Here is a 98,385-nt window from a genome sequence, read left to right on the forward strand (position 1 = left end):
AATATAAGGATATCGCTAGAAAAAACAAACTAACAGTTACAGGGAAAAAGTTGTACAAAGTACGCTGTTCAACTATAGAGCGAAGCTTTGCAGACGCCAAAGAACTACATGGCTATCGATATGCTCGATTTCGAGGGCTGAAGTCTGTCCAAATGCAGGCTTATCTCACCGCAGCTTGTCAAAACATGAAAAAAATAGCCCTCCATCTGACCAAAAAAGGTCTGGTGGAGGGCTATTTTTTTGAAACTCTATTATTTTATGTTGTTTTTATTCGCTAAAATCAAAATGATTACAGAGTGTTGGGAACCCCTAAAGGGTTTCCCAACACTCTGAAAAAAAGAGCTGCTTAATTGCAGCTCTTTTTATTAAAGGGGATGATAGAATGGGTCATACATATACAGTAATGAAGCAAGAAGAAGCGGAGGAAATTGCGTATAACTGGCATTATGAAGGGAAATATTCTTTTTATGATATAGAGGCAGATGAAGAAGATTTAGCTGAATTTTTACATGGTGAGAGTAGAGGAGATCATACATTTTCTGTGAAGCAAAATGGCATTCTCATTGGTTTTTTTACTGTTTGTAAAATGAATGATGGAACGGTTGATATAGGACTTGGAATGAGACCTGATATAACTGGCAATGGATTTGGTTTACAGTTCGTGAATGCTGGACTAGCTTTTAGCAAAGAAAAATACGGATGCAAATATATAACACTATCAGTAGCGACATTTAATGAGAGAGCGATAAAAGTGTATAAAAGGGCGGGATTTGAAGTGGTTGGAACGTTTATACAGAAAACAAATGGTAGTTGTTTTGAGTTTTTGAAAATGAACTACATATGTAAACGTGATTAAAAAACAGAGGGATCTTCTGTTTTTTTATTTTGATTTAGAAATATATGATACATATTTTTTTACTTGTTGTAATTGAGGGTTTTGAAATTTTGGTAAAGGATGTGTATGATAGAAGTTTAGTAGCGAATAGTAGGTTTAGCAAGGAAAGGTAGAGGTAGTATGATTACAATTAAAACGAAAAATGAAATAGATTTGATGCATGAATCTGGAAAATTACTTGCTTCATGTCATAAAGAAATTGCGAAAATGATAAAGCCAGGTATAACGACGCAAGAGATTAATACGTTTGTTGAAATGTATTTAAAAAAGCATGGTGCCACATCTGAACAGAAAGATTACAATGGTTATCCATATGCGATATGTGCATCTGTAAACGATGAAATGTGTCATGCGTTTCCGGCCGATGTTCCTTTAACTGAGGGTGATATTGTAACAATTGACACGGTAGTAAACTTAAATGGGGGTCTTTCAGATTCTGCTTGGACGTATAGAGTTGGAAAAGTTTCTGATGAAGCAGAAAAGTTGTTGCTAGTAGCTGAGAATGCTTTGTATAAAGGAATTGATCAGGCGGTAATTGGTAATCATGTAGGAGACATTGGCTATGCAATTGAAAGTTATGTAACAAATGAAGGTTTTTCTGTCGCAAGAGACTTTACGGGACATGGAATCGGTAAAGAGATTCATGAAGAACCAGCAATTTTTCATTTTGGGAAACAAGGACAAGGACCTCAGTTACAAGAAGGAATGGTAATTACAATTGAACCGATTGTAAATATAGGTATGCGATATTCTAAAGTAGATTTAAATGGGTGGACTGCACGAACGATGGACGGGAAATTATCAGCTCAATATGAGCATACAATTGCGATTACAAAAGATGGGCCAATCATTTTAACTAAATTGTAATTGGGAATGAAAGAGTTTGCAAAACTCGAACGAAAATAGTGGTTTTTAAAAATTTGTACGTGTTTTTTTGATAAATGCTTTTCAAAGTATAAAAAGTACGTTATAATCCTTCTATAAAATAAATAGTTAGCTACACTCATATAATCGCGGGGATATGGCCTGCAAGTTTCTACCGAAGTACCGTAAATACTTTGACTATGAGTGAGGACGAATATAATTGCTTGTTTAGCATTCTTTTTTTGCGAAACTCCAAAAGCGCGTCTCTCACTTGTAACGAGTGGTGGCGGCTTTTGGAGTTTTTTTATTGCATAAGAGGGGGAACAAACATGAAAGTATTACAAGAAAAGATTTTGAACGAAGGAAAGGTTTTATCTGGTGATGTATTAAAGGTGGATGCATTTTTAAATCACCAAATTGATCCAGTACTTATGCAAGAAATCGGAAAAGAATTTGCCAAACGTTTTAAAGAAGAGAACATTACAAAAATCGTGACGATTGAATCTTCAGGCATTGCACCAGCGGTTATGGCTGCATTAGAGCTTGGTGTAAAAGTAATTTTTGCACGAAAACGTAAATCGTTAACGTTACAAGATAATATGTACGTTGCAAACGTATATTCATTTACAAAACAAGAAACAAATGAAATTTCATTATCTCGAAATCATATTGATGAAAATGATCGCGTGCTAATCATCGATGACTTTTTAGCAAACGGTCAGGCTGCTTTAGGTTTAATGAGTTTGGTAGAGCAAGCAGGAGCAAGTATTGCAGGAATTGGAATTGTTATTGAAAAAGCATTTCAAGATGGAGGAAAGAAGCTTCGTGAACAAGGCGTTCGTGTTGAATCACTAGCAGAAATTGCATCACTTGATAACGGCACAGTTACATTTGTACAGCAAGAAACTGCGGAGGTGAAATAAACGATGAAGCAGCATCCATTTAAAATTGCATCGCTTGGTATGCAGCATATGCTTGCAATGTATGCTGGAGCAATTATCGTTCCGCTTATTGTGGGCGGTGGACTTGGTTTAAATCAAAAAGAATTAACATATTTAGTCTCAATTGATTTATTAATGTGCGGCGTTGCAACAATTTTACAAGCATTATCAAATCGCTTTTTCGGTATTGGACTTCCCGTTGTACTCGGTTGTACATTTACAGCCGTTGGACCGATGATTGCGATTGGAAAACAATACGGTGTGTCTTCTATTTATGGAGCAATTATTGCTGCTGGGTTATTCGTTGTTATTTTTGCGAAATTATTTGGAAAGCTTGTAAAACTATTTCCACCTGTTGTAACAGGATCTGTTGTTACTGTAATTGGAGTTACACTTGTTCCAGCAGCAATTAATGATATGGCTGGAGGAGTAGGAAGTAAGGATTTCGGTAGTCTTGAAAATTTAGCATTAGCATTTGGTGTGTTACTATTTATCATCATTATGTATCGTTTCTTTGATGGATTTATTCGTTCAATCTCTATTTTACTAGGTCTATTATTCGGTACAATCGTTGCAGCGTTTATGGGGAAAGTGAGCTTGCAAGCGGTTGGAGAGGCTGATTGGTTCCATGGTATTCAACCATTTTACTTTGGTACACCAACATTTGAATTAACACCAGTTATTACGATGATTCTCGTTGCTTGTGTAGGGATTGTAGAAGCAACGGGTGTATACTTTGCATTATCTGATATTTGCAATAAAAAAATCGGTGAAAAAGAATTAACAAAGGGCTATCGAGCAGAAGGATTAGCGATGGTGTTAGGTGGTATTTTCAACGCGTTCCCATATACAACTTACTCTCAAAACGTAGGACTTGTTCAATTAACTGGAGTAAGAAATCGCGTTATTATTTATACTTGCGGTGGTATGTTAATCGTTCTTGGATTCATTCCTAAAATCGCAGCTATTACAACAATCATTCCGAAATCAGTACTTGGCGGTGCTATGCTCGCAATGTTCGGTATGGTTATGGCATATGGTATTAAAATGTTAAGTAGCGTTGATTTTGGCAAACAAGAAAACTTATTAATTGTTGCATGTTCTGTTGGAATTGGGCTTGGCGTAACAGTCGTTCCTACATTATTCTCACAACTTCCAGAAAGTATTCGTATTTTAACAGATAACGGAATTGTACTTGGAAGTGCATCAGCAGTATTGTTAAATATCGTATTTAATATGGTGCCGCAGCGCAAAGTGAAAGTAAAAGAAGAGCCGGTGTCTATGCAAAGTGCAGTAAGAGAAGCGTAAAAAAGCAAGGTCTCGTTATGAGACCTTGCTTTTCTTTTTAAGTGGCATCATTTTCCCATAAGTACCAAGACGCCAAATGTACTCAAGTGGCCCGTATTGGTAATGTGAAAGCCACCAGCGGCTAATAAAGATTTGTAACGTGTAGAAACCGACGCAGAATAGTGGTCCAACCCATAATGGAGCAAGATAATCATTTTTGAATAGTAGCCCGAATACAAGTAATGTAACAATTGTATGTGAGATGTAATTCGTTAACGCCATTCGTCCAACGTATTGGAATGGACGTAATACTGTTTGCCATTTTTCTTTTTGTAATAAACGCATTAACGTGACAATGTAGAAGATGAACAATGTCTTTCCGCTTATCATCGTAATGCCCATAAGTGAAAATGGTGTGTATGGTTGATTGTTCATAAAGAAGTAAACCATAATAAACCACATCGGTAATGTTAAAATGAACATAATGATTTGCCATTTTTTAAGTTTTGGATCTAATTCCTTAGCACGGCGGAAAATGTCTTTTTTACCGGCATATAATCCGAGTAAAAACAATCCTAGTGTTTCAGGAAGCATAATAAGACTGTTACTTATTGCTTCAGAATAGAAAGAATAGAATCTGTCTGTAATTTGTAAGCCCCAGTTTTCTAACGGCATAATGGCTATGGAAAGGCCTAGTTCATCTACCGGCACTAATAACATGACAAGAGAACCTAATAATGTGAACAATTGCATGAAACTTAATAGTACAATTGACCATATTAAAATAGTACGTGTCTTTCTTTTGTAAAATAAAAATAAGAAAAACCCGGTAATTGCATAAGTATGTAAAATGTCACCGTCCCATAAAAGAACGTAATGTAAGAACCCGAATAATAATAAGATAAGTAAGCGGCGAACAAACAAAGTTTTTGGACGATCGGTCTTCGCCTCAGCACGATTCATAAAAATATAAAAACCTAATCCGAATAAAAACGAAAAAATTGTATAAAATTTCGTTTGAATAAACATATCGTAAAATAGGCGAATATAGCTGTCTATCCCTTCGTAAATTCCTGTAATATCACGTGAGTCAACCCCGGCAATAATTGGCCAGTTAACAAGAAAAATACCTAATACAGCTATTCCTCTAATAATATCAATGGAGTGTATCCTCTCGCCTTGTGTGAGATTTTGTGTCATTTTTTTCCTCCTTGTTAAGTAATTCCCTTTTATTATACAAAATGTAAGATGGAGGGGATAGGGGATATTTCCATTTTTTTAAACTGTTAAGTTATGTAGGATGAGATATAATAAGAGTGCACAACAAGTTTTAACCTTTTTCAAAACAGGCAGTAAAGCTCCTTCTTATAAGGAGCTTTCTTTATGGAAAGTGTTGATAATGATTCTCTTTAATGATAAAATGTATTCAAAAGTGATAATCATTATCAAAAAAGGTTGGTGCATGAGTATGGTATATGCATTAGTAGCAGGTACAGTTGCTGTATATGCAGTTATTGCAAAGTATGTTTTAAATGGAGTAGGAACAGCAAAATGAGTGATATGACATAAAATCCCTTTCATTTGTAAAAAGAATGAAAGGGATTTTTTATTTTTAATGAGAATATGCTGAAAATTTAGTATGATAGTAAAGTGAAACTGTAATCAATGGGTATGTGTAACTCTCACTGGTTATGAGCTCGCAATTAGCGGGGAAAAGTATATACATCTTGGATAAAGGGGAACAAGGGGATGACAAACATAGTACAGACAAACGGTATGAAAAAACTTGTTTGTTTTTATGAAGAGTGGCAAAAACACGGCGATGCAGAGAATAGCTTAAAGTTGTTTGAAGTAATTCAAAAATATAAACGAGAGCAGCTTATGATAGCGTTCTGCGGTCACTTCTCAGCAGGGAAATCAACGATGATGAATCATCTATATAAAGCGCAGTTGTTACCAACAAGTCCAATTCCGACAAGCGCTAACGTCGTTAAAATTGAAAAGGGATTTGATCGTGTTGTTGTTACGATTAAATCTGGAGAACAGTACGAATATGACGGTGCATATTCAGCAGAAGAATTAAAGCAAATTTGTAAAGATGGCGATGAGGTAATTGGTGTTCATATTTATCGGAATGATGCACCAATTCCTGAGGGTGTTATGTTAGTTGATACACCAGGGATTGACTCAACAGATGATGCCCATCAACTGGCGACAGAATCAACGCTACATCTAGCAGACGTAATTTTTTATATGATGGATTATAATCACGTCCAATCGGAAGTGAATTTGCAATTTGTTAAAAAATTGAAACAACGTAATAAAACGGTTTATCTCGTTGTAAATCAAATAGATAAACATAAAGAAAATGAATTATCATTTGAGGATTATAAAGATAGTGTGAAACAATCGTTCTCTAACTGGGATATTGAAGTAGATGGAGTTTATTATACGTCATTACGAATGATGAACCATCCACATAATGAAATTGGAAGCTTAGAAACATTAATTACTTCTATTATGAAAGAAAAAGAGCAGTATGTAAGAGAGGGAATGGAGCGAGAAACAGAACATTTAATGGGAGAACATTTCTCGTTTATTGTTTCTGAAAATGAAAAAGCTCTTTTGACATATGAGGAAGAGTTAGCATCACCGCTTTTGATTTCAGAAATAGTTGAAAAGAAAGAAGAGCTAACGGAAACTAAACATCGCGAGGCTAGTAAAGAATCTCATGTGAGAAACGAATTTATAAAAGGTTTACAAGCTATATTAGATAACGCGTATTTAATGCCATTTGAAATGAGAGAATTGGCAAATGCATATTTAGAAACGAAATTAACAAAGTTTAAAGTTGGTTTGCTATTTGCGAAAGGAAAGACGGAGCAAGAAAAACAAAGACGTGTAGAGGCGTTTTGTTCTGCCCTTCAAAAGACTGTTGAAACGCAACTTGATTTTCATGTGAAAGAATTTATTGTAGCCTTCTTAAAAGAAGAAGGATTGTTCACGGAGGAAATTGGGAAAGACATATATGCTTTAGAAATTGCTTTTGGACCAGAAATGTTAGCTGAAGTCATTAAACAAGGTGCAGGTTTCACAGGTGATTACTTACTTCTTTATACAGCGGATGTAGCGAATGAACTGAAGAAACGTTATTTTACAAAAGCACAGCAAATTTTTGATAAAAGTGCAGTTGTTTTAAAGCAAAAAGTGAAGGAAGCAGTTGCTCGTATGGAAGAAGAGATTGAAAAATATACGATGTTGCAAACGGCAAAAGAGACGGAATTACAATACAGTAACAATTTAGAGACATATGAAAGTTATTTACAAAATGTTTGGCACGAGCGTGTTGCTACACCAGAAGGATTGCAAATAGAGGAGATATTGCAACGTGAAAAACAAATTGTTAGTGAGAAATTCACACTACAAGAGCAGGAAATGGTAAATGATAACGTAGCGGCTCATGAAGAAGAGATAAAAGGAACGGCAGCTTTAAATATTCAGCGTATATTAGAGAAAGTGAAGAAAGCTGAAATGATATTAGAGCCATTGCCAGCGCTGAAACATGTACAGCAAGAGGTGATAGAAAAAAGGCGTCGTGTGGAAACGAAACAATTTACAGTAGCGTTATTCGGAGCTTTTAGTGCTGGGAAATCATCATTTGCCAATGCCTTACTTGGTGAGAAGGTACTTCCTGTATCACCAAATCCGACGACGGCAACGATTAATCAAATTTTGCCGGTTACAGAGGAAAAACCACACGGAACAGTAATGGTTCAATTCAAATCAAAGCAAGCTCTATTAGAAGATATGAAAGCTGTTTATAAGCTGTTTCATTATGAGATTACTACGTTAGATGAGGCGTTAGCACAAATTGATAAAGTTATGAAATATCCTTCACCGACTGGGAAGCAAAAAACAACATTTAGCTTTTTACGAGCGGTACAAAAAGGGTATGATGCAGTTTCTACTTATTTAGGAGAACAAGTACAAGTCACATTAGAAGAGTTCTCTGATTATGTAGCGAATGAAGAAAAATCATGCTTCGTTGAGTATATGGAGCTTTATTATGATTGTGCTTTAACAAGGCAGGGAGTAGCGCTTGTAGACACACCTGGAGCGGATTCTATTAATGCTCGCCATACGGATGTTGCATTCCAGTATATTAAAAATGCAGATGCTATTTTATTTGTAACATATTATAACCATGTATTCTCTCGTGCTGATCGTGAATTTTTAATTCAGCTTGGGCGTGTAAAGGATACTTTTGCCCTTGATAAAATGTTCTTCTTAATTAATGCGGCGGATTTAGCAGAGTCTGAAGAAGAACTTGAAATGGTAAAAGGTTATATCGCAGATCAGCTACTGCAATACGGTATTAGAAATCCGCGTTTATTTGCAATTTCAAGTTTATGTGCGCTTGAAGAGAAACAAGGAAAGAATGTTGAAAAAGAGAAGTATGGTATTTTACAAAACTCTGGAATTACTAAGTTTGAGGAATCATTTACGTCCTTTATGATGAGAGATTTAATGCTTGTTTCTGTGCATGCTCTATATGGTGCGTTGCAAGGGGCAGATCAGCTTTTAGTAAACATGATAAATGGTGCAAAGCAGGGGAATGAAGAGAAAGAGAAGCAAACGAAAAAATATGAAGCAGAGCGTGATCAACTACTTCATATTATTTCATCATATAGTGTACTTGCTGAAGAACAGGCGATGCAAAATGAAGTGAAAGAGTTGCTTTATTACGTGCAACAGCGTCTATTCCTACGTTATAACGATGTGTTTACTGAATTTATTAATCCGGCGTCACTTCGAACGGATGGAAATGTGAAAACACAATTGCAACAGTGTGTTATGGAATTAGTAGCATTTATTCAGCATGATTTATTACAAGAAATGCGTGCGACATCATTACGTCTTGAAAAATGGATAGACGAAGCGATGAAGCGTGCAAAGGACGAAATTGTAGTGAACTGTAAAGTAGAAAATCAATCAATTTCTATGAATGGAACAGTTGAGTATGAATATAAAGATATTACACATAAAGAACCGTTCCCTTCAGTTGAAATAAAAGATTTCAAAAAAGCACTGGCACATTTTAAAAATGAGAAAAGCTTTTTTGAAAAGAATGACAAAGCTTTTATGCAAGAAGACGCTAAATCTGTATTAGAACCGCTTGTATCAAACTATGTAGCCGATGAAAAAGATTTATTTGTCCATCATTATAAGCAAGAATGGGATATGAAGTGGAACTTATTCCAAAAAGTGATGCAACAAGATGTAATGAACTATTATGAAAGTATATTGTTTGCATTGGCTGAAACGATCGATGTATCTCTATATGAACAAAGTAAAGAACAATTGCACAATCAGTTAGTAGAGATTGAAAAAGAAATTTATGTTATATAGTCGTTATGAGAAAAAGATTCGTTCAATTTTCTTTTGCAGTACAGTATCTAAAGATTTGACAAATCCAGCAAATTCATCGGTAGAAATCATATGAGTAAGAACGAGTCGTCTGCCATCTGGTGTTTCACCGCATAAGACGAATGAAGAAAATTCGTATGTTTTATTTTCAACTACTAATTTTGGATAGGAATACGTGTCGCTTTTCTTCTTCTTTCCATCAATAGAGATGACGTTGCATTTTTTCTCATTGTTGTCCATGGTGAATCCCTCCTTTCTATTATTTATGGTAGACAAGGAGGGTTTAGAACAATAGAGATGGGGGGATTTTTTATGTCTTTTGTAATAGAACGTATTTTAAAAGAGGCTATACCGAAGTCTTTATTGCTACTTGCTGATCCAAGTGAACGGCAAATAGCTATATATGTACAAAGAGGGTTAACATACGTAGCAAAGCAAGGGGGCAGCATCATCGGTGTGTATGTTCTTTTGGAAACAAGGCCGAAGACGATGGAAATCATGAATATTGCGGTTGCAGAGCATTTGCAAGGAAAAGGGATTGGGAAGAAGCTATTAAGGCATGCCGTAGAAACTGCTAAAGGATATGGTATGTCAAAACTTGAAATTGGTACAGGCAATTCTAGTGTTTCACAACTTGCTTTATATCAAAAATGTGGATTTCGTATTTTTTCTATTGATTTTGATTACTTTTCGAAGCATTATGAAGAAGAGATTATTGAAAATGGTATTGTATGCCGTGATATGATTCGGCTTGCAATGGAATTGAATTAGAACGTATAACTTATTTAGGGGGAAGAGAAGATGGAAGTACATAAAGCAATTACAGCACATTCTCGTAAACAAAATGAAAGTGTAAAAGCATGTTTACAATTAGATGCGCAGCGTGAAGCAGCTATTGAAGCAGCCGTATCTCTTGCGTCAAATGGGAAAGAATTTTCGGTTGATGTCATTAATGTTGTAACAAAGCAAATTAATGATCTTGCAAAAAATGGTGTTACCTTGCAGCGTAAATATGTTACAGAAGAAATGGTTATGGAGTATGTAAGTCGTTTACAAGAGAAAGAAGGTCGTTAAAGATGATAGTTACAGTCGAATGGTTACGTGAGCATATAGAAGATGAGAACGTCCGTGTAATCGATTGTCGTTTTGATTTAGCGAATCCTAATTGGGGTAGAGAAAAGTATGAAGAAGAACATATTCCTCATGCGTTATATTTTGATTTGAATTTAGATTTATCAAGTCCTATAGCAGAACATGGTGGCCGCCATCCGTTGCCAAGCATTGAAGAGTTTGCGGACAAGCTTTCGGAGGTTGGTATTGATGAACATATGACAGTAATTGCGTATGACAGTCAAGCTGGTGCAAATGCTGCTCGTTTATGGTGGTTATGTAACTATGTAGGACATGAGAAAGTATATATATTAGATGGTGGTTTCCCGGTTTGGAAAGAGAATGGACTACCGACAACAACGGAAATTCCTGTTGTTATACGAAAAACATTTAAAACAAACATACAAGATCATATGCTTGTATCGATGGAAACAGTAAGAGAGAATATCCAGGCAGGTGCAGATGTTACGTTAATTGATTCAAGAGAGCCAAAACGTTATGCTGGTGTAGAGGAACTTGTCGATCATAAAGCAGGACATATTCCGACAGCAACAAACTATTTTTGGAAGGATGGAATGTTGCAATCAGGACAATTTAAGAATGAAGCTGAGCAACAAGAACGATTTCAAAATCTGTCGAAAGATAAGGAAACCATTGTATATTGTGGTTCTGGTGTTACGGCATGTCCAAATATCATTGCGTTAAAATTGGCTGGATTCCAAAATGTTAAATTGTATGCAGGTAGCTGGAGTGATTGGATTTCTTATCCAGAAAATCAAATTGCAAAAGAAGAAGATTAATCACTTGCATGCAAAAATAATTTGTATTAAAATAAGGTCACAAGCAAGAGATTGCTCGAAAAACTTTGTATTTTACACATTGGAAACAATGTGATAATATAACGACAAGTAAATAATACATCCTGCGGTGTACGTAACTTATTTATGTCTAAAACCGATGTTAGTTATACGGAAGCTCAATATTTAGCGACCATCATCAAGCCTTCCTTGTGGAGGAAGATGTACGGTAACTGTGAGGGCATCCACCTGCGAGTAGCGGGTTTTTGGACATTTACGAGGAGCGGCACGTGCGGGGGTCTTATTTCAACTAACCTTATATAAAATTCCTACGGTGTACGTAGCTTATGCATGTCTTAAACCAATAAGTTTAATATGGAAGTTCAATATTTAAATGTAGCTAACATGCCATCTTTTTAAGAAGGAAGTTACAAACATTTGTGAGAGCATCCACCTGTGAGAGCAGGTTTATGGACATCTAGAGAGAACGGCATATGTGGGGCTATATAAAAACCTTACGTTTTATACGTAAGGTTTTTTTGTTGCATAGATATATCAATATTATCTTGATTCACCTGTGAAGTTTCCGTAATAAATGTAGCACTTTCTGTCTTCATCAATCTCTCTTGAATCCAAGGAGAATTCCATAGACATGCCGTCTCGCTGAATATATATAATATCTGAATGAAGAGATGGTAAAATTTCTTCGTAGTTCCATACATCTTGACTATCTACTAAGCTTGAACTCGTTTCACTTAGTTCTCTAATTTCAAAACCGATGTGGGAGTATGTAGGGTCTGAAGGGTCATTGGCGAAAACTTCTTTTTGAATATAAATAACTGCTGTTCCGTCTGGATCAACCGAAGTTGCAGTAACAACATAAGTATTTTTCTCTTTAATAAAATATTCACAAGTCATGCGTGCGATAATTTCAGAATTAGAAATATTGGCGTAGTTCCATAAAGCAGGATACCCTTTCGTTTCATCATTAAGTCGATATTCTAAGCGCATTTAATCCCTCTTCTTCCTTTTTCTTCTACTTTATCATGCCATCCTATATAATAGGAATAGAATTTAAAAAGGGGAGTGCGAAGGTGACAAAAACGAAATGGCTAGTAGGTGGTGTCGTAACGTCTTTAATGACTGGCACTTTATTTGGTTGCGCACAAGATCTTCCCCCAAAACCGAATGATAATAGTTGTTCTGATTGGGATTGGGATGATGAACTTGGGGTATGGCAGTGTGATGATAGTAGTTCAGGTTATCGTGGGCATTATTTCTATGGTGGGCGATACTATCAAAATAAATCTACTTTTAAAAATTCATCGGCGTTTAAATCGTATCAATCGTCTGCTGAATTTAAAGGTGGAATTGGAAGCGGTTCAAAGGGAGGATTTGGGGGCTAAAATATGTCGCAATACATAAGGGATCGAAAAGAATTTTATTTAAAATATCCGAATTTTTGGTCGGATTTATATGAATGTGAGTATAGTTTGTTTCATGTTTTTTCTATAACAAATCAGACTTTGGACCAATTACACTTAGCGACTGAACGAATGGGGAAAATATTTTTTAAGACTGCTAGACTGCTGCGTAATTTAAGTGACGAACAGCTTCTAGATCTTGGCTTTCCATCCGCGAGTTTATCATTCATTAGAATGAAAGGGCTTTATCCTGAATCTGTAATTTCGCGATTTGATTTTGCTGTAACAGAGGATAATAAAATCAAAATGCTTGAGTTTAATAGTGATACACCAACTTTTATTGTGGAATGTTTTCGAATGAATAGGAAAGTATGTGAAAATCTAGGCTATGATGATCCAAACTCGGATCAAGAACGATTGCTATCTTCTGGTGTAACGAAAGCAGTAATGGAAGCGACAAAGGGATTAGATAATCCAAATGTTGTTTTTACAGCACATCATGAACATATCGAGGATTGGAATACCACTATGTATTTAAGTCAGCTATGCCATGTTGAAAATAAAGTAGTGCCAATGTCAGAACTTAGAATTACAAAGGGTGCTCTAGTCGATAAAGATGGGGCGAAGATTGATGTTTTATATCGCCAAACATATCCGATAGAAGATTTAATTGAGGATCAAGATCCTGAAACAGGAGATTTGGTAGGTGTGGAACTGTTACAACTTGTAAAAGCCGGAAAGCTTTTTATAATAAATCCTTTGTCAGCATTTTTACTTCAGCCAAAATCAATTCAGTGTCTTATTTGGGGGTTAGCAGAAGAAGAGGTCTTTTATACAAATGAGGAACAACAGTGGATTAAAGAATATATGTTACCTACATATTTAGAACCAGATTTATTTTTAGGAAAAGGTTCTTTCGTTCAAAAACCTTCATTTGGGAGAGAAGGAGATACAATTACGATTCGCGATAAAGACGAAAATATTATGCTTCAAAATGCACACGAAACGTATAAAGCGTCACTGCCGATATTTCAAAAGTATACCGAACTGCCAGTCGTATCCTTGGAAACAGAAAAAGGGATCGAGAAACTGTCATATGTGTTTGGTTCGTTTTTAATTGCTGGAAAAGCGAGTAGTATCGGTATTCGTGCGGGAGAAAAGATTACAGGAAATGAATCGTACTATTTACCGGTAGGTATAAAAAGGAGGGGGAAAAATGATTAATTTTTTATTATATTTAGCAGTAACACTCGGCCTTTTATGTATAGGTCTGTTCTTGATGGAAGTGACAACGAGAGTAAAGGAATTTAAGTTAATGGCTCAAGGAAATAAGGCGGTAAGCTATGTGCTTGGAGGACGATTACTTGGGTTAGCTGTTGTTTTATATTCGACAGCAGCTAATTCAATTTCACTTCTTGATATGATTTCGTGGGGAGCAGTTGGGATTTTGGCTCAAATTATCGTCTTTTATTTAGCTGAGTGGCTTACACCACGCTTTAATATAAACAAAAGTCTCGAAGAAGATAATCAAGCAGTCGGTCTTTTTCTTATGTTTTTATCGCTTTCGATTGGGATTGTAATCGCTGGTTGTATAACTTATTAAAAACTTTACGTTTAAACGTAAAGTTTTTTATTTTATCCCGCTATTTGCCGGGCAGCCCGATTGGTGAGGGCTAATAATCAGTGGGGGATGAACAAAACCCCCACTGATTAAAGTTTCACTTTATATACGTTAGTTTGCCATACCTTTTGAAAAAATTGTAGGCTACTGTTGACATCTATTTTAAATAAGAGTAACATTTTCAATGTAATGAAAATAAGTCTCTGTTAGGTGAGGCTCCTGTATAGAGAAATGCTACTGCCCAAAAATGTCGAGAGACGCCAATGGGTCAACAGGAATGATCGAATTAAGGTTTTTCTTAACGTAGCTGGTAATGTACCTATGCTATACAGTGCTAAAACTCGGCGAGGGAGAGGTCCGTAGATTTCTAATTATATTAGAAATCGTTTATTTGTGTATGTAATGGCCACTACTCTCTTAAGGGTAGGGGTCTTTTTTGTTACCAAGCTATGAGTAATTTCATAGTATAAACTATAAAATTAAACGAGGAGGTGAGGAGCATGTCAAATTCTGACTCGGTTCCGTTACCCATATACTTCAAATCAAAAATATATGATGTAGGCAGGAAACGATTTGTTCCTCCCTCTATATTTATCACAATGTAGCGTTTATAAAGCGCTAGACACTTTCACAGTAAAGTGGATAAATTGAGAAACAAAGCGTTTCTTCCTATGTTGTAAAGGAGGAGACGATAATATGTTATATGCAAACAAAACTGTGGGTAACACGTCATATAAACTAAATAAAAAATCAATAAAAGAACAAACAATGCTCCAAAAAAATAAAGATTTATTAATTGAAATTGCAACAAGAGATGTAAAATCTGTATTTGCATATTTTAAAACAACAAGAGACGGACTATCAATGAAAGAGGCGCAAAAACGTATTCAAGTATATGGCCGAAATGAACTAACTTCAAAAAGAGCAATTCTTGCAGAAGTAATGATGAAGCTTGGTGGCATGATTCCAGGTTTTTCAAAACAACGTGTGTGTGATGAATTACAACGTGAAACGATTACTGTATCTAGAGTAGAATGTTCTAGTAGTACAGGGCTAAATAGTGAACTGAAAATGATGGAGATACCAGTGCAAGAACTTGTACCTGGAGATATGATTTTTCTTTCGGCTGGAGATGCTGTGCCAGCTGATGTACGTATTATTTATGCAGATGATTTATTAGTGAATGAGTCTGTGTTAACGGGAAACGAAGCGAGTATAGAGAAGTTTGAAAGCTGCTATCACCTTGAACGTAAACGATTTATTCCATTAAAACGGATGAAAGATTATAATCCACTTGAGCTTGAAAATGTATGTTTTAAAGGTTCACATATCGTTAGTGGAAGTGCAAAGGCTGTCGTTGTTTCTACTGGAAAAAATACGTATTCAGGCATATTGCATACTTGTTGTAGTAGAACGTCTTAATGTGTTAATGGTGCTAAATATACAAAAACAATGTATAATAGACAAAGTTGAGCAAAAACGTAGAATGGTAATCTATTTATATAACCTTACGTGATAACGTGAGGTTATTATTTTTTTAATAGGAGAGGAATTATGAAAAAAGTATTATTAGTTGATGGTATGGCACTATTATTTCGTGCTTTTTACGCAACAAGTGTCTACGGACAATTTATGAAACGACAAGATGGAACCCCTACGAATGGGATTCATGGTTATATGAAACACTTGTTAACAGCTACGCAAGCGATTGAACCAACACATATCGTTACATGCTGGGATATGGGAAGTACGACATTTAGAACAGAATCGTTCTCGAATTATAAAGCAAATCGTGCAGCGCCACCAGAAGAATTAATTCCTCAATTTGATTTAGTGCAAGAAATGACTGCGAAATTATCCATTCCAGTTATCGGTATGAAAGGCTACGAAGCGGACGATTGTATCGGTACGCTTGCAAAACAATACTGCAATGAAGCTGAAGTTTATATTTTAACTGGTGATACAGATTTACTTCAACTTGTTGATAAGAACGTTACGGTTATGCTTCTGCGTAAAGGAATTGGAAATTACGAATATTACACACCGGAGAAAATCATGGAAGAAAAAGGTGTAGAGCCGTGGCAAATCGTCCATGCAAAAGCTTTCATGGGAGATACAAGTGATAATTATCCAGGTGTAAAAGGTATCGGTGAAAAAACAGCGTATAAGCTTATTCAAGAGCACGGAACAGTATCCGCTGTACTAGAAAATGTAGAATCATTAACAAAAGCGCAGCGTACGAAGATTGAAAGTGATTTAGAGAACTTAAATATTTCGTTGCAATTAGCACAAATTCACTGTGAAGTTCCAATTTCATGTTTACTAGAAGAGGGATTACACACAATGGATGAAGAAAAACTTAGATTTGTTTGTGAAGAAATGAATTGGGGAAGACCTGAAATATTAATAAATATGCTATAAATAGTTTGGAAAGAGGGATGTTGCATAAGTCGAAATTTGACTTGGTGACACCTTCTTTTTGTTTTTGTAAACAGTATTATAGTAAATAAAATTATGTCGAACTCAATTTTAAATATATAAATGTTTCGACAAGATATAATGATAAAAGTTGATGGGAATAGTAATTTTTATAATGAAGTGAATTAATTTCAACATAGTTTTAGAGAGTCTTTTTTTCGTGTTCACAAAGTTGTCAGAAAATAAACGGAATTTTCATATGAAGTTCAAATAGAATTCACAACAATCAATTATTATAAGGACACACAGATAATTCTTTATCTTTTATATAAACCATCCCCCAAGGAGGACAATGAAAATGAGAAAAAAAGTGAGGAAATCTTTTAAACAATTATTAATTGAAAATAAACAATCACTATTAAATAATAAAGAAAATATGAAAGAAATTGAAGAGAGAATTGAGAAACGACATGTAGCATATAGTGGTGCGAGTAATTAAATAAAATAAAAAAGATAGCCTATATAGGCTATCTTTTTTATTTTATATTGAAAAAACGCTATTCATCTCTTTAATTTTGTAAATATGCAAGATATTTTTATAGTGTTTTTCTATCAATATTACTCATTTTTCGAGGTTGAAATTGGTATATACCAATTTTTGAGATTCGCTATTCATAATATTACAAAAAATGTTACAATACACTCAAATTTATACTATAAAATCATTTTAATATGAAAAATTGGAATGAAAAGAAAGGAGAGGAATATGAATAAAGATGTCGCTTTGAAATGATTAGTATCATTTCATTAGGAGTTGATGTAAAAAGATGAAGAGATACGAAGAATTGGACTCTATAAGAGGGATTTCTTCATTAGTAGTAATGATCGGTCATCATTTAATGATTTTTTCAGCATTTCAAAATTACAGTTATGAAGATAATAAACCATTTGTTGTGTACCTATTAAAAGAAACACCTGCTCGTCTAATTTTTAGTAGTGGTAACGAATCTGTTATTATCTTTTTTGTTTTGAGCGGATTTGTTTTGTATGAATCTATTCAAAAAAACTATAGTAGCTATGGATCATACCTTTTAAAACGTATATGCAGAATATATATTCCTTATATTGTGGCAATAATAATAGCTATTATATGCCAGGCTACAATTAGTGAATATGGTATTTCTTATTTAAGTGAATGGTTTAATCGCTCATGGACGATTGAAAGTTCTTCAAGCTTAATCGCACAACATATTTTATTGGTGGGGAAATATAATACAGATGCATATAACGGTGTCATTTGGTCACTTGTCCATGAAATGCGAATATCAATAATTTTTCCGTTAATTTTGATGATTTGTTTACGAAAAACGTTAAGGTGTTCATTACTATTATTGTTTAGTTTTAGTATATGTTCTGTCGTAATATTATTTTTGTTTCGCTCGGGCTTAACATTAACAAGCTATGCATTAACATTGCATTACACGGTGCTGTTTTTACTAGGAGCACTAGTTGCGAAGTATAAAAATAATTTAATAGTTTTTTATAGTAATTGTACTAAAAATACGAAAATTGCATGGTTTTTATTTGCGATTTTACTTTTTATGTATGAAGGGCTTATTGGAGAAATGAAAGTACTCAATAATTTTATATTTCGAGACTACGTAGTGGCGATAAGTGCATGTCTATTTGTCATATTAAGCTTGTCAATATCAACTTTGTCGTCCTTACTACGTAATAAATACTTGTTATATTTGGGGAAGATTTCTTACAGTCTTTATTTATATCATATTATATCGTTATTTTCCCTTATATACATGCTCCATGAAATATTACCGTTGCCAATTATTTTAATTTTTTCACTTGTTTTTTCGTTTATACTTGCAATACTTTCGTATATATATATAGAAAAATTTGCATTCAGAGTCGGAAAGTATGTAACAAAACAAGTGGATAGAAAGAAGAGAGGGGTATCTGTAAAGAGTGACTTGCAGGATGTTATTCAGAAAAGGGCGGTGAAATAATTGAAGCAAGAAATGAGTATAAAAGATTTTCAACAATTATTGAAAAGAAGATTCGTAACGATTATTTTAACGATGTGTTGTTTAACCGCTTCTTTAGTTCTTATCTCTATGTATGTTTTAAAGCCGTCATATCAATATTCAACGCAAATTCTTGTTGGGAATTTAGATGAGTTTAATAAGGAAAATTCAACAAATAAAACACAAGAAAATAAGCAACTAGTAACATCGTATGTTGATATTTTAAAAAGCCCATTAATTATTTCAACAGTCAAAAAAACTTTGAAATTAGAGCAATCAAGTTATGAATTAGCACAAAAAATCTCGGTATTGAATACGGACAACTCACAAATTGTAACTGTTACAGTAAAAGATTCCAATCCGAAAGTCGTGAAAGATATTGTAAAGACATTGGCAGAGCAATCACAAAAAAGCTTTCAACAGTACACAAATGTACAAGGAGTGAAAGTATTGACTGATCCTGAGTTACAGGAACAGGCTGAAAAATTGTTTCCGAAATTTCAACTAATCATTCCTATTTCTTTAATTGTTAGTTTTTTTGTTGGGATAGGTTTAGCTGTATTTCGAGATTATTTTGATGAACGTATATACATGGAACAGGATTTAGAGAAAATAACAACAGTCTCTGTTATTGGTCACATAAATATGAAACCGAATAGAAAAAAGAAACTTACAGAGGTTGATAAACAATCATCTATATATCGAGGTGAACATGTCGATGTTTAGGACAAAGAAACAGCTGCCATTCGATCTGCATGATGATCTGATGAAAGAGCAGTTTTATACGGTGTATCACGAGTTGAAAAAATCTGGAAAACAACTGTTCACAGTTAGTTCAACGAAGGACAGAGGTGTTGTTGCCTCGCTTATAGTAAATATGGGTCTAGTGTTTGCTGAAATGAAGAAAAAGGTGTTACTTATTGATGTGAATTTTTCTGACCCCAAATTACATGTATTATTACAAAGTGATCACATGATAACAGTAAACGATATAATAAGCTCTTCCCCCTGTAATTATGAATCTTTTTCTAGTAATTTGTCTAAATACTTATATTGTATTCCTGCAAAAAAAACAGTACACACAGGGACGCCCTTAGTTGCTATGGATGAATTTGATAATGCAATTGCTAAGTGGAAAGAAGATTTTGATTACATTTTCTTTTATTCTTCTGAAGTATTTGATCTTCCTGCTACGCACATTATTGCAGGGAAATGCGATGGAGTAGTCTTAGCAGTTAAAAAGCGAAAAGATTCACTACGTACAGTGCAAAAAGTAATAGCGAATATAAATAGAAAAGAATGTGAATTAATAGGGATAATTTTATATTCTTGAATGTGGGGGTAACGATCCATGATTCGTGAAACAAATCAAGCCAAGTTGTATACGATTCCAGCTCAAGAAAAGCCTAGCATATTGAATCGAAGTGTAAAACGCTTGTTTGATATTATATTTTCAATCATATTGTTACTATTAACGATACCAATTATGTTGTTCTTTTGTATTATGATTACTTTAGAAACATCAGGGGCTCCAATTTACTTTCAAGAACGTTTAGGTATAAACGGGAAGAAGTTTAATGTATTTAAATTAAGATCGATGGTAAAGGATGCTGAAATAAATGGCCCACAATGGGCAAAAGAACATGATTCAAGAATTACAAAAGTTGGATTGTTTATAAGAAAAACGAGAATTGATGAATTACCGCAACTTTTAAATATTTTAAGAGGGGATATGTCTTTTGTAGGCCCTAGACCAGAGAGAGAGTTTTTTTATAATGAATTTGATGCGTATATTCCAGAATTTAAGGAACGTTTAATGGTAAAACCAGGATTAACAGGATGGGCGCAAATAAATGGAGGGTATAATCTTGATCCAAAGGAAAAGTTGAGGTTGGATATGGAATATATTGAAATGAAAACGATTCGAATGGACATCCGTATTTTATGTAAAACCGTTTTAATTGTATTGAACGGTAATGGTGCAAGATAAATATATATGTAAACAAACAACATATGCAAGTAGGTTACTTGCAAAGGAGAACTGGTATGGGTAGATCTATTCTAAACAATATTATCCATCTATTTTATAGTACGATTTTAGCTAACCTTCTTCAGGCCGTCAGTTTAATTGTTTTAGCAAACTTTTTTAACGCACAACATTATGGGATGTTTAGTGTTGCCATAGCAGTGACGTTTGTTATGTTATTTTTTACAGACTTAGGACTTAGTAATACGTTTCTTCGAGAAGGGGCAAAGGATGGGGCAGATTTAGAGAAGATTTTATCATCGTATATAAAAATAAGGATGATCCTACTTATTTTTATTTCTATAATCGGTTATATTGTTATTCATTATATTTATGCGGACAAAAATTTAATTTATATGATGATAAACGTAATGTTTTTCATGTTAATAGGATTAACTTGGCAAAATATAGGAATTGCCTATTTTCAACTGACGGAACGTATGAAGTATATAGCGCTCATTAAAGTTGTATCAGCATCGGTTGTCATTATAATTACATGTTTTTGTATTTTCGGAGAGTTACCGGTGTATGTAACGGCTCGCTTATATGCTTTTGGGTATATGATCGGTGGTTTATTCAGTATATATATCATGAGAAGAAAGACGAAAATGAATATGAAAGTCGTAATTCATAAAGCGTTATTTTGGCAATTAACTCCCTTTATTATTAGCGGTTTTTTAATAATGAGTACGCCACAATTAGCACCTATCTTGCTTAACTATACATTGCCATTAAGTATGGTAGGTGTTTTTGCAGTGGCGTACCGGATGCCGGCAGCTTTATATCAAGTACCAGGGGTAATTGCAGGTGCATTTTTTCCAGTGCTCTTTAAGCATTATAACCAGAATAATATAGAAGAGCATACGAAATTAAATTTGCTTCAAATTAAATCAATGGCGATTGTAGGGATATGTATGACGATCGGTTTATATCATTTAGCACCATACTTTATTTCTATATTTTTTCATGAAGAATGGAGCAATGCAGTAGAACCACTCCAAATATTATCATTTCTTATTGTGCTACAGAGTTTAAATATTGCCATTGCTGATGGTTTAACGACGAGTGGATGTCAAAATAAGAGAACTGTTGTGCAGTGTGTAGCATTGGTGATAGGTGGGGTTATGCTTTATAGCTTTAGTAGTATTGGTGGAGTGATAGGAGCGGCATACGCTATGGTTTTATTTGAAATCGTCGCTTTAGTGGGATACATAGCGGTAAGTGTAGTGAAGAAAAAAATTGTATTCCAAATTGTAATACCGTATACAATTTATTTTGGTGTAACCTTTATTGGAGTGCAATATATATTGCATACATATCATTTAATTGCGCTTGTTCTTAATATACTAATCGTAGTAGCTGCCATATTCCTATATGATTATGAGCTGAAAAAACTTCTTCTTTCTTTTATAAGAAAAATACGCAAAAAGGATTATATTACGAAACAGGGGATATAGCCTATGGAAAATAATATGAAAGTATCGATGGGATGGATTATTCTTCTAATATTATTTGTTATGTTAAGTAAATACAATTTATATATTGGATTTTCATTGAAGATATATATGATTTTTTTAGTCATATATTTTTGTTTAACAATTAAAAACTTTCATATTCAAAAGTTATATTTTCATGAAGTTGTATTTTTACTGTTTTATTTCATTTATTGTTTAAGTGGAATTCTTTCTATGTATTTAAATGCTAGTATTCGTATGATTTTTGGCGTGCTACTCGTTTTAGGATGCTATTTTATAATGAGGAATTTATTGGGGAATACTGAAATAGTGGTACTTGAATCATCTATTGCTTATGTAGGAGTAGTATTTAATGTTGTAAGTCTAATACTATATATAATTGGTTTACAATACTTTAGTTTATACGGTGGAGAAGAGAGAGAAATTTTTGCTGGGTTATTAGTGGATAGAGGATATCCACGATTAATTGGATTGCTAGATGATCCTAACATTTTTATTTTTTATAATACAATATTTTTTATGTACTATATGACGAATTTACAAAATATTACTAACATCTTAGGATTGATTTTATGTGTTACGACAAGTCTATTAACCTTTTCAAGGGGCGGTATATTAGCGCTTGTACTTGTCGTTTTTGTATATATATGTATGTCTAGTTTCGCCAAAAAAATAAAAATAATTATGAGTTTAGTATTGTTTAGTGTAGTTATTTTTAGTTTATCGAATAGTGTAATGGGGGGCCAATTAGATGATATATTAAATAAACGAATTTCTGATTTTTCCCATGATAATGGAAGTGGTAGATTTACATTATGGGAAGCTGCTTTTAAATATTATTTATCCAATCCATATATTGGAATCGGCGCTTTTAACTTTTCGAATTATTATGAGTATCAATTTAATGAAAAATTATATGTACACAATACATTTTTAGAAATTTTGTCTGAATCGGGTACAATTGGTTTTCTTCTATATAGCGCGTTTTTATTCATATTAATGTTCAAGCTAGCGCAGCATACTTTGTTTCGTGAAAAACCATATCTTCTATTGACTATGATTGCATTTTTATTTCAGATGATGTCATTGTCACTCATTATTAACGAAGCGTTCTTTTTATTTTTAGCAGTTGTTGTGAAGTATATTTCAATATATGAAGGAAGGGGAAAGATAGATGGTAAAATGTCTATCAGTACATAACGAGCCTAACGAGCCGCCTTATGTTTCTGTAATAACACCTTCTTATAATAGTATACGATTTATAGGTGAGACAATTTCATCTGTACAGAATCAATCGTATAAAAACTGGGAAATGATTATCGTTGATGACGGTTCAACCGACCAATCTGCCGCAAAAATTAAAGAGATAATAGAAGGAGACTCACGAATTAGGTTATTATCATTAAAAGAAAATGTTGGTGCTGCTAAAGCTCGGAATTTAGCGATCCAAGAGGCAAGAGGAAGGTACATTGCCTTTTTAGATAGTGATGATATATGGTTGCCACATAAATTGAAGACACAATTGTTATTTATGGAAGAAATGAATATAGCTTTTTCATATGCGTCGTATAGTTTAATTGATGAAAATGGTAATGAATTAAATCGTGAAGTGAGTGTACCAAAATCTGTTGACTATCATTATTTAGTAGGAAATACAATTATCGGGTGTTTAACAGTGATGATTGATCGTGAAAAAATTCCGTATGTCGAAATGCCTAGTATACAGCCGGAGGATACAGCGTTATGGCTGAACTTATTACATGAAGGGTATGAAGCAAAAGGGATACAGCAAGTGTTAGCAAAATATAGAATTGTTACAAATTCTGTTTCTAGAAATAAAATTAGAGCAGCTTTTCGGTATTGGAAATTGTTAAGGGAACAAGAACGACTGAATTCGGTGCAAATTTTTTACTATTTTAGTAAGTATGCTTATCATGCTTATAAAAAAAATAAAATCAATGTAGTTGGGAAGACGCAATTATGAATATACTGTTGATGACAGATAAATTGATAACTGGCGGAGCCGAAAGCTATTTCTGTAAATTGGAAAGTAATTTGCGTTATGATGATTTTAAGATTTATACAGCTGCAGGTGATGGAGAACTATATGAATCTCTTACTAGAAAAGAAAATTTTATATCACTTAGTCGATGGAATCATTTGAGAAATATTTATTATTTACGAAACGAAATTTGTAAACGAAAGATAGAACTTATTCATGCAAATAGTTTGCGAATGGTATTATATGCTTTTCTAATTCAAAAGTTTATTAAAAAAAAGATGAAAATTGTTTATACGAAACATAATGTAACGATATTAGAAAAGAAAATGCCAACGCTTTTTCGTTATTTCATGAATAAATATGTAAACAATATTATTACAGTAAGTGAGTTTGAAAAGAATAATTTAATTTCAATGCATGTAGCAGAAGAAAAAATAAATACAATTTATAACGGTGTCGATATTGAAAAGTTTTTATTCCAGCAGAAGAAGAAAGAACCTACATATAAAATAGGGATATTAGCTAGATTATCCAAAGAGAAAAACCATCAACTATTTGTCAAAATTGCAAATGTGTTGAAAAAGAGAAATGATTTTATGTTTTATATTGCTGGTGATGGACCAGAGAAAGAATCGATTATGAAAGAAATAGAAAAATATGGATTGCAGCAAAGGGTGAAGATGCTAGGGAATATTTCAGAGCCGCATGAGTTTATAGGGAATATGGATGCCTTACTTTTATTATCTTTTCGTGAAGTGTTTCCAATGGTAGTAATTGAAGCGATGGCTACAGGGACACCAATTGTTTCAATAGATGTTGGCGGAATACATGAAGCGGTAATAGATGGAGAATCAGGCGTTTTGATATCTGAATATTGCGAATCTGAATTCGCAAGTGCACTTGAAGAACTACAAGGGAATGAAGAAAGGGTAAATGATATTAGATTGAAAGCACGAGAGAAAGCAGTGAGGTATTTCTCGTTAACTAAAATGATAGAAGAAACGAAAAATATATATGAGTTAAACAAATGACCGGGTAGGTCGTTTGTTTTTTTTATTATAGAAACTTTTAAGAGAGAACTCACATATTATATGAAAAAAGGTAATATGAGGAGTGAATTTATTTTGTCAGAATATATTTCTTCCCAAGAAGATTGTGCGCCAGAAAGTAGCGTTCACATTGATTGTTTTGGCGCAGTTCCAAACTCGGTAAATGATAGCTCATTAGCAATTCAACAAGCTATTGATTATTGTGTAGCTAACCGAATTTCGACAGTAAAAATTACAGGAGTAAATACGTACAAAATTGTAAAGCCGATTGTTATTAAATCAAACGTAAGATTAGAGTTAGATCCTACCGTAACGCTGCAAATTGATGGAGATTTTAATGCATTTGAGCTACAAAGTAACGCTTCGATAGTTGGTGGTACTATTCAAGTTATAAATCCATTGTTTCAATCTGCTGTTATTTATGTTTCTGGTTCACAACAAATCGAAGTACCTAATCAATCTGTTATATCAAATATAAATATAATAAATACAACTCCATCGTATAAAGGAAAAGCTATACATTTTTATTGTCAAAAGGCATGGGATTATATTAGTTTCTTTCAAGTTAAATTTATTCAAATTAAAAACTTTCAAACTGCAATATATTTGAAAACAGAGTATATAGATGATATTAATACACCTTGCTGGATTAACGCCAATGTATTTCAATCAATATTTATTGATGGATGTGTGTATGGGATTGAAGTCGATGGAAATAGTGATTTGCCAAATGAAAGTTCAGGAAATACGTTTCATGATATTCAAGTGCAATGTAGACAACAAACGAAAAAAGCAATTCGTTGCTCAGGTGCGTATAATACATTTGATTGTATGATTTGGGATACGTACCGGATGAGTAGTGAACAGATTGTCATTGAATTTTCTTCTAATTCGCATCGTAACTACCTTTTTTCAAATTTACTTTCTACAACTATTGTAGATAAAGGACAATACAATGTTTGTAAGTCTACCTATGAAGAATCTCTTCGAATTCAGTTACCGATTACGTTAAATAAACCACATTTAATAGGGAATCAAGATGATATTTTAGTAAATGCTCAGCAGAAGTATACGATTAAGCAAGTAAGTGGGAAAGTGCCTTACGGGGGGAATCTCGCAAATTGCTTTAATTTAATAGATGAACAAAGTGTAAACTATATTGACGTTCCAGATAGTAATCCAGTTGTAATTGAACTGGATTTTACGAAAAAACCAATACAAATGTTAAATTGTTTTGGAATGTATTTTGGGTGGGGAGAGAGCCCAAAGAAAATTAAAATTGAATATGCATTAAGCGCAACTGGAAGCTGGGTTATCGCGTTGGATGTTCCATTAAATGTTGGCGATACAATTATATCGAATATGAAGGCGAGTCAGTTATATAAAGTTAGAATTACATTAAGTGGTTATTCTCAAGACCATAAGCGTTTTCGAATTAATCGTATCTTTGCAAGATCTTCTATGGAAAATGGGAGTGCTTGGTTAGCGACAACTGGAGGAAGAATGTTTGGAGATATTGAAATAGAGGCAAGTAAAGGTATAATCATGAAGACTGCTAGTGGAGTGAAATGGAAAGTTACTATTAATGAAGCTGGCCAACTTATTACGACTAAAATAACTTGAGATGGTGTTTAATCGTATATCATTGGACGAGTTACAACGTAGTGGAATATAGGTAATGAAAAAGAGATTGTAATTTGGTTTCAACCAAACTACAATCTCTTTTTTGTTTCAATTACTTCCACCAAATCCAAGTCCAAAGGTAATTTCGTACATTTCGAGGAGTAATACGAATGAAGCGCTCACCGTCAAAGAAGCAATTTAAATTTGGAAGTGTTTCATCTGGATTTTCTGGAACAAAGGTGACGATGTTTTCGTTACTTGTAACGGTTACTGTAATTGGTGGGTCGGTAGGTGAGACTTGAAGTTGTAACGAAATATTGGCCGTATTTTTAAATTCATTATTAACAGGTGGACTTATTACTTGTACTGTGAATAACACGATAATTGTTTCGTTTGGTTCCAAATTAGTAGCGACTAGGAAACCGATATTCGGATTCGCTAGTGGAGAGCGTTCACCGTTAATAAAGACAGTGCCGTTTATAAATTGTAAACCTGCTGGAATAGTATCTTGTAATGAAATATTTGAGAGTGAAATTTTGGAAGTATTCGTAATGCGCACCGTATAATCAAAATATTGATTTAAATAAGCAGAGCTGACGGAAGCATTTTTCGTGACTGTTGTAGTTATAAATTGAACTGGTATACGAACGATATTTGAATTAACAATGAAAGTAATAATTGGATCCTGTGGTGTCAATTGAAAGGCAGCGGTAACTGTTGCAGAATTTATAATTGTACTGTTTGAAGGAATAGAAGTTACGAGGACTTGAAATGTTATAGTTGCTACTGAATCTGCAGGTAAAGAGCCGATATTAATACCAGTGTCTGGACGAACATTTGGAACGGGAGTACCGTTAATTGTTACGCTGTTTTCTATAAATGTTGTACCAGCTGGAATTGTGTCTATAACAGAAGTGCTGATTGTCGGAATTGGGGAGTGATTAAATACCGCTAATGTGAATGTAATGATATCTCCTATAACGACAATAGATTTGTCAGTTGTTTTTTCAATACGAACCATCGGATCAATGACTGTCGTTGTAACGGTATTTGTTTGCTTTGTAATTGTAATAGGTGGTTTTGTTGGATCAATGATAACGGTATAGGAAACAGAAGTATCGTTATTAATTGTAGGTTGAAGAGTAGAAGAAGATATTGTCACTTGGAACGTAATAAAGACAGAGTCATTAGGAGCAAGATTTCCTAACGTAATACCATTTTCAGGATTCTCATTAGGCTGATTGATTCCGTTAATCGTAACACTACCAGCAACAAAAGTCGTATCTATTGGTACGGTGTCTATGGCAAGAAGGTTTTCAATCGTTACATTACCGCTATTCGTAATCGTAATTGTATACGTCAAAGTTTGAGCAGGTAAGGCATTCGTTACATCAACAGATTTTATGGCAATGACATTATCATTTTGGACAGTAGTTGTGACGGTATTTGTTGTAGTCGTATTTGTAACAGGTACGTTATTTGGGTTGACTATATAGTTAAAAGTAGTAATTGCGTTGTTGTTTAGTTCATTTGGTGTTGGAATAGAAGTCACAGTTACTTGGAATGAAACGATAGCATTTCCGTCAATAGTTATAGTACCAAGTGGTATGCCGCTTACTGGATTCGCTCCTGGAAGAGTTTCTCCGTTTACAATGACGCTATTTTCTATAAACGTAGTACCTTGAGGAATAATATCTTGAATGATCACATCATTTGTTGCAACATTACCGGTTTGATTTAGTGTAATCGTATATGTTAACGTATCACCAACCGTTGCAAATGCAAGGTCAACAGCTTTATTACTATTCAAATTTGCGTGATTAATTTCTGTTGCGGCAGCTGATGAAATAATAGTTTCGGTAATAGGTGGTCGATCTGGTACCGTGTATTCATATTTAATTGTACTCGTGTTAGAGATTGGATTTGTTTGTGGAATCGAAGTAACCCGTACTTGGAATAGAATAGTTGCTGTCGTATTAGGTGGAATGGTATCAATTTGTATACCGTTAAGAGGGTTGTCATTTGGCCGAGCGTTGCCGTTCACGATAACACTATTCTCTATAAAGCTCGTATTTACTGGGATGATATCTGTAGCAATAATGTTTTCTACTTGTATATTCCCATTGTTTGTAATGGAAATGGTATAAGGGATAATAGTTTGTAGGTCAGCATATTGGATAGGCGTTGTTTTTGTCGCAATTACATTAGCAGAAATAACTTCAGTGGAGGTAATATTGCTAGTCGATATTTGTTCTTCCACGTTTATTGTATAACGAGAAGTTGATTGATTTTGAACATGGCCGCTAGCAGGAAGAGTTACGACAGTAACAGAAAATGTGACTGGGATAGAAATATTAGGAGCAATCGTTCCTACAAGTATACCTGCACCTGGATTGGCGTTAAGCTGAGGAATGTTATTTACTAAAACGCTACCGTCAATAAAGGTTGTTCCATCGGGTATATTGTCTGTAAATACAACAGCAGTGGCATCCGTATTCCCTGTATTCGTTAAAGTTGTTGTATAAGTTAAAATGTCACCAATTGTTACAGAGGTCAAATCAACAGTTTTAAGTGAAACGATATCAGCATCATTAATTTGAACGAAAGTAGTATTGGAAGTAGTAGATTTTTGAATTGGTGCAAAGTCAGGATTGAAAATAAAGTCGTAGACGATGTTTGCAGTATTAGGTGTTGGATTTACAGCAGGTAAATTCGTAACGGAAACTTGGAATGTTATTGTAGCCATTTGACCTGCTGCGACATTAGGAATGGAAAAGCCGATATTCGGATCTGCTGCAGGAAGTACAGTATTGTTAACTATTACACTTCCTGGAATAAATACTGTTCCATCCGCTATAGTATCTGTAAAAAAGATGGAGTTAGTTGTAGTCGATCCATTATTTTGAATGAATACTGTATATTCAATGGTTTCATCAATGTTAGCTAATACAGTATTAGCGGATTTTGTAGCAATAAGAATAGCATCAATAAATTGTATATTTGTACTATTGGAAGAGGTTGTTTCTGAAATTGGTGGTCCGCTTGGGTCTGGTCGATACTCATAGTGAATGACGGCGATATTATTAATGTTATTTTGTGGCGGTATAGAGACTACACTTACTTGGAACGTAACAATAATCGTATTATTTGGAAGAATTATATCAAGATTGATACCGGTAATTGGATTTTCGTTAGGTCTTGGTACGCCATCTACAAGAATGCTATTTGGAACGAATGTGGTGCCAGCAGCAATTGCGTCAAGTAGGAGAGTATTTGTAATAGGTATTGTACCGGCGTTTGTAACTGCGACTGTATATGTGATGATTTGACCGATACGTGTAATGGATCTGTTAGCGGATTTAATTGCACTAACATTTGCCGTTCGCACTTCAGTATTTACTGCATTTGATAACGATCTACGCTGAATAATTGGAGAACTAGGGTCAATTTGGTATTCGTACGAAGTGTCTGAAATATTAATGACTGTATTGCCCTCTGGTATATTTGTAAGTTGTACTTGGAATGAAATAGTGACTGTTTCATTTGGTTGTATCGTGCCGAGAGTTACTCCGTTTTCAGGATTAGCGCCAGGCTGAGTTACATTATTTATTGCTAAGCTATCCTCAATGAATATAGTACCCTCTGGAATGTTATCAATGAACACGGTATTGTTAGCCGGAACGGTTCCTATATTTTGTAGTGTATTTGTGTAGGTAATAATTTGCCCGATTGATATGAAATTTACATCCGCGCTTTTAACAGAAATAATATTTGCATTTTGAAGTGATGTTGTAACAATGTTAGAATTTGCAGAGCGATTTACTGGTGGGGCTGTAGGAATACTTACATATTGGTAAGTTGCTGAAGATTGATTTGCAATTTCGGTTTCAGTAGGTGGATTATTTGTTTGCACTTGAAATAGTATCGTTTTGGAACTGTTTGCTGGAATTGTTCCAATCGGTATTCCGTTTTCAGGATTTACACCTGGCTGAAGGACACCATTAATTGTGACACTATCGGGAACGAATGTAGTCCCAGCTGGAATGAAATCTGTGAAATTAATATTTATTGCGTCAACATTACCGATATTTTTCACTTCAGAAATATAAAGTATAGTTCCACCGATATCTACAGTTGTTGGATTGGATGTTTTAGTAATTGTCAATTGTGCTTGCACGAAATTTGTAATGACGATATTACTAGTAGATGTTTCAGTAATAGGCGGTTGCCCTGGGTCTGGTTGGATTGTATATGTTGTATTGGATTGATTTGTAATCGATTCTTGCGAGAATGAATCGTTAATAAGAATTTGGAACGAAATAAGATGAGTAGCGTTTGCTGCTAGGGTAGGTAAAGTAACACCTACATTTGGATTAGCACCAAGTATAGTTGTTCCGTTAAGTGTAAAACTATTTTCTACGAATGTAGTATTTTGGGAGAGAGTATCTGAAAATATGAGATTAGTAGCTGGAATATTTCCGGTATTTTCTAGTGTTATTGTGTAAGTCAAAATATCACCTGTTGTTGCTTGTTGTGAATTGACTCCTTTTAAAGAAAGGATAGTCGCATCCGAAATTTGTGTGAAAGCAGGATTAGACGTAATTGTTCGAGAGATGATAGGGGCAGTTGGATCGGCGATAAAAGTATAGTCAATACGGGCTGTATTAGAAATTGGGTTCACGCTTGGAATAGATTGAACGATAACTTGGAATGTTACAGTGACGTTTTCTGACGGTGCGATGGAGTTTAATGGTATTCCTACGTTAGGATTGGCACCTGGAACGGAAATACTATTAATAGTTACGCTATTCGGAATAAATGCAGTTCCTTCTGGGACCAAATCTGTTAAAGTAACTGTATTTGCAGTAGTATTTCCGTTGTGTTGAACGACTACTGTGTAAGTGATTGTACCGTCAGTAGATTGTACGAGAGAATCTGTACTTTTAATTACGGATAACGATGCATCAACAACAGCTGTATTAACCGTATTAGACGAGGATGTTGCTGTAACAGGAGGTTGATTTGGATCGACAATATAGGTGTAACTTGTAAGTGCTTGATTTATAATCGCTCCTTGCGGTGGAATAGAACTTGCAAGAAATTGGAACGTAATAGTAGCGGAATCACCTGGTGCGATAATACCAACTGGAATACCGAGAGTTGGACTTGCATCTGGAAGTGAAATCCCGTTGAGCGTAACACTATTTGGAACAAATAATGCTCCTTCAGGAACTCCGTTAATGAGTAATACAGAGTTTGCAGGGAAGTTTCCAGTATTCGTTAATGTTGCTGTATACGTAATTATATCCCCGATAGATACAATTGAACGATTTGCTTGTAAAACAGTTGTAACAGTCGCGTTATTAATTTGTGTTGAAGCGCTATTAGAATTTATTGTGCCTGTAACAGGAGGAGAGGTCGGATCAACGATGAATGCGTATTGAATAGATGCTACGTTTGTAATCGGATTTGAAGGTGGAGTTGATGTAACTATGACTTGGAAAGTAACGGTTAAGGAACTACCTGCGCTAACTGTTCCGACATTAACTCCATTATTTGGATTTGCGCCTGGAATGGTACTTCCATTTACAGCAAAACTATTTTCAACAAAGGTCGTACCTGCTGGAACCATGTCTGAGAAATTTACATTCGTTGCATTTGTATTGCCGCTATTTTGAATCAAAACTGTATAAGTGATCGTATCTCCAATATTTGCAAAGGCTGTATTAGCAGTTTTTACAGCTGAAAGTATTGCTGAATTAATAGAGGTAACGAAGACGTTCGTTTCCACATTGCCAGGTTGAGCCTGTAATGCATTGCCTACGTTATATTGGAAGTTAACAAATCCTAAGTTTTGGAGTTCAGGTGTGAACGTTGTTGGATTACTTACGATTTGTACTTGGAATATGATTGTAACAGTTTGATTTGGATTGATTGTATTTATCCCAACACCGTCAATGATAGAAGCCGATGGTAATGGAGTGCCATCAACAATAACTGATCCTGCAACAAATTGTGTCCACGATGGTAAAGGGTCTGAGAATATAGCGTTGTTAGCAGGAATATTGCCTGTGTTCGTAATAGTCGTTGTATACGTAATTGTATCACCAATCGTTGCAAAAGTTTTATCTCCTATTTTAATAGTATTTAAAATAGCACTTTCAATTTTTGTTGTAACGTTGTTAGAAATAATATTTTTTGAAACTGGAGGATTAGCTGGATTAACGATATGTTGAAAGCTAACGCTAGCTTGATTAGTAATTGGATTTATAGGCGGAATTCCATTGGCGATAATGTGAAATGCTACGATGACAGATTCGTTTGGCGCGATATCACCGATTGGAACGCCTGTAATGATATCTGCATTTGGGATGCTAGTTCCGTTGAGTGTAAAGCTATTCGGTTCAAAGGAAGTTCCGTCTGGAATAAGGTCGGTAAAAATAACATTCGTTGCACTCACATTTCCGCTATTTGTAATTGTAACGGTGTAGGTAATATCCTGCCCGATATCTACCGTAGATACATTTGAATTTTTTTGTGCAGTAAGGATAGCGCTATTAATTTGTGTTGTCGTTGTATTAGATTGATTGGAAATTGTAATAGGTGGTTGGCTAGGATCAACGACATAATGATATGCGGTAGAAGCAGAGTTAGAAATGGGATTAAGTGTTGGAAGCGTAATAACAGTTGCTTGGAATGTAACGATTGCCGTATTACCACCATTAATGGAACCAATATTTACACCAGTTGATAAATCGGCGTTTGGAATGGTTTGCCCATTAACTGTGAAACTATTTGGAACGAAACTTAAATTGCTATCAAGAATATCGATAATAGTTACATCAGTTGCGGTCACATTCCCGGTATTAGGAAGGTTAAGTGTAAATGTTATTGTATTACCAACATCCGCAAAAGTAAGATTTGCTGTTTTGGTGCTAATAATAGTTGCGTTATTTATTTGAAGAAGTGTAGTGTTGGAAGTAGCTGCACTTGAAATGGGAGGGTTAACAGGATCAACAGTAAACTCATACGTCGTTGCTGCTGTATTTGGTGCAGGATTAATAGGTGGGATGCTGTTCACTGTAACTTGAAAGACGATACTATATATTTCATTTGGTGGAAGTGTTGCAAGTAATATGCCTGTATTTGGATTCGCATTCGGTTGTAAAACGCCATCGACCGTTAATGTGTTAGGAACAAATGTGAGTCCACTTGGTAATGCATCTGTGAATACTATATTAGTTGCATCGGTATTGCCTATATTGGTAATAGAAGTAGTATAAAAAGCAGTTTGCCCGATATCAGCAAAGGATACACTTTCATTTTTCGTCATAGATAATATTGCTTCTTTAATTTGTGTTGAAACAGGATTACTAATTGAAGTTTCTGCATCAGGTGGTGAGACTAATTGGTACGATGTTGATGAGAAATTTACAATTGGGTTTTGGGTTGGTAATGACGTCACATTTACTTGGAATGAAACAGTTACTGTAGCCCCAGCTGTTATCGGCCCAATATTTACACCGTTTGTTGGATCTGCACCACTTTGAGGAATTCCATTAATAGAAAATGAATTTGTAATAAATGTCGTTCCGCTCGACATAGCATCTGTGAAAATAACATTTTGTGCGGAGGAATTTCCATTGTTTGTTAAAGTGACAGTATAAGTGAGTGTATCTCCGATGTGGCTAAAAGCTTTATCAACTTGTTTCGATGAAAGAATGGTAGCAGTATTAATTGTAGTAAACGTTGTGTTTGAAGTAACATTTCTTGAAACAATCGGTGCATTTGGATCAGCGATAAATGTGTAAGAAGCAGTAGCGGAATTGGCAATAGGATTTTGAACAGGGGTAGAAGTAGCGGTCACTTGAAATGCTATAGATATTGAGCTGTTAGGGGCAATTGATCCAATCGTTATGCCTGTATTAGGATTCAATCCAATTTGTGTGATTCCATTTATTGTAACGCTGTCAGTAATAAATGTTGTACCATCTGGTATAAGATCAGTGAAAGTAATATTCGTTGCATTTGTATTGCCGTTATTCGTTAAAATTGTCGTATAGGTAATGGTATCGCCTAGTGTTACAAGCGTTTGATCGACCGATTTTATCATCGTTATCATAGCATCTAATACTGGGTTTGTGACAATATTCGTTGAAGTAGAAGTAGTAGCAGGAGTTCCGTTTGGATCAACAGTATAAGAATATAAAATTGTATCGTTACCCATAATTGAACTTGAAGGAGGAACAGAAATAACATTTACTTGGAAGGTAACAGTTACTGTTTCACCAGGCGCGATATTTGGTATATTTACTCCGAGTGCTGGCTGTGCACCAAGCTGTTGGATGCCATTTATTGTGACGGAATCTGGTATAAAAGTAGTACTAGCTGGAATTGCACTTGTAAAAGTTATATTTGTAGCTGGTGTATTTCCTGTATTTGTAATAGTTGTTGTATACGTAAGTGTATCCCCGACGGAAATAATAGATTTATCCACACTTTTTTGGGTTGTTAATATCGCACTGTTAATAGTTGTCGAAACCGTATTAGATACATTCGTTTGTGATACGGCAGGTTGGCTAGGGTCGACCACATGTGAAAATTGTACAGAACTAGAATTAGAAATTGGATTTATACTTGGAATGTTTGTAACAAGTACGTTGAGGGTAATAACGGCCGTTCCATTTGGGTTTATATTTCCAATCTGAATCCCGTTAGCTGGATTTCCGATTTGCTGTGTACCAGAATCGTTTGTAAGAGTGCCAGATATGAATGTCGTTCCGTCAGGTAAAATATCTGTGAAAATTATATTTTGTGAAGTGACATTTCCAGGGTTATTTAATGTAATCGTATAAGAAATTGTATCGCCAATTGTCGCGAAAGTTTTATCTACAGATTTGATTGCCACAATTTCCCCAGAATTTATTTGTGTCGAAACGGGATTAGATGTCGTATTTCTTGAAACGAGTGGTAAATTAGGTCCTGTCATAAATTGATAATCAATGGAAGCTCCGTTTACAACTGGTGAGTTTGGCCCCCCAGGTCCAATTGTGAAAATTGGATTTGGAATGCTAACTACTTGCACACGGAAGGTAACGTTTGTAAAATCTCCTGCAATAATATCCCCAATTGGTATCCCATTCGCGGGATTTACCCCAGGTAATAAAACCCCGCCTACTCGAACGCTATCCTCTATAAACACTGTATTATTTGGAATTGGATCTGTAAAAATGATATTCGTAGCAGTAGTGTTTCCTATATTATCCAATAAAACAGTGTACGTTAAAAATGAATTTCCAGGTGCTACGTCAGAAAATAGTCGATCTACACTTTTCGTTGCTTGAATAATTGCTTCATTTATTTGAACTAACACTGGATTACTAGTAGCGGTTTCTGTCACAGGCGGCTGGGTAGGATCAACAATGATCGAGTATGTCGTGCTAGATTGGTTCAACGTTGGGTTTGTAGCTGGTATTGAGCCAACGATTGCTTGAAAGCTAATTGTTGTCGTTTTTCCAACTGGAATTGAGTCTAAAGAGATCCCGCTATCTGGTCTAAATCCAAGTTGTGGGATGGTATTAATTTGTACGCTATCAGGAACGAATGAAAGTTCAGGTGGTAATATATCGATAAAAACAGGTGTGTTTGCGGTAGTATTTCCGCTATTGGTGAGGGTAGTTGTATACGTAATTGTATCTCCAACAGCAGCAAAAGCACTGCTTGCAGTTTTTGTTGCGATAACAGAAGCAGTATTTACTTGTGTAAAAGTTTTATTAGATTTAACTGTTCGTGAAACTGGCGGTTCATTTATATCTACAATAAAGCTATATTGAAGCGATGATTTGTTCGGGATGGGATTCGGGTTTGGAAGTGTTGTAATGTTTACTTGAAAACTGAGTGTAGCAGATGCATTTGAATTCAAGTTACCAATATTGATACCGTTTTGTGGATTTGCATTAGGAATAGTTGTTCCATTTACCGTAAAACTATTTGGAATAAACGTTGTACCATTTGGAATTACATCTGTAAAAATGACATTGTTTGCGGTAGTATTACCGGAATTAGTAATGGTAGAAGTGAAAGTAAGTGTATCTCCAATAGTAGCGAATGTTGAATTGACAGTTTTATTTATAGAAAGAGTAGCATCAATAATTGGAGTAACCGTCGTATTCGTAATTGTACTACCAACAGCAGGAGATTGGTTTGGATTCACGGTATATTCATAATTTACAAGAGCATTATTTGTTAATGTGCCACTAGGTGGTATCGCTAAAATTTGTGCTTGAAAAGTAATGAATACAGTATCTCCTGGCGAAATATCTGCCAAGTGAACACCAAGTGATGGATCTAATCCTGGTTGTGGAACATTATTGATAGTTACGGAGTTTTGGATAAATGAAGCTCCTGCGCCAAGCCCATCTGTTAAAACAGTTGCACTAGCAGGGATATTACCTGTATTTGTTACTGCAATCGTATAGGTAACAATATCACCAATTGCAGCTGTCGGTGTATTCACAGACTTCGTAGCGACAATAGTAGCGTTATTAATTTGAGTTGTTATTACGTTACTTAACGTATTGGCGGATGTTGGAGGTAAGTTAGGATCTACGACATACTGGTACGTTGTATTGCTTTGGTTCGGGATTGGATTTGGATTCGGGATAGAATTTACTTGTACTTGGAATGAGATGATTGTATTTGCATTCGGATTTATTGGGTCGATTGCAATTCCGCTTGCTGGATTGACATTAGGCAGTGTATTCCCGTTTACAGTAACACTATTAGGAATGAACGATGTCCCGTTTGGAATTACATCTGTAAATATTACATTTGATGCAAGTGTGTTCCCGTTATTCGTTAAAGTAGTCGTGTACGTAATAATATCATTTACGTTAGCAAACTGTTTATCTGCCGATTTAGTAGCAGCAATTGAGGCGTTATTAATAGTTGTCTGTACAGTGTTAGAAGCAACCATCTGCATTACAGCTGGTTTGGATGGATCATACGTATATTGGAATGTTGTGCCTGATTGATTTGTAATTGGGTTTACAGCAGGGATAGTTGGTACAAAAACTTGGAATGCAACGGTGCGTGATGAATTCGCTCCTATCGTACCAATTGAAATGCCGTTAGCAGGATTTGCATTAGCTATAGGGACATTATTAATCGTTACAGTATTAGGAATGAAGAGGGTACCCGTTGGAATAATATCTGTAAATGTTACATTAGCAGCAGGGATATTCCCGTTATTCGTTAAAATAGTCGCATATAGTATGACATCACCAATATCAGCGAAGTTTGTACTCGTTAGTTTTGTAGCAACAATATTAGCAGTATTAATTTGTGTAGTTACTATATTGCTAGCAGTGTTTCTAACAAGAGCAGGTAAGTTTGGATTAGCGATAAAGCTATATTGAAGTGAAGCGCTGTTTTGAATTGGGTTTGGTGAAGGTAGCCCATTTGCACTTATTTGAAACACAATCGTTGTAAAACCACCCGAAGGAATGGAGCCCACTTGAAGACCGGCACTAGGGTCTGCACCTAGTTGTAAAGCACCACCTATAAAAATACTATTTGGAACGATAGTGGTGCCATTAGGGATTATATCGGTAACAATAACATTATTTGCTGTAGTATTGCCAAGATTAGCTAAAGAAATTGTATATGTGATTGGTTGCCCGACGTCGGCGATAGTTAAATCTACTTCTTTGACAATAACGACATTTGCTAAATTAATTTGTGTACTTACAGTGTTACTTACAGATGTTTCTATAGTTGGTGGATCGCCCGGATTTAAAATAAAGCTATACTGTGTACTAGATGAATTTAATGTTGGATTTTGTGTTGGTAAAGAGGTGACGGTTACTTGATAAGAGACGGTAAGTGAACCGTTAGCAGCAATGGAAGGTAGCGGAACACCTATATTTGGATCTGCGTTATTTTGAAGTACACCATTAATAAGAAAAGTGTTTGGAATAAAGGTAGTACCGTCTGGATTCGTATCTACGAAAGTAGGGCTATCAGCAGAAACACTTCCTGCATTCGTCAAAGTAACAGTATAAGTTAATATATCCCCTACGGTAGCGAACTCTCGATCCACTGTTTTGGCTGAAATGACATTTGCATCGTTTACTTGAGTAAATGTAGTGGTTGAAGTAGTGTTCTTACTTACAGGTGAAGTGTTTGGATCAACGATAAAGTTATAGGAGATGGAAGCGCTATTTGAAATAGGGTTTGGATTTGGAATGCTAGTTATTACTACTTGGAATGAAGCTGTAATTGTAGTATTAGCATTGATGCTACCAATATTGATGCTAGCTGGTGTAACGCCTGGCTGAGTAACACTGTTAACTATAACGCTGTTTGGGACAAAGGCGGTTCCATTCGCAATTGAATCAGATAGTAATACATTGTTCGCTGCAACATTTCCATCGTTAGTAAGAGCAAAGGTGTAAGTTAATACATCGCCAACTTCCGCAAACGTTTTATCTACAGATTTATTAACGTGGAGATTTGCTAGTCTAATTGTTGATGTAACAGAATTAGAATTTGCTGTTTTTGAAGTCGGTGGCAAACTTGGATTTACAGTGTAAATATAAGAGGCGAAAGCATTATTAATAATAGGGTTTTGGGCAGTAATGTTAATGACTGTTACTTGAAAGGATAAGGTAAAAGTAGCTCCACCAGGAATTGTGCCGATAGGTAAAGCAACGAGAGAATCTACATTCTGCAAAACTCCGTTTAGTGTTACAGTACCAAGAGTCAATATCGTTCCGTTTGGAAGTGGATCTGTTAGTTGAACGTTATTAGCGGTTGCATTTCCACTGTTTGTAATAAGGATTGTATAACTTATCGTTTCGCCAATTGTGGCAAATTGTTTGTTAGTTGATTTTGTTAATGTTAAATTCGCATTGTTAATTTGAGTGGAAACGAGATTAGAAGAAATGTTTTTTGTAACGGGAGATTGGCTAGGGTTGACGGTATATTGATAAGAAGCGCTTGATCCGTTAGATACGACATTTGACGCGGGTATTGTGTTTACTACTACTTGAAATGCAACAGTTTTTATTGTGCCGCTTGGGATGGATCCAATGTTCACACCGCTAGCGGGATTTGCGCCCACTTGTGTCGTGCCATCTATTGTTAAACTGTTTAGAACGAAAGTTGTTCCAGTAGGAATGACATCCGTAAAAATAACATTGTTCGCATTTGTATTACCTGTACCTGTAAAGGAAACGGTGTACGTTAGTGTATCACCAATATCTGCAAAATTTTTATCTACTGCTTTTGCCATTGTTACAGTAGCGTTATTCACTTGAGTAGATACGATATTGGTCGTATCAGTCCCACTTACTGCAGGTTGATTTGGTACAGGAATGTATTGATATGTTGTTGTACCACTATTTAATATTGGATTTGTTTGGGGGATAGAAGGAACAAATACTTGAAATGAAATAGTAGTAGTAGTAGAATTTGCAGCAATTGATCCAATTGATATACCATTAGCGGGATTTGCGCCAGCTTGAGTAACTCCGTTCACAGTTACACTTCCTGGAATGAAAGTAGTCCCGCTAGGAATCGGATCCGTATATATAACATTTGTTGCAGCAATATTTCCTATATTAGCTAGGGCAATACTGTAAGTTAATGTTTCACCAATATCTGTGAAAAGTTTGTTAACTGATTTTGTTCCATTAATATCTGCCAGGTTAATTTGTGTTCCAGCAGAGTTGCTTGTTGCAAGACCGTTAAAGGTTGTTCCTCCAGCGATAGGTGTATATTGAAATGTAATATTAGCAGTGTTAGAGATAGGATTTTGACTTGGAAGAGAAACGACAGTAGCTTGGAAAGTTACTGTGCGAGAAGTACCATTATTAATTGTTCCAAGAGATATACCAGCTGCAGGATTTGCATTTGTTTGTGGTACGTTATCTACTGTTACAGTGCCGGGTATAAAAGAAGTACCGTTAGGGAGGCTATCTATAAAAATAGCGTTATTGGCAGGAAGAAGCCCGGTGTTAGGGATAGTAACTGTATAAGTGAGAATATCTCCAATTGCAGCAACACTTTTATTTACGCTTTTCGTTGCTTGTATATTTGGGGAGTTTATATTAATTTGTAAGCCGACTGTATTTAACATATATGCATCTCCGTTAGTAGTTAAACGGATTGCGGCGGATACTTGTGAGTTTGTTAAATAAGGAGAAATATCAATAGAAGTAATATCCCAGCCCTGTCTTCCAGCGGAGATGTTTGTACCTGTAGAAGCACTTTGATTTCGCGTTCCAAATGTCCCAGTTGTATCTAAGTTTCCTGCAGCATTATTAACTTGAGAACCGAAGAAATTATTTACAGCATTATTTGGCCCAGATAAAGCATTTAATGAACTGAAATTTGGTCCAAATAATGCTTGATCCCCTATTAAATCTGCATCTCCTTCAATAGAACTTAAAAATAACCTCCCGCTTACAGGTCCTCCTGAAGGTGTTAAAAATCCAGAAACAGCTACATCTGCACTACCGGTATCAGCAGAAACACGGTTACCCGCTACATAAATGGTTAAGTTTCTTGCTGGCAATGTCCCGTTTTGATAAGCGACGATAAGCGTCCATCCAGCCGAATTAATTGTTCCATTAGAAGCATCTATAGGATCTACAAGTCCAGGAACCGCGCCTGTAGTATAGGAACCAGAACCTCCCGCTTGAATAAGGGTTGTTACGTCTGCTGAACGAGTGTAAAAGCCAAATGTAATAGAGTTTGAAACAAATGTTTGATTTGAAGCCGTAACAGCTGAAGGGGTAATCGAGTATGTTGAAATAGGTGTTGTAAAAGAAACTGGATTTCCTAATACACTCGTAATGTTTTGATCACGAGATAAATAGTTGCCACCCCAAACGAGTTCTGCGTAAAGAATAGTACTACCAGCAGGGATATTTAAAATAGCGGTAGAACTATTTTGTGTATAGTTTAACGTTGTACCAGCAGGAAAAGTAGGTACTTGTAAAGCAGTATTCGTAGTTGCGAATGCACCAATTGCCCCGATTGTACCAGCACGGTTTTGATTACTAATTTTGCTTAAGCCTAAAGTATTTCCAGTAATAGCGAGTGCGCCGTTAGTGGTGGTAGAAAATCGATTCGTAATGGGCATGTTGTCACCTCATTTACAATATAGTCTTGGTCAAAATAACATATGTATGTGACAAATGAATGGAAACATGTACAAGTTGATTTAGTAATAATGATTTAAATGTCTAGATAAGGGGATGGAGTATGATTGAATTGGAAATTAGGGTGGAGCGTCTTAGGAAAGAACAAATAGGCGATATTGTAGCATTATCTTCTTATATTGGCAGGGATTATAACAGAGAAGAAATTGATACAGTTTTTAACTCAGGTATTGTATACGGCGTATGGAATGAGCGAAAGGAACTTATTGCTAGCGCAGCAATAATATTATACGGGGAGGCGTTGGCATCTATCGGAATGGTAATTGTACATCCAAATTATAAGGGAAGAGGAATTGGAAAGGTGATAACGAATTCATGCATGAGTAGCGTATCAGCTCAAACTCCAATTATGCTTATTGCTACGGATGAGGGAAAGCCTCTATATGAAAAATTAGGATTTAGAGTAGTAAGCTATGTTTCTAAATACATATGTAACTCGTACAATGTGAATGATTATTGTGTAGGAAATGAAGATTATATGGTGAAGTATGAAGAGTGTGATTTAGAAAAAATAATAAAAATAGATGAAAATGCGTTTGGAACAAATCGAAAGGTGTTTTTAAAGAAAAGGATTATGCAAAGTGAACAATGCAATGTTGTGAAAGATAAGGAGCAAAATGTACTAGGATATGGTTTGAGTATACAAACGCCAGAAAATAAAATAATAGGACCAGTCGTTGCTAAAAATAATGCGATGGCAATGAGAATAGTACATGATTTAGCAAGAGGGCATAATGGAAAATTAAGAATGGATGTACCAGAAGGAAAGAACGATTTTATGAAAGAATTAGAGATTGCTGGTTTTAAAAAGGTGAATACACCACCAATTATGATGAAAAATAGTAATCGGTTATTAAAAAGAAATGGTGAACTATATAGTATTGCAGCACAAATTTTTGGATAAAAAAGAATCCTTTTAAATGAAGGATTCTTTTTTTATCCAAAAATTTGCCGGGCAGTAAGACTCCCACCCAAAAAATTCAGCGGAAGCAAAGAAGTTAGGTGGGGGATCAACAAACCACCACTGATTAAAGTTTCACTTTATCCAATTTAATCACGATATTGGTCATGAGTTGGCTGAAAGAGGTCTTCCTCGATATCTCTCACCATAGAAAAATTATCAACGTTATAATGACCGTGTAAAGTTTTATTGTGATGACCAATAATTTGTTCTGCAGACAATACGTTAGAATCAGTTGTTGAATGCCCGTTTTTAATTAATGTAACGTCAAATCCTTGTACAGTTGCTGTTCTAACGGCAGTGTCGATACAATGTTCTGTTTTACATCCGCCTATAACAATATGATTAATGTTTTCTTCTTTTAAAAGTTCAAGTAAAGAAGTGCCGTAGAATGAATTGGTTGCTGCTTTATTAATAAGGATTGCAGACTGGGGTACTTGAATTTGATTATGTACTTCAAATCCTTCGCCACTACCAGAAGCAACATCGATATCTCTTACGAAAACAATAAGAGCATTTGAATCTATTGCTTTCTGCAGTGCTATATTTAGTGTAGATAATAGCTCGGTTTTACGAAAAACTTCATTTTCTTGCTCATTTCCATCAATTAATTCTTGTTGAGCGTCGATAATTAATAGTGCTTGTTTCATCGTGTCTCCCCTTTAATATGAAATAAGTTCCACTTTACATATTCCTTCAGATTGTTAGAAAATCCTCCATTGTAAGCGAAGTAGAAGATTGATTTACAAAGTTGTCAAAGAAATTTCATTCTCATAGCGTGTAAAAACATGTATCATAGGAGATGGAGAATTTTTGAGTAGGTGGGAATAACATGCAAACAGTAGAAGATTATCTTTCATTCTTACATACGAAAGGATTTAAATTATCAGAGGAAGCGCAAGGGTTTATTATGTTCGGACAAGGATATACTGGTGCGTCTGATGGGATTGTGAACGCAGCAATAGAAGCGACAATTAAACATCAATTACAGTTTGATGGTAGTTATTTCGTTGCGTTATTAGAACGATTGAAAGAGGAAGAAATTACAGATAAAAAAAGCGCTAAGGCTTTTATGCGGAAGTTACAAGCGTAACTTCACGCAGCCTGCGCTTCTTTTTTTGTTTTGGAAGGTAATTCAACAAAAATCATGCCTAGGAATATACAGAGGCATCCGATAATAGCAGAAATAGAAAGTTGTTCGTTTGCAACGAGAACGCCTGTTAAGGCAGCAAAAACGGGTTCCATGGCGAAAATGATTGCTACTCTCGTTGGAGACGTATGTTTTTGTGCTGATGTTTGAATGAAAAAAGCAATGGATGTCGCAAATAGGGAAGTTAAAAATAGAGCGAATAAAAAGGAAGAATTCGTCCATAGTACTACTGAAAATATTTTTTCCCAATCTTCAAACAAAAAGGCGCAAATAGAAGAAAATATACCGACAGCTAATACTTGCGACGTGCTTAACAATAAAGGTGATATTTTCTTAGAGAAGAAGCCGTTAACAAGAATATGGGCAGCGAAAGCGACTGCACAACCGAGAACGAGTATGTCTCCAATGTTTAATTGAAAAGAATCAGCAGCTGTTAATAAGTATAAACCCGTTGTAGCTACAGCAATACCAAGTACGATGAAAATGGTAGCTTTTTGTTTTAAAAAGATAAATGATAAGATTGGGACCATAACAATGCTTAGCCCAGTTAAGAAACCTGCTTTTGAAGATGTTGTATAGAGTAAGCCAAATGTTTGCAATAAATAACCGACAAATAAGAAAAAACCAACGATTATCCCTGCCGTGCTACTATGTTTTATATCTTGTTTTGAAGTTTTTTGTGAGAAAATAATTTGAACGAATAATAAAATAATTCCAGCGAATAAAAAGCGAATACCATTAAACGTAAATGGACCAACGAAAGACATAGCGTTTTGAACGACAACAAACGTAGCTCCCCAAATAAAAGAGACAAATAATAAAGCAAGAGGAGCAATCCACTCTTTTTTCACACTCATACCCCCGTTAATTTTGTAATATAGCTTTTCTAGCTAATTCATCAGCTACTTTATTTTGACTACTTGGAATCCACTTAATAAAAAAGAGATCGAAGTTTTTTATGTACTGCAGTGCTTCATCTAAAAGAGGTGCAAATATTTTATTTTTTGCGTATTCCTTTTCAACAGCCCGTTCGACAAGCTGGGAATCTGTACGAAAAGAGACAGTGCTATAATTATGCTCGATGCAATATTTTAATGCTAGAAGTAAAGCGCGGTATTCTGCTTCATGATTGGACATTGTTCCAAGTGGTAATGATAATTGTACAGGTGGCTGAACGCCTTTAATAAACACTCCTGCACCAGAAGGACCAGGATTTCCTTTTGATGCACCATCAATATATACTTCAATCAAAATGAGAAACCTCCAAATTATAAGATTATCCCCTACTTAAATGCTTTTTGAAGTAGGGGATAGAGTAGTTATCCGATTGTGATGCTATAACGACATGTAAATGTTTCATTCGCTTGTAAAGATTGAATTCCCTTTTTGTCCTTGAAATCTTTTGCTGGATTTATTTCATCAGCGATTCCATACCAAGGTTCAATACATAAGAAAGGTGCGTTATTCCCTGGTGTCCATACGCCGACAAATGGGAAGCCATCAAATTCTACTTTTACAAATTTATTATGTTTATGAGAACGAATCGAAATTTCATTCGTATTCATATTTTCAAAAATAAGCGCATCATTTTTAAATAAATCATATGTAAGTGGCAATTCAGTTGTATTTTCAGCGATTAATTGCTTTTTGTTTGAAAGATAAGGTCCTTCTAATACGCTTGTTTCTAAGCGTTCCGAACCATTAAACGATAAATGATAATCTGTAAATGATTCACCGTCCAATAAAGGGAAGTTGAAGCCAGGATGTGCTCCGATTGAGAAGAACATCTCTTTTGAAGTAGGATTGTTTACTTCATATGTTACATGAACGATTTGTCCATCTAGCTCATAAGAAACGAGTAGTTCGAATTCGTATGGGTATTTTTTTAATGTTTCTTCATTACTAGTAACGATATAAGTGATTTTTGTTTCGCTTTGTTCTTTCACAGAGAAAGTAAGATCACGAGCGAAACCGTGTTGTGTTAATGAATATGGTTTACCGTCTACGTAGTATGTATTATCTACTAATCGGCCGACAATTGGGAACAAAATTGGTGCACGGCGTCCCCAATAAGTAGAATCACCTTGCCATAAATATTCTGTGTTGTCTTCTTTTAAGCGAACGCTCTGTAATTCTGCACCTTTGTCAGAAATGGAAACGATCACTTTTTCATTTTGAATTGTTGCTGTCATGAAGTGAAACCTCCTAAATCTTTCATATGTTTCATTATACGTTGTCTAAAAGGAAAAAGGTAGTTTATGATAGGAATCTATTGACGAAAGAGGGGCTACCACGTAAAATATAATCTTGTTGCTTAAAAAACGAATAACGTGGTTCGAAACCATCCCACGTAAAAAAACTAAGGAGATTTTGTCATGAATATTAGAACTTTAGTCGGTAATGGTATTTTAGCGGCATTATATATTGCTGTTTCTATGCTTATTCAGCCATTTGGCTTTACGAATGTACAATTTCGTATTTCAGAGATGTTTAATCATCTCGTTGTATTTAACAAGAAAGCAATTTACGGAATTGTATTAGGTGTATTTTTAACGAATCTCTTTTTCTCACCTATGATCGCTTACGATTTAGTATTTGGAGTAGGGCAATCTATTCTTGCGCTAGTTGCAACGATTATTTCTATGCGATTTATTAAAGGTGTTTGGGCTCGTATGATTTTTAATACAGTTATCTTTACAATTACAATGTTTATGATTGCAATTGAACTTCATCTTGCATTGGGTTTACCATTTATGTTGTCTTGGTTAACTTGTGCAATTGGTGAATTTGTTGTCATGGCGATCGGTATGCCTGTAATGTACTGGATTAATAAGCGAGTACAATTTGAAAGATTTATGTAATAGATGAAAGAGCTATTCCTATAGGGATAGCTCTTTTTGTATGTAATCATATTGAATATAATGCTGTGACTCTAGATAAAATATAATAAAATAAAGTGAGGCTTCAATTAGCCGGATATATATAAGAAGTCTTACATAAGGGGAATGTAGTATGAAATATAAAATTCATTGGTTGTATAAAACGAAGCGTGGATTGCAGACGGAATTAACAACAGAGTATATGAACATAGAAGAAGTACTTCAATTTGCAGAGGATTTTGAGAAAACAGGAAGAGTAAAAGAATTTTCATTTTATGATGAAATGGACGCAGAATGGTCATTAAAAGAGATGAAAAAGTTAAGTAAGCAAGTAGAGGAAGAGCCCCAAGAAATACTCGTTTATTTTGATGGGGGGTATGATGTGCAAACGAAAGAAGCTGGCGTTGGTATATGTGTGTATTATAAAAAAGGAAATACAAACTACCGCATTCGCCGCAATGCATATATAGAAGGTATAGATGATAATAATGAAGCGGAGTATGCATCACTATTATACGGTATGAATATACTCGAGGAATTAGGGATTAAATATGAAGCAGTTACACTTCGCGGCGATTCTCAAGTTGTATTGCAGCAATTAGCCGGAGAATGGCCTTGTTATGATGAGCATTTAAACCATTATTTAGATCAAATTGAACAAAAGGCGAAGCAAATGAAATTAAAACTTGTATGTGAACCGATATCTAGAAAACAAAATAAAGAAGCACATCAATTAGCAACGCAAGCATTAGAAGGGACAGTCATTGATAGTCATAAAGAAATAACCGAATAGAGAGGTGCAAAGGTGGATAAAAAGCAACTCATTACAGAGGTAAATGACTTATTAGAAACATACTGTGAAGGATGTTTCTTGCGAGAACATAATCGAAAGACAAATAGTAAGTATTATGCTCATTCATTTTGTATAAGACAATGTACAGTTGGAGAAACATTGAAAAAGTATGGAGAACAGTTGTCATAAAAAAACATCCAGAGAAAATTCTCTGGATGTTTTTTAGTGCTTTGCTTCGTTTAATTGCTGCTCGCATTTGCTTAGTTTCTTTTCCTCGTTCATTAAAAATGGTTCATCTAAATCTACTGCAACAGATTTCATAATTTCAAGCTGTGAGCGAGCTGCTTCTACTGCAGTAGTGGCATGCTCTAATGTGTCTGGATCCATTGAAATTGTTGCAGAACCTACCATCTTTTGTGCTGTTTCTACACGGAATTTTACTTCTTCAAAATCATTTACTTCTGATCCCATTGTTACTGCCTCCTTTGTATATTGCGCATTTCACATAGTTTTTGCTCTGTAAAACGGAAATATACAAAGGAATAATAAAGGAGGTTACCAAGTAAGGTAACCTCCTGTTATATGTTGGATTAAAGTTTTACTACGTTAGCAGCTTGAGGTCCACGGTTACCTTCAGTAATGTCGAAAGATACTTCTTGACCTTCTTCTAAAGCTTTGTAGCCATCTCCTTGAATAGCAGAGAAATGTACGAATACATCGTCAGCGCCTTCCATTTCGATAAATCCAAAACCTTTTTCGTTGTTAAACCATTTTACTTTTCCTTGCATGTTATAATTCCTCCTAAAAGCGTTTACTATTTTCATTTAGTGAAATTCATTTGAAAAATAATATAAACTAAAAATGCTATATTCTTGAATATTCTGCTAAATGATTAATTTAAATATACACGAATTGGGAGAATTTAGTCAAGTAAGCGATTTTATTTTTTGTATTTTTAAATAATTTTTCAGTCGAATTTTTAAATAGGTATAGGACAGGCCGAGTATGTAATATTCTTAATTGAATGCTATACATAATGAGGTGAAAGAATGAATAAGTCTTACTTATTAGATAATGAAGAAATGAGAACGAGAACCGACATACCGGATTGGGTTGCAAAAGAATTTGAGATTTTTTCAAGTGTCGTGTTAGAACCAACTTTTCCATGTTATTTCGGTTTAACAGCTTTGAAAAAGAATGAACTTCGCTATTCATTTCTTTCTCATAATGATTGGAGTCATTTGCCACATACAATGTTATCTTTTTTAGAGTTAATGAAAGAGAGGCCGATTGTAAGAAGGGGCTTTTTCCTTTTTGTAGAACCGGAATGTGAAGAACAATCACTCGAATATTACCGTGATTCCTTTTGGAAAGTGCTACAGTATTTACATGAAAACGATAATCAAGCATGGCCAAAGCAAATTCCTGAAGATCCAGATCATTATTTATGGGAATTTTCATTTGGTGGTGAGCCAATATTTGCATTTGGAAATGCGCCAGCTTATAAACAACGAAAAACTAGACATTTAGGGAATTCTCTCGTTATTGGGTTTCAGCCACGCACTATTTTTGATGGATTAGAGGGAGATCGTCCTAAAGGAGCATATTCAAGACAAATGGTCCGTGAGCGAGTTGAAAAGTGGGATCAATTGCCGAAACATCCTAACATTAGTCATTACGGTGACCCAGAGCATCGTGAATGGAAACAATATTTCATAGGAGACGATGTAGAGCTAATAAAAGGGAAATGTCCTTTTCTTCATAGGATAGAAAAATAAGAGCCATCATCTGGATGGCTCTTTTGTATATTTTGGATAAAAAAGGGTATTTTATTACGAAAGCTAGTCTATTTTTTCAAATTATATCATTAACTAGTAATAAAGAGAGTAGAAAGGATAGAGCGATGTTTGGAGCAATTATACAGCAAATCGTATTAGGTATTTCATTAGCTGCACCAGTAGGGCCGATTAATATTGAAATGTTAAAACGAGGAATTGAACGTGGGTTTTGGCATGCTTGGGTTGTTGGAATTGGTGGAATGACTGCAGATGTTTTATTTATGTTACTCATTTATTTCGGTTTATCTTCTGTGTTTATGTATACATATGTACAAGCCTTCATGTATTGCACGGGTTTTTTCTTGTTATTTTATTTAGGATTTCAAAGTGTAAAACAAGGAATTTTCCACTCGAATATGGAATATAAAAAAGAAGAGGTAGGTGGCCTTAAGCAATCGTTTATGGCAGGATTTTTAATTGCGATATCCAATCCATTAAATCTTGTTTTTTGGTTTGGTATATACGGAAGTACACTTAGCTCATTACTTACGAAGGTAACGAAACAAGAAGCTTTTTTGTACAGTCTTTGCATTATTGCCGGTATTATTTTATGGAATTTAAATATTGCTTTTTCTGTACATTTTGGAAGAACTTTATTAAAACCAAAAGCGCTTGGCTATATAACAGCCGGAGCAGGTATTATTTTAGTAGGGTACTCTATACATTTTGCATACAAAGCTTTACAGTTGTTCACATAAGATTGAAGGGGAGATTTTTATGTATCGAACCACTATTGACGGAAAAGAAATTATCATTACGTTAGCGCCAAAAGTCCGAAGAGAAATTACTGATAGAAATCCACTATATGAAGCGGTATTTCATAATGCTGCAAGATTGCTACAAACAAAGCAACCGACGTTTGCAGTAAATCATGAAATATTTGGTCTCATTATTGGAGAAGTGCAAAGAGGAGAAGTAACAGTGTTTGCGGTGGAACATATTATTCCGAAGCAAAATATATTTGGACCGAACAATTTTTTCTCGACAATAGAACAGCAGGCAAATTTGTAAAATGAATAGAATAAGAATAGAAAAGAAATAGTCGTAACGATATGTTGCGGCTGTTTTTTTGGAAAAGGGGGAAACAAGATGAAGAAAGTGGGGAAAGAGTTCTTTTTACAACATGATATCGTTATTATGTATAGCATTCTATTTATTTTCATTATTATTTTAAAAATGCAATTTTTCACGTGGTTTGGCATGTTAGCATGTATGTTTGGGATTGTTTTCTATACACTTAATGAATACATGACACATCGTTTTTTATTCCATATTAAGCCGCCTAAAAACACATTTCTATTAAAAATGTTAAGAAGATTACATTATGATCACCACGTATATCCAGATGATTTAAAACTTTTGTTTTTACCTGTATGGTTTAGTATACCTAGTTTTACTATTTATTTGCTTATAGCATATGGTATTACAAAAAGTGTTACTATTACACTTTCATTTGGAATCGGAATGATTATCATGCTGCTCGTTTACGAATGGAAACATTATATTGCCCATAGACCGATTCGTCCCGTCACTAAGTTTGGAAGATGGCTAAAAAAACAACATATATTACACCATTATAAAAACGAAAAGTTTTGGTTCGGTGTTTCAAATCCAGTATTCGATTTTATATTTGGAACACTTAAAGACGGAAAAGATGTTGAGTTAAGCGAAACAGCTCGTAATTTAGAAAAGGAAAAAAAGACAAAAGTGGTGCGTTAAGCACTGCTTTTGTCTTAATGAGGAAAAAATAAATAAGGTGTCATTTTATTTTGAAAAAGTATATTAAAAATTTAGGAGAAATTGCCGAAAAATGTCTATCGAAAAATCTTTGCATGAATGTATGGATTGTCTAAAATAAGTATAAGTTTCTGAATATTTGTAAAATTTAGTCTTTAGGTATACAAGGGGGAAGTGTATTTCAAGTAAGAGAGGGGATCGGTTAATGAAACGAGATGATACGTCAGCACGTAAGTTGCAAAATGAAGTGAATTATACAGAGGTCGTTCAGTCGGAAGAATTTCAATTGTTATTAAATACGAAAAAGAAGTTTATCGTTCCAATGAGTATTTTCTTTTTTAGTTTTTTTATTGCACTGCCTATTTTAACGTCGTATTCAAATGTGCTTAATACACCTGCATTTGGTGACGTTACATGGGCGTGGGTATTTGCTTTTTCCCAATTTATCATGACATGGGCACTATGTATGATTTATAGCAAAAAAGCAGAATCATTTGATGAAATCTCCCGAAAAATTCTGCAAGATATGCAAAAAGGGAGGGGCTGAACTTGAATACTACTGCATTTGCACTATTTTTAATTATTGTTCTTGGTACGCTCGTCATAACCTATTTTGCATCGAAAAAAACGAAAAATGCGAGTGAATTTTATACGGCTGGAGGGGGATTAACTGGTTGGCAAAATGGTCTGGCCATTGCTGGAGATTACATGTCTGCTGCTTCATTTCTCGGTATAGCTGGAGCAATCGCATTAACTGGGTTTGATGGATTCTTTTATAGTATCGGTTTTTTAGTTGCTTATTTAGTTGTACTATATCTTGTTGCAGAACCGCTTAGAAATTTAGGAAAGTACACTTTGGCGGATATGATTGCAGCACGCTTTGACGCGAAAAAAGTTCGCGGAGTTGCAGCTCTTAATACGATGACGATTTCTATCTTTTATATGATTGCACAATTAGTTGGCGCGGGTGCACTTATTAAATTATTATTAGGGATTGAATATACGACATCTGTATTAATCGTTGGAACACTTATGACGGTGTATGTTATTTTTGGTGGTATGACAGCAACGAGCTGGGTACAAATTGTAAAGGCTGTATTACTTATGGCCGGTACGTTTATTATTTCTGTTATCGTTTTCGCAAAATTCAACTTCAGCGTGACTGAAATGTTTGCCCAAATGAAAACAGCTACACCATTAAAAGATTCATTTTTAAATCCAGGTGTAAAGTATAAGGATGGCCTTGATACACTTTCTTTAAATTTAGGACTAGTACTTGGTACAGCTGGATTACCACATATACTTGTCCGCTTTTTTACAGTACGTGATGCAAAAACTGCACGTCAATCTGTCGTATATGCGACGTGGTTAATTGGTGCGTTTTATATTATGACGATTTTCTTAGGGTTTGGAGCAGCAGCGTTTGTAGGAAATGAGGCAATTATTAAAGCGAATCCAGCGGGTAATATGGCAGCACCTTTATTAGCTAAAGCGTTAGGTGGGGACTTCTTATTTGCTTTCGTATCAGCAATTGCTTTTGCAACGATTTTGGCTGTAGTGGCAGGTCTTGTATTAACAGCAGCATCAGCATTCGCTCATGATTTTTATAATGAAATCATTCGTAAAGGAAAATCAACGGAAAAAGAGCAAGTATCTATGGCTCGGTATGCATCTATTGGAGTAGCGATATTATCTATCATACTTGCATTATTTGCCCAAACATTAAACGTAGCATTTTTAGTATCATTAGCATTTGCAGTTGCAGCGAGTGCAAATCTACCAGTGATTTTATTTACAATATATTGGAAGCGTTTTAATACAACGGGTGCTATTTCCGGTATGATTGTAGGGCTCGTATCAGCAATTGTTCTCGTAGCGTTGAGTCCAAATGTTTGGAACCCTGTAGCTGGAAAAGCTATTTTTGTTGGGGAAGCGATATTCCCATATACGACACCAGGAATTATTTCAATTCCGCTTGGATTTCTTGCAGCATATTTAGGAACTGTTTTATCTAGTAAGAAAGAAGATGCAGCGAAATTTGATGAAATTCTTGTGAAATCTAATACTGGTCACGGTATTAGTGATGCGTCTTCACATTAAATAAAAGAGGAGCTTTTCGATAGATAAGAAAAGCTCTTTTTTCTTTTGTCATTTTCTTGTAAATATTACTGATTTGTAAGTAGGATTTGTCTTAATTTTGTGGAATGAAAATAGCAGGGAGAAATTTAAGTCATCATGGCACCAGCGCAGCTTTTGTGAAAAATAAGTTGTTATGGAAGGTGGAAGTAATGATGAAAACGAAGCAAACTGATGAATTATTAGCAAAAGATGAGCAATATGTTTGGCACGGAATGCGTCCTTTTAGTCCAAATAGCACAATGGTAGGGGCAAAAGCTGAAGGATGCTGGGTTGAAGATATACAAGGAAAAAGATATTTAGATGGTATGAGTGGCCTTTGGTGCGTAAATAGTGGATATGGAAGAAAAGAGCTTGCAGAAGCGGCTTATAAGCAATTACAAACATTATCATATTTTCCAATGTCACAATCACATGAGCCAGCTATAAAGCTTGCTGAAAAGTTAAACGAGTGGCTTGGTGGAGAGTATGTTATTTTCTTCTCAAATAGTGGATCAGAAGCGAACGAAACAGCTTTTAAAATAGCAAGACAATACTATGCTCAAAAAGGTGAACCACATCGTTATAAATTTATGTCACGTTATCGCGGGTATCACGGGAATACAATGGCGACAATGGCAGCGACGGGACAAGCGCAGCGTAGATATCAATATGAACCGTTTGCTTCAGGTTTTTTACATGTAACACCACCGGATTGTTATCGTATGCCTGAAATTGAAGGGCAGCATATTTATGATGTAGAATGTGTGAAAGAAGTCGATCGTGTTATGACGTGGGAATTAAGTGAAACAATTGCTGCTTTTATTATGGAACCTATTATTACAGGCGGGGGCATATTAATGCCACCACAAGACTATATGAAAGCTGTTCATGAGACGTGTCAAAAACACGGTGCCTTGCTTATTAGTGATGAAGTGATTTGCGGTTTCGGGCGTACAGGAAAAGCATTTGGATTTATGAATTATGATGTAAAACCTGATATTATTACAATGGCCAAAGGTATTACGAGCGCATATTTACCATTATCTGCAACAGCTGTGAAAAAAGAAATATATGAGGCTTTTAAAGGTAAAGGAGAATATGAATTCTTCCGCCATATTAATACATTTGGTGGAAATCCGGCAGCTTGTGCATTAGCACTTAAAAATTTAGAGATTATGGAGAATGAAAATTTAATTGAGCGATCTGCACAAATGGGTTCCCTTTTATTAGAGCAACTAAAAGATGAAATTGGGGAACATCCACTTGTTGGGAATATTAGAGGAAAAGGTCTATTAGTTGGGATTGAATTAGTAAATGATAAAGAGACGAAAGAGCCAATTGATAATGATAAAATAGCAAGTGTCGTAAATGCTTGTAAAGAAAAGGGATTAATTATCGGACGCAACGGTATGACAACGGCAGGATATAATAACGTTTTAACATTAGCACCGCCTCTTGTTATTTCAAGTGAAGAAATTGCCTTTGTTGTTGGAACGTTGAAGACGGCGATGGAACGTATTTAATAAATAGAGAGAGGAGCGAGCTGTAATATAAGGCTCGCTTTTGTTTAGTAGGAGGGGACTTTTAATGGAGAAATATGATCCTAACAAACATTATCACATCGGATATTATGAAGACGGATATGATTTAGAAGTGACGGCGTACAAAAGAATAAATGAACCAGTTTGGGATGCTTATATTCCGCACTATGAGGCAGACGATTTTTATAAGAAAGTGGGGGGAATGAAGCTAGGTAAATATATAGATGATTATGGCATTATGGTGTATTCATTTGGGAATGATATTGATGATGATGAAGCACGAATTATTTTTGAAAAATGGTTAAAAAAGAACGGGATTGTTTAAAGATAAAACAAAAAGGAGATTGCTATCTTATAAAATAGCAATCTCCTTTTATTATAGTAAATTTATTTACTTGCTTTCATTGCTTTATCTTTTGCACCAAAAGTGTATTTTAACATTGGTGGTGTAATCATTGTAGTTAAAATAACGACAATAACGATTGCTGTAAAGTAATCTTGTGCCAATAGACCTGAAGAAAGTCCTGTTCCTGCGATGATAAGTGCAACTTCACCACGAGAAACCATTCCAGCACCGATAATTGCAGAAGACTTAGCGTCAAATCCAGTCATTCGAGCACCGAATCCACAGCCGATTAATTTCGTTAATACAGCGATAACAGTTAATGCTAAGATGAACCAAATTTGATTGCCGATACCGTCAAATGTAATATTCATACCGATACTAACGAAGAATACGGGAACGAACATAGCGTAAGCAATTGGTTCTACTTTCTTTTCTACTTCATGTTTGTAGTTTGTTTGAGAAATTGCAATACCAGCAGCGAAAGCACCGATAATACCAGCAATTCCTAATAATTCGCCGAAATATGCGAATGAGAAACAGATGATAAGAGCCGCGCTCACGATAGACTCAGATACGCGCAGTGGTGATAACCAGCGCATAATCGCAGGAACACCTTTCCATCCGATTAAAATAATAGAAGCGAAGAATACTACTTTCTTCAAGATAACCATTGTTAAGTTAACATCATCAGTACCTAAGAAGCTCATTGCAAATGCTAATAAAATAACAACAAGAATGTCATCAAATACAGCGGCTCCAAGCATCGTCGTACTTTCACGTGTTTTCATTTTACCTAAATCACGAAGTGTTTGTACGGAAATACTAACACTTGTCGCACATAGAAGTAATCCTAAGAATACAGCGTTTCCTTGTTCCATTCCCATCACAAGACCGGAAACGTAACCACCTACGAATGGAAGAATGATACCTCCGAGTGCAACTGCTAAAGAAGAATTACGATTTGCGTTTAATTCTTCTAAGTCTGTTTCAAGTCCAGCCATAAACATTAAAAGAATAACTCCGACATTACTTAATTGAGTTAGAAGCTCTGAATTTTCAATCCAACCTAATACAGCTGGACCGATAACGATACCGACAATTAATTTACCTAGTACAGAAGGTTGACCTAATCTAACACTAAGATCACCAGCAAGCTTTGTACTTAATAAAATAAGTGCAATTTGAAAGAAAAATTCGAATTCCATCTGATCCTCTCCTCGTCATTTTTAATTTTATCATACGATTTCTCGGAATTTGCCTAATGAAAATATGTAAAACCCATTAAACAAAAGGGTCTGATTACAAGTTCTTTTGAACTTGTAATTTGAACCTGTAATTAATATATAATAAAATTTATTAAAAATCAATGAAAAAATAGCAGATTTTCATGATGGAATTTGATTTAGGTATGAAGGGAATGGCTATATAATAAGAAGAAATAAGGCAATATTTTTAATGAATTGGAGAAGGAAACATGTTATTAAATAAACGCTTTACAATTGGAGAAATGGCAAAAATGCATAATATCGCAGAATCTACATTGAGGTATTATGATGAAAAAGGAATTTTTCATCCGTCCATTGTTGATCCTCAAACGAATTATCGTTATTATACAATCGATCAATTTTCACTGTTAGATACGATTAAATTTTTACGCCAGTTAAATATTCCGTTAAAGGAAATTAAGAAATATATTGATGAAAGAAATCCAACATACGCACTCAATTTACTGGAAAAACAACAAGAAATGATGCTGAAGAAACAAAGAGAAATTGAATATGCCTTAGCAAAAATGGAACATAGAATTCATTTAATAAAGAAGGCGACGAAAGCGGAAACCGATCGAATACTTATTAAAAAAATACCAAAAAGAAAAATAACAGCGATTGCAGTGGCGCCAAATACGACAGATGATATGTTTGATTATTATATCCATTCGCTTCAAAAAAATATGAAGCAAATGGATGATAGTCTATTTTCAGGAGATATAGGTGTGACAATTTCCAAAAAAGCATTCATGCAAAAGGAGTTTCAAGCATATAGCAGCGTATTTATTCTTTTGGATTATATGCCTTATCAAGTACATAGTTCAGATTCAATTAAAGCTGGTATGTTTGCGTGCGCTTATCATCATGGATCATACGAAGAAACAGGTGAAACATATAAGAAATTAATGGAATACATTAATCAAGAAGGATATGAAATAAGTGGAGATTCGATTGAGATTGGATTAATTGATTGGTCTGTAACGGAAAATCCAGAGGAGCAAGTAACAGAAATTCAAATTCCAGTAATGAAAAAATAGAGTGTAGGACTTTTATTAATTACAAGCCTGCATCAATTCCGATAATTAAATTGCCTATTTTTTTAATTCTCTCTTGACCTTCAAGTTACTTGAAGGTTTAAACTGTGAACAGAGCGTTGAAAAAGGAGCATAATAGTATGGAAGCAACAGAAAAATTAAGAGAAAAACCAGTTAAAAGTTTATTTATTTCTTATTTAATACCAGCCGTTCTTGGAATGGTTTTAATGTCAGTGAATATTGTAATTGACGCGGTTATGATTAGTAGAGGAGTTGGGGCGAACGGTTTAGCAGGAGTAAACGTGGCTATTCCAGCGTTTTCGATTTTCTTCTCTATTTCATTATGGATCGGAATGGGCGGGGCAACGTTATATTCCATTGCATTAGGTGAAAATAAACGAGAAAGAGCAAGGTCTATTTTTACTCAATCCATGACGGTAGCAGTTGTTATCGTAGGTGTTTTAGCGGCTATTTGTTTATGGAGAATAGAAGATTTAGCGTACTTATTTGGTGCAAATGAAGTGATTTTACCATATGCGTTAGACTATTTACACGTATTATTAACATTTGGAATGATATACGTTTTAGAAAATATTTTAAGTACATTTATACGAAATGATGGAAATCCTAATTTAGCAATGGCAGGTCTTGTTGTAACGGCTGTATTAAACATAGTGTTTGACTATATCTTTATTTTTATCTTTGGATGGGGGGTAACAGGTGCTGCTTCAGCGACTATACTTTCGGCAGCGATTGGTTTCCTTGTATTATTAACTCATTTCTTTAGAAAAAGTAGCATTTTAAAATGGACGAAATTCCATTTTGAATGGGATACTGTCAAACAAATTATGGTGATTGGTTTCCCAAGTTTTACAGCAGAAAGCACAGTTGCAATCGTAACGATTGGTTTTAATATCGCATTTGTTCAATATGCAGGAGAAGTAGGAGTAGCTTCCTATGCGATGGTGAATAGTATTCATGCAATGACATTACTATTATTCTTCGGTGTTGGAGCAGCATTGCAACCAATTGCTAGTTTCCATTACGGGGCAAATTTATCAGAGAGACTTCGTGAAGGATTGAAGTTTGCTGTGAAAATTGCAGTTGTCCTCGGAGGCGTTGCGATAATTGTCGGATTATTCTTCGGGAAATATATCATTGGTTTATTTGATGTTCAATCTCCCGAATTATTGGAGTTAACCTTAACAGGTATTAGTTTATTCTTTATCCAATACGTATTTTTAGGTTATAACATTGTGTATGGAGAGTACTTCCAATCAGTGCGACAAACGAAGAAATCAGTACTTATTATAATGAGCCGAGGATTACTATTTATCATTCCATTGTTATGGATTATGCCGAAATTATTTGGGATAAACGGAATTTGGCTCGTTATGCCAGTTGCTGAAGTAATGACAGCAATTATCGTATTTACGATGAATCGTATGAAACATCCTGTTCCATTAAATATGGCAGGAGAGAAAGAAGCGATATGATGAAGAAAATCCCCTTAAGCAATTAAGGGGATTTTTTTATTCCTTTAAACTAATCGCAAAAGATCCATCCGTTTCTTGAACAGAAGCGAAAGCAACGTTTTTAATATTTGTAATTCCTTTTTCTTTTAATTCTTTATATAACCATTTTTTATCTTTATGGATTAACTTTAAGTTATCGTATTGAATTTGTGAATCGACGATAAGTGCAATTGGTAATCCAGCATACTTAACATCTATGTTTAAATCTTTTGGAGTTAATGGTACAAGTTCTCTTTTTGGTAAAATACTAATAGCTCCGTTCGCTTCTAAAATGGCGTATTCAATTTCATGAACACTCGGATATCCTGCAACGCGAAGATTAGAAAGTAGTTCGGCAATGGGATATCTACTTTTTTGTAAGTTCTCAAAAATAATATCACCATGTTTAATTAAAATGATAGGGTGTCCGAGAATAAAACGATTTAGTTTGTTGAATAGGCTTAATTTTGTAAGGAGTAAATGTAAACATGTAATAACAACCATACCGAGAAATGCTTGTAAAGCACCAGAGACGGGTATGGCCTGGAAAGCTAAATAAGATAAAAAGATTATAGCCCCAAAATCATGAGGAGTTAGTTGTGCTAACGCGGATTTACCGAGTAACTTAAGCGATAGTAAAAATAAGATGAAAAAGAACGACACGTTACATAAAAAGAGAAGCAATAGAGACACTCCTTGGTGTAAAGTTGTACTTACTATTCCCGAAAGTAATATAAATATTACCTTTCAGAGGATAATTTAGGGTTTATTGGAATTTGTCTGTATACAAACAAATAAATGGATATTATCATGAAGGAAGTAAAAGAAAATAGGAGTATATGAGTATGAGAAAGAAGAAAATAATAAAGTGCATTTTAGTTGTTATAATGATTTGCACCGTATATGCGGGTTTTTTACAATATCACATTTATAAGCATGGACATATGAATGCAAGTGACGATGCTGAGTACATAATTGTACTAGGATCGAAAGTAAATGGAACGAAACCATCTTATTCATTGCAATATCGTATTGATAAAGCAGCTGAATATTTAAAATCACATGAGAAAACAATCGCTATCGTATCTGGAGGACAAGGAAAAGGTGAAGACATTTCAGAAGCAGTAGCAATGAAACAAGGACTAATAAAACAAAACATCGCAGAAGACCGTATTATAATGGAGGACAAATCTACGAGTACAGATGAGAATATTACATTCTCAAAACCGTTAATTCCAGCCGATATGAAAAAAGGTATGATCGTAACAAACGATTTTCATATGTTTAGAGCGAAAAAAATAGCTGCCAAACAAGGTTTACAATTAGAAGGTCTTCCGGCAAAAACACCGAAACCAATCATCATTCCATCGAATGTACGAGAATATTTAGCCATTACACAGTATTGGTTTATGAATCGAATATAGTGAAAGTGATCCCGTCTGAAACTTCAGACGGGATTTAATTTGAGGAAAATCTTACAAATATGTCACGTTAGTGAAAGGTAAAGCGATAGTTTCTAGAATGATTTCCTGACATAATGAAAGTAACAAAAACTATTTAGAGGTGAATCGGATGAAAGGAAATAATATTTTATCTTCGTTATGTTACTTTAGTATCTTTTTTGCACCATTTTTACTACCAATTATCGTGTACTTTGTTGCAGAAGATGAAGTGAAGTATCACGCGAAAAAAGCATTTTGGTCACATGTTTTCCCATACGCAATCTTATTTGGAGGACTAGCAGTATCAGGAATGTACGGTTTAGGTTTCAATCAATCTGACGGTGCTGGAATTGGAATGATTATCACATATGCAGTGTTCATTCTTGTAGGAATTTACTACTTCATTTGGAATATCGTAAAAGGTATTAAAGTCTTGAAAACGGCGTAATAAGACAAGAAAAAATTTCATTTAAATTACCGTTAATATAATTTCATTTACCGTATTCATAGACGTTTTAAAAAAAGAGCAATTCAAAAAAGAATTGCTCTTTTTGTGCTTATAAGTTGTGAATATTGAAAAAGATGTGTTAATTTTTCATTATGAAGAGAAAAAGGAGTGATTTTCATGAATGAGATAATACATAAGATAGAGCAACACGTTTCAGTTCGTAAATATAAAGAAGAATCAATTCCGAAAGATGTAGTAGAAAAAATGGTGCAAGCTGCACAGCATGCGGCTTCATCACATTTTGTACAGGCGTATTCTGTTATATATGTAACAAATCAGGAATTAAAGACTAAACTAGCAGAGCTATCTGGAAATCGTCATGTGAAAGACTGCGCAGCATTCTTTGTTTGTTGTGCAGATTTAAAACGACTTGAAATGGCATGTGAAAAACATGGTACAGAGATAAAGCATGAAGGGGTGGAAGACTTTATCGTTGCGACGGTAGATGCTTCACTTTTTGCGCAAAACTTAGCGTTAGCAGCAGAATCGTTAGGATACGGTATTTGTTACATTGGTGGTATTCGTAATAATCCGAGAGAAGTGAGTGAATTGCTTCATTTACCGGATAAAGTATATCCTGTATTCGGAATGACGGTTGGCGTACCAGATGAAAATCATGGAGTGAAACCGCGTTTACCAGTAGCAGCAGTTCTTCATGAAAATGGATATGATGAAAAGAAATATGATGAATTATTAAATGAATATGATGAAACGATGAACTCGTATTACAAAGAAAGATCATCAAACAAGAAAAGCGTAACATGGACGGAATCAATGAGTTCGTTTATGTCTAAAGAAAAAAGAATGCATATGAAAGAGTTTTTAAGTGAAAAAGGATTAAATAAGAAGTGAGTAAAGAGGCAAACCTGTGATGTGGGTTTGCCTTTTTTGAAAGGAGAAATACCTAAGATCAGAAAGTTGTCTATTCTTTCTGATCTTAGGTATTTTGTTTGTTATCATATACATAGAAATAAAAATTAATAATTTTTTACAAAAGTGATAGAAAATGAGAATGAAATACCAATAATAAGTAAAAGCAGCTGCTAAAGGGGAACTGAGGAAGGAAGAGGCTTATGATTTTCAATTCTGAAGAGGATTTAATTATAGCTATGAAAAAACATGATCAAGATGCTTTGAAAGAAGTAATTGATCAATATGGAAAATTAATTTTGTACATTATTCATAAATCATTAAGTACCCCTATTGAAAAACAATATGTGGATGATTTTTTTCAATGTGTTTGTAATAGCGATAGCTGGGCTTCTAGTTTTAAAATATTTAATGTGAAAATAAAAAGCGGCATAATAGCCGCTTTTTATCGTTTGGTTAGTATTTTAGTTATGATTTTGTATTTTGAAAAACTTACTTATAATAAATGCAAACTTTCAATAAGAAGATACATACCCGTGCAACTTAAAAGGATGTACGTAAATATTTTGAAAATTAGTTGATTAAGCCATTTGAAAATAATTTGCCCTATATACAAACCTAGAAATACGATTGGAATAGCGTAAAAACTTGATTCCCAAATTGTTTTGTTTGTGCCAGTAAAGAGTATTTGAGTTAGTAGGCTAATGAAATATATAAATAGATAAAAAGCTAAAGTAGTTGCTCTCAATTTCTCTTTTTTCGTATCAGTTCCTGTAAAGTAAAGTAACAGGGGTGGTCCTGGCATACCGATACTTGTCGTTAAAAGACCGGATAATCCGCCCACTAAGAAATCTCTAGATTTTGTTGATTTAATCTTAAAGTTGCATATTAGCATCAACGTTAATAGTAAAAGCAGGATGCTAATTGCTAATTTAAAAGTGTTGATGTTAATGGAAGTGAAAATGAAAATGCCAAAAGGAACACCAACTATACTTCCGAAAATTAATCTTTTCAGTAGTATAAAATCAATATCTATTCTTATTTTCCAAATGAGTGATATGGAAATAATTAATGATAAAATGATATTTATTTGTATAGCTTCTTGTGGTAGAAATAACATGAGTAAGAAAGGTGTTGCCATAATAGAAAAGCCAAAACCTGTACTTGTTTGTAAAATAGAAGCTACTAATATAATACATATGAAAATGAATATAATTTCCAAAATAGCCCCCCTACATAATCAAATTTAATAAATATTTTAACATAAAGTGAAACTTTAATCAGTGGGAGGCTTACTGCACGGCAAATAGCGGCTTTTTATGTGGCATTTAATATTCTAATGATGATCCTGTAGTTTTAAAGTATTTTTCTCGTGAAGGAGTCATTGCCCGGATTGCTAATAAACAGGAAAGGAAAAGAATGAGTAACGAGCTACTTATTACAGTAAATTGAACGGAAAGAAATTGTGCGGATGCCCCAATTGCTAAAACGAAAAAGATTTGGATGAAATTTTTTATGGAATCAAACACGCTATCGATACGTCCTATCATATATATAGGGATGTTATTTTGATAAAATGTTATAAAGCCAGTACCAGCAAATGATGAAGAAATACCAAGTAAAATGAAACCACCTGCTGCGACTATAAATGAATTTGAAAAGGCGAAAATTACATAGCCTATTGCTGTGAAAATCATACCTAATCCGATACAATGTTGAATTGGTAATCGTTTGGCAAAGAGAGAGACGAGAAATGAACCGGAAACGTAAGCAGCGCCAGTTATACTAACAAGCATACTGTATTCTATATCGGTTAAAAACAGTACTTGCCTCGTAAAAACAACTTCTTGTGAATCGAGTGCCATAGAAACAAGCATAGTCGCTTGAAATAAAACGAATATGAGAATAATGTACGTTTCTGTTCGAGCGAACGAAAAAACTTGTTTCCAATCACTTCGTAATGTTTGTACAAAAGTATTTGCAACTTCTTCGTTTTGCTTTGTTTGTAATGTAATGTTTGGCAAGAAGTAAATGAGAATGGTAGAAAGTAGAAATGAAAGTGAGTTGCAGTAAATAACAAAGGCTGCTGAGTATGTGGTGAGAAGTATTCCAGCAAGAGCTGGACCGATAATAAAAGCCCCGTTTGTACATAGGCTATTCCATGCATTAAATTGAGCGCGCTCTTCAGCTCGTATGAGCATTGTTTTATAAGTAAATGAAGCTGGATCAAAAAATGATGTAGCGATGCGAGTTAAAAAGATGAACATATAAATGGCCCAAATAGAATCAGATAATGGAATACAGCCAATGAGAGCTGCTCGAATTATATCTGTGATGAGCATAATGGACCGTTTGTTTAATCGATCTACTATACTACCAGACCATATTTTTGTAACAACAGTGGCGATTGGACCAACAATCCATAATCCTGCTACAGCAGCAGGTGAGTTTGTGCTATTTAACACCATTAAGTTTAGAGCGATGAGATACATAAAATCACCTAAACGAGAAATTCCTGTTCCCGACAATAATAATAATTTATTTTTCATGAATAAATGGCCCTTTCTTTCATTGTTTTTTAATCCTGCAGGAAATAGCGTATTCCTCTTCAGAGTTTGATTGACGAGCGGTTTTGTTTTCCCAGCGTAATAAAACTTGTGTAATCTCCCAAGTAAGCTGTTGTAATTCCTCTGGAGTTAAAAATAAATGAGATACAATATGACTACCTGTATTCGTTCCTTCTGTGCCGCTTTCTTCAATATAGAAATGAGCAGCTTTTGCTTTATAATATTTTTCAATAATCCCTCGTTTTTCCTTCGTTTCTACTAATTCAAGCAACCCTCCATCATATAAAATTTGAACGTGATAATGTACGCTTCCAGCAGATTTATTTAGTTTAGTAGCAACTTGTTTTGCAGTAAGTGCTTCATCTTTTAAAAGGTGAAGAATTTGAATGCGAGTTGCATTGGAAATGAGCTTCTGCTGCTCAGCTGAAATAGTAAGTCTATCGTCAAACATTATGGCACCCCTTTTCTTATAATCTGAATTTATTGTACATTCTAAAAAATTAGAACGTAAGGAAAATAAATCGTCTTTTTCCTCTGTATTTCGACATAAATAAAAATAGCATGTTTATAAACATGCTATTAAGTAGAAGGAGATTCTTCATTAAATTCCCCGCGATAAAACAAGAACAGCCATATAAAACTTACAAAAATACAACATATAGCTAATAAACTGCCAATCATTTGAGGAGAAAAAATTTCTAACAGCCCTCCTGTAAAAAACATCGATAACTGAATAAGAGATCCGTAAACGGAATAATGGAATGAAAAAACTTTACCTATCATATTTTCGTGTGTGTAAGTTTGAAGTAATGTCGTATCAAGTGGAACGATGATTCCTCCTGCTATATGCATACAGAATAAAGTAATGATACCGATAATAAGTTGATCGGATAGAATGAATCCGAGAAAGAAAATTCCTTGTAATAAGTAGGCCCAACCGAATACTTTTTTCATTTTTTCTTTATTATGGGATATATAAAGATTAACGAGAAGGCTTCCTATCATAAGCCCAGCCCCTTGAACCGTATATAAAATCCCGATGTTCGTATGGAAAATTTTTTCGGCATAGATCGTTAGAAGTAGTTGATAAGCGCCTCCAATAATCCCCCATGAAATGCCGACAAGAATTAATGTTAAAATGATTTTTGTTTGTAATATGTATGTATAACCACCTTTTATATCAGTGAAAAATGCTTTGTTCTTGTTACAAGTATCATGAGCAGGAATACTCATATTATAAATAAAATAGGCTGAAAGAAAGTATGATAGGCTATTTACTAAAAAAGCGAACTCAATATGTAAAGATTGTGCAATTACTCCGCCCAAAGAAGCCCCCATAATAGACATAAAACCATTAATTGTACTAGAAAGAGAGTTAGCAGTTACGAAAAGATTTTGGTGTACGATATTTTTTAGGGTTGCTTGTTTAGCCGGTTCAAATAAACAAGCAAGTACAGATAAACATATATTAGCAATGAAAATAATCTCAATTTTATAGCCTGCGAGTAAGTATGTAAGGACTAGAATTCCCCGTGTAATATCGGTAAAAATCATAATATTCTTTTTAGAGAAACGATCTACAATTCCGCCTATGAATGGACTAAGAAGAAGCTGTGGTAAACCTTTACTTATAAAAGTAAGTGCGATCATAAACGGCGATTCCGTTATGCTGTAGACAAATGTTAATAAAGCTACCGTATGGAACCAATCTCCAAGTATACTTAATGTTTGCCCATAAAATAGTTTATTGAAGTTTTTATTTGTTTTAAGAAGTGTGGAATAAGAAACCGACATAAATAGACTACTCCTTATGTAATGACGATGTTTGAATTTGTTCTTTCCACTCACTTAAATACACTTTTTCCGCTGTAGGAAGTCCAACAGGTAATTGTGCAATCAATTCTAAACTATTTCCATCAGGGTCGTTAAAGTATACGGCTGCATGTGCTAATTCCGGAAAAACAATCGGTTCAATTGGTTCCATTCCAAAGTCTTTTCGTGCTGAAATTCCTTTTTGATTTAGCCAATGAATCGCATTTTCTAAATCATGTAAACTTACTTGAAAGGCGATATGTCGTAAAGAGGGGTGATAATTCACTTTGTATTCTGTGCCTTCCCAAAGGCCGAGCCAATTCTCATTTTCTTTAATCCAAAAGAAAGCAATATTATTTCCTCGTTTATATAATTTTAGCCCTAGTGATTCATAAAAAGGTATTGATACTTTTAAGTTGCGGACAGGTAAATGTGCTTCGTAAAGACCTCTAATCATTGTAATCCCCCTTAGTAAAAATGTTTCTTATTCCATAGTAAACAATATGTTGCTAGTTGAAATCGCAAATAAGAGGGATATAAATTCATACGAAAGTATGAAAAAAACAGCTCAAATATGAGCTGTTTTTCTATAGTTTTTAGTTCATTTGTCAAGGATAGGATATATTAATATCCGTATCCGCCGCCACCCCAACAGCTACATCCGATGATGATTAGAAGGATGAATAGTACGATAAGCAAAGCAAATCCACCGCCGAAACCAGCGCAACTTCCACCATAACTCATATGTTTTCCTCCTTTTTAGTAAGTTAATCTATATGGTTCATGGACTACTATATACAGTATGTTTTTTGTATAGAAAACGAGCCAGTCTCATTTATAATTAGACAAATGCCTGTAGATTCATTAGGATTGTATGTTAGTGATTTGTAAATAAACCTTTACATGATTCGTAATTTAGGCATAGAAAAATAAAAAATTGTAAAAAAAACCATTTTTTTATTTTTTTATGAGAGAATATGTACTATAATTTTACAAGTAATATTATGGGAAAAGGGAGTTTTAGTATAGAGATGGAGATGGGACAATTACAAAATAAAATAGAAAACAAAAAGAAAGAATTAATTCAACTTGTTGCGAGACACGGATTGGATCATGATAAAGTTTTGTTATTTAGTCGTGATTTAGATATACTAATTAATAAGTTTATGAATATAAAAGACAAAGTGCATAAATAAAAAATTTATAGTTTTTTATATTAAGATGTTTCACAGAAAGGAGAGGACAGTAATTGGAACATTTACAGGAAGAATTGTATAAACAAATAAAAGAAGAAAAAGGTACAGTTACAATTTTCTTAAAGAGTGGCGTTAGAATAGTAGGAGAAGTTGTTGGAGTAGATAAATTTACAGTTTTAATTTTAGTGGATGGAAAACAACAGCTTATTTATAAGCAGGCTATATCAACAATAATGAAATAAGACACTCTTGTTGAGTGTCTTATTTCATTATTGCTTGCATGCCTCAACATCAATGCCGGCAGCAATTAACTTCTTTTCTCCATCTTGTTCAATAATTTTTTGTAATTTAGATAGGAAAGAATCAAAGTTTGTATGCTTTGCTACTTGGAATGTCATTTTATGTTCAATTGGTAGCCACGTATCAATATCAGCTTCGTTATGCTGGATTTTCACCTCAAGTTTATCGAGTGCATTAGCAACTTTTGCTTCGTACGTTTCTTTTGCTTCAAACTCCATCCATAAGTCATATAATTCCTCACCGAGAGAACCTGTTAACGTTTGTTTAATATTTAAAATAGCTTCTAGTTCATTTTTTTGTTTTTGTAGCTGTAATTCGTGACTATTCATCGTATCAAATGCAGGGATATCACCAGCTTCGGCTTCGACTAGGTCGTGAATAATAACCATTTTAAGTAATTTCTCAATATTTACTTTTTGATCCAAATAAGGTTCAACTAAAATGGCCATTAGAGACATACGCCATGTATGTTCGGCAACACTTTCTTGACGCCCGTTGGAAAGCCAGCTATGTCGCATTTCATATTTTAGTTTTTCTGCTAATGCAATGACTTGTAAAATGTTGTGTTCCATCGTGAGCCTCCTCATGTTTTTATACCATAATTCTAATATAGAAATGAAATGTGTCAATTTCATGAGTATATTGCGATAAACAGATGATAAGCGTATAATACATGTTATATGTGAAAACGTATTATTAAAATAAAAAAATGTTATATGAAAATGGAAAGGAAAGGGCAGAAATATGGGAGAAAAAAATCAAGTATTAGCTAGACCACAAAGAAGAAAAAGGAAGTTTGATATTTCTAGCCCAGTGGGCATTATAGTAGGTTTCATCATAGTGATAGCGGCGATTATGCTTGGCGGCGGTGGAATAAAAGCTTTCAAAAACTTTTTAGATATTTCATCTATTTTAATTGTCATAGGGGGAACAACAGCGACAATTGTTGTGGCATATCGATTTGGAGAAATAAAAAAATATACGAAAAGTATTTTCACTGTTTTACATAGAAGAGAAGAAGATTTAGAACAGTTAACGGATTTGTTTGTTGATTTTTCGAAAAAGTCTAAAAAGAACGGCTTGCTTTCTTTAGAGGTTGATGGAGAGCAAGTAGACAATCCTTTTATTCAAAAAGGAATTCGATTAATGTTAAGCGGTTACGATGAAGATGAATTAAAAGAAGTGTTATTGAAAGATATTGAAACGGAAGTGTATGAGTTAAGAAAAGGAGCGGCATTATTAGATAAAATTGGTGATTTTGCTCCAGCTTGGGGAATGATTGGTACGTTAATCGGTCTTATCATTATGCTCCAAAACTTACAAGATACATCGCAAATTGGTACAGGGATGGCAGTTGCGATGTTAACGACATTATATGGGTCTGTACTTGCGAATATGATTGCAATCCCTCTGTCGGAAAAAGTATACCGTGGTATTGAAGATTTATATACAGAGAAGAAGTTTGTAATAGAAGCAATTTCAGAATTGTATCGCGGACAAATCCCTTCTAAATTAAAGTTGAAACTGGATACATACGTATACGAAACAAAGGTAAAAAAGGTAAAAGGAGCAGCCTAATATTTCAAGGAGTGGTATGATGAGTAAAGGACCGCAAAAGGGATCGCCTCGTTGGATGACGACTTTTACAGATTTAACGATGTTATTATTAACTTTCTTCGTATTACTAGTTGCTACATCAAAGCAAGATGCAGTAAAATTGTCAAAGATGCTTGAAAAGTTTAGTGATACGGGGCAAGTAGATGCAAAAGTAATGGAAAATACAATACCAGATATTTCACATGAAAAAAATGATGAAAAAATGATCTCAAAAAAGAGAATGGATGAATTATATAAGAAGTTGAAAGCGTATGTAGATAATAACGGTATTAGTCAAGTGAATGTATATCGAGAGGATACAGGGGTAAGCGTCGTTATAGTAGATAATTTAATATTTGATACAGGCGATGCGAACGTTAAGCCCGAAGCGAAAGGGATAATAAGTCAATTAGTTGGATTTTTCCAATCCGTACCTAACCCAATTGTTGTAGAGGGACATACAGATAGTAGACCTATTCATAACGAGAAATTCCCTTCTAATTGGGAGTTATCTTCAGCACGAGCGGCAAATATGATTCACCATTTAATTGAAGTGTATAATGTGGATGATAAAAGGCTAGCTGCGGTAGGATATGCAGACACAAAGCCAATTGTACCAAATGATTCACCGCAAAACTGGGAAAAAAATCGTCGCGTTGTTATTTATATAAAAGAGTAGTATATTATTATTTTAATAATAAAATAATAAAAATACGAAAATTCTTTTAAAAAAATATTAAATTTTATCATTTTATTTTGTATAATGAGTGAGAATGATAAGGTGAAATATTAAGATATATTTATACATAGAAGGAGAGAATTAAAAAGAATGGCACATAAAATTTTAGTAGTAGACGATGCGATGTTTATGCGAACGATGATTAAAAACTTATTAAAAAGTAATGCTGAATTTGAAGTTATCGGCGAAGCAGAGAATGGGGTAGAAGCAATTCAAAAATATAAAGAACTTCAACCTGATATTGTAACATTAGATATTACTATGCCAGAAATGGACGGGCTTGAAGCATTAAAAGAAATTATTAAAATTGATTCAAGTGCAAAGGTTGTTATTTGTTCTGCAATGGGACAACAAGGTATGGTATTAGATGCAATTAAGGGCGGGGCAAAAGACTTTATTGTAAAGCCATTCCAAGCGGATCGTGTAATTGAAGCTTTAACAAAAGTAGCAAATAGTTAATATAGAAGGGGTGCCACAAGGAATCAAAACAGTGATAGCGGATCGACGTGTGGCCCCCTTTTTTCTCATTATAAAACACTAAATTGTTATACATAAATGAAATGTTTGTTAGACAGGTAGGGGATAAAAATGCAAACAGATCTATTAAATATATTTTTCGAAGAGTCAGAAGAACATTTACAGTCGCTAAATGAAAATGTGCTAGTGTTAGAACAAAATCCTGCTGATATGGATGTTGTAGGAGAAATATTCCGCTCCGCTCATACATTCAAAGGTATGTCTGCGAGTATGGAATTTACGGAGATGGCTGATTTAACGCATAAGATGGAAAATGTGTTAGATGAAATTCGTCATGGAAATATAGTTGTAAATGCAGATATTATTGATGTGATTTTTGAGTGCATTGATAATTTGGAGAAGATGGTTGCAGATGTGCAACAAGGTGGAATGGGCAATATTGATGTAGCATCAACTAAACAGAAATTAGAAGCATTATTGAACGGCAATGTAGAAACTCCTACGGAACATATAGAGCAAAATCATATAGACAACGATGATGCAGTTTCACATGAAGTGCATATAACAGTTGAACAGCAAGCAATTTTAAAAGCAGTACGTGCCATTATGTGTATTGAAGCATTGCAGAATGTAGGGAATATACAAAAAACAGCTCCGAGTATTGAAGAAATTGAAGCAGATGCTTTCGGATTTGAATTTACAGTATTTATGGATACTGATTGTAGTATAGAAGAATTGAAACAAGTAGTACTTCATGTTTCTGAAATTGAGAAAGTGGAAGTAAAGCAAGGAGAACCTATATCGAGGGAAGTAGCTTCTAAAAAAGTTGTTACACAAGAAGTTGTGCAAGTAGAAGAAATGCTACAACCAGCTGTGGCTACGCAGGTAGAATCACCGATAGTGGCAAAGAATCAACCTACAAGTGCTATGCCAGCTAAAAGTACTACAAAAACGAAAAATGCTAAAGTGGAGAATCGTTCAATTCGTGTTCAATTAGAGAAAATCGAAAGATTAATGAATATGTTTGAAGAAAGTGTAATTGAACGGGGGCGCATTGATGAATTGGCTCAAACGATTCAAAACAAGGAGTTAATTGAACATTTAAATCGATTAGGCGATATTTCAAAAGATATTCAAAACGTACTATTAAATATGCGTATGGTGCCGATTGAAACTGTGTTCAATCGTTTCCCACGTATGGTACGTATGTTAGCGAAAGATTTAGGGAAAAAAATCGATTTACAAATTACAGGTGAAGATACTGAAGTAGATAAAATTGTTATTGATGAAATCGGTGATCCGCTCGTTCATTTAATTCGAAATGCAATCGATCATGGTGTTGAAACTGTTGAAAAACGACGTGATGCAGGTAAAAATGAGACAGGTACTATTAAATTAGAAGCCTTTCATAGTGGAAATCATGTCGTTATTCAAATTACGGATGATGGAAACGGTATTAATAAAGGGAAAGTATTAGAAAAAGCGATTAAAAATGGCGTTGTAACTGAAGCAGATGCAAATAGATTAACAGATCGTGAAGTGTTTGATCTTATTTTCCAACCAGGATTTAGTACAGCTGAAGTTGTATCAGATCTTTCTGGACGCGGTGTCGGATTAGATGTTGTAAAACATACGATTCATAGTTTAGGTGGACATTTAATCATTGATTCTGAGGAAGGAAAGGGAAGTACATTTAGAATTGAACTTCCGTTAACGTTGTCTATTATTCAATCTATGCTTGTTCAAACGAATGATAAGCGTTATGCTTTACCTCTTGGAAATATTGTTGAAGCAATTCGAATTAAGAGAGAAGACATCCAATCCTTACAAGGAAAAGATGTGTTAAATTATCGTAATCAAATTATTGAAGTGAAACATTTAAGTACTGTATTTGGTGAAAAAACAGTAGATGAGGCGTTTGCGTCATATGATGGTCAAATGGTTCCTGTGTTAATTGTTCGTAATACACATCGCAGCTATGGACTTATTGTAAACACAATTATCGGTCAAAGAGAAATAGTCTTAAAGTCATTAGGTGACTTCTTTGCAGAGAGTTCTAACTATTTCTCTGGTGCGACGATTCTCGGTGATGGACGAGTGGTCCTCATTTTAAACCCAGAAGGTTTATAATAGGAATGAAGGAAAGCTCCCCACTTGTATACAATTGGGGAGCTTTTTGGCTAATCGTTACCAATCTAATAATGGGAATACATATTAACGTTTTATATAATAAGTTTGCTAAAATCAAATGAGAGTTTATATTATTTGATAGAAAAACAGAAATGAGGAGGCAGGGAAAATGCCTGAGCAACACACAAAAGGGGATACGAGCACGATTGTGCTAGAAAAAGAAAATGAGCATTTAACGCCTCAAGAATGCGATATTCTTGGCGAAATTGCAAATATATCATTTGGTTCAGCTTCGACTGTATTATCAACGATTTTAAATAGGCAAGTAAGCATTACTGCTCCTCGCATAGAGTTGGTAGATTTATATGATTCAAGAGATGTCGAAGTTCCACATGTTGTATTAAACATTCATTTTACAAAAGGATTAGATATGGAAAACCTTCTTGTTCTTAAACAAGATGTTGCATTGTCCATTGCTGATTTAATGATGATGGGAACAGGTGAAGTGGAGGATGGAAAAGAACTTGGTGAATTAGAACTAAGTGCTGTACAAGAAGCGATGAATCAAATGATGGGATTCGCAGCTACATCTATGTCGGAATTCTTCCAAGATACAGTAGATATGTCTCCGCCGACGATTAATGTTGTAAAGTTATCAGAAGAAATGGAGAAAATCTCTGAAATCGATGGGAATCATACGATTGTTAAAGTGTCGTTTGATTTAAAGATAGATAATCTTGTAAACTCTAAACTTGTACAAATTGTTTCAGTTGAGCATGCGAAACAAATGGTAAATAAATTAATGCAATTATCTGGTGGAGTAGAAGAAAAAGACGAGCCAGCAGAAGTAGTGGAAACTGAGATTGTAGAAGAAGTTGAAAAAGAGCATTTAACACAAGAAGAGAAAGATGTGCTTGGTGAAATTGCAAATATTTCAATTGGTTCCGCTTCAACAGTATTGTCAACGCTTTTAAATCAGCCAGTTACAATTAGTACACCAAATGTGGAAGCAATCAATGTTCGTCATTATGATGGAGTACCAGTGCCATTTGTTATTTTAAATGTTGACTTTGTTGAAGGGCTAAAGAATGAGAATGTATTCGTATTTACGAAAGATGTCGCCTTAACAATGGTAGATTTAATGATGATGGGAACAGGGGAAGTTGATTCGGAAAAAGAGCTTACTGAATTAGAACTGAGCGGTATTAAAGAAATTATGAACCAAATGATGGGTCACGCTGCTACGGCGATGTCAGAAATGTTCCAAGAAAAAATGGACATGACGCCGCCAAATGTTAAATTTGTAACGTTAAAAGAAGAAATGGAGTATTTGGGAGAGTCAATGGAAGTGGATGAACTCGTTCAAATTACGTTCAATCTTGAAATTGGTGATCTGCTTCAATCGAAAATGTATCAAATTTTGCCAATTTCTGAAGCGAAAGAAATGGTAAGGCGACTTCTGTATCCAATGGTGGAAGAAGAAGAGATTGCCACAGAAGAAATTGAAGAAGAAAAAATTGTAGAACCAGTTGTGCAACCTATTGAATTTAAAGAAGTAAAACAAATGGAACCAGTATATATGGACACGTCCATTCTACAAAATGTAGAAATGAACGTGAAATTTGTATTTGGAAGTACAGTGAAAACGATTCAAGATATATTAAGTTTACAAGAAAATGAAGCAGTTGTACTAGATGAGGATATTGATGAACCAATTCGTATTTATGTAAATGATGTATTAGTGGCGTATGGTGAACTTGTAAATGTAGATGGATTTTTCGGAGTAAAAGTGACGAAATCACTATAAGGCATTGAAATAGGAGTTTGAACTAGTAGATGAAAAACGTAAAGTTTTTTCTAATGAGTTGGCTATGCATACATGTGTGCTTGTTCTTCCCCTTGCAAAGTCAGGCTGAGGAACAAATTGAGCCAGATCAAAAAATAAGTGAAGTGAATGTACAAGAAGAAAATAAGGAATCTCAAGAACCGCCAGAGCAAGTGGAAACGAAACAAGATGAAGAGAAACAAAAAGAAGAGAAACAACAAGAAGAGAAACAACAAGAAGAGAAACAACAAGAAGAGAAACAACAAGAAGCAGAACAACAAGAAGTAGCAAATAAACAATTGAGTGAAAGAAAGATAGAAACAGAACAGGGAATTATTACAGTAAATAAGCTGGAGCTTAAAGTTGGCGAAGAGGTGCGAATTGCTGTAGAACCAAATGGGAAAAACATTCAAAGTATGAAAGGTATATTGCAGTTACAAAAAAATGGCGAGCAATATGCGCAAGAAAGAATGTTATCTTTTGAGTATGATGAAGAAACGAAGAGCTGGGTTGCTAACTATAAAGCAGGGGATTTTGATTTGCAAGGTGATTGGAATTTTCAGCTCGTTCAAAGTTACAAAGAGAATGAGAAAGAAGAGCTCATAAAAAATGAAGTGAAAGTCCCGCTCATTCGTATTAAAAATGAAACGCCAACTATAGATAAAGAATTGCCAAAGTTACAGAAAGTTACTATTGATGAAGTAAAAGAGAACTTAGTTGAACGAAAACAGGGAGATTCTATACAAATACGAGTAAAAGCGTCAGATATAGAATCGGTTGTAAAAGAAGTGCGCGTTACATTAAAAGGGAAAGAAAATAAAGAGCTTTCCTTTTTATTAGACTACAACAAGCATGATATGGATTGGCAAAAAGTATTTGAAATAACAGAAGCATTGCCGGCTGGGCCATACGAATTACTTGTAGAGATAATAGATGCAGCAGGTAATAAACTTGTTGAGGAAAGTGAATATACCATTTCTGTTTTGGTGCCAAAAAACGAAGATGATAAAAAGATAGAAGAGAAAGAAAAAGAAGAAAAATTAGATAATAAACTAGAAAATGAATTAGAAGATAAGAAAGAAAATGAGAAACAAGAAGATTCGAAAGTCAAAAACCCGCTTCCAGAAGAAAATTTGCCAGTTGTTCAAATTCCGAAGCAAGATGAGATAGTAAATAAGTTTATAAAAGAACCGTTGAAAGAGAAAGAGGAATTTACTTACGTTATAAAAGAGCCGTTCGAAGACAACAAGGAAGTACATAAGGGGAAGAACCAAAAAGAGAAAAATAACAAACAAGTTGCCTCTAAAAAGAAAGAACCAAAAGAAGAACCGAAAGACAAGAAAGAAGAAAAAGGTGAACAGGGAGTGCAAGCTTCTGATGTGTTTACTATCATGTCAGGTTTATTCGTACTGTTTTTAGTTTTAAAGAGTAATAAAGAATGGGGCTAATTATTTCATAGTAGTGGAGGCGCTTAAATGGAGATTAAACGTACGACAATTGAAGATAAGGCGTTACAACCATTAAAACAGCCTGCAGCTATTTCGGAGCATGAAATCCAGAAAGAACGAAAGCGTAGCAATTTAGTGTTTACTGGACAGTCTAAAATTATTTCGAAAAATAATGAAATAGGTATTTTACTTGCAAGTTTAAGTGATGGAAAGATTATGAAGGAAATGCTTTCTAAAGAGATGGATACAGTGTTACAACTTTTTAAAAAGTTACACACGTTATCTGGAGAAGGTAAGCAAACAGAAAAAATATTTGAACATGTAATTAGAAGCCTACAAGGGCTTGTTAAGCAGGCGCATATAAAAGAACTTCCTTTGTTAGATGGAACGTATGATTTCGCTGAAGTACAACTATCATTTGGTAGAAAAGTACATATTCCGTTACTAGATGTGAGTGCACTTATCTCTAGAGTGGAAAGTGATTCTTCAGAAGGAAATATAAATTTGATGGTAACGGTTATTACTGCTTATATAACGAAACTGTCTAACGAAACAATTTTAATTAGCGTTACAGACCGTATTGCTAAAGATCGGGATGTAAGTGTATGGAGAGCGCTTGCGGAAATGAACATGACACAATTGTCACAGGCGTTGAAACATACGGTGCAAGAACATAAATGGTCTATGACGTTTCTTTTTCTCTTTATATGGATTGTCGGTATTATTTTAATTCGAGTTATGTAAAAAGGTCGTCACTCCATTGTGACGACCTCTTTTATATTTTTTCGTAGAAGAATGTATCAAATCGCTGAAGATTGTAACGTTCGGGTGTTAAAATTTGTTCCGTACTACCAACAAATAGTACACCGCCTTTTCGTAAAGAACGACTAAATTTTTCATAAAGTTTTACTCTTGCTTCTTCTGTAAAATAAATCATTACGTTACGACAAATAATCAAATCATAATTTGTATCGAACGACTGCATTAAAAGGTCGTGCTGTTTGAACGTAACGTTTTGTTTAATGTTTTGATGCAATGAATATATATCATTCTCTTTTGTGAAATGACGTTCTTTCAAATCATTAGGTAATTCCTTCAGAGAACGTTCTGTATATTGACCGCGTTTTGCGGTTTCTAAAATATGAAAATCAAGATCTGTTGCTTGAATTTCAAAACGAAATGGAGCTAGATGCTTTGATAAAATTAAAGAGAGTGTGTACGGTTCTTCACCAGCAGCGCAAGCGGCACTCCATACCTTTAATTTTCCGCTATTTTGTTCGAGTAATTTTGGTAGTGCTTTCGACTCTAAAGTTTGCCAGCGTTCTTTATTTCTAAAAAACTCTGAAACGTTAATTGTAATATAGTCAATAAAATTTAAAAATAAATTTTGATCAGCGCGTAATTTGTTTAAAAAATTAGTGTAGTTTTCGAAGCCTTTTCTCGAAATGAAAGCATCGATTCTACGGCGCATTCTATCTTGTTTATAAGAAGCGATATCCATATTGAATTGTTGTTTAAAACTCGCGATAAAATGATCATAATCTTGTTCAATTATCATATTTACAATGGGCACAATAATGATATTGTGCCTCCCCCTTTACATCATACGAATTTTTTGTTCAAAGCTTTTTTTCATTTGCTTTTCATGTAATCCTGGTAAATCATAAATGACAGCATCAATACCTGCTTCTTTTGCAACATCGACAGGGATGACAGATGTATGTTTGTCCCCATTATAAAAACAGAGAACTAAATCAGTGTCTTCAATAATTTGTTTAACAAAAAACATATAATCTGATCGGTAAATGGAGTCAGAAGGATGATCAAAAGCAACATATTCGGCTCCGTGTTTTTTTAAGTAATCAACGACTTCTTGAAATTCATCTGTTATTGCTTGCAATGGTTGCAGTGTGTAAAGGCATAAATTTTGAGCGAGTCTTTCATTCTCAACGAAAAAACGAAGAACCTCATTTTCAATAGATTTATAACATAATATGTAAATTTTATGTTTGTGAGCATAGTCAGTTAAAAATTTTTTAATTTCTTCTTGATCTAATGCTGTTAATTGATTTGAACCACAAAGGAAAATATTCATAGAATTGTGCCACCTCATGCTAAATTGTAACATATCTTTTATAAAAAATAACTGCAAAATATTACTGTTCAGAGTATAATTATAAATAACTGGATTTTACGATTAAGTTTAGGAAGAAATAAAAAAATAAATAGGTGATATATATGCTACGTTCTATCTCGCATAATCCAATTTTATCGCATATACCGCCTGCTACTCAAATGCCGAAAGAAGCAAATGTCAGGACAGGACTTGCATTTTCGGATAATTTGCATGCAGATCCGAAAAAAGATAAATTACTAGAACAAATGGAAGCGTTTGTCGATAATATTGGAGAAATTAAAGAGAAAATTGAAATGGAATTAACGCTTGATAATGTAATGGAATACAAAAATACAGTAAAATCATTTTTGAATTTTTACGTGGATAATGTATTGCAGTATAAAGATGTCATGTCTCGTCACCCGCGTTACGGATATTCACAGAAAATGACGATTGTGAAACAGGCAGAAATGGGATTGAATGAATTAGAAGATGTTATGAATTTAATTAATACGAAAACAGGACATTTAGAAATGTTAAATCAAATTGGAGAAATCCATGGTTTAATTGTGAATTTAGTCTTGTAAAAGGAAGGAAGCTATATGTACATACAATTATATGAAAAACTCGTTATTATTCAAAAAGCGTATGAAAATATTCAAGCGCTTGGAGAGCAAATATATGAGAATTTAAAAAATAAAAATGTAAATGCAGTTCAAAAATTGCAAGTAGAGCAATTGCAGTACATTGATGGCTTAAAAGGGTTATCAAGCTCATTTGAAGAAATGGTTGTTCAGTTCTGTAAAGAACAAGGAGTTGAATCGTTTCGTGTAAGTGCGTTATTTTCGTATTTTTCTCAAGAAGAAATTGAAAAAATGAAAGAATTACAAAAAAACGTAACTGAATTAGAAGAGAATGTAAAAATGATTCTTTTGAAAAATCAATATTACTTAAACGTACTATTAAAAACTACAGAAAGTATTGTGGATTCTGTTTCTGAATATAACTTAGAGCGAAACAATAATTCGCAAATCTTTATGAACGAACTATTGTAAAGGAGAAGTGAAGCTTTATGAGATTATCTGATTATAATACACCGCTATCGGGTATGTTAGCGGCTCAAATGGGGTTACAAACAACAAAACAAAACTTGTCTAACATTCATACACCGGGGTATGTTCGTCAAATGGTGAATTACGGATCTGCTGGAGGGAGTAAAGGGTATGCACCAGAACAAAGAATAGGGTATGGTGTACAAACATTAGGTGTTGATCGTATTACAGATGAAGTGAAGACAAAGCAATATAATGATCAAATGTCACAGTTCTCTTACTATGCATATATGAATTCTACTTTGTCGCGAGTAGAGTCTATGGTAGGAACGACAGGTAAAAATTCATTATCTAGTTTAATGGATGGGTTTTTCAATGCTTTTCGTGAAGTTGCAAAAAATCCGGAGCAATCAAATTACTACGATACATTAATTGCTGAAACGGGGAAGTTCACAAGTCAAGTAAGTCGTCTCGCGAAAAATTTAGATACAGTGGAAGCACAGACGACAGAAGATATTGAAGCGCATGTTAATGAATTTAATCGACTTGCTGCTAGTTTAGCAGAAGCGAACAAGAAAATTGGACAAGCTGGTACACAAGTACCAAATCAACTATTAGATGAACGTGATCGTATTATGACAGAAATGTCTCAGTATGCAGATATAGAAGTATCTTATGAAGCTACAAATCCTAATATCGCAAGTGTTAGGATGAATGGTGTTTTAACTGTAAATGGTCAAGATACATATCCACTTCAATTACAGAAGGATAAAAAGCCAATGTCTGTACAAATATCTGGAACAGATATCCCATTAAGTGGTGGAACAATTTTATCGGCAATTGATACGAAAGCAAAGATTACAAATTATAAAGATAATCTGAATGAGTTTGTAAATTCGTTAAAAAAACAAGTGAATAATACTATGAAGAAAGAACTTTTTGTAGGAGAAGATGCGAAGAAACTTGAATTGAATCCTGATTTTATAAAAGATATTTCAAAAATGAAAATTTCGGCTGAAACTGCCAACAACCTTGCGGCTATTACAGATAAAGGCTATAAGGATGGACTTACATATAAGCAAGCCTTAGATCAATTTTTAGTTGGGGTAGCCTCTGATAAAAGTTCAGTAAATGCATATCAAAATATTCATAAGGATTTATTAGAAGGTATCCAGCAAGAAAAGATGAGCATCGAGGGCGTAAATATGGAAGAAGAAATGGTTAATTTAATGGCCTTCCAGAAATACTTCGTGGCGAATTCTAAAGCTATAACTACGATGAATGAAGTGTTTGATAGTTTGTTTTCGATTATTAGATAAGGAGTAGTCATGTATAGTTGGTAATTGGAAATATTTAAGGAGGAGATAGAAATGAGAGTATCTACATTTCAAAATGCAAACTGGGCAAAGAATCAGTTGATGGATTTAAATGTGCAACAGCAATACCACCGAAATCAAGTAACCTCAGGGAAGAAAAACCTTCTTATGAGTGAAGATCCACTTGCAGCAAGTAAATCATTTGCGATTCAACATTCATTGGCAAATATGGAGCAAATGCAGAAAGATATAGCGGATTCGAAAAATGTATTAACACAAACTGAAAATACTTTACAAGGTGTTTTGAAATCTTTAACAAGAGCAGACCAATTAACAGTACAAGCATTGAATGGTACAAATAGTGAAAAAGAATTGCAGGCTATTGGTGTAGAGATTGATCAAATTTTAAAACAGGTCGTCTATTTAGCGAATACAAAAGAACAAGGTCGTTATATTTTCGGTGGTGATAGTGCAGAAAATCCGCCATTTACAGAAGATGGTACGTACCAGGGTGGAAAAAATGATGTGAACTGGAAACTAAATGACGGTTATGAATTCAAAGCGTTCCGTAACGGTGAAGCATTATTATCTCCTGTTATAAAAACGTTAAAACAGATGAGTGAAGCAATGCAAAACGGTGACCAAAAAGCACTAAAACCGTTATTAGAAGGAAATAAGCAAAACTTAGATGGCATCATTAACCGTACAACTGAAGTTGGTTCAACAATGAACACAATGGAGACGTTTAAAACAATTTTAAGCGAGCAAAATGTAGCACTTCAAGAAAACCGTAAAGAAATTGAGGATGTTGATTTAGCGGTCGCAATTTCTGATTTAGCTTATATAAACGCAACGTACGAAGCAACATTAAAAGCTGTTAGTACGATGAGTAAAACGAGTATTTTAGATTACATGTAAATGATAAGGAGTGAAAAATATGGCAGGGACAATATCTAATTATGGTGACAGACAGCAAATATGGAATTTAGGAAATAACATAATAGATACAAAGAAGTTAGTAGATTTAGAGTTACAAGCATTGGAAATGAAAAAATCACCATACACTACACAAAAACAAACGTTAACAAATGAAAACAAAGTTTATGCGAGCATGAAAAAAGAGTTTGCAAATTTTGTGCAAGTATTCAAAGATTTAAACACATTTAAAGGTGATGAAAAGAAAACAACTTTATCCAAAGATGGTTTTATGACAGCGCAGGCGGATGCTGCTGCAATTCCTGGAACATATACAATTACAGTAGAGCGAGTAGCAGAAAGGCATCAAATAACTACAGCTCCACTTACTCCCCCAAAAACTCCTGAAGGTACGGAGCAAAAATTTAGTTTAGATTTAAAACTTGGAGTAGATGATGTATTTCAGATAAATGGAAAAGAAGTTAAAATTTCAAAAGATATGACGTATAAAGACCTTGTCAATAAGATAAATAATGGGAATTATGGTGCATCAGTATATACATTAGGAGATCAACTATTTTTCACATCAACTACTGCAGGAAAAGAGGGAGAGCTGAAATTAACAGATGGTGCCAATGGCTTTTTACAAAATATAGGGCTAGTTACTTCTGCGAAAAATACGGATGGAACGAATGCCATTGCACATCAAGTGACAGGAGCAGTAAATGCAGAATATACAATAAACGGAATTAAAGGAACTAGTAAAACAAATAAGATTGATACAATTCCAGGATTAACTATTAACTTAGAAAAGGTAACTACAGAGCCAATTAAATTAACTATCGAAGATTCAGATATAAAAAATTCGATAGATTTAATCAAAAAAATGAAAGATGAGTATAATAACGCTGTTAAAAGTTTAGATTTATTTTCTGGTGAAAATGGAGTAATGCAAGGGAATAATGTTTCATTTGCTATCAGTAATGCAATGACAAGCATTTTTAAATTTTCACAAGATGATAAGTATTTATTTTCTTTTGGAATTCAAATTGATAAAACAGGAAATATGACTCTTGATGAAGAAAAATTGAAAATAGCTTTTAAAGAGAATCCAGAATCTACAAAACAATTTTTCTTTGGCTTTAATGGTATTGGTCATGATATAGATAAAAAGCTTGAGGGAATCTTTGGAGATGAAGGGATTATCGGAAAACGCTCTAAAAGTATTGAAAAGCAAGTGACTGATTTAGAGAGAAAAATTCAAGATATTGATACAATTAATAAGAAAAAACAAGAATCAATTATTGATAAATATGCAAAGTTGGAAAGCCAGCTAGCATTGCTTGATAGTCAGCTGCAGACAATCAAAGCAATGACAAAAACCAAAAGTGATGATTAATGAAAGTTGAGGAAGTGATTATATGCAAGCATGGCAACGTTATATGCAAAATGATATTATGACGAGTAATCCGATTAAAAATACAATATTTATTTATGAAAGATGTATCGTAGAGTTTCGTAAATTAGAAGAACTTTTAAATACATTTAAACTTCAAGAAGGAGACGACCTTCTTGAAAAGTTAGAACGTATATTTGAAGAGTTGAAGCTTCAATTAAATCCTGATATTTCAAAAGATTTATATGACAGTCTATTTGGTTTATACGATTGGATTAGCATTCAAATTCAAACGATGAAAGTAACGCGTGAAGCAAAAGACATTGATGCGATTGTACAAGTGTTACAAGATTTAATAGACGGTTACCGTGGAGCACTTGAAAATGAACAATGATATTTATCGAACGTTTGTCAGCTGTTTTAATGAAATCGGTGAATTACAAGTGTCAGATGAAGAGTTTGCTGAGAAGAGTGAGATGTTAAATCGTTGGATGATGACACTAGATGAAGAAAGACGTGCACAAGTTGCAGCAGAAGTAAGCCCATTCATTATTAAGGCAGCGCAGCATATTCGAGATAAGCAAAAGATTTTGGAAGAAATGATTATGGAAAATGATGGGCGAATGAAGGCTAATTCATTTTACGGTAAATATTAATAATAACGTCTGGAAACAGATTCCCCTTTTAAAAGGGGGTCTATTCCTTCGTTTACATAAAGAACTCCGCTGATTGAGGTTTCATTTTATGACTGTGATGAAATAATAATTGTAATCTAAATAATAGAAAAATGGACTTTAGTTTGTAGTTTATATATTGAAATGTTCTATAGATTACTATGTGTATACAGTTTTTTGCATTCTTTTTTTATATTTTTGTATTTTTCTAAAGACAACAATGAAAAAATGGAATAAAATATGTAAGGGTACATAATAGTAAATATTTTAATAAACACATATAAGAAAATAAATAATGAAGTGAAACTTCTATCAGTGGATCATTAAGTTAGAAAAGGAAGGGTGTGGAATATGCCAGATTTAGTGAGTGATGTAAGCCATTATATGAATTATTTAGTGACGAAACGAAATACTGTTTCTAGTAATATTGCAAATGCGAATACACCTGGCTATAAAGCACAAGATGTAACATTTGCTGAGCAGATGAATAAAAGTAGTGCGTTATATAAAAATAATGCGGCTGATTTAAAGAGCAATCCAGATTTATATCAAACGAATGAAATGCACTTACCGACAGTAAATACGAAAAATACATATGCAAAGATTCAAACAAAATCAATGCAAACGAATAAAGACGGAAATAGTGTGGATGTAACGACAGAAATGCTAGATTTAATGAAAGCAAATCAGTTATACGGTATTTCAGTTAACGCAATTAATACACAATATGCAATTAACCAAGCGGCACGCGGACGTTAAAAGTAGAAGGAGAGACAACGGATGTTTCAGGCAATTAATGCAAGTGGCTCAGGGCTAACGACAGCGAGAAAGTGGATGGAAGTTACTTCTAACAATATTGTAAATGCGAATACGACGGCGGCTCCGGGGGCAGATTTATATGAGCGTCGTAGTGTGGTGCTAGAATCAAACAATAGTTTTGCAAGTATGTTAGATGGGGCTCCTACTAATGGAGTAAAAATAAAAAGTATTGAAGCAGACAAAACGGAAAATTTAGTGTATGATCCGACGCATCCGCACGCAAATGAAGAAGGATATGTACGTTATCCAAATATTGATGTAACTGCTGAAATGACGAATGTAATGGTTGCTCAAAAAATGTATGAAGCGAATACGAGTGTATTAAATGCAAATAAAAAAATGCTTGATAAAGATTTAGAAATCGGCCGAGGATAAGGGGGAAGATAATAATATGAAAATCCAACCAATGTTACATACACAACCATTTGGAGCAATTCAGTCAATTGGTGCACCGAAGACTTCTCAAACATCTGTAGTTGAGGGGAAAAAGTTTATTGATTTATTGGAAGATATGAATCAAACGCAAAACAATGCGCAAACAGCAGTATATGATTTACTAACTAAAGGGGTAGGAGAAACACATGACGTTTTAATTCAGCAAAAGAAAGCTGAATCTCAAATGAAAACGGCTGCTCTCGTACGTGATAATCTTATTGAAAATTATAAGTCACTAATTAATATGCAAATTTAGGAAAGTGGACGGGTGTGTTTAAATGGAAAAGATGAAAAATGTTATCCAATCGTTAAAAACGTGGCATAAGTTAGTAATCGGTGCTGCGCTTTTAGCGATTGTAACAGGAGCACTTTTATACTTCACCTTGCCAGATAAATATGTTGTTGTATATCAAAATTTAAATGATGCAGATAAACAAGAGATTACAGCAGAATTATCGAAGTTAGGTGTCGATTATCAATTAGCGGCCGATGGTTCGATTCGTGTGCAAAAGAATGATGCTCCATGGGTTCGAAAAGAAATGAATGGGATGGGCTTACCGTTTAATTCGAAAAGCGGTGAAGAAATTTTATTAGAAAGCTCGCTCGGTTCAAGTGAGCAAGATAAAAAAATGAAGCAAATTGTCGGTACGAAGAAGCAATTGGAGCAAGATATTGTAAGAAACTTTGCGACAGTTGAAACGGCAAATGTTCAAATTACATTGCCTGAAAAAGAGACAATTTTTGATGAAGAAAAAGCAAAAGGAACAGCGGCGATTACGGTTGGAGTGAAGCGTGGACAATTGTTAACAGCTGATCAAGTTGCAGGTATACAGCAAATGATTAGTGCAGCGGTTCCTGGTGTGAAAGCAGAAGAAGTAAGTGTTATTGATAGTAAAAAAGGTGTTATCTCAAAAGGAGCAGATGAAGCACATTCTAGTAGTTCCTCTTCTTATGAGAAAGAAGTTGAGATGCAGCACCAACTTGAAGGTAAATTAAAGCAAGACATTGATGCAACGTTAATGACGATGTTTAAACCGAATGAATATAAAGTGAATACGAAAGTATCTGTAAACTACGATGAAGTTACACGTCAGTCAGAAAAGTATGGTGATAAAGGTGTACTTCGTAGTAAACAAGAGCAAGAGGAAAGCTCTACTGCGCAAGAAGGGGCAGATACGAAGCAAGGTGCTGGTATTACAGCGAACGGTGAAGTTCCAAACTACGGTACGAACAATAATCAAAATGGTAAAGTTGTCTATGATAATAAAAATGGTAACAAAATCGAAAACTATGAAATAGATAAAACAGTTGAAACAATTAAGAAACACCCAGAATTAACGAAAACAAATGTTGTTGTATGGGTAGATAATGATACGCTAGTAAAACGTAGAATTGATATGACAACTTTTAAAGAAGCAATTGGAACAGCCGCAGGACTTCAAGCTGATCCGAACGGTAACTTTATAAATGGTCAAGTTAACGTTGTAACTGTTCAGTTCGATCAGCCGAAAGCCGAAAAAGAGAAAGAGCCAGAAAAAAGTGGTATGAACTGGTGGTTATTCGGTGGAATTACAGCTGGCTTATTAGCAATCGGTGGTCTAGTATGGTTCTTATTAGCAAGACGTAAGAGAAAGAAAGAAGAAGAGGAATATGAAGAATACTTAGCAGAAGAGGAAGTGGCTGCAAGTAATGAAAGTATCTTGGAAATTCCTGAAGAAAAAATAGTGCCAGAGCCAAAACCTGAACCAGAAGAACCGAAAGAACCAACGTTAGATGAACAAGTGCAGGATGCTACGAAAGAACATGTAGAAGGAACTGCAAAAGTAATTAAAAAATGGTTAAACGGACAGTAAGGGAGGAACAACGATGTTAGATGAAATCTCCTCCAAAGAAAAAGCTGCCATCCTTATTCGTACATTAGAAGAAGGGGTGGCAGCAAAAGTCATTGAATATATGACAGCTGAGGAAAAAGAAGTATTACTTCGTGAAATCGCAAAGTTTCGTGTATACAAACCAGAAACGTTAGAAAATGTACTAGGAGAGTTCTTATATGAACTAAATGTAAAAGAATTGAACTTAGTCACTCCAGATAAAGAATACATTCGTCGCATATTTAAAAATATGCCAGAAGACGAACTGGAAAAATTATTGGAAGACCTTTGGTATAACAAAGATAATCCATTTGAATTCTTAAATTCACTTACAGATTTAGAACCACTTCTTACAGTGCTTAATGATGAGTCACCACAAACAATTGCAATCATCGCTTCTTATATTAAACCGCAACTTGCGTCTCAATTAATTGAGAGATTGCCAGATCATAAACGAGTAGAGACTGTAATGGGTATTGCGAAGTTAGAACAAGTTGATGGTGAATTAATTAATCAAATTGGTGAGTTGTTAAAATCGAAATTAAATAATATGGCATTCAGTGCAATTAATAAAACTGATGGCTTGAAAACAATCGTAAACATTTTAAATAATGTTTCACGTGGTGTTGAAAAAACAGTCTTTCAAAAGCTGGATGAAGTCGATTATGAGTTATCTGAGAAAATTAAAGAAAATATGTTTGTCTTTGAAGACTTACTTGGTCTTGAAGATCTTGCGCTTCGCCGTGTATTAGAAGAAATTACAGATAACGGTGTTCTTGCGAAAGCACTTAAAATTGCAAAAGAAGAAATTAAAGAGAAACTATTTACATGTATGTCTTCAAACCGTAAAGAGATGATTCTAGAAGAATTAGATGGCTTAGGACCGCTTAAGATGACGGATGCTGAAAAAGCACAGCAAACGATCACTGGTACAGTGAAAAAGCTAGAGAAAGAAGGAAGAATTATCGTTCAAAGAGGTGAAGAGGATGTCCTTATTTAAAAACAGAATTCCGAAGAATTCTGTTTCTTTTTCTGAAGAAACGTATGAATTACAATTTCCAAAACCAGCTTCAGTTCAAATAGAAGAGGAAGAATTACAAGCTGATCATGCAGAGCTTCGCGCCCAGCAAGAGTCATTACATATGGAAATGAATCAGCTAAGGCAAGAGAAGCAAATGCTAGAACGAGAGCGGCAGCAGTTATTACAAGATAAAGAACAATTTCAAATGCATATTCATGAACAAATGGAACAGATGGAAGCAGCGCGTGTGCAGTTTCAAAAAGAACAACAAGAAACAGCATATGAATGGACAGAGTTATTATGGGATCAATCTTTTCATCTAGCAGAAAAAATCGTGAATCAAGCGGTAGATTCACGATCGCTTGATGTGTTACCTATTTTAACTGGCATCGTGCAAACATTGCCAACTTCGTTTGAAAAATTAATCATTACAGTACATCCAGAAACGTTTGAACGTATTCAAGAAGAGAAGGAGAATACGAAAGAATATTGGTTACTACAATTAGTAGAATGGAAATATGATTTCTCCCTGCTGTTTGGTGAATTTGTTCTGGAAGAAGAGAAAGAGTTCTTTGAATTTAAATTTGCACCTATATTTGCGAAACTTCGTCAGAAATGGGAAGAAGAGAAGTTATTTGAGGAGCAAAATGTATGAGCCGCCTGTTAATGAATGAGAACGAAAAATGGAATAAGTTCATTGAAACACCACTGTATACGAAAGTAGGCAAAGTTCATAGTGTACAAGAACAGTTTTTCGTAGCAAAAGGGCCGAAAGCGAAGATCGGAGATGTTTGCTTCGTCGGAGAACATAACGTCTTATGTGAAGTGATTGCCATTGAAAAAGAAAATAATATGCTACTTCCATTTGAACAGACAGAAAAAGTATGTTATGGAGATTCAGTGACTTTAATTTCAGAAGATGTTGTTGTACCACGTGGTAATCACTTACTCGGAAAAGTGTTAAGTGCAAATGGTGAAGTGTTAAATGAGGAAGCTGAAAACATTCCATTACAGAAAATTAAACTAGATGCACCGCCTATACATGCATTTGAACGTGAAGAGATTACCGATGTATTTGAAACAGGAATAAAATCAATTGATTCTATGCTAACAATTGGTATCGGTCAAAAGATTGGTATTTTTGCTGGGTCAGGTGTTGGTAAATCTACTTTACTTGGAATGATAGCAAAAAATGCAAAAGCTGATATAAACGTTATTAGTTTAGTAGGAGAACGTGGCCGGGAAGTAAAAGACTTTATTCGAAAAGAGTTAGGCGAGGAAGGGATGCGAAAAAGCGTCGTTGTTGTAGCGACGTCAGATGAAAGTCACCTTATGCAACTTCGTGCAGCGAAGCTCGCAACGTCTATTGCTGAATACTTCCGTGATCAAGGCAATAACGTATTACTTATGATGGACTCTGTTACTCGTTTCGCCGATGCCCGTAGAAGTGTTGATATTGCTGTTAAAGAGTTACCGATTGGTGGTAAAACACTGTTAATGGAAAGTTATATGAAGAAGCTGTTAGAGCGGTCCGGAAAAACACAAAAGGGATCTATAACAGGTATTTATACGGTGCTTGTTGATGGGGACGATTTAAATGGTCCTGTACCAGATTTAGCACGTGGTATTTTAGATGGACATATTGTATTAAAGCGTGAGCTTGCAACGCTTAGTCATTATCCTGCAATTTCAGTATTAGATTCAGTAAGTAGGATTATGGAAGAAATTGTTTCGCCACATCATTGGCAACTTGCAAATGAAATGAGAAAAATTTTATCAATTTATAAAGAAAATGAATTGTATTTTAAGTTAGGAACGATTCAAGAAAATGAAGAAAATGCTTATATTTTTGAATGTAAAAATAAAGTAGAAGGTATAAATACGTTTTTAAAGCAAGGTCGATCGGATAGTTTCCAATTTGATGATATCGTTCAAGCGATACACCATATAGTATAAGGCCTCTGCCCAAGAGGTCTTATTTTTTTGTTTTTTAATATTTCACAGATTTTTTTGGAAAAAAACTATATAATAGAAAAAGAGAACGTTATAATAGGAAGGGGCTATGAAAACAGGTGGATAAACAGCAGTACGACACAATAAAATTGCAAATAAATCAAGAAAAAGAACATATTTTAAAAGAAGTGTATGAATTAACAGCTGAAAAAAGAAAAATAGAACAAAAAAAAGAATATGATTTATATGTTGTGAAATCGCGTAGTAAAGTCGTACAAACTGGGCAACGTATTATGGCTGGCATGCTTTCTTCACATACGTTTTCACCTGAAAGAATAGAAGAATGGAATCGAAAAATTAAAAAAACGGAAGGTTTTATTCAAAAAAATGAAAGCCTTTTAGAGCAAGTAAAAGAAAAAGAACGTGTCATTGATGAGATGTATCAAGAAAATTGTAAAAAGCTTGCGAAAGCACAAGAAAAGCTGGAAGAAAAAATGCTTCTGGATTTGAAAATGTGTATGAATGGATGAGGTGAATGTAGTGATACAGTCTGTATTACCGGTGCAACAAAGTTTACCTCCGCAAAAAGAAAAAGGGCTAGAAGTACAATCAAAAAATGAAGATTCTTCATTCGATCGTACGATGAGAATGGAAAATAAAAAACAGCCGCAAACGGAGAAAACGAAACGAGAAGAAGCACCAACAGAAGAGAAAAAAGATTATATTCTTTCTAAAAAATCGGTAACGAAAGAAGAGCCTATTGTAAAGAAAGAAGAAAAAAAAGAGACAGAACAGTTGTTATTAGCTGTATCTGAGCAAATGGTTGCAATTGAGCAATTACATGTGCAACCGGAATTGCTATATCAATACATACAAAAAATACAAGAGCTATATAAAGAATATGGCAATATTAAACTTAATGAATTACCTGCAGCTGAATTACAACAATTACAAGAACTTCTTTCAAATATGAATATCAAAAATGCTATATGTTTAGAAGATACAATGCAAATGGTATTAGACAAAATGAAGATGCCAGAGCAAACGATGCAAGCATTGAAAGTTGTAGAAACAGAAACTTGTAATATTGCAAAGGAACAAGAAGAGTCTAAAGAGGTAGATCTTCCGAAACTTGAGAGCGATGATGCAAAGGTAGAGTTGCCAGAGGTTGATGCATTAAATGATTCGAGCTCTGCAGGTGCAGAGTTATTAAATAAAACGACGAGTACCGAACAAATAGGGAAATCAAATAGTGGTGCTGAGAAAGTTTCATTACCTGACTTAGGAAAGAAAATGGAAGCGCAAGTAGAAGCGCTGCAAAAATTTGTAGTGAAACAAGAACGTGTTTTATTCCAGTTAAATCCAGAAAAACTTGGTACATTAACAGTCTTTATGAAAAAACACGGAGATCAAATTGACGTTCACGTAGAAATGGAAAAACACGATGCGAAAAAACGTGTTGAAATCATTTTTGATGAATTGAAATTAAAGTTAAAAGAAAAAGAAATCAATATTCAAATTAGCTATTCAGATAAAGATGAAAATCGTAAAGAACAGCGAGAACAAGAGCAGAGGCAAAAACAGAAATTAGCAAATACAAATCATGAAAAACAACAATCAACAGAATTTGCGGGATTATTGGAGGAATAAAGCGTGCCAACAGTTGGGTTAAATACAACGAGTACAAATCATATTCCGTTACAAGCAGGAGCGCAAGCAAAAAACGCATCTGTTAATGGTGTACAATCGCCAGTGCAACAAACAAACGGATTATCAGCAAGTAATCAAAAAACACCCGGTATTATGGATAAAGATGATTTCCTGAAACTTTTTTTAGCAAGCTTTCAACATCAAGACCCGTTTAATGCGATGGATATGAACCAAATGATGAATCAAACGGCTCAACTATCGCTTATGGAGCAAGTACAAAATATGACGAAAGCAGTAGATAAACTACAATCAACGATGTATACGACAGCTCTTGATGGAGGGATGAAATTTTTAGGAAAGTATGTTAGAGGTATAAACAATAAGGGAGAGCAAGTGACTGGTCAAGTGGAAACAGTTCGACTTGCCGAAAATAACGATGTACAACTTATTGTTGATAATCAAGTTGTCTCACTTCGTTTTGTAGAAAGGGTTTCAGATAAACCGATAGCAGAAGCAAATCCAGAAGATGAGAAGAAAGATGATATAGAAAAAAATGAAGAGGTTAAGCAAAATTAATAAAAGGAGTGTATATAGGTTATGATTAAAGCGTTATATACAAGTATTACAGGGATGAATGCAGCACAAAATGCATTAAGTGTTACTTCAAATAATATTGCAAATGCACAAACAGTTGGATATAAAAAGCAAAAAGCTATTTTTGATGATCTGCTATATAATAATACGGTTGGTTCACGTGGGGATGGTGCTTATGCTGGTACGAATCCAAAGAGTATTGGTAACGGTGTAAAGTTTAGTGGGACATCTACAGATTTTAGTGATGGTTCTATTACTTTAACTAGTGATAAAATGGAGACAGCCATAGAGGGAAATGGTTTATTTTTAGTTGGCGATCGTAATAGCGGAAATGTAGAGTATACGAGAAAAGGGTCTTTCGGTGTATCGAAAGATAACTATGTTACAAATACAAGTGGTCAGTATGTGCTAGGGTATGGTGTGAAAACAGGAACTCAAGAAATAGATTTTTCTTCACGACCAAGTCCAATTCATATTCCAATGGGATCAGCTGTTGGTGGGATTCAAACAGATAAAGCAACAATAGGTGGAAACCTTCCTAGAAATCAAAATGCATTATCTCACGAATTCACAGTTTTTGATGAGGAAGGGAACTCGTTAACGTTACGTGTAAATATTAAACAAAAGACTACAAAAGAGACTGTAGATGGTAAAGAAGTTGAAAAGCCTGTGCCAGGTGAATATACGTATACAGTTTCTGTAAGAAATGATTCTAAAAACGAAAAAGAGTTTAAGCCGGTTGAAGGCATGACGGGCGAAAAAAATCTTAAATTTGATACATTAGGAAATCTAAAGGAGACAGATGAAGCTGTACAAAAAAATCCAGTAACTGGTGAAATTACTAAAGGTGGAACGGTTAAAATTCCTTTTGGTAAGGGACTGACACTGGACTTAAGTGGTTTAACAAATTATCCAACAGGGAAAACTATTTCTACAACAGAAGTAACGGGGCGTCCAGCTGCAATTGCAAATGACTATTCAATTTCTGACGGTGGTTTCGTTATGATGAGATATTCGGATGGTAGTATGAAGGTTGTAGGACAACTAGCTGTAGCTACATTCCCTAATTCAGGTGGATTAATGAAAACTGGGAATGGCAATTACATTGCCACACCATCAGCAGGGATTCCAGGGATTGGTGTGGCAGGTGAGAATGGTGCAGGTAATGTAAGAGGTTCAGCAAAAGAAAGTTCAAACGTAGATTTATCTGTAGAATTCGTTGACTTAATGTTATATCAACGTGGATTCCAAGGAAATGCGAAAGTAATTAAAGTGTCAGATGAAGTATTAAATGAAGTTGTAAACTTAATTCGATAATGTATTATAAAGAAAGATCGTAATGTAGTAGAAAGGGTTTTTATTCGTATGACAAGACAAGAACGAATTTTACAATTGCCATTTTTCGAGAATAAACGTGAACTTGCTGAGCAAGTGCTAAAAATGGAACGAGAAGAGCATGTATATTTACCAGATCAATTTGAAATTAAGCAAGTGCCCCCGTATTCATTTGCTGAAAAGAAAGCGATTATTGGTCGTATTCATGAGTTTTATTTCGTCAGTGTTGGTAATGATGGCGCATGGAAGTATCAACTGTTTAAGGACGAGATGAAGTGCCGTGAGTTTTTTGTTACATTATCAGGCATTACAGATCAGCAAATTGCGTTTTGGTTCAACAATATTGAGTTGCTTAAAGGCGCTTAAAAGTGTTTTTAGTCTTAGGTGGCTCGGAGCTGTAAGAAGAGAACTATAGAAATCTACTGGAATGGCTGAACAATAATCTCTTTATAGCAAGCCAGTACTTTTTTATAGTCTGTGAGTTGTGACAATAGGGCAATGAAATGAGAGTATGCTAGTTTCATTTTATATGTTTGTGATGATAGATTTTTATAAAAGGAGAGGTGAGGAGGATGGCGCAAAATAAGTATCGCGTTACATTCATTTCGCCGAGTGAGGTTGAGCAGCGGACTGTAATGGGGGCGAATAGTTTGCCAGATTTAATTCGTAAAGTAGAAAGTATTATCGCAGATCCAAATGGTTATTTTGTAAATGATAAAAAAAATAATTGCTATTTTAAAGTGATTAAAGAAAATGTTACGTTTATTCAATATGAGTTACTATTTTCGGATAAGGAAATTCATATTGAAAAATTAAAACATATAGCACCGGTAGTATTAAAGCGATTATTCGAAAAAATAAATGACCCGGAATTATATGCACTTGCGCTACTTGATGTTGATATAGCAACGAAAGAATATGTGTTAGCAGAAATGAATTCTGAGCTGAGAATAAGAGTAGAGACGGAGCTTTCGAAAAAATGGGAAGCAATGCCGACAGAAATTGTAGGGGCGCAAGAAGTGTTATTAGAAGCACTTGCTTCTTTTATACAAGATTAATTGTTTTTTAATAAAATGAATCGATCGACTATCTATATTTTTTATATAGGTAGTTGACTTTTTCTCTTTTATAAAGCTTAATAATTAGATATACGGAATTAATGGAAGGGGAGCGACACCTTTATGTCACAAGCACAAAGTATTTTATTAGAAAGCGGAACAAATGAATTAGAGATTGTTACGTACACTGTTGGTGAAAACCTATTTAGTATTAATGTAATGAAAGTACGTGAAATCATTAATCCATTCCCTGTTACAACTGTGCCAGAATCTCATCATGCAGTTGAAGGTGTTGTTCAAGTACGTGGTGAAATTTTACCTGTTATTAACTTGGCAATGGCTCTTAATTTAAAGTCAACAAAGCCACTTGATCAAACGAAATTTATCATCTCAGAATTAAACCAAATGAAAGTTATTTTCCGCGTTGATGAAGTGCATCGTATTCAACGTATTTCGTGGGAACAAATTGATGAACCAGCTTCATTATCTATGGGACTAGAAGAAACGACATCTGGTATTGTAAAACTAGATGGCAAAATCATCTTACTATTAGATTATGAAAAAATTGTATGTGAAATTAGCGGCACTGGTTATGACAATAAATCAATTGCAGGGTTAGAACAAAAAACAGATCGGGCTGAAAAAGTAATTTATATTGCAGAAGATTCAGCGATGCTTCGTCAAATATTAGAAGAAACATTATCATCAGCTGGATATACGAAAATGAACTTCTTCAGCAATGGTGCAGAAGCGTTAGCGCAAATTGAAAAATTAGCGAAAGAGCAAGGCGAAAAAATGTTTGAACATATTCACCTGCTAATTACGGATATTGAAATGCCAAAAATGGATGGACATCATTTAACGAAAGTGGTTAAGGATAGTGAAGTAATGAATCGTTTACCAGTCATTATTTTCTCTTCATTAATTACAAATGAATTATTCCATAAAGGTGAAGCTGTAGGAGCAAATGCTCAAGTAAGTAAGCCAGATATTCAAGAGCTAATTGGTTTAGTTGATAAGTTAGTGTTGTAAGAAAAGTACTTTTTTAGCTGGAATAGAGGAACTAGCTATGTGTGGCAGCGGTCAGTGCCTAATAGAGACCCATGCGATGTAAGACCAGAGATATGGAGTGTTTTTTGGGTAAATGGGACGAGAGAGCCGCCGAGATAGCTTTAGAAGAAGCGAGACTTCGATTGAGGATTTGAAGACTGGGTTTATAACTCTATTCTGTTAGAGAGAGGAAGGAACTAGCCATATATAGCATTGGCTAGTTCCTTTTTAGTATTCTATACTTTAAGCTGATAGAAAAATGAAAGGTTTCTGGGGTGTTTGGCGCTGTATGTATCAAAAATCTTCATTTGAAGATTTTTGATTTAAAAATATTAACAAACGTATTTTCGATGGTTATTTTAGTAATATTTCGTGGTAACGCAAATTTTTTCGGTGAAAAAACATTCAAAATACCATATAATATAATTAAATGTAATTAATATGCAATTTTGCATATTAATAAAAAACATTTTCCAAATTTTTATACTTTCTATACATTTTTGTATGTTTATTATTTGACAGATAATTTCGAACTGTTATAATATGGATATGTAAAAATTGCTATTTTCTTAAAAGACATGGGAGTCAGATGAGAATTGTGAAAGGATGAGGGGGAGTGGCACAAATTATGTATCACCACACAGCAATTAATGTATTAGGTCTTTTACAAAACATGTCAAATAATAAAATGAACGATATGCAACTAGAAGCGGAATTAAAAAAAATAGAAAAAGAATTCCAAGTAAAGTATGAAGAGTTAGTTGATTTACATAATAGAATGGTATTATTTCAAATAGATATAGAAAAAAATGGCGGGATGCGAGCATATGAAAAATCAGCAATTACATGGCTGAAGTCTGAACTAGAGCTACTGTATGAAGTGTATCAATTTTGTCAACGTCACGGTTTAAACATTTTAAATATTTCAAAATACGTAAGTAAAAATGAACTAAATCTTTTTCCAAAAACAGAAAGTCAATTGCAAAATACGTATTATAAATTGAAAAAACGTGAAATACCGTTTGAAAATATTGAAAAACAAAAACCAGGACGAAAGCGAAAATATATACCAGTAAAAGAGACAATCGTTGCAAGAAAACAAGAAAACGAGTACGAATTAAAAGAAGAAATCCAGCATAAAGAGGATGAAAAAAATCTTGTAACAGTTATATCTGGTATCGTTGATAACTTTGAAACAATTAATCAATGTAGTGAAAGGAAAGAAGACGAACTACATCAGTTTATGGAAGGTATTTATAAGCTTTCTAGCATGGCAGCAGGGCGTTCTAGAGAAGCGAAGAATACACGTAGTCTAGAAGGTGAATTGCATTCGTTACAACTAGAAAATGAAAGGCTAAAAGGAGAGAAAGAAGAGCTTGTACAAGATATTAAAGGTATGACGCAGCTTTTAATTCATTTCATTACAAGTTCTGATATCGATCAAATTCGTAAATTACCAACTTTCGTACAAGATTGTAAAATGGAATTACATAAACTTGGGCTATATAATGCACAAGACGGAAAAATGAAAATAATGGTTGACCGTAGCGGACAAGTTATGACGGTAACACAGTAATAAAATTTGGGTACAAAATAAAAGGGAGATACATAGTTTATATGTATTTCCCTTTTGTTTTGTATGGAATCGTTCCAAAGATGGAAGATTTATTTTTATGATTGTAGTAGTTTAGAGACCATTTGCGGAATTTGGTTCGCTTGTGAAACCATACTAAGTGCAACTTCAGTCAATAATTTGAACTTTAAAAAATCACTCATCTCCTGCGCCATGTCTGCATCTTCAATTCGAGATGCAGCATCTGTTAACGCCATACTTTGACTATTTAAATTTTCAATATTAAATTGTAAACGATTTATCATAGCACCAAGGTCGGCACGATGAAGTGACACACTTTGTAAAGCATCTTCAATTTTAAGAATCGCTGCTCTTGCTTCTTGTTCTGTTGAAATCTTGATGTCATGTTGGGTAGGGGAATGGGGAATATGTTTCGTCATATGTACCGTATGACCGATATCGTCTAATGTAATAGGACGGTTTTGACCGTCAAATACGGATAAATTATTAAACTCAGTCGTCTCGACAATATAGCCAATTTCTTCTGTTAAAGAATGAAACTCTTTATTCAGCGAATTACGATTTTCATTTGAATTTGTACCGTTTGAGGATTGAACAGCTAAATCACGCATACGCTGCAAAATATTCGTCACAGTTTGAAGGGCAGCTTCTGCCGTGCGAAGCATTGATATCGCATCCTCATTATTACGAATCGCCACGCGCATACCACTTGCTCTCGCATGCATTCGAGTCACAATTGCAATATTAGCGGGATTATCCGAAGCGTTGTTCAACTTCTTACCAGTCGCCAAATGCTGCATTGCAACATTCATACGTTTCTCATTCTCATACAACGACTGCCTAGCATTCATACTTAAAACATTCGTACCAATACGCATAATAGACACTCCTTATAGATTGTTAGAGTCGGTATCTTTTGATCTAATAAACAGTTATGGAAGGATAGAGGGGCTTATGCTTATTTACTGTTTGTGTTTTAACATAAGAGGGAATCAAGATAAGCACTGACCGCTTCTAAGCATCACGGATACTCTCTTCCACATAAAAAAGAAAGTTTTATAAATAATCTATCTATATAGAAAAAATAAACCTCTCTGCAAGCAGAGAGGTTTATTCAGGAAATTAACTCAAATGGATTATTGTAATAATTTAGAAACCATTTGTGGTGTTTGGTTAGCTTGAGAAAGCATGCTGATGCCAGCTTCGTTTAAAATTTTGAACT

General features: G+C 34.5%; 95 protein-coding genes, 2 other RNA genes, 1 pseudogene and 3 riboswitches. Of the genes and pseudogenes, 75 read left to right on the forward strand and 23 right to left on the reverse strand.

The window, feature by feature from the left end; translation table 11 throughout:
* The 5 genes and pseudogenes from BUA87_RS25760 to pbuX form a co-directional block, all read left to right on the forward strand.
* A pseudogene (locus BUA87_RS25760) lies at positions 1-289 on the forward strand (transposase); the annotation flags it as partial.
* Between the two features lie 93 nt (positions 290-382).
* Positions 383-856: a GNAT family N-acetyltransferase gene (locus tag BUA87_RS25765; RefSeq protein ID WP_072941250.1), complete on the forward strand. Its 474-nt coding sequence runs from the start codon at positions 383-385 to the stop codon at positions 854-856.
* Between the two features lie 159 nt (positions 857-1,015).
* Positions 1,016-1,762 carry a type I methionyl aminopeptidase gene (locus BUA87_RS25770; RefSeq protein WP_000628419.1) on the forward strand — a complete coding sequence of 249 codons (747 nt, stop codon included), beginning with the start codon at positions 1,016-1,018 and terminating at the stop codon, positions 1,760-1,762.
* Between the two features lie 116 nt (positions 1,763-1,878).
* A riboswitch (purine riboswitch) is annotated at positions 1,879-1,980 on the forward strand.
* Between the two features lie 108 nt (positions 1,981-2,088).
* A complete protein-coding gene (locus BUA87_RS25775; protein WP_000866483.1) occupies positions 2,089-2,682 on the forward strand; it encodes a xanthine phosphoribosyltransferase in 594 nt (197 codons plus the stop codon).
* Positions 2,683-2,685: 3 nt separating this feature from the next.
* On the forward strand, positions 2,686-4,008 hold the full coding sequence (pbuX, locus tag BUA87_RS25780) for a xanthine permease PbuX (protein WP_072941254.1): 1,323 nt from the start codon (positions 2,686-2,688) through the stop codon (positions 4,006-4,008).
* A 15-nt stretch (positions 4,009-4,023) separates the two neighbouring features.
* On the opposite strand, the gene BUA87_RS25785 is transcribed toward pbuX, so the two are convergent.
* Complete coding sequence (locus BUA87_RS25785; RefSeq protein ID WP_000193180.1) at positions 4,024-5,187, reverse strand: DUF418 domain-containing protein; 1,164 nt, start codon at positions 5,185-5,187, stop codon at positions 4,024-4,026.
* Positions 5,188-5,736: 549 nt separating this feature from the next.
* Between BUA87_RS25785 and BUA87_RS25795 the strand changes: the two genes are divergently transcribed.
* A complete protein-coding gene (locus tag BUA87_RS25795) occupies positions 5,737-9,396 on the forward strand; it encodes a dynamin family protein (protein ID WP_072941257.1) in 3,660 nt (1,219 codons plus the stop codon).
* 3 nt (positions 9,397-9,399) lie between these two features.
* Here BUA87_RS25795 and BUA87_RS25800 read toward each other — a convergent pair whose 3' ends face one another.
* Positions 9,400-9,654, reverse strand: a complete 255-nt coding sequence (locus BUA87_RS25800) for a DUF3931 domain-containing protein (protein ID WP_000369740.1) — start codon at positions 9,652-9,654, stop codon at positions 9,400-9,402.
* A gap of 72 nt (positions 9,655-9,726) precedes the next feature.
* Between BUA87_RS25800 and BUA87_RS25805 the strand changes: the two genes are divergently transcribed.
* From BUA87_RS25805 to ssrS (BUA87_RS25825), 5 genes are all read left to right on the forward strand, one after another.
* Entirely contained in the window at positions 9,727-10,185 is a 459-nt protein-coding gene (locus BUA87_RS25805) for a GNAT family N-acetyltransferase (protein ID WP_000011410.1), read from the forward strand.
* 30 nt (positions 10,186-10,215) lie between these two features.
* On the forward strand, positions 10,216-10,488 hold the full coding sequence (locus tag BUA87_RS25810; RefSeq protein ID WP_000451820.1) for a YpbS family protein: 273 nt from the start codon (positions 10,216-10,218) through the stop codon (positions 10,486-10,488).
* 2 nt (positions 10,489-10,490) lie between these two features.
* Positions 10,491-11,324 (forward strand): sulfurtransferase, encoded by an 834-nt coding sequence (locus BUA87_RS25815; RefSeq protein WP_000637575.1) that lies wholly within the window; start codon positions 10,491-10,493, stop codon positions 11,322-11,324.
* Between the two features lie 116 nt (positions 11,325-11,440).
* Positions 11,441-11,623: non-coding RNA, 6S RNA (ssrS, locus tag BUA87_RS25820), on the forward strand.
* A gap of 21 nt (positions 11,624-11,644) precedes the next feature.
* A non-coding RNA gene (gene ssrS, locus BUA87_RS25825) (6S RNA) lies at positions 11,645-11,828 on the forward strand.
* A gap of 54 nt (positions 11,829-11,882) precedes the next feature.
* Here the strand turns inward: ssrS (BUA87_RS25825) and BUA87_RS25830 are convergent.
* Positions 11,883-12,332, reverse strand: coding sequence for a hypothetical protein (locus BUA87_RS25830; RefSeq protein WP_001235522.1), 450 nt, complete (start codon positions 12,330-12,332; stop codon positions 11,883-11,885).
* Positions 12,333-12,415: 83 nt separating this feature from the next.
* On the opposite strand from BUA87_RS25830, the gene BUA87_RS25835 reads away from it, so the two are divergent.
* The 15 genes from BUA87_RS25835 to BUA87_RS25905 all read left to right on the forward strand — a co-directional run bounded on the left by BUA87_RS25835 (position 12,416) and on the right by BUA87_RS25905 (position 26,998).
* Positions 12,416-12,727, forward strand: coding sequence for a hypothetical protein (locus BUA87_RS25835; protein WP_000169030.1), 312 nt, complete (start codon positions 12,416-12,418; stop codon positions 12,725-12,727).
* A 3-nt stretch (positions 12,728-12,730) separates the two neighbouring features.
* On the forward strand, positions 12,731-13,969 hold the full coding sequence (locus BUA87_RS25840) for a glutathionylspermidine synthase family protein (RefSeq protein ID WP_000084938.1): 1,239 nt from the start codon (positions 12,731-12,733) through the stop codon (positions 13,967-13,969).
* Positions 13,962-14,348 (forward strand): DUF350 domain-containing protein, encoded by a 387-nt coding sequence (locus BUA87_RS25845; protein WP_072941260.1) that lies wholly within the window; start codon positions 13,962-13,964, stop codon positions 14,346-14,348. Before BUA87_RS25840 ends, BUA87_RS25845 begins: the two co-directional genes overlap by 8 nt.
* Positions 14,349-14,561: 213 nt before the next feature.
* Positions 14,562-14,725: riboswitch (M-box (ykoK) riboswitch) on the forward strand.
* A 337-nt stretch (positions 14,726-15,062) separates the two neighbouring features.
* On the forward strand, positions 15,063-15,788 hold the full coding sequence (locus tag BUA87_RS25850; protein WP_000964944.1) for a P-type ATPase actuator domain-containing protein: 726 nt from the start codon (positions 15,063-15,065) through the stop codon (positions 15,786-15,788).
* A 132-nt stretch (positions 15,789-15,920) separates the two neighbouring features.
* Complete coding sequence (locus tag BUA87_RS25855; RefSeq protein ID WP_000757069.1) at positions 15,921-16,787, forward strand: 5'-3' exonuclease; 867 nt, start codon at positions 15,921-15,923, stop codon at positions 16,785-16,787.
* A 355-nt stretch (positions 16,788-17,142) separates the two neighbouring features.
* A complete protein-coding gene (locus BUA87_RS25860; protein WP_001228048.1) occupies positions 17,143-17,283 on the forward strand; it encodes an FbpB family small basic protein in 141 nt (46 codons plus the stop codon).
* A gap of 328 nt (positions 17,284-17,611) precedes the next feature.
* The gene (locus tag BUA87_RS25865) at positions 17,612-18,805 is read left to right on the forward strand and encodes an acyltransferase family protein (protein WP_071714526.1); all 1,194 of its coding nucleotides are present in this window, start codon (positions 17,612-17,614) and stop codon (positions 18,803-18,805) included.
* Positions 18,806-19,549 carry a YveK family protein gene (locus tag BUA87_RS25870; protein WP_000807053.1) on the forward strand — a complete coding sequence of 248 codons (744 nt, stop codon included), beginning with the start codon at positions 18,806-18,808 and terminating at the stop codon, positions 19,547-19,549.
* A complete protein-coding gene (locus BUA87_RS25875; RefSeq protein ID WP_002093924.1) occupies positions 19,536-20,156 on the forward strand; it encodes a CpsD/CapB family tyrosine-protein kinase in 621 nt (206 codons plus the stop codon). The genes BUA87_RS25870 and BUA87_RS25875 overlap by 14 nt, the downstream gene beginning before the upstream one ends.
* Positions 20,157-20,174: 18 nt before the next feature.
* Positions 20,175-20,813, forward strand: coding sequence for a sugar transferase (locus BUA87_RS25880; RefSeq protein WP_000617644.1), 639 nt, complete (start codon positions 20,175-20,177; stop codon positions 20,811-20,813).
* A gap of 56 nt (positions 20,814-20,869) precedes the next feature.
* Positions 20,870-22,306: an oligosaccharide flippase family protein gene (locus tag BUA87_RS25885; protein ID WP_071714525.1), complete on the forward strand. Its 1,437-nt coding sequence runs from the start codon at positions 20,870-20,872 to the stop codon at positions 22,304-22,306.
* Between the two features lie 3 nt (positions 22,307-22,309).
* The gene (locus tag BUA87_RS25890) at positions 22,310-23,524 is read left to right on the forward strand and encodes an O-antigen ligase family protein (RefSeq protein ID WP_000429880.1); all 1,215 of its coding nucleotides are present in this window, start codon (positions 22,310-22,312) and stop codon (positions 23,522-23,524) included.
* Positions 23,499-24,308, forward strand: coding sequence for a glycosyltransferase family 2 protein (locus BUA87_RS25895; protein ID WP_071714524.1), 810 nt, complete (start codon positions 23,499-23,501; stop codon positions 24,306-24,308). Before BUA87_RS25890 ends, BUA87_RS25895 begins: the two co-directional genes overlap by 26 nt.
* On the forward strand, positions 24,305-25,357 hold the full coding sequence (locus BUA87_RS25900) for a glycosyltransferase family 4 protein (protein ID WP_071714523.1): 1,053 nt from the start codon (positions 24,305-24,307) through the stop codon (positions 25,355-25,357). The genes BUA87_RS25895 and BUA87_RS25900 overlap by 4 nt, the downstream gene beginning before the upstream one ends.
* A gap of 93 nt (positions 25,358-25,450) precedes the next feature.
* Positions 25,451-26,998 (forward strand): glycoside hydrolase family protein, encoded by a 1,548-nt coding sequence (locus tag BUA87_RS25905; RefSeq protein ID WP_044584267.1) that lies wholly within the window; start codon positions 25,451-25,453, stop codon positions 26,996-26,998.
* Positions 26,999-27,110: 112 nt separating this feature from the next.
* Here the strand turns inward: BUA87_RS25905 and BUA87_RS25910 are convergent, their stop codons facing one another.
* The gene (locus BUA87_RS25910; RefSeq protein WP_072941262.1) at positions 27,111-42,146 is read right to left on the reverse strand and encodes a DUF7507 domain-containing protein; all 15,036 of its coding nucleotides are present in this window, start codon (positions 42,144-42,146) and stop codon (positions 27,111-27,113) included.
* 122 nt (positions 42,147-42,268) lie between these two features.
* Here BUA87_RS25910 and BUA87_RS25915 point away from each other — a divergent pair, with 122 nt between their 5' ends.
* A complete protein-coding gene (locus BUA87_RS25915) occupies positions 42,269-43,129 on the forward strand; it encodes a GNAT family N-acetyltransferase (protein ID WP_071714521.1) in 861 nt (286 codons plus the stop codon).
* Positions 43,130-43,275: 146 nt separating this feature from the next.
* On the opposite strand, the gene BUA87_RS25920 is transcribed toward BUA87_RS25915, so the two are convergent.
* A complete protein-coding gene (locus tag BUA87_RS25920; protein ID WP_000806323.1) occupies positions 43,276-43,836 on the reverse strand; it encodes a cysteine hydrolase family protein in 561 nt (186 codons plus the stop codon).
* A gap of 182 nt (positions 43,837-44,018) precedes the next feature.
* On the opposite strand from BUA87_RS25920, the gene BUA87_RS25925 reads away from it, so the two are divergent.
* Positions 44,019-44,279 (forward strand): DUF6123 family protein, encoded by a 261-nt coding sequence (locus tag BUA87_RS25925; RefSeq protein WP_001195212.1) that lies wholly within the window; start codon positions 44,019-44,021, stop codon positions 44,277-44,279.
* Between the two features lie 2 nt (positions 44,280-44,281).
* On the opposite strand, the gene BUA87_RS25930 is transcribed toward BUA87_RS25925, so the two are convergent.
* The 3 genes from BUA87_RS25930 to BUA87_RS25940 all read right to left on the reverse strand — a co-directional run bounded on the left by BUA87_RS25930 (position 44,282) and on the right by BUA87_RS25940 (position 46,528).
* Positions 44,282-45,187 (reverse strand): DMT family transporter, encoded by a 906-nt coding sequence (locus BUA87_RS25930; RefSeq protein WP_071714520.1) that lies wholly within the window; start codon positions 45,185-45,187, stop codon positions 44,282-44,284.
* A gap of 13 nt (positions 45,188-45,200) precedes the next feature.
* Positions 45,201-45,587, reverse strand: coding sequence for a reverse transcriptase-like protein (locus BUA87_RS25935; RefSeq protein WP_000573877.1), 387 nt, complete (start codon positions 45,585-45,587; stop codon positions 45,201-45,203).
* A 68-nt stretch (positions 45,588-45,655) separates the two neighbouring features.
* Positions 45,656-46,528, reverse strand: coding sequence for an aldose 1-epimerase family protein (locus BUA87_RS25940; RefSeq protein WP_071714519.1), 873 nt, complete (start codon positions 46,526-46,528; stop codon positions 45,656-45,658).
* Positions 46,529-46,660: 132 nt separating this feature from the next.
* Positions 46,661-46,705: riboswitch (PreQ1 riboswitch) on the forward strand.
* 6 nt (positions 46,706-46,711) lie between these two features.
* Here BUA87_RS25940 and BUA87_RS25945 point away from each other — a divergent pair.
* The 3 genes from BUA87_RS25945 to BUA87_RS25955 all read left to right on the forward strand — a co-directional run bounded on the left by BUA87_RS25945 (position 46,712) and on the right by BUA87_RS25955 (position 48,197).
* Complete coding sequence (locus BUA87_RS25945; RefSeq protein ID WP_001026474.1) at positions 46,712-47,197, forward strand: QueT transporter family protein; 486 nt, start codon at positions 46,712-46,714, stop codon at positions 47,195-47,197.
* A gap of 151 nt (positions 47,198-47,348) precedes the next feature.
* Positions 47,349-48,008 carry a ribonuclease H family protein gene (locus BUA87_RS25950; protein WP_071714518.1) on the forward strand — a complete coding sequence of 220 codons (660 nt, stop codon included), beginning with the start codon at positions 47,349-47,351 and terminating at the stop codon, positions 48,006-48,008.
* 12 nt (positions 48,009-48,020) lie between these two features.
* Positions 48,021-48,197 (forward strand): zinc-finger domain-containing protein, encoded by a 177-nt coding sequence (locus BUA87_RS25955; protein ID WP_000358801.1) that lies wholly within the window; start codon positions 48,021-48,023, stop codon positions 48,195-48,197.
* A gap of 33 nt (positions 48,198-48,230) precedes the next feature.
* Here BUA87_RS25955 and BUA87_RS25960 read toward each other — a convergent pair whose 3' ends face one another.
* Together BUA87_RS25960 and cspB are read right to left on the reverse strand one after the other, a co-directional pair.
* Positions 48,231-48,479 carry a DUF2564 family protein gene (locus tag BUA87_RS25960; protein ID WP_000534400.1) on the reverse strand — a complete coding sequence of 83 codons (249 nt, stop codon included), beginning with the start codon at positions 48,477-48,479 and terminating at the stop codon, positions 48,231-48,233.
* A gap of 119 nt (positions 48,480-48,598) precedes the next feature.
* The gene (gene cspB / locus BUA87_RS25965) at positions 48,599-48,796 is read right to left on the reverse strand and encodes a cold shock-like protein CspB (RefSeq protein ID WP_001161731.1); all 198 of its coding nucleotides are present in this window, start codon (positions 48,794-48,796) and stop codon (positions 48,599-48,601) included.
* Positions 48,797-49,057: 261 nt separating this feature from the next.
* Here cspB and BUA87_RS25970 point away from each other — a divergent pair, with 261 nt between their 5' ends.
* From BUA87_RS25970 to BUA87_RS26005, 8 genes are all read left to right on the forward strand, one after another.
* On the forward strand, positions 49,058-49,786 hold the full coding sequence (locus BUA87_RS25970; protein WP_001043750.1) for a YqcI/YcgG family protein: 729 nt from the start codon (positions 49,058-49,060) through the stop codon (positions 49,784-49,786).
* Between the two features lie 14 nt (positions 49,787-49,800).
* Complete coding sequence (locus BUA87_RS25975; protein ID WP_016513073.1) at positions 49,801-50,544, forward strand: LysE family transporter; 744 nt, start codon at positions 49,801-49,803, stop codon at positions 50,542-50,544.
* 19 nt (positions 50,545-50,563) lie between these two features.
* Positions 50,564-50,857, forward strand: coding sequence for a hypothetical protein (locus BUA87_RS25980; protein WP_016082208.1), 294 nt, complete (start codon positions 50,564-50,566; stop codon positions 50,855-50,857).
* A gap of 78 nt (positions 50,858-50,935) precedes the next feature.
* Positions 50,936-51,565, forward strand: coding sequence for a sterol desaturase family protein (locus BUA87_RS25985; protein ID WP_000755397.1), 630 nt, complete (start codon positions 50,936-50,938; stop codon positions 51,563-51,565).
* A gap of 223 nt (positions 51,566-51,788) precedes the next feature.
* Positions 51,789-52,130, forward strand: a complete 342-nt coding sequence (locus BUA87_RS25990) for a DUF485 domain-containing protein (protein ID WP_071714516.1) — start codon at positions 51,789-51,791, stop codon at positions 52,128-52,130.
* A gap of 2 nt (positions 52,131-52,132) precedes the next feature.
* Positions 52,133-53,683 (forward strand): solute symporter family protein, encoded by a 1,551-nt coding sequence (locus BUA87_RS25995; RefSeq protein ID WP_001098235.1) that lies wholly within the window; start codon positions 52,133-52,135, stop codon positions 53,681-53,683.
* Between the two features lie 191 nt (positions 53,684-53,874).
* The gene (locus tag BUA87_RS26000) at positions 53,875-55,224 is read left to right on the forward strand and encodes an aspartate aminotransferase family protein (RefSeq protein ID WP_000850962.1); all 1,350 of its coding nucleotides are present in this window, start codon (positions 53,875-53,877) and stop codon (positions 55,222-55,224) included.
* Positions 55,225-55,288: 64 nt separating this feature from the next.
* A complete protein-coding gene (locus BUA87_RS26005; protein ID WP_071714515.1) occupies positions 55,289-55,567 on the forward strand; it encodes a DUF3986 family protein in 279 nt (92 codons plus the stop codon).
* Between the two features lie 62 nt (positions 55,568-55,629).
* On the opposite strand, the gene BUA87_RS26010 is transcribed toward BUA87_RS26005, so the two are convergent.
* The gene (locus BUA87_RS26010; protein WP_000393901.1) at positions 55,630-56,793 is read right to left on the reverse strand and encodes a cation:proton antiporter; all 1,164 of its coding nucleotides are present in this window, start codon (positions 56,791-56,793) and stop codon (positions 55,630-55,632) included.
* Positions 56,794-57,062: 269 nt separating this feature from the next.
* On the opposite strand from BUA87_RS26010, the gene BUA87_RS26015 reads away from it, so the two are divergent.
* Together BUA87_RS26015 and BUA87_RS26020 are read left to right on the forward strand one after the other, a co-directional pair.
* The gene (locus BUA87_RS26015; RefSeq protein WP_000925941.1) at positions 57,063-57,893 is read left to right on the forward strand and encodes a MerR family transcriptional regulator; all 831 of its coding nucleotides are present in this window, start codon (positions 57,063-57,065) and stop codon (positions 57,891-57,893) included.
* Between the two features lie 137 nt (positions 57,894-58,030).
* A complete protein-coding gene (locus tag BUA87_RS26020; RefSeq protein ID WP_000388405.1) occupies positions 58,031-59,386 on the forward strand; it encodes an MATE family efflux transporter in 1,356 nt (451 codons plus the stop codon).
* Positions 59,387-59,422: 36 nt separating this feature from the next.
* Here the strand turns inward: BUA87_RS26020 and BUA87_RS26025 are convergent, their stop codons facing one another.
* Positions 59,423-60,088, reverse strand: coding sequence for a DUF421 domain-containing protein (locus BUA87_RS26025; protein ID WP_071714513.1), 666 nt, complete (start codon positions 60,086-60,088; stop codon positions 59,423-59,425).
* A gap of 161 nt (positions 60,089-60,249) precedes the next feature.
* Here BUA87_RS26025 and BUA87_RS26030 point away from each other — a divergent pair, with 161 nt between their 5' ends.
* The 3 genes from BUA87_RS26030 to nfsA all read left to right on the forward strand — a co-directional run bounded on the left by BUA87_RS26030 (position 60,250) and on the right by nfsA (position 62,206).
* Positions 60,250-60,828: a YdcF family protein gene (locus BUA87_RS26030; protein WP_071714512.1), complete on the forward strand. Its 579-nt coding sequence runs from the start codon at positions 60,250-60,252 to the stop codon at positions 60,826-60,828.
* Positions 60,829-60,976: 148 nt separating this feature from the next.
* On the forward strand, positions 60,977-61,294 hold the full coding sequence (locus BUA87_RS26035) for a magnetosome magnetite crystal formation protein family (RefSeq protein WP_000678056.1): 318 nt from the start codon (positions 60,977-60,979) through the stop codon (positions 61,292-61,294).
* Between the two features lie 177 nt (positions 61,295-61,471).
* Entirely contained in the window at positions 61,472-62,206 is a 735-nt protein-coding gene (gene nfsA, locus BUA87_RS26040) for an oxygen-insensitive NADPH nitroreductase (RefSeq protein ID WP_071714511.1), read from the forward strand.
* 514 nt (positions 62,207-62,720) lie between these two features.
* On the opposite strand, the gene BUA87_RS26050 is transcribed toward nfsA, so the two are convergent.
* From BUA87_RS26050 to BUA87_RS26075, 6 genes are all read right to left on the reverse strand, one after another.
* A complete protein-coding gene (locus tag BUA87_RS26050; protein ID WP_071714510.1) occupies positions 62,721-63,446 on the reverse strand; it encodes a sulfite exporter TauE/SafE family protein in 726 nt (241 codons plus the stop codon).
* A 106-nt stretch (positions 63,447-63,552) separates the two neighbouring features.
* Positions 63,553-64,773, reverse strand: a complete 1,221-nt coding sequence (locus tag BUA87_RS26055; RefSeq protein ID WP_071714509.1) for an MFS transporter — start codon at positions 64,771-64,773, stop codon at positions 63,553-63,555.
* 19 nt (positions 64,774-64,792) lie between these two features.
* On the reverse strand, positions 64,793-65,242 hold the full coding sequence (locus BUA87_RS26060) for an ArsR/SmtB family transcription factor (protein ID WP_000459089.1): 450 nt from the start codon (positions 65,240-65,242) through the stop codon (positions 64,793-64,795).
* A gap of 128 nt (positions 65,243-65,370) precedes the next feature.
* Positions 65,371-66,585 (reverse strand): MFS transporter, encoded by a 1,215-nt coding sequence (locus BUA87_RS26065; RefSeq protein WP_072941266.1) that lies wholly within the window; start codon positions 66,583-66,585, stop codon positions 65,371-65,373.
* Between the two features lie 7 nt (positions 66,586-66,592).
* Positions 66,593-67,060 carry a VOC family protein gene (locus BUA87_RS26070; protein ID WP_071714507.1) on the reverse strand — a complete coding sequence of 156 codons (468 nt, stop codon included), beginning with the start codon at positions 67,058-67,060 and terminating at the stop codon, positions 66,593-66,595.
* A 167-nt stretch (positions 67,061-67,227) separates the two neighbouring features.
* Positions 67,228-67,347 (reverse strand): YjcZ family sporulation protein, encoded by a 120-nt coding sequence (locus tag BUA87_RS26075; RefSeq protein WP_000120179.1) that lies wholly within the window; start codon positions 67,345-67,347, stop codon positions 67,228-67,230.
* A 233-nt stretch (positions 67,348-67,580) separates the two neighbouring features.
* Between BUA87_RS26075 and BUA87_RS26080 the strand changes: the two genes are divergently transcribed.
* Entirely contained in the window at positions 67,581-67,799 is a 219-nt protein-coding gene (locus tag BUA87_RS26080) for an aspartyl-phosphate phosphatase Spo0E family protein (RefSeq protein WP_000291691.1), read from the forward strand.
* Positions 67,800-67,852: 53 nt separating this feature from the next.
* On the forward strand, positions 67,853-68,041 hold the full coding sequence (hfq, locus tag BUA87_RS26085; protein ID WP_000400665.1) for an RNA chaperone Hfq: 189 nt from the start codon (positions 67,853-67,855) through the stop codon (positions 68,039-68,041).
* A 27-nt stretch (positions 68,042-68,068) separates the two neighbouring features.
* Here the strand turns inward: hfq and BUA87_RS26090 are convergent, their stop codons facing one another.
* Positions 68,069-68,671: an HD domain-containing protein gene (locus tag BUA87_RS26090; RefSeq protein WP_016513063.1), complete on the reverse strand. Its 603-nt coding sequence runs from the start codon at positions 68,669-68,671 to the stop codon at positions 68,069-68,071.
* 172 nt (positions 68,672-68,843) lie between these two features.
* On the opposite strand from BUA87_RS26090, the gene BUA87_RS26095 reads away from it, so the two are divergent.
* The 7 genes from BUA87_RS26095 to BUA87_RS26125 all read left to right on the forward strand — a co-directional run bounded on the left by BUA87_RS26095 (position 68,844) and on the right by BUA87_RS26125 (position 77,058).
* Positions 68,844-69,677 carry a flagellar motor protein MotP gene (locus BUA87_RS26095; RefSeq protein WP_000504186.1) on the forward strand — a complete coding sequence of 278 codons (834 nt, stop codon included), beginning with the start codon at positions 68,844-68,846 and terminating at the stop codon, positions 69,675-69,677.
* Between the two features lie 19 nt (positions 69,678-69,696).
* Positions 69,697-70,374 (forward strand): OmpA family protein, encoded by a 678-nt coding sequence (locus BUA87_RS26100; protein ID WP_000033627.1) that lies wholly within the window; start codon positions 69,697-69,699, stop codon positions 70,372-70,374.
* A gap of 150 nt (positions 70,375-70,524) precedes the next feature.
* Positions 70,525-70,893, forward strand: a complete 369-nt coding sequence (locus tag BUA87_RS26105) for a response regulator (RefSeq protein ID WP_000940568.1) — start codon at positions 70,525-70,527, stop codon at positions 70,891-70,893.
* 129 nt (positions 70,894-71,022) lie between these two features.
* Positions 71,023-73,041 (forward strand): chemotaxis protein CheA, encoded by a 2,019-nt coding sequence (locus BUA87_RS26110; protein WP_071714506.1) that lies wholly within the window; start codon positions 71,023-71,025, stop codon positions 73,039-73,041.
* Between the two features lie 169 nt (positions 73,042-73,210).
* Positions 73,211-74,848: a flagellar motor switch protein gene (locus tag BUA87_RS26115; RefSeq protein WP_071714505.1), complete on the forward strand. Its 1,638-nt coding sequence runs from the start codon at positions 73,211-73,213 to the stop codon at positions 74,846-74,848.
* Positions 74,849-74,877: 29 nt separating this feature from the next.
* Positions 74,878-76,314: a transglycosylase gene (locus BUA87_RS26120; RefSeq protein WP_072941268.1), complete on the forward strand. Its 1,437-nt coding sequence runs from the start codon at positions 74,878-74,880 to the stop codon at positions 76,312-76,314.
* Positions 76,315-76,341: 27 nt separating this feature from the next.
* The gene (locus tag BUA87_RS26125) at positions 76,342-77,058 is read left to right on the forward strand and encodes a hypothetical protein (protein ID WP_071714503.1); all 717 of its coding nucleotides are present in this window, start codon (positions 76,342-76,344) and stop codon (positions 77,056-77,058) included.
* A gap of 31 nt (positions 77,059-77,089) precedes the next feature.
* Here BUA87_RS26125 and cheR read toward each other — a convergent pair whose 3' ends face one another.
* Together cheR and BUA87_RS26135 are read right to left on the reverse strand one after the other, a co-directional pair.
* Positions 77,090-77,872, reverse strand: a complete 783-nt coding sequence (gene cheR, locus BUA87_RS26130) for a protein-glutamate O-methyltransferase CheR (RefSeq protein WP_000582875.1) — start codon at positions 77,870-77,872, stop codon at positions 77,090-77,092.
* Between the two features lie 39 nt (positions 77,873-77,911).
* A complete protein-coding gene (locus BUA87_RS26135; RefSeq protein ID WP_001020110.1) occupies positions 77,912-78,409 on the reverse strand; it encodes a flagellar motor switch protein FliG in 498 nt (165 codons plus the stop codon).
* A gap of 143 nt (positions 78,410-78,552) precedes the next feature.
* Between BUA87_RS26135 and BUA87_RS26140 the strand changes: the two genes are divergently transcribed.
* The 22 genes from BUA87_RS26140 to BUA87_RS26245 all read left to right on the forward strand — a co-directional run bounded on the left by BUA87_RS26140 (position 78,553) and on the right by BUA87_RS26245 (position 97,145).
* Entirely contained in the window at positions 78,553-79,017 is a 465-nt protein-coding gene (locus BUA87_RS26140) for a YaaR family protein (RefSeq protein ID WP_000946323.1), read from the forward strand.
* 15 nt (positions 79,018-79,032) lie between these two features.
* On the forward strand, positions 79,033-79,485 hold the full coding sequence (locus BUA87_RS26145; RefSeq protein ID WP_000275879.1) for a hypothetical protein: 453 nt from the start codon (positions 79,033-79,035) through the stop codon (positions 79,483-79,485).
* A 17-nt stretch (positions 79,486-79,502) separates the two neighbouring features.
* Positions 79,503-80,801: a flagellar hook-associated protein FlgK gene (gene flgK, locus BUA87_RS26150; protein ID WP_001239702.1), complete on the forward strand. Its 1,299-nt coding sequence runs from the start codon at positions 79,503-79,505 to the stop codon at positions 80,799-80,801.
* Positions 80,802-80,852: 51 nt separating this feature from the next.
* Positions 80,853-81,716 (forward strand): flagellar hook-associated protein 3, encoded by an 864-nt coding sequence (locus tag BUA87_RS26155; RefSeq protein WP_053564845.1) that lies wholly within the window; start codon positions 80,853-80,855, stop codon positions 81,714-81,716.
* A gap of 19 nt (positions 81,717-81,735) precedes the next feature.
* A complete protein-coding gene (locus tag BUA87_RS26160; protein ID WP_061883958.1) occupies positions 81,736-83,112 on the forward strand; it encodes a flagellar hook-associated protein 2 in 1,377 nt (458 codons plus the stop codon).
* 22 nt (positions 83,113-83,134) lie between these two features.
* The gene (locus tag BUA87_RS26165; RefSeq protein WP_012260665.1) at positions 83,135-83,503 is read left to right on the forward strand and encodes a flagellar export chaperone FliS; all 369 of its coding nucleotides are present in this window, start codon (positions 83,135-83,137) and stop codon (positions 83,501-83,503) included.
* Positions 83,493-83,765, forward strand: a complete 273-nt coding sequence (locus BUA87_RS26170) for a hypothetical protein (RefSeq protein ID WP_001058085.1) — start codon at positions 83,493-83,495, stop codon at positions 83,763-83,765. The genes BUA87_RS26165 and BUA87_RS26170 overlap by 11 nt, the downstream gene beginning before the upstream one ends.
* Positions 83,766-84,134: 369 nt before the next feature.
* Positions 84,135-84,542: a flagellar basal body rod protein FlgB gene (gene flgB, locus BUA87_RS26175; RefSeq protein WP_001113109.1), complete on the forward strand. Its 408-nt coding sequence runs from the start codon at positions 84,135-84,137 to the stop codon at positions 84,540-84,542.
* Positions 84,543-84,563: 21 nt separating this feature from the next.
* Positions 84,564-84,977 (forward strand): flagellar basal body rod protein FlgC, encoded by a 414-nt coding sequence (gene flgC, locus BUA87_RS26180; protein ID WP_000484680.1) that lies wholly within the window; start codon positions 84,564-84,566, stop codon positions 84,975-84,977.
* A gap of 16 nt (positions 84,978-84,993) precedes the next feature.
* Positions 84,994-85,293, forward strand: coding sequence for a flagellar hook-basal body complex protein FliE (fliE, locus tag BUA87_RS26185; protein WP_000701672.1), 300 nt, complete (start codon positions 84,994-84,996; stop codon positions 85,291-85,293).
* A gap of 22 nt (positions 85,294-85,315) precedes the next feature.
* Positions 85,316-86,890, forward strand: coding sequence for a flagellar M-ring protein FliF C-terminal domain-containing protein (locus BUA87_RS26190; protein ID WP_053564842.1), 1,575 nt, complete (start codon positions 85,316-85,318; stop codon positions 86,888-86,890).
* Between the two features lie 13 nt (positions 86,891-86,903).
* Positions 86,904-87,908, forward strand: coding sequence for a flagellar motor switch protein FliG (gene fliG, locus BUA87_RS26195; RefSeq protein WP_000883364.1), 1,005 nt, complete (start codon positions 86,904-86,906; stop codon positions 87,906-87,908).
* Entirely contained in the window at positions 87,895-88,584 is a 690-nt protein-coding gene (locus tag BUA87_RS26200) for a FliH/SctL family protein (RefSeq protein WP_071714501.1), read from the forward strand. The genes fliG and BUA87_RS26200 overlap by 14 nt, the downstream gene beginning before the upstream one ends.
* The gene (gene fliI / locus BUA87_RS26205) at positions 88,581-89,885 is read left to right on the forward strand and encodes a flagellar protein export ATPase FliI (protein WP_071714500.1); all 1,305 of its coding nucleotides are present in this window, start codon (positions 88,581-88,583) and stop codon (positions 89,883-89,885) included. Before BUA87_RS26200 ends, fliI begins: the two co-directional genes overlap by 4 nt.
* A gap of 116 nt (positions 89,886-90,001) precedes the next feature.
* Complete coding sequence (locus BUA87_RS26210; RefSeq protein ID WP_000360860.1) at positions 90,002-90,412, forward strand: hypothetical protein; 411 nt, start codon at positions 90,002-90,004, stop codon at positions 90,410-90,412.
* Positions 90,413-90,422: 10 nt separating this feature from the next.
* A complete protein-coding gene (locus BUA87_RS26215) occupies positions 90,423-91,532 on the forward strand; it encodes a flagellar hook-length control protein FliK (protein ID WP_048565328.1) in 1,110 nt (369 codons plus the stop codon).
* Between the two features lie 3 nt (positions 91,533-91,535).
* Positions 91,536-92,108, forward strand: coding sequence for a flagellar hook assembly protein FlgD (locus BUA87_RS26220; RefSeq protein ID WP_001143457.1), 573 nt, complete (start codon positions 91,536-91,538; stop codon positions 92,106-92,108).
* A gap of 21 nt (positions 92,109-92,129) precedes the next feature.
* Entirely contained in the window at positions 92,130-93,443 is a 1,314-nt protein-coding gene (gene flgE, locus BUA87_RS26225; RefSeq protein ID WP_000588310.1) for a flagellar hook protein FlgE, read from the forward strand.
* Between the two features lie 48 nt (positions 93,444-93,491).
* Positions 93,492-93,827, forward strand: coding sequence for a DUF3964 family protein (locus tag BUA87_RS26230; protein ID WP_063675178.1), 336 nt, complete (start codon positions 93,492-93,494; stop codon positions 93,825-93,827).
* Positions 93,828-94,033: 206 nt separating this feature from the next.
* On the forward strand, positions 94,034-94,519 hold the full coding sequence (locus BUA87_RS26235) for a hypothetical protein (protein ID WP_061883963.1): 486 nt from the start codon (positions 94,034-94,036) through the stop codon (positions 94,517-94,519).
* Between the two features lie 123 nt (positions 94,520-94,642).
* On the forward strand, positions 94,643-95,551 hold the full coding sequence (locus tag BUA87_RS26240) for a chemotaxis protein (RefSeq protein WP_000075943.1): 909 nt from the start codon (positions 94,643-94,645) through the stop codon (positions 95,549-95,551).
* Between the two features lie 646 nt (positions 95,552-96,197).
* On the forward strand, positions 96,198-97,145 hold the full coding sequence (locus tag BUA87_RS26245) for a DNA-binding domain-containing protein (RefSeq protein WP_071714499.1): 948 nt from the start codon (positions 96,198-96,200) through the stop codon (positions 97,143-97,145).
* Positions 97,146-97,240: 95 nt separating this feature from the next.
* Here the strand turns inward: BUA87_RS26245 and BUA87_RS26250 are convergent, their stop codons facing one another.
* Together BUA87_RS26250 and BUA87_RS26255 are read right to left on the reverse strand one after the other, a co-directional pair.
* The gene (locus tag BUA87_RS26250) at positions 97,241-98,041 is read right to left on the reverse strand and encodes a flagellin N-terminal helical domain-containing protein (RefSeq protein ID WP_072941272.1); all 801 of its coding nucleotides are present in this window, start codon (positions 98,039-98,041) and stop codon (positions 97,241-97,243) included.
* A gap of 258 nt (positions 98,042-98,299) precedes the next feature.
* A partial coding sequence (locus tag BUA87_RS26255) for a flagellin (RefSeq protein WP_256678993.1) occupies positions 98,300-98,385 on the reverse strand: 86 nt, incomplete at its 5' end.

The organism is Bacillus sp. bc15 (genome assembly GCF_900142585.1).
Classification (GTDB): domain Bacteria; phylum Bacillota; class Bacilli; order Bacillales; family Bacillaceae_G; genus Bacillus_A; species Bacillus_A cereus.

What these genes read in the sequence shown, in the direction of transcription:
- BUA87_RS25765 (WP_072941250.1), top strand. Translation starts at nt 383, where the DNA reads ATGGGTCATACATATACAGTAATGAAGCAAGAAGAAGCGGAGGAAATT.
- BUA87_RS25770 (WP_000628419.1), top strand. Translation starts at nt 1,016, where the DNA reads ATGATTACAATTAAAACGAAAAATGAAATAGATTTGATGCATGAATCT.
- BUA87_RS25775 (WP_000866483.1), top strand. Translation starts at nt 2,089, where the DNA reads ATGAAAGTATTACAAGAAAAGATTTTGAACGAAGGAAAGGTTTTATCT.
- pbuX (WP_072941254.1), top strand. Translation starts at nt 2,686, where the DNA reads ATGAAGCAGCATCCATTTAAAATTGCATCGCTTGGTATGCAGCATATG.
- BUA87_RS25785 (WP_000193180.1), bottom strand. Translation starts at nt 5,187, where the DNA reads ATGACACAAAATCTCACACAAGGCGAGAGGATACACTCCATTGATATT.
- BUA87_RS25795 (WP_072941257.1), top strand. Translation starts at nt 5,737, where the DNA reads ATGACAAACATAGTACAGACAAACGGTATGAAAAAACTTGTTTGTTTT.
- BUA87_RS25800 (WP_000369740.1), bottom strand. Translation starts at nt 9,654, where the DNA reads ATGGACAACAATGAGAAAAAATGCAACGTCATCTCTATTGATGGAAAG.
- BUA87_RS25805 (WP_000011410.1), top strand. Translation starts at nt 9,727, where the DNA reads ATGTCTTTTGTAATAGAACGTATTTTAAAAGAGGCTATACCGAAGTCT.
- BUA87_RS25810 (WP_000451820.1), top strand. Translation starts at nt 10,216, where the DNA reads ATGGAAGTACATAAAGCAATTACAGCACATTCTCGTAAACAAAATGAA.
- BUA87_RS25815 (WP_000637575.1), top strand. Translation starts at nt 10,491, where the DNA reads ATGATAGTTACAGTCGAATGGTTACGTGAGCATATAGAAGATGAGAAC.
- BUA87_RS25830 (WP_001235522.1), bottom strand. Translation starts at nt 12,332, where the DNA reads ATGCGCTTAGAATATCGACTTAATGATGAAACGAAAGGGTATCCTGCT.
- BUA87_RS25840 (WP_000084938.1), top strand. Translation starts at nt 12,731, where the DNA reads ATGTCGCAATACATAAGGGATCGAAAAGAATTTTATTTAAAATATCCG.
- BUA87_RS25845 (WP_072941260.1), top strand. Translation starts at nt 13,962, where the DNA reads ATGATTAATTTTTTATTATATTTAGCAGTAACACTCGGCCTTTTATGT.
- BUA87_RS25850 (WP_000964944.1), top strand. Translation starts at nt 15,063, where the DNA reads ATGTTATATGCAAACAAAACTGTGGGTAACACGTCATATAAACTAAAT.
- BUA87_RS25855 (WP_000757069.1), top strand. Translation starts at nt 15,921, where the DNA reads ATGAAAAAAGTATTATTAGTTGATGGTATGGCACTATTATTTCGTGCT.
- BUA87_RS25860 (WP_001228048.1), top strand. Translation starts at nt 17,143, where the DNA reads ATGAGAAAAAAAGTGAGGAAATCTTTTAAACAATTATTAATTGAAAAT.
- BUA87_RS25865 (WP_071714526.1), top strand. Translation starts at nt 17,612, where the DNA reads ATGAAGAGATACGAAGAATTGGACTCTATAAGAGGGATTTCTTCATTA.
- BUA87_RS25875 (WP_002093924.1), top strand. Translation starts at nt 19,536, where the DNA reads ATGTCGATGTTTAGGACAAAGAAACAGCTGCCATTCGATCTGCATGAT.
- BUA87_RS25880 (WP_000617644.1), top strand. Translation starts at nt 20,175, where the DNA reads ATGATTCGTGAAACAAATCAAGCCAAGTTGTATACGATTCCAGCTCAA.
- BUA87_RS25885 (WP_071714525.1), top strand. Translation starts at nt 20,870, where the DNA reads ATGGGTAGATCTATTCTAAACAATATTATCCATCTATTTTATAGTACG.
- BUA87_RS25890 (WP_000429880.1), top strand. Translation starts at nt 22,310, where the DNA reads ATGGAAAATAATATGAAAGTATCGATGGGATGGATTATTCTTCTAATA.
- BUA87_RS25895 (WP_071714524.1), top strand. Translation starts at nt 23,499, where the DNA reads ATGGTAAAATGTCTATCAGTACATAACGAGCCTAACGAGCCGCCTTAT.
- BUA87_RS25900 (WP_071714523.1), top strand. Translation starts at nt 24,305, where the DNA reads ATGAATATACTGTTGATGACAGATAAATTGATAACTGGCGGAGCCGAA.
- BUA87_RS25910 (WP_072941262.1), bottom strand. Translation starts at nt 42,146, where the DNA reads ATGCCCATTACGAATCGATTTTCTACCACCACTAACGGCGCACTCGCT.
- BUA87_RS25915 (WP_071714521.1), top strand. Translation starts at nt 42,269, where the DNA reads ATGATTGAATTGGAAATTAGGGTGGAGCGTCTTAGGAAAGAACAAATA.
- BUA87_RS25920 (WP_000806323.1), bottom strand. Translation starts at nt 43,836, where the DNA reads ATGAAACAAGCACTATTAATTATCGACGCTCAACAAGAATTAATTGAT.
- BUA87_RS25925 (WP_001195212.1), top strand. Translation starts at nt 44,019, where the DNA reads ATGCAAACAGTAGAAGATTATCTTTCATTCTTACATACGAAAGGATTT.
- BUA87_RS25940 (WP_071714519.1), bottom strand. Translation starts at nt 46,528, where the DNA reads ATGACAGCAACAATTCAAAATGAAAAAGTGATCGTTTCCATTTCTGAC.
- BUA87_RS25945 (WP_001026474.1), top strand. Translation starts at nt 46,712, where the DNA reads ATGAATATTAGAACTTTAGTCGGTAATGGTATTTTAGCGGCATTATAT.
- BUA87_RS25950 (WP_071714518.1), top strand. Translation starts at nt 47,349, where the DNA reads ATGAAATATAAAATTCATTGGTTGTATAAAACGAAGCGTGGATTGCAG.
- BUA87_RS25960 (WP_000534400.1), bottom strand. Translation starts at nt 48,479, where the DNA reads ATGGGATCAGAAGTAAATGATTTTGAAGAAGTAAAATTCCGTGTAGAA.
- cspB (WP_001161731.1), bottom strand. Translation starts at nt 48,796, where the DNA reads ATGCAAGGAAAAGTAAAATGGTTTAACAACGAAAAAGGTTTTGGATTT.
- BUA87_RS25970 (WP_001043750.1), top strand. Translation starts at nt 49,058, where the DNA reads ATGAATAAGTCTTACTTATTAGATAATGAAGAAATGAGAACGAGAACC.
- BUA87_RS25975 (WP_016513073.1), top strand. Translation starts at nt 49,801, where the DNA reads ATGGCTCTTTTGTATATTTTGGATAAAAAAGGGTATTTTATTACGAAA.
- BUA87_RS25980 (WP_016082208.1), top strand. Translation starts at nt 50,564, where the DNA reads ATGTATCGAACCACTATTGACGGAAAAGAAATTATCATTACGTTAGCG.
- BUA87_RS25985 (WP_000755397.1), top strand. Translation starts at nt 50,936, where the DNA reads ATGAAGAAAGTGGGGAAAGAGTTCTTTTTACAACATGATATCGTTATT.
- BUA87_RS25990 (WP_071714516.1), top strand. Translation starts at nt 51,789, where the DNA reads ATGAAACGAGATGATACGTCAGCACGTAAGTTGCAAAATGAAGTGAAT.
- BUA87_RS26000 (WP_000850962.1), top strand. Translation starts at nt 53,875, where the DNA reads ATGAAAACGAAGCAAACTGATGAATTATTAGCAAAAGATGAGCAATAT.
- BUA87_RS26005 (WP_071714515.1), top strand. Translation starts at nt 55,289, where the DNA reads ATGGAGAAATATGATCCTAACAAACATTATCACATCGGATATTATGAA.
- BUA87_RS26010 (WP_000393901.1), bottom strand. Translation starts at nt 56,793, where the DNA reads ATGGAATTCGAATTTTTCTTTCAAATTGCACTTATTTTATTAAGTACA.
- BUA87_RS26015 (WP_000925941.1), top strand. Translation starts at nt 57,063, where the DNA reads ATGTTATTAAATAAACGCTTTACAATTGGAGAAATGGCAAAAATGCAT.
- BUA87_RS26020 (WP_000388405.1), top strand. Translation starts at nt 58,031, where the DNA reads ATGGAAGCAACAGAAAAATTAAGAGAAAAACCAGTTAAAAGTTTATTT.
- BUA87_RS26030 (WP_071714512.1), top strand. Translation starts at nt 60,250, where the DNA reads ATGAGAAAGAAGAAAATAATAAAGTGCATTTTAGTTGTTATAATGATT.
- BUA87_RS26035 (WP_000678056.1), top strand. Translation starts at nt 60,977, where the DNA reads ATGAAAGGAAATAATATTTTATCTTCGTTATGTTACTTTAGTATCTTT.
- nfsA (WP_071714511.1), top strand. Translation starts at nt 61,472, where the DNA reads ATGAATGAGATAATACATAAGATAGAGCAACACGTTTCAGTTCGTAAA.
- BUA87_RS26055 (WP_071714509.1), bottom strand. Translation starts at nt 64,773, where the DNA reads ATGAAAAATAAATTATTATTATTGTCGGGAACAGGAATTTCTCGTTTA.
- BUA87_RS26060 (WP_000459089.1), bottom strand. Translation starts at nt 65,242, where the DNA reads ATGTTTGACGATAGACTTACTATTTCAGCTGAGCAGCAGAAGCTCATT.
- BUA87_RS26065 (WP_072941266.1), bottom strand. Translation starts at nt 66,585, where the DNA reads ATGTCGGTTTCTTATTCCACACTTCTTAAAACAAATAAAAACTTCAAT.
- BUA87_RS26070 (WP_071714507.1), bottom strand. Translation starts at nt 67,060, where the DNA reads ATGATTAGAGGTCTTTACGAAGCACATTTACCTGTCCGCAACTTAAAA.
- BUA87_RS26075 (WP_000120179.1), bottom strand. Translation starts at nt 67,347, where the DNA reads ATGAGTTATGGTGGAAGTTGCGCTGGTTTCGGCGGTGGATTTGCTTTG.
- BUA87_RS26080 (WP_000291691.1), top strand. Translation starts at nt 67,581, where the DNA reads ATGTACTATAATTTTACAAGTAATATTATGGGAAAAGGGAGTTTTAGT.
- BUA87_RS26090 (WP_016513063.1), bottom strand. Translation starts at nt 68,671, where the DNA reads ATGGAACACAACATTTTACAAGTCATTGCATTAGCAGAAAAACTAAAA.
- BUA87_RS26095 (WP_000504186.1), top strand. Translation starts at nt 68,844, where the DNA reads ATGGGAGAAAAAAATCAAGTATTAGCTAGACCACAAAGAAGAAAAAGG.
- BUA87_RS26100 (WP_000033627.1), top strand. Translation starts at nt 69,697, where the DNA reads ATGAGTAAAGGACCGCAAAAGGGATCGCCTCGTTGGATGACGACTTTT.
- BUA87_RS26105 (WP_000940568.1), top strand. Translation starts at nt 70,525, where the DNA reads ATGGCACATAAAATTTTAGTAGTAGACGATGCGATGTTTATGCGAACG.
- BUA87_RS26110 (WP_071714506.1), top strand. Translation starts at nt 71,023, where the DNA reads ATGCAAACAGATCTATTAAATATATTTTTCGAAGAGTCAGAAGAACAT.
- BUA87_RS26115 (WP_071714505.1), top strand. Translation starts at nt 73,211, where the DNA reads ATGCCTGAGCAACACACAAAAGGGGATACGAGCACGATTGTGCTAGAA.
- BUA87_RS26120 (WP_072941268.1), top strand. Translation starts at nt 74,878, where the DNA reads ATGAAAAACGTAAAGTTTTTTCTAATGAGTTGGCTATGCATACATGTG.
- BUA87_RS26125 (WP_071714503.1), top strand. Translation starts at nt 76,342, where the DNA reads ATGGAGATTAAACGTACGACAATTGAAGATAAGGCGTTACAACCATTA.
- cheR (WP_000582875.1), bottom strand. Translation starts at nt 77,872, where the DNA reads ATGATAATTGAACAAGATTATGATCATTTTATCGCGAGTTTTAAACAA.
- BUA87_RS26135 (WP_001020110.1), bottom strand. Translation starts at nt 78,409, where the DNA reads ATGAATATTTTCCTTTGTGGTTCAAATCAATTAACAGCATTAGATCAA.
- BUA87_RS26140 (WP_000946323.1), top strand. Translation starts at nt 78,553, where the DNA reads ATGCTACGTTCTATCTCGCATAATCCAATTTTATCGCATATACCGCCT.
- BUA87_RS26145 (WP_000275879.1), top strand. Translation starts at nt 79,033, where the DNA reads ATGTACATACAATTATATGAAAAACTCGTTATTATTCAAAAAGCGTAT.
- flgK (WP_001239702.1), top strand. Translation starts at nt 79,503, where the DNA reads ATGAGATTATCTGATTATAATACACCGCTATCGGGTATGTTAGCGGCT.
- BUA87_RS26155 (WP_053564845.1), top strand. Translation starts at nt 80,853, where the DNA reads ATGAGAGTATCTACATTTCAAAATGCAAACTGGGCAAAGAATCAGTTG.
- BUA87_RS26160 (WP_061883958.1), top strand. Translation starts at nt 81,736, where the DNA reads ATGGCAGGGACAATATCTAATTATGGTGACAGACAGCAAATATGGAAT.
- BUA87_RS26165 (WP_012260665.1), top strand. Translation starts at nt 83,135, where the DNA reads ATGCAAGCATGGCAACGTTATATGCAAAATGATATTATGACGAGTAAT.
- BUA87_RS26170 (WP_001058085.1), top strand. Translation starts at nt 83,493, where the DNA reads ATGAACAATGATATTTATCGAACGTTTGTCAGCTGTTTTAATGAAATC.
- flgB (WP_001113109.1), top strand. Translation starts at nt 84,135, where the DNA reads ATGCCAGATTTAGTGAGTGATGTAAGCCATTATATGAATTATTTAGTG.
- flgC (WP_000484680.1), top strand. Translation starts at nt 84,564, where the DNA reads ATGTTTCAGGCAATTAATGCAAGTGGCTCAGGGCTAACGACAGCGAGA.
- fliE (WP_000701672.1), top strand. Translation starts at nt 84,994, where the DNA reads ATGAAAATCCAACCAATGTTACATACACAACCATTTGGAGCAATTCAG.
- BUA87_RS26190 (WP_053564842.1), top strand. Translation starts at nt 85,316, where the DNA reads ATGGAAAAGATGAAAAATGTTATCCAATCGTTAAAAACGTGGCATAAG.
- fliG (WP_000883364.1), top strand. Translation starts at nt 86,904, where the DNA reads ATGTTAGATGAAATCTCCTCCAAAGAAAAAGCTGCCATCCTTATTCGT.
- BUA87_RS26200 (WP_071714501.1), top strand. Translation starts at nt 87,895, where the DNA reads ATGTCCTTATTTAAAAACAGAATTCCGAAGAATTCTGTTTCTTTTTCT.
- fliI (WP_071714500.1), top strand. Translation starts at nt 88,581, where the DNA reads ATGAGCCGCCTGTTAATGAATGAGAACGAAAAATGGAATAAGTTCATT.
- flgE (WP_000588310.1), top strand. Translation starts at nt 92,130, where the DNA reads ATGATTAAAGCGTTATATACAAGTATTACAGGGATGAATGCAGCACAA.
- BUA87_RS26230 (WP_063675178.1), top strand. Translation starts at nt 93,492, where the DNA reads ATGACAAGACAAGAACGAATTTTACAATTGCCATTTTTCGAGAATAAA.
- BUA87_RS26235 (WP_061883963.1), top strand. Translation starts at nt 94,034, where the DNA reads ATGGCGCAAAATAAGTATCGCGTTACATTCATTTCGCCGAGTGAGGTT.
- BUA87_RS26240 (WP_000075943.1), top strand. Translation starts at nt 94,643, where the DNA reads ATGTCACAAGCACAAAGTATTTTATTAGAAAGCGGAACAAATGAATTA.
- BUA87_RS26245 (WP_071714499.1), top strand. Translation starts at nt 96,198, where the DNA reads ATGTATCACCACACAGCAATTAATGTATTAGGTCTTTTACAAAACATG.
- BUA87_RS26250 (WP_072941272.1), bottom strand. Translation starts at nt 98,041, where the DNA reads ATGCGTATTGGTACGAATGTTTTAAGTATGAATGCTAGGCAGTCGTTG.